At 60.2% G+C, this 108,677-nt stretch carries 104 protein-coding genes and 1 tRNA gene (1 of these 105 cut by a window edge); 50 read left to right on the top strand and 55 right to left on the bottom strand.

The features are described from left to right. Nucleotides 1-185 precede the first annotated feature (185 nt). Nucleotides 186-1,322: a catalase family protein gene (locus AC07N4_RS15035; protein WP_493066340.1), complete on the bottom strand. Its 1,137-nt coding sequence runs from the start codon at nucleotides 1,320-1,322 to the stop codon at nucleotides 186-188. 26 nt (nucleotides 1,323-1,348) lie between these two features. Next, nucleotides 1,349-3,157, bottom strand: a complete 1,809-nt coding sequence (locus tag AC07N4_RS15030) for a di-heme-cytochrome C peroxidase (RefSeq protein WP_493066337.1) — start codon at nucleotides 3,155-3,157, stop codon at nucleotides 1,349-1,351. A 270-nt stretch (nucleotides 3,158-3,427) separates the two neighbouring features. Between AC07N4_RS15030 and bamJ the strand changes: the two genes are divergently transcribed. From bamJ to AC07N4_RS14990, 8 genes are all read left to right on the top strand, one after another. Further along, entirely contained in the window at nucleotides 3,428-4,147 is a 720-nt protein-coding gene (gene bamJ / locus AC07N4_RS15025) for a BamJ family beta-barrel-assembly machinery protein (RefSeq protein ID WP_096823013.1), read from the top strand. A 300-nt stretch (nucleotides 4,148-4,447) separates the two neighbouring features. Further along, nucleotides 4,448-4,903: a YkvA family protein gene (locus AC07N4_RS15020; RefSeq protein WP_096823014.1), complete on the top strand. Its 456-nt coding sequence runs from the start codon at nucleotides 4,448-4,450 to the stop codon at nucleotides 4,901-4,903. A gap of 114 nt (nucleotides 4,904-5,017) precedes the next feature. Then, nucleotides 5,018-5,359, top strand: coding sequence for a helix-turn-helix domain-containing protein (locus AC07N4_RS15015; RefSeq protein WP_007950435.1), 342 nt, complete (start codon nucleotides 5,018-5,020; stop codon nucleotides 5,357-5,359). Then, entirely contained in the window at nucleotides 5,356-5,727 is a 372-nt protein-coding gene (locus tag AC07N4_RS15010; RefSeq protein WP_003223109.1) for a hypothetical protein, read from the top strand. The genes AC07N4_RS15015 and AC07N4_RS15010 overlap by 4 nt, the downstream gene beginning before the upstream one ends. Next, the gene (locus AC07N4_RS15005; RefSeq protein WP_096823015.1) at nucleotides 5,728-6,135 is read left to right on the top strand and encodes an SEL1-like repeat protein; all 408 of its coding nucleotides are present in this window, start codon (nucleotides 5,728-5,730) and stop codon (nucleotides 6,133-6,135) included. 225 nt (nucleotides 6,136-6,360) lie between these two features. Continuing rightward, nucleotides 6,361-11,064, top strand: a complete 4,704-nt coding sequence (locus AC07N4_RS15000) for an RHS repeat-associated core domain-containing protein (RefSeq protein ID WP_493066336.1) — start codon at nucleotides 6,361-6,363, stop codon at nucleotides 11,062-11,064. A 6-nt stretch (nucleotides 11,065-11,070) separates the two neighbouring features. Next, a complete protein-coding gene (locus tag AC07N4_RS14995; RefSeq protein WP_493066335.1) occupies nucleotides 11,071-11,436 on the top strand; it encodes a hypothetical protein in 366 nt (121 codons plus the stop codon). Nucleotides 11,437-11,601: 165 nt separating this feature from the next. Next, nucleotides 11,602-12,000 carry a hypothetical protein gene (locus AC07N4_RS14990; protein WP_493066334.1) on the top strand — a complete coding sequence of 133 codons (399 nt, stop codon included), beginning with the start codon at nucleotides 11,602-11,604 and terminating at the stop codon, nucleotides 11,998-12,000. Between the two features lie 16 nt (nucleotides 12,001-12,016). Here the strand turns inward: AC07N4_RS14990 and AC07N4_RS14985 are convergent, their stop codons facing one another. Together AC07N4_RS14985 and AC07N4_RS14980 are read right to left on the bottom strand one after the other, a co-directional pair. After that, nucleotides 12,017-13,807: a bifunctional diguanylate cyclase/phosphodiesterase gene (locus tag AC07N4_RS14985; protein WP_493066333.1), complete on the bottom strand. Its 1,791-nt coding sequence runs from the start codon at nucleotides 13,805-13,807 to the stop codon at nucleotides 12,017-12,019. A 134-nt stretch (nucleotides 13,808-13,941) separates the two neighbouring features. Beyond that, nucleotides 13,942-16,026: a carboxy terminal-processing peptidase gene (locus AC07N4_RS14980; RefSeq protein ID WP_173861398.1), complete on the bottom strand. Its 2,085-nt coding sequence runs from the start codon at nucleotides 16,024-16,026 to the stop codon at nucleotides 13,942-13,944. A gap of 181 nt (nucleotides 16,027-16,207) precedes the next feature. Between AC07N4_RS14980 and AC07N4_RS14975 the strand changes: the two genes are divergently transcribed. Next, nucleotides 16,208-17,170 carry a zinc-binding dehydrogenase gene (locus AC07N4_RS14975; RefSeq protein WP_493066332.1) on the top strand — a complete coding sequence of 321 codons (963 nt, stop codon included), beginning with the start codon at nucleotides 16,208-16,210 and terminating at the stop codon, nucleotides 17,168-17,170. A 45-nt stretch (nucleotides 17,171-17,215) separates the two neighbouring features. Here AC07N4_RS14975 and AC07N4_RS14970 read toward each other — a convergent pair whose 3' ends face one another. The 6 genes from AC07N4_RS14970 to AC07N4_RS14945 form a co-directional block, all read right to left on the bottom strand. Beyond that, nucleotides 17,216-17,869, bottom strand: a complete 654-nt coding sequence (locus AC07N4_RS14970) for an HAD family hydrolase (protein WP_102622779.1) — start codon at nucleotides 17,867-17,869, stop codon at nucleotides 17,216-17,218. Nucleotides 17,870-17,903: 34 nt separating this feature from the next. Continuing rightward, entirely contained in the window at nucleotides 17,904-18,893 is a 990-nt protein-coding gene (locus AC07N4_RS14965; protein WP_192560138.1) for an ABC transporter ATP-binding protein, read from the bottom strand. After that, nucleotides 18,890-19,690, bottom strand: a complete 801-nt coding sequence (locus AC07N4_RS14960; RefSeq protein ID WP_096822924.1) for an ABC transporter permease — start codon at nucleotides 19,688-19,690, stop codon at nucleotides 18,890-18,892. Before AC07N4_RS14960 ends, AC07N4_RS14965 begins: the two co-directional genes overlap by 4 nt. After that, a complete protein-coding gene (locus tag AC07N4_RS14955; RefSeq protein ID WP_167748736.1) occupies nucleotides 19,677-20,513 on the bottom strand; it encodes an ABC transporter permease in 837 nt (278 codons plus the stop codon). The genes AC07N4_RS14960 and AC07N4_RS14955 overlap by 14 nt, the downstream gene beginning before the upstream one ends. Nucleotides 20,514-20,518: 5 nt before the next feature. After that, nucleotides 20,519-21,325, bottom strand: coding sequence for an alkaline phosphatase family protein (locus AC07N4_RS14950; protein WP_102622780.1), 807 nt, complete (start codon nucleotides 21,323-21,325; stop codon nucleotides 20,519-20,521). A 116-nt stretch (nucleotides 21,326-21,441) separates the two neighbouring features. Next, complete coding sequence (locus AC07N4_RS14945; protein WP_085710620.1) at nucleotides 21,442-22,506, bottom strand: ABC transporter substrate-binding protein; 1,065 nt, start codon at nucleotides 22,504-22,506, stop codon at nucleotides 21,442-21,444. A 351-nt stretch (nucleotides 22,507-22,857) separates the two neighbouring features. Between AC07N4_RS14945 and AC07N4_RS14940 the strand changes: the two genes are divergently transcribed. Beyond that, nucleotides 22,858-23,571, top strand: a complete 714-nt coding sequence (locus AC07N4_RS14940; protein ID WP_011333178.1) for a UTRA domain-containing protein — start codon at nucleotides 22,858-22,860, stop codon at nucleotides 23,569-23,571. A 338-nt stretch (nucleotides 23,572-23,909) separates the two neighbouring features. Here AC07N4_RS14940 and AC07N4_RS14935 read toward each other — a convergent pair whose 3' ends face one another. The 8 genes from AC07N4_RS14935 to minC all read right to left on the bottom strand — a co-directional run bounded on the left by AC07N4_RS14935 (nucleotide 23,910) and on the right by minC (nucleotide 31,703). Then, nucleotides 23,910-26,066, bottom strand: a complete 2,157-nt coding sequence (locus AC07N4_RS14935) for a mechanosensitive ion channel family protein (protein ID WP_102622514.1) — start codon at nucleotides 26,064-26,066, stop codon at nucleotides 23,910-23,912. 76 nt (nucleotides 26,067-26,142) lie between these two features. Further along, complete coding sequence (locus AC07N4_RS14930) at nucleotides 26,143-26,319, bottom strand: hypothetical protein (RefSeq protein WP_493066331.1); 177 nt, start codon at nucleotides 26,317-26,319, stop codon at nucleotides 26,143-26,145. Nucleotides 26,320-26,445: 126 nt separating this feature from the next. Beyond that, the gene (locus tag AC07N4_RS14925; protein WP_085710626.1) at nucleotides 26,446-27,735 is read right to left on the bottom strand and encodes a M18 family aminopeptidase; all 1,290 of its coding nucleotides are present in this window, start codon (nucleotides 27,733-27,735) and stop codon (nucleotides 26,446-26,448) included. Between the two features lie 120 nt (nucleotides 27,736-27,855). Further along, nucleotides 27,856-28,956, bottom strand: a complete 1,101-nt coding sequence (locus AC07N4_RS14920) for a hypothetical protein (protein ID WP_493066330.1) — start codon at nucleotides 28,954-28,956, stop codon at nucleotides 27,856-27,858. A 46-nt stretch (nucleotides 28,957-29,002) separates the two neighbouring features. Then, nucleotides 29,003-29,638, bottom strand: a complete 636-nt coding sequence (locus AC07N4_RS14915; RefSeq protein WP_085732336.1) for an RluA family pseudouridine synthase — start codon at nucleotides 29,636-29,638, stop codon at nucleotides 29,003-29,005. 91 nt (nucleotides 29,639-29,729) lie between these two features. Next, nucleotides 29,730-29,984, bottom strand: coding sequence for a cell division topological specificity factor MinE (gene minE, locus AC07N4_RS14910; RefSeq protein WP_003223146.1), 255 nt, complete (start codon nucleotides 29,982-29,984; stop codon nucleotides 29,730-29,732). Next, nucleotides 29,984-30,796: a septum site-determining protein MinD gene (gene minD / locus AC07N4_RS14905; RefSeq protein ID WP_096822931.1), complete on the bottom strand. Its 813-nt coding sequence runs from the start codon at nucleotides 30,794-30,796 to the stop codon at nucleotides 29,984-29,986. Before minD ends, minE begins: the two co-directional genes overlap by 1 nt. 169 nt (nucleotides 30,797-30,965) lie before the next feature. Next, nucleotides 30,966-31,703 (bottom strand): septum site-determining protein MinC, encoded by a 738-nt coding sequence (gene minC / locus AC07N4_RS14900; protein WP_096822970.1) that lies wholly within the window; start codon nucleotides 31,701-31,703, stop codon nucleotides 30,966-30,968. A gap of 117 nt (nucleotides 31,704-31,820) precedes the next feature. Between minC and AC07N4_RS14895 the strand changes: the two genes are divergently transcribed. Further along, a complete protein-coding gene (locus AC07N4_RS14895) occupies nucleotides 31,821-32,753 on the top strand; it encodes a lipid A biosynthesis lauroyl acyltransferase (protein WP_096822932.1) in 933 nt (310 codons plus the stop codon). Between the two features lie 35 nt (nucleotides 32,754-32,788). Continuing rightward, entirely contained in the window at nucleotides 32,789-33,961 is a 1,173-nt protein-coding gene (locus AC07N4_RS14890) for a patatin-like phospholipase family protein (protein ID WP_102622512.1), read from the top strand. 38 nt (nucleotides 33,962-33,999) lie between these two features. On the opposite strand, the gene AC07N4_RS14885 is transcribed toward AC07N4_RS14890, so the two are convergent. The 8 genes from AC07N4_RS14885 to puuE form a co-directional block, all read right to left on the bottom strand. After that, nucleotides 34,000-34,785: an outer membrane protein OmpK gene (locus AC07N4_RS14885; protein ID WP_096822934.1), complete on the bottom strand. Its 786-nt coding sequence runs from the start codon at nucleotides 34,783-34,785 to the stop codon at nucleotides 34,000-34,002. Nucleotides 34,786-35,157: 372 nt separating this feature from the next. Then, nucleotides 35,158-35,943, bottom strand: a complete 786-nt coding sequence (locus tag AC07N4_RS14880) for an outer membrane protein OmpK (RefSeq protein WP_096822935.1) — start codon at nucleotides 35,941-35,943, stop codon at nucleotides 35,158-35,160. Nucleotides 35,944-36,028: 85 nt separating this feature from the next. Beyond that, nucleotides 36,029-37,387: a nucleobase:cation symporter-2 family protein gene (locus tag AC07N4_RS14875; RefSeq protein ID WP_085608811.1), complete on the bottom strand. Its 1,359-nt coding sequence runs from the start codon at nucleotides 37,385-37,387 to the stop codon at nucleotides 36,029-36,031. A gap of 169 nt (nucleotides 37,388-37,556) precedes the next feature. Beyond that, entirely contained in the window at nucleotides 37,557-38,870 is a 1,314-nt protein-coding gene (locus AC07N4_RS14870; protein WP_134825964.1) for a urate hydroxylase PuuD, read from the bottom strand. Nucleotides 38,871-38,921: 51 nt separating this feature from the next. Further along, nucleotides 38,922-39,425 (bottom strand): ureidoglycolate lyase, encoded by a 504-nt coding sequence (locus tag AC07N4_RS14865; RefSeq protein WP_007960046.1) that lies wholly within the window; start codon nucleotides 39,423-39,425, stop codon nucleotides 38,922-38,924. Between the two features lie 151 nt (nucleotides 39,426-39,576). After that, a complete protein-coding gene (gene alc / locus AC07N4_RS14860; protein ID WP_096822937.1) occupies nucleotides 39,577-40,572 on the bottom strand; it encodes an allantoicase in 996 nt (331 codons plus the stop codon). 87 nt (nucleotides 40,573-40,659) lie between these two features. Then, entirely contained in the window at nucleotides 40,660-41,175 is a 516-nt protein-coding gene (uraD, locus tag AC07N4_RS14855; protein ID WP_493066329.1) for a 2-oxo-4-hydroxy-4-carboxy-5-ureidoimidazoline decarboxylase, read from the bottom strand. After that, the gene (puuE, locus tag AC07N4_RS14850) at nucleotides 41,172-42,098 is read right to left on the bottom strand and encodes an allantoinase PuuE (RefSeq protein ID WP_007960032.1); all 927 of its coding nucleotides are present in this window, start codon (nucleotides 42,096-42,098) and stop codon (nucleotides 41,172-41,174) included. Before puuE ends, uraD begins: the two co-directional genes overlap by 4 nt. Before the next feature lie 420 nt (nucleotides 42,099-42,518). Between puuE and uraH the strand changes: the two genes are divergently transcribed. Next, entirely contained in the window at nucleotides 42,519-42,872 is a 354-nt protein-coding gene (uraH, locus tag AC07N4_RS14845; RefSeq protein ID WP_011333195.1) for a hydroxyisourate hydrolase, read from the top strand. 108 nt (nucleotides 42,873-42,980) lie between these two features. Here the strand turns inward: uraH and AC07N4_RS14840 are convergent, their stop codons facing one another. The 4 genes from AC07N4_RS14840 to AC07N4_RS14825 all read right to left on the bottom strand — a co-directional run bounded on the left by AC07N4_RS14840 (nucleotide 42,981) and on the right by AC07N4_RS14825 (nucleotide 47,492). Further along, nucleotides 42,981-44,522, bottom strand: coding sequence for a hypothetical protein (locus AC07N4_RS14840; RefSeq protein WP_493066328.1), 1,542 nt, complete (start codon nucleotides 44,520-44,522; stop codon nucleotides 42,981-42,983). Nucleotides 44,523-44,783: 261 nt separating this feature from the next. Continuing rightward, nucleotides 44,784-45,413, bottom strand: coding sequence for a LysE family translocator (locus AC07N4_RS14835; protein ID WP_096822940.1), 630 nt, complete (start codon nucleotides 45,411-45,413; stop codon nucleotides 44,784-44,786). Nucleotides 45,414-45,500: 87 nt separating this feature from the next. After that, complete coding sequence (locus AC07N4_RS14830; RefSeq protein ID WP_085710637.1) at nucleotides 45,501-46,850, bottom strand: NCS2 family permease; 1,350 nt, start codon at nucleotides 46,848-46,850, stop codon at nucleotides 45,501-45,503. Between the two features lie 198 nt (nucleotides 46,851-47,048). After that, nucleotides 47,049-47,492 (bottom strand): MarR family transcriptional regulator, encoded by a 444-nt coding sequence (locus AC07N4_RS14825; RefSeq protein ID WP_273539017.1) that lies wholly within the window; start codon nucleotides 47,490-47,492, stop codon nucleotides 47,049-47,051. An 82-nt stretch (nucleotides 47,493-47,574) separates the two neighbouring features. On the opposite strand from AC07N4_RS14825, the gene AC07N4_RS14820 reads away from it, so the two are divergent. Continuing rightward, nucleotides 47,575-48,741, top strand: a complete 1,167-nt coding sequence (locus tag AC07N4_RS14820; RefSeq protein ID WP_493066327.1) for an aminotransferase-like domain-containing protein — start codon at nucleotides 47,575-47,577, stop codon at nucleotides 48,739-48,741. Nucleotides 48,742-48,771: 30 nt separating this feature from the next. On the opposite strand, the gene AC07N4_RS14815 is transcribed toward AC07N4_RS14820, so the two are convergent. The 5 genes from AC07N4_RS14815 to AC07N4_RS14795 all read right to left on the bottom strand — a co-directional run bounded on the left by AC07N4_RS14815 (nucleotide 48,772) and on the right by AC07N4_RS14795 (nucleotide 51,542). Beyond that, nucleotides 48,772-49,143, bottom strand: a complete 372-nt coding sequence (locus AC07N4_RS14815) for a glutathione S-transferase N-terminal domain-containing protein (RefSeq protein WP_096822943.1) — start codon at nucleotides 49,141-49,143, stop codon at nucleotides 48,772-48,774. Nucleotides 49,144-49,244: 101 nt separating this feature from the next. After that, entirely contained in the window at nucleotides 49,245-49,790 is a 546-nt protein-coding gene (gene folE / locus AC07N4_RS14810) for a GTP cyclohydrolase I FolE (RefSeq protein WP_003204506.1), read from the bottom strand. A 77-nt stretch (nucleotides 49,791-49,867) separates the two neighbouring features. Further along, nucleotides 49,868-50,425: a Smr/MutS family protein gene (locus AC07N4_RS14805; RefSeq protein ID WP_085732349.1), complete on the bottom strand. Its 558-nt coding sequence runs from the start codon at nucleotides 50,423-50,425 to the stop codon at nucleotides 49,868-49,870. A 74-nt stretch (nucleotides 50,426-50,499) separates the two neighbouring features. Further along, nucleotides 50,500-50,820, bottom strand: a complete 321-nt coding sequence (locus AC07N4_RS14800) for a hypothetical protein (RefSeq protein WP_096822944.1) — start codon at nucleotides 50,818-50,820, stop codon at nucleotides 50,500-50,502. 131 nt (nucleotides 50,821-50,951) lie between these two features. Beyond that, the gene (locus tag AC07N4_RS14795) at nucleotides 50,952-51,542 is read right to left on the bottom strand and encodes a cysteine hydrolase family protein (RefSeq protein ID WP_096822945.1); all 591 of its coding nucleotides are present in this window, start codon (nucleotides 51,540-51,542) and stop codon (nucleotides 50,952-50,954) included. Nucleotides 51,543-51,781: 239 nt separating this feature from the next. Between AC07N4_RS14795 and prmB the strand changes: the two genes are divergently transcribed. Further along, nucleotides 51,782-52,690 carry a 50S ribosomal protein L3 N(5)-glutamine methyltransferase gene (gene prmB / locus AC07N4_RS14790; RefSeq protein ID WP_096822946.1) on the top strand — a complete coding sequence of 303 codons (909 nt, stop codon included), beginning with the start codon at nucleotides 51,782-51,784 and terminating at the stop codon, nucleotides 52,688-52,690. 42 nt (nucleotides 52,691-52,732) lie between these two features. On the opposite strand, the gene AC07N4_RS14785 is transcribed toward prmB, so the two are convergent. Next, nucleotides 52,733-53,524 (bottom strand): hypothetical protein, encoded by a 792-nt coding sequence (locus tag AC07N4_RS14785; protein WP_096822947.1) that lies wholly within the window; start codon nucleotides 53,522-53,524, stop codon nucleotides 52,733-52,735. 97 nt (nucleotides 53,525-53,621) lie between these two features. Next, the gene (locus AC07N4_RS14780; protein WP_493066326.1) at nucleotides 53,622-54,575 is read right to left on the bottom strand and encodes an alpha/beta hydrolase; all 954 of its coding nucleotides are present in this window, start codon (nucleotides 54,573-54,575) and stop codon (nucleotides 53,622-53,624) included. Between the two features lie 130 nt (nucleotides 54,576-54,705). Here AC07N4_RS14780 and aroC point away from each other — a divergent pair, with 130 nt between their 5' ends. The 5 genes from aroC to mtnC all read left to right on the top strand — a co-directional run bounded on the left by aroC (nucleotide 54,706) and on the right by mtnC (nucleotide 58,924). Beyond that, the gene (gene aroC, locus AC07N4_RS14775) at nucleotides 54,706-55,797 is read left to right on the top strand and encodes a chorismate synthase (protein ID WP_096822949.1); all 1,092 of its coding nucleotides are present in this window, start codon (nucleotides 54,706-54,708) and stop codon (nucleotides 55,795-55,797) included. Between the two features lie 31 nt (nucleotides 55,798-55,828). Continuing rightward, nucleotides 55,829-56,974 (top strand): MFS transporter, encoded by a 1,146-nt coding sequence (locus AC07N4_RS14770; protein ID WP_493066325.1) that lies wholly within the window; start codon nucleotides 55,829-55,831, stop codon nucleotides 56,972-56,974. After that, nucleotides 56,971-57,597: a methylthioribulose 1-phosphate dehydratase gene (locus AC07N4_RS14765; protein ID WP_493066324.1), complete on the top strand. Its 627-nt coding sequence runs from the start codon at nucleotides 56,971-56,973 to the stop codon at nucleotides 57,595-57,597. The genes AC07N4_RS14770 and AC07N4_RS14765 overlap by 4 nt, the downstream gene beginning before the upstream one ends. Nucleotides 57,598-57,690: 93 nt before the next feature. Continuing rightward, nucleotides 57,691-58,236, top strand: a complete 546-nt coding sequence (locus tag AC07N4_RS14760; RefSeq protein WP_007959995.1) for a 1,2-dihydroxy-3-keto-5-methylthiopentene dioxygenase — start codon at nucleotides 57,691-57,693, stop codon at nucleotides 58,234-58,236. Nucleotides 58,237-58,240: 4 nt separating this feature from the next. Further along, nucleotides 58,241-58,924 (top strand): acireductone synthase, encoded by a 684-nt coding sequence (gene mtnC, locus AC07N4_RS14755; protein WP_102622503.1) that lies wholly within the window; start codon nucleotides 58,241-58,243, stop codon nucleotides 58,922-58,924. A gap of 72 nt (nucleotides 58,925-58,996) precedes the next feature. Here the strand turns inward: mtnC and AC07N4_RS14750 are convergent, their stop codons facing one another. Next, the gene (locus tag AC07N4_RS14750) at nucleotides 58,997-59,275 is read right to left on the bottom strand and encodes a DUF3509 domain-containing protein (protein WP_096822971.1); all 279 of its coding nucleotides are present in this window, start codon (nucleotides 59,273-59,275) and stop codon (nucleotides 58,997-58,999) included. 389 nt (nucleotides 59,276-59,664) lie between these two features. On the opposite strand from AC07N4_RS14750, the gene AC07N4_RS14745 reads away from it, so the two are divergent. The 10 genes from AC07N4_RS14745 to AC07N4_RS14700 all read left to right on the top strand — a co-directional run bounded on the left by AC07N4_RS14745 (nucleotide 59,665) and on the right by AC07N4_RS14700 (nucleotide 68,616). Next, nucleotides 59,665-61,503 carry a long-chain-acyl-CoA synthetase gene (locus AC07N4_RS14745; protein ID WP_493066323.1) on the top strand — a complete coding sequence of 613 codons (1,839 nt, stop codon included), beginning with the start codon at nucleotides 59,665-59,667 and terminating at the stop codon, nucleotides 61,501-61,503. A 97-nt stretch (nucleotides 61,504-61,600) separates the two neighbouring features. Beyond that, nucleotides 61,601-62,119 carry an ankyrin repeat domain-containing protein gene (locus AC07N4_RS14740; protein ID WP_096822953.1) on the top strand — a complete coding sequence of 173 codons (519 nt, stop codon included), beginning with the start codon at nucleotides 61,601-61,603 and terminating at the stop codon, nucleotides 62,117-62,119. Between the two features lie 90 nt (nucleotides 62,120-62,209). Beyond that, nucleotides 62,210-62,740, top strand: coding sequence for a hypothetical protein (locus AC07N4_RS14735; protein WP_096822954.1), 531 nt, complete (start codon nucleotides 62,210-62,212; stop codon nucleotides 62,738-62,740). Nucleotides 62,741-62,811: 71 nt separating this feature from the next. After that, nucleotides 62,812-63,003, top strand: a complete 192-nt coding sequence (locus tag AC07N4_RS14730; protein WP_102622501.1) for a PLDc N-terminal domain-containing protein — start codon at nucleotides 62,812-62,814, stop codon at nucleotides 63,001-63,003. A 136-nt stretch (nucleotides 63,004-63,139) separates the two neighbouring features. Further along, entirely contained in the window at nucleotides 63,140-64,015 is an 876-nt protein-coding gene (speE, locus tag AC07N4_RS14725) for a polyamine aminopropyltransferase (RefSeq protein ID WP_085690505.1), read from the top strand. 154 nt (nucleotides 64,016-64,169) lie between these two features. Next, nucleotides 64,170-64,403: a hypothetical protein gene (locus AC07N4_RS14720; protein WP_493066322.1), complete on the top strand. Its 234-nt coding sequence runs from the start codon at nucleotides 64,170-64,172 to the stop codon at nucleotides 64,401-64,403. 210 nt (nucleotides 64,404-64,613) lie between these two features. After that, on the top strand, nucleotides 64,614-64,961 hold the full coding sequence (locus AC07N4_RS14715) for a ribonuclease E inhibitor RraB (RefSeq protein ID WP_096822957.1): 348 nt from the start codon (nucleotides 64,614-64,616) through the stop codon (nucleotides 64,959-64,961). A 476-nt stretch (nucleotides 64,962-65,437) separates the two neighbouring features. After that, on the top strand, nucleotides 65,438-66,847 hold the full coding sequence (locus tag AC07N4_RS14710) for a circularly permuted type 2 ATP-grasp protein (RefSeq protein WP_025113343.1): 1,410 nt from the start codon (nucleotides 65,438-65,440) through the stop codon (nucleotides 66,845-66,847). Between the two features lie 12 nt (nucleotides 66,848-66,859). Continuing rightward, nucleotides 66,860-67,810, top strand: a complete 951-nt coding sequence (locus AC07N4_RS14705; RefSeq protein ID WP_096822958.1) for an alpha-E domain-containing protein — start codon at nucleotides 66,860-66,862, stop codon at nucleotides 67,808-67,810. After that, nucleotides 67,807-68,616: a transglutaminase family protein gene (locus AC07N4_RS14700; protein WP_085710657.1), complete on the top strand. Its 810-nt coding sequence runs from the start codon at nucleotides 67,807-67,809 to the stop codon at nucleotides 68,614-68,616. Before AC07N4_RS14705 ends, AC07N4_RS14700 begins: the two co-directional genes overlap by 4 nt. 14 nt (nucleotides 68,617-68,630) lie before the next feature. Here the strand turns inward: AC07N4_RS14700 and AC07N4_RS14695 are convergent, their stop codons facing one another. Then, entirely contained in the window at nucleotides 68,631-69,458 is an 828-nt protein-coding gene (locus AC07N4_RS14695) for a c-type cytochrome (RefSeq protein ID WP_493066339.1), read from the bottom strand. Between the two features lie 583 nt (nucleotides 69,459-70,041). On the opposite strand from AC07N4_RS14695, the gene AC07N4_RS14690 reads away from it, so the two are divergent. The 3 genes from AC07N4_RS14690 to AC07N4_RS14680 all read left to right on the top strand — a co-directional run bounded on the left by AC07N4_RS14690 (nucleotide 70,042) and on the right by AC07N4_RS14680 (nucleotide 74,225). After that, entirely contained in the window at nucleotides 70,042-71,247 is a 1,206-nt protein-coding gene (locus AC07N4_RS14690; RefSeq protein WP_102622499.1) for an acetyl-CoA C-acetyltransferase, read from the top strand. A 16-nt stretch (nucleotides 71,248-71,263) separates the two neighbouring features. Beyond that, a complete protein-coding gene (locus AC07N4_RS14685) occupies nucleotides 71,264-73,408 on the top strand; it encodes a 3-hydroxyacyl-CoA dehydrogenase NAD-binding domain-containing protein (protein ID WP_493066321.1) in 2,145 nt (714 codons plus the stop codon). 94 nt (nucleotides 73,409-73,502) lie between these two features. Further along, nucleotides 73,503-74,225 (top strand): amidotransferase, encoded by a 723-nt coding sequence (locus AC07N4_RS14680; protein WP_102622497.1) that lies wholly within the window; start codon nucleotides 73,503-73,505, stop codon nucleotides 74,223-74,225. A gap of 42 nt (nucleotides 74,226-74,267) precedes the next feature. Here the strand turns inward: AC07N4_RS14680 and AC07N4_RS14675 are convergent, their stop codons facing one another. The 3 genes from AC07N4_RS14675 to AC07N4_RS14665 form a co-directional block, all read right to left on the bottom strand. After that, nucleotides 74,268-75,239, bottom strand: coding sequence for a magnesium and cobalt transport protein CorA (locus tag AC07N4_RS14675; RefSeq protein ID WP_096822963.1), 972 nt, complete (start codon nucleotides 75,237-75,239; stop codon nucleotides 74,268-74,270). 134 nt (nucleotides 75,240-75,373) lie between these two features. Then, nucleotides 75,374-76,096 (bottom strand): 1-acylglycerol-3-phosphate O-acyltransferase, encoded by a 723-nt coding sequence (locus AC07N4_RS14670; protein ID WP_493066320.1) that lies wholly within the window; start codon nucleotides 76,094-76,096, stop codon nucleotides 75,374-75,376. A gap of 216 nt (nucleotides 76,097-76,312) precedes the next feature. Continuing rightward, nucleotides 76,313-77,002 carry a crotonase/enoyl-CoA hydratase family protein gene (locus tag AC07N4_RS14665; RefSeq protein ID WP_085732367.1) on the bottom strand — a complete coding sequence of 230 codons (690 nt, stop codon included), beginning with the start codon at nucleotides 77,000-77,002 and terminating at the stop codon, nucleotides 76,313-76,315. 64 nt (nucleotides 77,003-77,066) lie between these two features. Between AC07N4_RS14665 and AC07N4_RS14660 the strand changes: the two genes are divergently transcribed. The 4 genes from AC07N4_RS14660 to AC07N4_RS14645 all read left to right on the top strand — a co-directional run bounded on the left by AC07N4_RS14660 (nucleotide 77,067) and on the right by AC07N4_RS14645 (nucleotide 78,835). Further along, nucleotides 77,067-77,195 carry a hypothetical protein gene (locus AC07N4_RS14660; protein WP_273539464.1) on the top strand — a complete coding sequence of 43 codons (129 nt, stop codon included), beginning with the start codon at nucleotides 77,067-77,069 and terminating at the stop codon, nucleotides 77,193-77,195. 114 nt (nucleotides 77,196-77,309) lie between these two features. Next, a tRNA-Ser gene (locus AC07N4_RS14655) sits at nucleotides 77,310-77,399 on the top strand. 146 nt (nucleotides 77,400-77,545) lie between these two features. Beyond that, nucleotides 77,546-78,364: a hypothetical protein gene (locus tag AC07N4_RS14650; protein WP_493066319.1), complete on the top strand. Its 819-nt coding sequence runs from the start codon at nucleotides 77,546-77,548 to the stop codon at nucleotides 78,362-78,364. Nucleotides 78,365-78,514: 150 nt separating this feature from the next. Then, the gene (locus tag AC07N4_RS14645; RefSeq protein WP_007959944.1) at nucleotides 78,515-78,835 is read left to right on the top strand and encodes a YbjQ family protein; all 321 of its coding nucleotides are present in this window, start codon (nucleotides 78,515-78,517) and stop codon (nucleotides 78,833-78,835) included. Between the two features lie 53 nt (nucleotides 78,836-78,888). On the opposite strand, the gene AC07N4_RS14640 is transcribed toward AC07N4_RS14645, so the two are convergent. Continuing rightward, nucleotides 78,889-79,173 carry a hypothetical protein gene (locus AC07N4_RS14640; RefSeq protein ID WP_102622495.1) on the bottom strand — a complete coding sequence of 95 codons (285 nt, stop codon included), beginning with the start codon at nucleotides 79,171-79,173 and terminating at the stop codon, nucleotides 78,889-78,891. Between the two features lie 243 nt (nucleotides 79,174-79,416). Here AC07N4_RS14640 and AC07N4_RS14635 point away from each other — a divergent pair, with 243 nt between their 5' ends. The 4 genes from AC07N4_RS14635 to AC07N4_RS14620 all read left to right on the top strand — a co-directional run bounded on the left by AC07N4_RS14635 (nucleotide 79,417) and on the right by AC07N4_RS14620 (nucleotide 81,142). Then, a complete protein-coding gene (locus AC07N4_RS14635) occupies nucleotides 79,417-79,605 on the top strand; it encodes a hypothetical protein (protein ID WP_085701198.1) in 189 nt (62 codons plus the stop codon). Between the two features lie 312 nt (nucleotides 79,606-79,917). After that, entirely contained in the window at nucleotides 79,918-80,286 is a 369-nt protein-coding gene (locus AC07N4_RS14630) for a glycine zipper domain-containing protein (protein WP_039769955.1), read from the top strand. 136 nt (nucleotides 80,287-80,422) lie between these two features. After that, nucleotides 80,423-80,851, top strand: coding sequence for a glycine zipper domain-containing protein (locus tag AC07N4_RS14625; RefSeq protein WP_096822966.1), 429 nt, complete (start codon nucleotides 80,423-80,425; stop codon nucleotides 80,849-80,851). 123 nt (nucleotides 80,852-80,974) lie between these two features. Continuing rightward, nucleotides 80,975-81,142: a hypothetical protein gene (locus AC07N4_RS14620; protein ID WP_167443766.1), complete on the top strand. Its 168-nt coding sequence runs from the start codon at nucleotides 80,975-80,977 to the stop codon at nucleotides 81,140-81,142. 79 nt (nucleotides 81,143-81,221) lie between these two features. On the opposite strand, the gene AC07N4_RS14615 is transcribed toward AC07N4_RS14620, so the two are convergent. Both AC07N4_RS14615 and AC07N4_RS14610 read right to left on the bottom strand, forming a co-directional pair. Then, on the bottom strand, nucleotides 81,222-81,602 hold the full coding sequence (locus tag AC07N4_RS14615; RefSeq protein WP_493066318.1) for a UCP019853 family protein: 381 nt from the start codon (nucleotides 81,600-81,602) through the stop codon (nucleotides 81,222-81,224). Further along, complete coding sequence (locus tag AC07N4_RS14610; protein ID WP_493066317.1) at nucleotides 81,595-86,382, bottom strand: RHS repeat-associated core domain-containing protein; 4,788 nt, start codon at nucleotides 86,380-86,382, stop codon at nucleotides 81,595-81,597. Before AC07N4_RS14610 ends, AC07N4_RS14615 begins: the two co-directional genes overlap by 8 nt. 247 nt (nucleotides 86,383-86,629) lie before the next feature. Here AC07N4_RS14610 and AC07N4_RS14605 point away from each other — a divergent pair, with 247 nt between their 5' ends. Next, nucleotides 86,630-87,325 carry an HAD-IA family hydrolase gene (locus AC07N4_RS14605; RefSeq protein ID WP_007960113.1) on the top strand — a complete coding sequence of 232 codons (696 nt, stop codon included), beginning with the start codon at nucleotides 86,630-86,632 and terminating at the stop codon, nucleotides 87,323-87,325. 76 nt (nucleotides 87,326-87,401) lie between these two features. Here the strand turns inward: AC07N4_RS14605 and AC07N4_RS14600 are convergent, their stop codons facing one another. Further along, nucleotides 87,402-88,148 carry a 3-oxoacyl-ACP reductase family protein gene (locus AC07N4_RS14600; protein WP_102622781.1) on the bottom strand — a complete coding sequence of 249 codons (747 nt, stop codon included), beginning with the start codon at nucleotides 88,146-88,148 and terminating at the stop codon, nucleotides 87,402-87,404. 125 nt (nucleotides 88,149-88,273) lie between these two features. Between AC07N4_RS14600 and AC07N4_RS14595 the strand changes: the two genes are divergently transcribed. Then, a complete protein-coding gene (locus AC07N4_RS14595) occupies nucleotides 88,274-89,215 on the top strand; it encodes a LysR family transcriptional regulator (protein ID WP_493066316.1) in 942 nt (313 codons plus the stop codon). Here the strand turns inward: AC07N4_RS14595 and AC07N4_RS14590 are convergent. The 3 genes from AC07N4_RS14590 to AC07N4_RS14580 all read right to left on the bottom strand — a co-directional run bounded on the left by AC07N4_RS14590 (nucleotide 89,184) and on the right by AC07N4_RS14580 (nucleotide 92,724). Beyond that, nucleotides 89,184-89,912, bottom strand: a complete 729-nt coding sequence (locus tag AC07N4_RS14590; RefSeq protein WP_085711883.1) for an aspartate/glutamate racemase family protein — start codon at nucleotides 89,910-89,912, stop codon at nucleotides 89,184-89,186. The genes AC07N4_RS14595 and AC07N4_RS14590 overlap by 32 nt on opposite strands. A 54-nt stretch (nucleotides 89,913-89,966) precedes the next feature. Next, the gene (locus AC07N4_RS14585) at nucleotides 89,967-91,511 is read right to left on the bottom strand and encodes an NCS1 family nucleobase:cation symporter-1 (protein WP_493066315.1); all 1,545 of its coding nucleotides are present in this window, start codon (nucleotides 91,509-91,511) and stop codon (nucleotides 89,967-89,969) included. 478 nt (nucleotides 91,512-91,989) lie between these two features. Beyond that, the gene (locus AC07N4_RS14580) at nucleotides 91,990-92,724 is read right to left on the bottom strand and encodes a phosphoadenylyl-sulfate reductase (RefSeq protein WP_085711886.1); all 735 of its coding nucleotides are present in this window, start codon (nucleotides 92,722-92,724) and stop codon (nucleotides 91,990-91,992) included. 162 nt (nucleotides 92,725-92,886) lie between these two features. On the opposite strand from AC07N4_RS14580, the gene thrH reads away from it, so the two are divergent. Next, complete coding sequence (thrH, locus tag AC07N4_RS14575; protein WP_096822532.1) at nucleotides 92,887-93,504, top strand: bifunctional phosphoserine phosphatase/homoserine phosphotransferase ThrH; 618 nt, start codon at nucleotides 92,887-92,889, stop codon at nucleotides 93,502-93,504. A gap of 41 nt (nucleotides 93,505-93,545) precedes the next feature. Here the strand turns inward: thrH and pabB are convergent, their stop codons facing one another. The 4 genes from pabB to rloA form a co-directional block, all read right to left on the bottom strand. Continuing rightward, on the bottom strand, nucleotides 93,546-94,889 hold the full coding sequence (gene pabB / locus AC07N4_RS14570) for an aminodeoxychorismate synthase component I (RefSeq protein WP_493066314.1): 1,344 nt from the start codon (nucleotides 94,887-94,889) through the stop codon (nucleotides 93,546-93,548). A 108-nt stretch (nucleotides 94,890-94,997) separates the two neighbouring features. Next, nucleotides 94,998-95,984, bottom strand: coding sequence for an alpha-L-glutamate ligase-like protein (locus tag AC07N4_RS14565; protein ID WP_096822530.1), 987 nt, complete (start codon nucleotides 95,982-95,984; stop codon nucleotides 94,998-95,000). Next, the gene (gene rloB, locus AC07N4_RS14560; protein ID WP_096822529.1) at nucleotides 95,984-97,519 is read right to left on the bottom strand and encodes an osmotic stress tolerance membrane protein RloB; all 1,536 of its coding nucleotides are present in this window, start codon (nucleotides 97,517-97,519) and stop codon (nucleotides 95,984-95,986) included. The genes AC07N4_RS14565 and rloB overlap by 1 nt, the downstream gene beginning before the upstream one ends. 5 nt (nucleotides 97,520-97,524) lie before the next feature. Then, on the bottom strand, nucleotides 97,525-98,061 hold the full coding sequence (gene rloA, locus AC07N4_RS14555) for a retropepsin-like aspartic peptidase RloA (protein WP_096822528.1): 537 nt from the start codon (nucleotides 98,059-98,061) through the stop codon (nucleotides 97,525-97,527). A 298-nt stretch (nucleotides 98,062-98,359) separates the two neighbouring features. Between rloA and AC07N4_RS14550 the strand changes: the two genes are divergently transcribed. The 6 genes from AC07N4_RS14550 to prpD all read left to right on the top strand — a co-directional run bounded on the left by AC07N4_RS14550 (nucleotide 98,360) and on the right by prpD (nucleotide 106,644). After that, on the top strand, nucleotides 98,360-99,082 hold the full coding sequence (locus AC07N4_RS14550) for a GntR family transcriptional regulator (RefSeq protein ID WP_169432611.1): 723 nt from the start codon (nucleotides 98,360-98,362) through the stop codon (nucleotides 99,080-99,082). Continuing rightward, nucleotides 99,079-99,969 (top strand): methylisocitrate lyase, encoded by an 891-nt coding sequence (prpB, locus tag AC07N4_RS14545; RefSeq protein WP_493066313.1) that lies wholly within the window; start codon nucleotides 99,079-99,081, stop codon nucleotides 99,967-99,969. The genes AC07N4_RS14550 and prpB overlap by 4 nt, the downstream gene beginning before the upstream one ends. 43 nt (nucleotides 99,970-100,012) lie before the next feature. After that, nucleotides 100,013-101,140 (top strand): bifunctional 2-methylcitrate synthase/citrate synthase, encoded by a 1,128-nt coding sequence (prpC, locus tag AC07N4_RS14540; RefSeq protein ID WP_102622615.1) that lies wholly within the window; start codon nucleotides 100,013-100,015, stop codon nucleotides 101,138-101,140. A 61-nt stretch (nucleotides 101,141-101,201) separates the two neighbouring features. Beyond that, a complete protein-coding gene (gene acnD, locus AC07N4_RS14535; RefSeq protein ID WP_273539071.1) occupies nucleotides 101,202-103,796 on the top strand; it encodes a Fe/S-dependent 2-methylisocitrate dehydratase AcnD in 2,595 nt (864 codons plus the stop codon). Between the two features lie 54 nt (nucleotides 103,797-103,850). Next, nucleotides 103,851-105,041: a 2-methylaconitate cis-trans isomerase PrpF gene (gene prpF, locus AC07N4_RS14530; protein WP_102622613.1), complete on the top strand. Its 1,191-nt coding sequence runs from the start codon at nucleotides 103,851-103,853 to the stop codon at nucleotides 105,039-105,041. A 118-nt stretch (nucleotides 105,042-105,159) separates the two neighbouring features. After that, a complete protein-coding gene (gene prpD, locus AC07N4_RS14525; protein ID WP_493066312.1) occupies nucleotides 105,160-106,644 on the top strand; it encodes a 2-methylcitrate dehydratase in 1,485 nt (494 codons plus the stop codon). Nucleotides 106,645-106,664: 20 nt separating this feature from the next. On the opposite strand, the gene AC07N4_RS14520 is transcribed toward prpD, so the two are convergent. Beyond that, on the bottom strand, nucleotides 106,665-107,987 hold the full coding sequence (locus tag AC07N4_RS14520) for an ABC transporter ATP-binding protein (protein WP_493066311.1): 1,323 nt from the start codon (nucleotides 107,985-107,987) through the stop codon (nucleotides 106,665-106,667). 14 nt (nucleotides 107,988-108,001) lie between these two features. Then, nucleotides 108,002-108,677: the final stretch of an ABC transporter permease gene (locus AC07N4_RS14515; protein WP_102622610.1), read on the bottom strand. Its footprint extends 1,070 nt past the window's final position; only the last 676 of its 1,746 coding nucleotides appear in the window; the start codon falls outside the window, past its right edge; the stop codon is at nucleotides 108,002-108,004.

Here is a 108,677-nt window from a genome sequence, read left to right as displayed (position 1 = left end):
CGCCGGGGGTCGCGGGTTCGAGTCCCGTCCGCTGCGCCATATTCGGTAACCTGGAACACTGAACGCCAGGTCACCACAGAAAGCCCGCCCAGTGCGGGCTTTTTGCTGTCTGGCGATTGGCTTTTTTGCTCGTCCGGGCATGAAAAAAGCGACCTGCGGGTCGCTTTTTTCGTTTCTGCGGTTTGTTACTGGCTGGCGTTGCGACTGTGCCGGTAATCACTCACTGCTTCATACACCGCTTTACGCAGACGGTTGATCCCGCCAATCGGGCGGTGGGCCTCGATCCCAAACCATGGATTGAACGACAGGTTGTCGCATTGCAGGTTCAGAGCCGGGGTGTCGAAGTCCTGTGGGGGCAGGGTGATTTTGGCTACGGTCTGGAATGGACTGTCCTGTTCGCGCCATTCGATGCTGGTGTCTTCGATCGGCATGAACCGATTGGCGTCCTGACGCTGGATCTGCAACACAAAACACGCGGGCACCCGATCCGTGGACAGTTGCTGATTCAGCGCACTGCGCAGGAAATTCGGCAGATCCTGGTTTTGCTTCGGCGGCGTGTACGCCGGGCAGTTGTCCGGATCCGGCATCACCCGAAACTTCGCATTGGCCTCACCAAATTTGTAGGGCGATACCGAAAAGTAGGTCGTACGTGTCGGGCTCTCTGGTGGCGGAGAAAGCGTCGCCAGCGCAATGAACAAATGCCTGATCTGCCAGTTTCGCGGGTCCCAGCCCGGAAAAAACGCCATGACCTTTTTGCCGTCAGCCTGCGCCGCCACATTCTGACGATATTCAGCGACGTCGCTGACGAAGAAATTTGGATGGCTGAACATCACGAAATCCTGTTCGTGCAGGCCCTGACGGTCACTGAGCAACTGTTTGCCCGGCACATCGAGCAATTTGATCGCCATGCCCCGGGCATCACGGATGCTGTCGAACTGCGGATAGGCGTTGCCGTTGGACAGGCGCATCGTCGCCTGCCAGATCTTGCCCGGCTCGCTGAAAACACCTCGGCGCAGATCCTGAGCCAGATCCGGCAGCACCTGCACGTCGGCCTTCACACAACCGTGGGCCTTGGCATGGGCGTCACGCAGAAAACGCGTGTTTTCCCGATGCTGATCGACAATTCGCACAGCAGTCTGGATCACGTCCTGCGTCATGGCTGCTTCGCCGTCCGGAATCTGCTCCGTCGCCGACACTGGGCCTCGGTGTTGCCAGGCAAACCAGGCGGTTGCCAAAGCCCAGCCGATCAGGCCGACCGCCAGCAAAAACAGCAGGGTTTTGCCCAGCAACCGCCCCAGCCACAACCAGAAACGCGCCAGCATCGATGGTTTCTTGAACGAATTGAAGATCATGGCAGTTGCGCCTCCAGCGGGCCGCCCAGCACTTTCAGGTATTCCAGCAGCGCCCAGCGTTCCTCGGGCTGCAGCAACCGTCCGATAACCCCGTTGCCGCGCTCGCCGGCGCGGAATTCATGGCCACTGTTGTGGTTGCCGGTGATGCGTGTGTCGAACAGGAAAGCGTTGGTAAAGGCTTCGGTGCGATAACCCAGATGCCGAGGGTCATATTCGAAGGTGCCCTTATAGAAAGTGGTGGCGCGTTCATCCTGAGGCGACAGCAACTGATAGAGACTCGGCACCGAGCCGTTGTGCAGGAAGGGCGGTGTAGCCCACACACCTGCCAGCGGCCGGGCCTTGTAGGCGACTTTTTCCCGGACACCGATCGGCAGGCCAAAGCCGTCGAGCTGAGGTTTTTCAGCGGCAGTGACGCCAGCTTCGCGATAGGCGCGGTTTTCAACGAACGCGGTGACGTAAGCCAGGCCCTTGGCCACGGATAACTGGCTGAGATCGAGCGGTTCTTTGGGAGTGGGGTGTAACTTCACGTCCATTTGCTCCAGCTCTGCCGGATTCCATTGCAGGGCTGTCAGGTCGAAACGGTGGTTGGCGATGTTGTTGGCCGCGTTCGGATCGGTGCCGATGACGTCGACGGGCAACATGTGCAGGTGCTGGACCCAGCGTTCACCCTCTTGCGTCACCCGTGGGACGTGGCAGCCAGCGCAGTTTTCGGCAAATAACGCTCGACCCTTGGCCGCCAAAGGTTTGTCGACCTTGCCCAACAGCTCCTCTGGCCAGGCGGGTGGCTGAAGTTTTTGCAGGGTTTCTTCGATCTTGTGCAGATCGCGCACACGCACGCTTGATGCATAACGTTCATCACCCTGTAGCGGCTGGCCATTGGCATCGAAGAAATTCAGGGTAGCGCCTACCCCCAGCGCCTCGCCGATGTTGCGTGCCATCGGCTGCTGCGCCGAGCCGTTCCACTGCACCCAGTCGAACGTCCACATGTCCCACAGTTGCGGGTAATCCACGGGAGCGTTGGCCACGCGATAGTTGGTGGGGGAGATCGCATCGCCGAAGGTCGCGTTGGCGATTCGTCCGAAAGCATCGGTTCGGCCAGGGCCTTCCTCGGTGGGGTAGAGGCCGCGATGGGTGTCGTTCCACGCCACTTTGAGGAAGGTATTCAGTGAGCCTTTGAAGTCTTTGCGCAGTTGTTCATGGCGGGCGTCATAGTCGTTGCCCAGTACGTTGCGGGCGAACCGCTCGAATTTCCACGGGTTGTAGTAAGTGGAGGCCAGACTGGCGACCAGTGCCTGTCCGAAACTGCCACCACGCAATGTAGGAACACTGGAAGGCAGCACATGCTGCGCCGAGCCGCCGTCGATGCGCACGGCCTGGCCATTCAGGTGCAACTCGCCGGTGTGGCAGGCCGCACAAGTGATGTCGAGATATTGCTCAGAGCTGCCGGGATTCTGATGGCGGGCGAAACCCACTGGCAGATTCCCCGGGTTGTTCGATGTGGCTTTCTGCTGCGGGTCGATCAGAAAACCGAAGCGTGCGAGGTATTCCGGGGAGGCAAAGCGTTGCTGCGAGAACGGCAGCTCCAGGGCCTGGAACCACTCATAACGCAGGCCTTTGACCTGAGTGCCTTGCGGCGTGAAGTAGTAGGTCTGGCGCTCTTCGTGAGTCCATTGTTTGAGGTAATGGACCTGTTTGGCGGGCGTCGGGAAGGGCAGTTTCGGATTGGCGACATAGTAGAGAATCACCGCCAGGACCAGTCCCAGCAGTACCACGATCAGCGTCAGCACACGGAATATGAGGCGCAAGATGAACATCCTTGTCGAGTTGTTGCGCTGTTATGCCTGAGCCGAGCCGTGTGCGGCAAGTGGCCATTACGCCAAGTGTTGTGGGAAGGGGCATCGGTCAATGTCAGATCAAGATGACAGAAGCTTCATCATGCCTTTGCCCAAATGCTTTTTAATCCCTGAACTTATCGGAAGATTCCTGCTCTCATGCCGGTAGCCATTGGTCGTGGCGGCCTGATAAGCTCGCGGCTTTACTCGATTGCCCTTTCGGCGCATGAACAAGGAAATAGCATGAAACAGCATCGGTTGGCGGCGGCGGTAGCCCTGGTTAGCCTGGTACTCGCGGGTTGTGATTCGCAGACCAGCGTAGAGCTGAAAACCCCGGCGCAAAAAGCTTCCTACGGTATCGGCCTGAACATGGGCAAAAGCCTTGCTCAGGAAGGCATGGATGATCTGGACTCCAAAGCGGTAGCCCAGGGCATCGAAGATGCCGTCGGCAAGAAAGAACAGAAGCTGAAAGATGAAGATCTGGTCGAAGCCTTCGCTGCACTGCAAAAGCGTGCCGAAGAGCGTATGGCCAAGATGAGCGAAGAGTCGGCAGCCGCCGGCAAGAAATTCCTCGAAGAAAACGGCAAGAAAGCCGGCGTGACCACCACTGCTTCCGGTCTGCAGTACGAAGTGGTCAAGAAAGCCGACGGCCCACAGCCTAAGCCTACCGACGTAGTGACCGTTCACTACACCGGCAAGCTGACCAACGGCACCGTATTCGACAGCTCCGTAGAGCGCGGCAGCCCGATCGATCTGCCGGTCAGCGGTGTGATCCCGGGTTGGGTCGAAGGCCTGCAACTGATGCACGTTGGCGAGAAGTACAAGCTGTACATCCCTAGCGATCTGGCTTACGGCGCACAATCGCCAAGCCCGGCAATCCCGGCCAACTCGGTTCTGGTCTTCGACCTCGAACTGCTGGCCATCAAGGATCCAGCCAAAGAAGACGCTGCCGCCGCCAAGTAACAAGCGTCGGTACCGGCTTCAACAACAACGCCTCGCTTATGCGGGGCGTTGTTGCATCTGGGTCACGGCGAGCGTAAACAGACCGAACCGATACGCATCGCGACAGTCCTAGACTTTGAGGCCGCCCGCGCTAGACGCCCTGAGCCGCCAAGTCAATGAAATAATGGGGTTTTTTATGTGAGTAAAAAACGCCCGATCTGAGCGTAGCCCTTATGAACCGGGGCTCTCAGCGTCGAAATGCAGCTCTGTTCACAAGGTTATCCACAATTTGTGTGGATAACATTTCAACGGGAGAAATAGATGAAAGCTCCATGGAATTTCGCCCGATTCCTGCCGTTGGCCGGACGACTCCTGGCCCGTGGCCGTTTGCCGACGCTGTTGTTCGCCGTGGCCAGCAAAGGTGCCGCCCAAGGCAATCGTCTCGGCAAACTGAAGGATGACCTGCGATTGCTCCAGGCGCTGTGCCTGGCGTACTGGCGCGGCGAATATCGCGCGATCAGTCCCAAGGCGATCGTTTCGGTCGTTGCGGGCTTGATGTATTTCCTCAGTCCGGTGGATGCGATCCCGGATTTCATTCCCGTTTTCGGCATGCTCGATGACATCGCCGTCCTCGCCTGGCTGATGAAAACCCTCGACGACGAGCTCACTGCGTTCCGTCTGTGGCGTCAGCGTCAGGCGCCGGAAAAGCTCAGGGTTGTCGAGCGCCTGCCCGATACGCCCGAACAACTTCAGCTTCAGGGTCCGAAAAAGTCCTGAATCGCGACAGCCTCTTATACAGATAGATACCCCCCACGACCTTGGCCGCTGTTAGGATTACACTTCTAGGGAAAAGTGCCGACTCGCTAAGCGTTGTTGTCCTACGGGGTAGTCATGGATATTCAGATAATTGCACGCGATGGCGAACCCGAATATGCGGTTCTGCCATGGGCTCAGTATCAGGCTCTACTGAAAGCAGCAGGCATTAACGAAGCACCGTCGCAACCGGCTCCAGCGCCGCTTGCGGCCACACCGGACCCGATTCTTCCAGGTCTGGATCAGTTACGCAGTTTGCGCGAAGGGAAGGGCATCGCCATCGAGGCGCTCGCCCGCACGGTAGGCATCAGCCCGTCTTACCTGGCCATGATCGAAAGCGGTGAGCGTCTGCCCGACGCTGCGATTCGCCGCAGCCTGGCCTGGGAGTTGACGGTGCCAGGGTGGAGGGAACAATCGTGAGCGTACGCATCAGTCGTCAACATTGGGACGGATTGCTGGGGGAGCTGGACCAGGCGCGCAGGCAGCGCCATCTTCTGACCTATCGAGCCTTGCTCGAGCGTCTGCAACTGCCCACGCCGGCGATGCAGACATTGACCGCTGCACTGGAGCATCTCGCTGCGCTGGACGCGAAAGCCGAACAACCGTTGCGCAGTTCGCTGGTGATCAGCCAGGGCGCCAGTCGTCTGCCACGCACCGGTTTTTTTGAGTGTGTCGAGCGTCTGGGGCGTTTTTCCGGGCCATCCGATGGTGTTGCCGCAGCTTCGTGGCATGCCTCGGAAGTGGTGCGGGTCTTTGAATACGAATACCCGGAATCGGCGGAGGCCTGAGTGTTTTTACGACTCAAGGCGCGGGCAAGTTACTGGCTGGCCCGTAGGCTGTTTCACTGGTCGTGGTTTGTCCGTCAGCCCCGAGGCTGGCGCTGGCTCGAAGGGCAGTTTGCGCGTATGGCCAACCTGGGCGATGTCGGCGCGCAAAGCTTTTACGGGCACATCCTGACGTTTCGCGGCGTTGGCCTGGGCGCGCGTGAGGAGGGTGTTCGATTGCTGCGGCTGGCTGCGCTGGCCGGAGATGGCAAGGCGGCGTATCAGGTGGGTGTCATCAGTCTTGCAGGTACGCCCAGTAAAGCGCCCGATCCTTCGGAAGCCGCTCGCTGGTGGACCATGGCCGCCAAGGCCGGGCATCCGCTGGCCGAGCTCAAGTTGAAAGAGCTGGCCGGTCGGGATCATTCTCGGTAAGCGATTTTTGTGTTCCCTGAACGGGGCGTGAGGGAAACCTCCCGCCCCGTTTTTGCGTCTGCTGCTCGATAAAGATCAGTTACAGACTTCTCCTACATCCATCGCCTACTCGCCTGACTTCTTTTCTGTTTGATCCCCCGCAAAGTCCTTCGCCTGATTTTTGCGCGAGGGAACGCACATGTTCGACCCGGTTTTTCATTTCGTCATGCGCCTGGGAATGCGCTGATGGAAGCCATCACCCGCATCGAGCAAGCACTCGACAGCTTTCCCCACACCCTCGATCTCTATCGCGAACAGCTCAGGCACTGGTTCAGTCGTTCGGCAGACAGCGTCAGTCATGCAGCCGATCTGCCGTCGCTGATGGGGATGGAGCGGATCATCCGTTTCGGCGAACACCGCACGGCAGTCGCCATTGACGACGGCCGTTTCTCTTCGGCTGTCGTGCAATGCCCGGAAACCGGGCGAATGGAGATCGAGAGCAAGTTTGAGTCGGTATACGACATTCCGTTGGGCGACATCGTTGTCGATGTGGTGGCGGTGGATGGCGGCAAGGTCAAGTCCGTCACGCTCGATGCTCAGGGCAAGGGGTTGTTCACCGGAGAGGCGGGCAAGTTCTATCGGGTGTTAGTGCACAGCGAGGCCAGCGAGAAGCAGGTCGACGCGCTTTTCGATTCCTACGATGGCCTGACCCGGCAGCTCGACAGTTGGCTGCGTAGCGAATGGCAGGGCTTCAAGCCGCAGTGGTCACAGTTGGTGGCGACGGCGGCGGGCAACGGCTTGCTGGCCGGGAGTTGGGCAGCGATTGAGGGCGTGTGGGACAGCATTGGGTTGTTGTCGGAGATTCTCAAGGATCCCGGAAAGTTTGCCGAGCGGTTGGGCAGTGGCGCCGCACAGTTGATCGCGCTGGCAGAGACAGCGCCTGAAATGATGGAGAAGCTTCAGTTACTGGTCAGTGACGAGGCGGCGCTGTGCCTGTTGCTGCGTACCGCCAGCCTCTGGCTGGAGATGCTGCCGCCCACTGAAATTGCCGGAAAAACCGCCGAGGCCGTCTCGATGGTGGTGGTGCAACTGCTGATCGATGTGTTGATCGGCGTTGTACTGACCTTTGTCGGCGCCGGGGCGGGGATTGCGTATCTGACCTTGCGTCTGGCGGATCGCGACGCTCAGTTATTGTCGGCGGTAACGCGTCTGGTGAAGGCGATGTCCGGCATCGTCAGCACCTTCATCGGCTATGTGAAGCACTACAAATCCGTCGCCGCGCGAGGCATCGCCGCCGGGGTGAAAAAGGGTCGCATGCAGTTGCGCTGGGACGCCCGACGGAACACCTCCCTGAAGAAAGACGAGCACCACGACGACAAGCCTGATCAGGCGACAAATCCTAACGGCGACAGCGCCGACTGCGTGCCCAGGACCTGCACCAATGGCTGTCCGGTGTCGATGGTCACCGGCGAGGAATTGCTGACGCTGACCGATGGCGTGCTCGACGGGTTGCTGCCGTTCGAGTTCAGTCGGTTGTATCGAACCAGTGCGGCGGAGATCGATGTCGGGCTGGGGTTTGGCTGGAGTCATTCGCTGGCGCATCGGCTGGAGGTCGAGGGCGACGGTGTGGTCTGGGTTGACCACGAGAACCGGCGCACGCGATTTCCGTTGCCGAGTGTCGAGCGGCCAGCGATTCACAACAGTTTGTCGCGGGCGGCGATTTTTCTCGGGGATGAGCCGGAGGAGTTGATTGTTGCGCTGGCGGGTGAAGCGGCGCGGTTTTATCACTTTCGGGCTGGGCGTCTGACGCTCATTAGCGATGCGTACGGCAACCGGCTGCGGATTGCGCGTGATCGTCAGGATCGGGTTGAGCGGCTGGATAACGGCGTCGGTCGTTCGCTGTTGCTGCGCTATGAGCGGGCGCATCTGGTCGCGGTCGATTATCAAGTCTGGCGCGATGCGGCCTGGCGCACCGAGCAGACACTGGTCAGCTACCGCTTTGATGCGCGTCATCGACTGATCGAAGCGACCAACGCCGTCGGTGAAAGCGAGCGTTACGACTACGACGACCAGCACGTCATCCTGCAACGGCAACTGAGCGGTGGCGCGAGCTTCTTCTGGGAGTGGGAGCGTGCTGGCAAGGCGGCGCGTTGCGTGCGGCACTGGGCGTCGTTCTCGCAGATGGATACGCGTTACGTCTGGGATGACGCCGGCAGCGTTACCGTGCAGTACGTCGACGGTGGCGAGCAGCTCAAGGCCTACGACGCGCAGGGTCGGTTGATCGCCGAGCAGGATGCGCTGGGGGCGGTGACCGAATACCGCTACGACGAGGTCGGACGGCTGATCGCGCTGATTCCGCCGGACGATGCGCCGACGTCCTACGAATACCGCCACGGTTTCCTGCACAGCCGTTCACGTGGCGATGCGCAGTGGACCTACCGGCGTAATGCCCAGGGCGATGTCACGGAAACCGTCGACCCCGACGGCCATGTCACCCATTACCACTACGACCCGCAAGGACGGTTGCTGTCGATCCGTTATCCGGACAGTGGTCGCCATGTGTTTGTGTGGAACGACCTTGGGCAACTGGTCGAGGAAAGTTTGCCCGACGGTGGGGTGCGGAAGTTTTCCTACGATGCGTTGGGGCGGCGGATTACTGCGCAGGATGAACACGGCGCGGTTACCCGTCACGCCTGGGACGCCGTTGGCCGACTGATCCAGACGACGCTGCCAACCGGGGCGACGCGGGCCTGGTCCTACAGCGCCTACGGCCAGATCACCGCCGAACGCGACGAGCTGGGGCGGATCACCCGCTACGAGTATGACGACGACCTGCACCTGGTCAGCCGACGAATCAACCCCGACGGCACGCGACTGCAGTACCGCTACGACCATACGCAGCTGTTGCTGACGGAAATCGAGAACGAGTCGGGCGAAAAGTACCGGCTGGACTACACGCCGACCGGACTGATCAGACAGGAAACCGGCTTCGATGGCCGGCGCACCGCCTATGCCTACGACCGCAACGGCCATCTGCTGGAAAAGACCGAGTACGGCGACGACGGCACCACGCTGGTCACCGGCTACCAACGTGATGCTGCCGGGCGCCTGCTGCTCAAGACCCTGCCAGACGGGGTTGAAGTCAGCTATCGGTATGACCGCCTAGGTCGGCTGACCGGGGTCGATGACGGCCAGGGCCATCCGCTGGCCTTCGAGTACGACCTGCAGGACCGACTGGTCCGCGAGCACCAGGGCTGGGGCACCCTGCGTTACACCTACGACGCCTGCGGCCAGCTCAGCCGCATGCGCCTGCCGGACAACAGCAAGCTCGATTACCACTACGCCAAGGGCGGCGCGCTGACCGCGATCGACCTCAATGGCGCCTTGCTCACCCGGCACGTCTATCAGTCCGGTCGTGAACAGCAACGCCAGCAGGGGCTGCTGCTCAGCGAATACGCCTACGACGAACAGGGCCGCTTACGCGCCCACGCTGTCGGCCATCAACGCGGTGCGCTGTATCGCCGCGACTTTGCCTACAGCGCCAACGGCAACCTCGAACACATCGCCGACACCCGACACGGCCAGCGCAGCTACCAGTACGACGCCCTCGATCGGCTGATCCGCGTGCGCCACACCCGCGACGATGTGCCGGAAAACTTCGCTCACGACCCGGCCGGCAACCTGCTGATGCAGGACCGTCCGGGACCCACACAGATCAAAGGCAACCGCCTGCTGATGCAGGGCGACCGCCACTACGACTACGACGCCTTCGGCAACCTGATCCGCGAACGCCGTGGCCGCGCGCAGCAACTGGTCACCGAATACCGCTACGACAGCCAGCACCGCCTGATCGGCCTGACCCGCCCGGACGGCAAAACCGCGACCTACCAATACGACGCCTTCGGCCGACGTATCCGCAAAACCGTCGACGGCCAGAGCACCGAGTTCTTCTGGCAAGGCGACCACCTGATCGCCGAAAGCAGCCCGACTCAGCACCGCAGCTTCATCTACGAACCCGGCACCTTCCGTCCGCTGGCCCTGCTCGACGGCAAAGGCCCGAAACGCGCCTGCCCGTTCTACTACCAACTCGACCACCTCGGCACCCCGCAGGAGTTGACTGACTACAGCGGCGACATCGTCTGGTCGGCCAAGTACAGCGCCTACGGCAAGGTCACTTCGCTGGAGCTGGCGACCGAGGATTACCTCGACCAGCCACTGCGCTTTCAGGGGCAGTACTTCGATGCGGAAAGTGGGCTGCATTACAACCGGCATCGGTATTACGACCCGGAGGTGGGACGGTATCTGACGCCGGATCCGGTGAAACTGGCGGGTGGGTTGAATCAATACCGGTACGTGCCGAATCCGACGGGGTGGGTGGATCCGTTGGGGTTGAGCTCCAACTGTCCGCCGCCTAATAAGCCGGGTTGTTCGGTGCCGGATAGGGTGAGTGGTTCAGTTGTTGATGAGGGTGAGCCAGCGCTGCCGAAGATGACGGCGCAAGAGCGGAGGGCGAGAATTGATGAGTTAACAGAAAATATTGCATTAAAAGAGTTGAAAGATATGGAAAGCGCTAACAAAAAATCTCATTTTTTACAAAAACATGGCGCCCAAACCACTCTAGCTTCGCAGCAAGAGCGTCTGCAATATGCTAAAAATCCTACTACGGGAAAAGTTGAGATGAAACTAAATAAAAAAACTAAGCTTATGGAGCCAAGCATTCCACGAGCTGCAACTAGATTTATAAGTCATAGAGATCAGTTGAATGCAATTAATCGTGCTAAATTAATTTTCCGACGGACTGGGAGTCTATCGCTCTCATCGCTCCCAGTGGAGATGGGAAGAAAGGTTGGAGAGGGGTATAGGGGGAAACAAGTGGAATATATAGAGCCAACAAGAACTGTCGTTATACTCGATAGTCATGGTGAGGCTATAACGGCTTATGTGGATTGATATCAAATGAAACCTAATCCAAAGCTTTCAATTTTGCCTGGCTTTCTATTTGTCTTTGACATTGACTATCCTCACGAAGGGGCTGTTGAAGAACTAATATGTTTGGCTGATGTAAATGATTCTTCTGATTTGATTAGAATTTTTGATGCTGTTCTGAAACCGGAGTTTGTTGGGTACTCTGAATCGGATAGGTGTTGGATAATTGATACGATTTCCTATTATTTGGAAAGGGGAGAAACATTTGTTGAGGTTTTGGAAAAGAGAAGTTTTTTATTTTCTGACGAGATAGTCGATGGGTGTGGCTTTATGCGCGTGTTGCTAGAATGTCTTTCTTTATATGAGGGTGAGATAGGTAAGGTTAAAGATCTATAGAGTTACATTCTATGCTTGAGGTTTTTATGTGTTTTGGGTTTTGGGCGGGTTGGTTGTTTTATTGGTTTTTATAATGAAGATGAAAATTGTGGGAGCTGATTTGTTTGGCCAAAGCCGATTCGCCATGTTTCCGATCGAGGTGAAGTGATGTTGAGGGATCCGTATTTGAGTGAAGAGTTTGAACCGGACTTGACGTGGTTTATAGGTGTTTTCGATGTTTATGATCGGGAAGAAACTCGAGGTTTGGAACTCGAGGATTACAACCCTAATGACTCTGCTGATAGAGAGCTTCTTGTTAGAAAGTATTGCCTGAATCTGCCATGCCTTTCCTATAGACATAAGCTGGTGCTGTTTGGAAATTTGGAAATGATACTTCAGGATCCAAATTATGAGTTTCAAAAACTATTCGAGATCGATGAATGCGAAGCAGCAAGTTGGCCGCGGGGAGAATGGTATTCTCTAGAGGATCCACGCGGCTTCTTCCAAGATATCTATAAGTTTGCGAAGGAAGCTTGGGGGGAGGATCTTGCGAAAGCCGCTGGTGAGGATCGGTCCACATGGTAGTTACCGAGCTTTTACATTAGCGATGACCTGAAACGAGCGCCTCGTTAAAAGGTTGCGCACGTATGCTGTCGATAACATGCACACTATACCCCGGAACATTCTTAGCATGATGCTTCGCCTGCGAAGCCATCTCCGCCAACTGACTCGCATCCAGTTGCGCACAAGCTTCAGGATGCAAATGCACCACGCCAATGGACAGTGACAGCAACGGAAATTCCTGGCGAATCCCTTGGCGGTTTGGCGCAACAAAACACCCAGCCTCAAGGTGTTCCGGTCGATAAAACCGTCGGCATTGGCTCTGGAAATCATCAAGCAATTGGTTGAGCCGTTTACGCCAATCCTCCGGGCCGAGCACCAACAGAAAATCGTCCCCCCCAATATGCCCGACAAAGTCGCGAGAAGGATCAACGCGTTCATTCAAACACTGCGCCAGACACAACAACACCTCATCCCCCCGCCCATACCCATAGATATCGTTAAAGGGCTTGAAGCTGTCGATGTCGACATAACAAATAACCGACTCCCGCCCCTGTTGCAGCAACCGCGTCAGGCATTGTTGGATCGGTACGTTGCCGGGTAGCAGAGTCAGCGGGTTGGCATAGCGAGCCTGCTGGATCTTCAGCTCGGTGATCAGCTTGAGCACGTCAATCACCCGACCCAGGCCCAGGTAGCTGCCGTTGAGGGTAATGATGAAGTCTTCTTCGATGCGCTGCCGGGCGCGGCTGGTGATCAGGCGGCTGACCTGTTGCAGCGACTGGCTCATTTCCACGGCGAGGAAGTCGTCGTTCATCAGGCGGCTGATGGGTTTGCGGGCGAACAGGTCGGTGGCGAACGGCTTGAGCAGGGCGTCGGACAATGAATGACGATGGACGATGCCGCAGGGCTGGCCTTGCTCGTCGAGCACCGCCAGCGAGTTCAGGTTGGCTTGACGACGGAACGCTTCGAGCACGGTGGCGGTCGGTGTGTCGCGATCCACTGCCGGTTGATCGTTGAGCAGGGCACTGAGATCGCTGCCTTCGTCGTTCAGCGCAACGGCGCTGCTGTCGTGCTTGGGCATCAGGGCCCGGGCGTCGCGTGGCGGGTGCTCCTGAGGGCGCCCAAGCAGGTAACCCTGCACCAGATCGACACCCATTTCGGTCAGCACCGCCAGTTCTTCCGGCAACTCGATGCCCTCGGCAATCACCTGCGCCCGGGAGGCCTTGGCGATTTGCAGGATCGATCCGACGAACTCGCGTTTCAAGGCATCCTGATGGATGCCATCGATAAAGTGCCGATCGATTTTCACGTAATCGGGACGCAGCTCCGACCACAACCGCAAACTCGAATAACCCGCGCCAAGATCATCGAGGGCAATTGAAAACCCCATGGCCCTGTAGTGATGCAACGCGGTTTGCAGCAGCTGGAAATCGTCGATCGGCGTCTGTTCGGTGAGCTCGATCACCACCTGGCTCGGTGGAATGCCGAAATCCTGAAGCAGTTGCAGCGTACGCCCCGGCTGGTGCGCGGCTTCGAGCAGGGATTCGGGAGAGACGTTGAGAAACAGCTTGCCCGGCAATTGCTGTTCGTTGAAACGGCGGCAGGCACTTTGGCGGCAGGCGATTTCCAGTTCGCTCAAGCGCCCGGCCTGGCGGGCCACGGCAAAGAGGGCGATAGGGGAGTGCAGCGGACTGTTGGACGGGCCGCGAGTCAGGGCTTCATAACCGAGAATGCGTCGTTCAGAGAGGCAAATGATCGGCTGGAACAGGCTGTGCAAACCGCTTTGAGTCAGGATCGAGCTCAAGGCACTCAGCTGTTCGGTCGTGGTCATGGCATTCTCTGGCGATAAAAAAAGGACTGGGAGCGTTCTCGATGAAGAGAACCGCTCCCAGTCCTTTATTGCACGACAGAATGATGACTGTTTGATGACGATCCGGGGATCGCCAGCATTAAATTGCCATCACCTTACTTCTTGGCCACCTGATTGCTCAGCTTCAGGTAATCCAGCAGCACGCGCCCGGTCTCGCTCAGGTAGGCGTCGTCTTCCGGTTTGACCTTGTCCGGCTCGGCTGCCGCGAGGGCGTCGTCGTCTTCTTTCTTCAGCTCTTTGAGCGGTTCTTCGCCTTTGGCCTTGCGACGGATGTTTTCCATCGCCAGTTGCTTGGCGTCGATATCGGCGTGCTGGGCACGGCGATCGGCTTCATTGAGGCTGACGGTTTTCTCTTCCATCAGTTTCTGCGCCAGGGCCAGCTTGTCGCGAATGAACACGAACTCTGCGTCTTTTGCCGAACGTACATCGTGCTCCGACTTGAGCTGCGCTATGTACGGCTTGAACGGGTCAACCGCAGGCTTGATGGCCGGTTTGATGGTGTCCCATGGCATGGCTTCCGGCAGAGCGCTCTCGCCGATTTCCTTGGTGTCGATGATCGACGGGTAATCGATGTCCGGCAGTACGCCCTGGTGCTGGGTGCTCTGGCCGGAAACCCGGTAGAACTTGGCCAGGGTCAGTTTCAGTTCGCCATGGTTCAGCGGCTGAATGGTCTGCACGGTGCCTTTGCCGAAGGTCTGGCCACCGATGATCAGCGCGCGGTGGTAGTCCTGCATGGCACCGGCAAAGATCTCCGAAGCCGACGCGGACAGGCGGTTGACCAGCAGCGCCATCGGGCCTTTGTAGAACGCACCCGGGTTTTCGTCTTCAAGTACATCGACCCGGCCATCGGCGTTACGCACGAGCACGGTAGGGCCCTTGTCGATGAACAGGCTGGTCAGTTCGGTGGCTTCCTGCAGGGAACCGCCGCCGTTGTTGCGCAGGTCGATGACCACGCCGTCGACTTTCTCTTTCTGCAGTTCGGTCAGGAGTTTCTTGACGTCGCGAGTGGTGCTCTTGTAATCCGGATCGCCGGCACGGAACGCCTTGAAGTCGAGATAGAAGGCTGGAATCTCGATCACGCCGAGCTTGTAGTCCTTGCCGTCCTGTTTCAGGCTCAGGATGGATTTCTTCACGGCCTGGTCTTCGAGCTTCACCGCTTCACGGGTGATCGGCACGATCTTGCTGGTCTGGTCGTTCGGCGCATTGCTCGCCGGGATGACTTCCAGACGAACCACGGTGCCTTTCGGACCACGGATCAGCTTGACCACTTCGTCCAGACGCCAGCCGACCACGTCGACCATCTCTTTGTTGCCCTGGGCAACGCCGATGATCTTGTCTGCGGGAGCAACCTGCTTGGTCTTGTCGGCCGGGCCTGCCGGCACCAGGCGCACGACTTTCACCTGGTCGTTGTCGCTCTGCAACACGGCGCCGATGCCCTCGAGGGACAGGCTCATGTTGATGTCGAAGTTTTCCGCGTTATCCGGCGACAGATAGTTGGTGTGCGGGTCGTAAGACATGGCGAAGGTGTTGATGTACGCCTGGAAGATGTCTTCGGCACGGGTCTGGTCCAGACGCGCCAACTGGTTCTTGTAGCGCTTGGTCAGGGTTTCCTGGATCTGCTTCGGATCCTTGCCGGCGATCTTCTGCCGCAGCACTTCGTCCTTGACGCGTTTGCGCCACAGGTCGTCAAGTTCGGCGGTGGATTTGAGCCACGGGGCATCCTTGCGATCGATCAGCAAGGTTTCCTTCGTGGAGAAGTCCATCTTGTCGACGCCTTTGTTCAGCTCGGCAATGGCGAAGTCCAGACGCGCTTTCACGCGGTCCAGATAACGCTTGTAGATGGTGAAGCCGGCGTTGAGGTCGCCGCTCTTGAGGAAGTCGTCGAACTGGGTCTTCCACTTGTCGAATTCGGCGATGTCGCTGGCCATGAAGTAGCTGCGCGACGGGTCCAGCAGCTTGATGTAGCTGTCGTAGATGATCACCGAGCGCGCATCGTCGAGCGGTGGCTTGCTGTAGTGGTGACGTTTGAGCAACTCGACGACGTTCAGACTGGCGATCACTTCATCGCGATCAGGCTGCAACTTGTCCCAGCTGTTGGCTGCGAATGTGGTGCCCGACACCGGCAAGAGGCCGATACCGATGAAAAGAGCGAGGGCGGTGCTGGGGAGCAAATGCTTCATGCTGATTCGACGCGGGGACAATTGATAACGCATATTAGGCCGTCTTTGAAGTCGCCGGTACCTCTACGCTCTGTACGATAACTGCTGTTCAGCGTTCGTTCAGACCCCAGGGCCGGTCGCATAATGCAAAAAGCCCGGCGCTTCAGCTTCGGGCTCAGTCCAGACTCACTATGGAGGCACTGTGAAGGCATTGCAAGGCGTTGAAGGTCAAGTGGCATGGGTTGATGAGCCGAGTCCTACGTGTGATGTAGGACAAGTTCGCATCCGGGTGGCGGCAGCCGGCCTCAATCGCGCGGATTTATTACAGAAGGCGGGCCTTTATCCACCGCCGCCGGGTGCCAGTCAGGTGCTCGGTCTTGAGTGCTCCGGGGTGATCAGCGAAGTCGGCGCCGGTTCGTCCTGGCAGGTCGGTGATCGTGTCTGCGCCTTGCTGGCCGGGGGCGGGATGGCCGAAGAAGTGGTCGTCGACGGGCGGCATGTGCTGCCTGTTCCGGAAGGCGTGTCGCTGATCGAAGCGGCTGCACTGCCTGAGGTGTACGCGACCGTCTGGCTGAATATTTTCCAGCTCGCTGCGCTCAAACCGGGTGAGAAAGTTCTTCTGCATGCCGGGGCCAGTGGTATCGGTTCAGCCGCCATTCAACTGTGCAAGGCGTTTGGCAATCCGTGCTGGGTCAGCGTCGGTTCGACCGAGCGCTTGGCCTACTGTGAAGCACTGGGGGCGCAAGGTGGCGTGGTGCGCACCGATGATCTGGAGAGCCTGCGGGATTTCGGGCCGTTCGATGTGATTCTGGATCCGGTGGGCGGTCATTATTCGGCACTGAATCTGAAGCTGATGGCTCAGGACGGGCGTTGGGTGCTCATCGGTCTGATGGGCGGCCGCGAAGCGAAACTCGATCTGGCCCAGGTGCTGGCCAAGCGCGTGCAACTGCTGGGTTCGACCTTGCGCAGCCGCAACGATCAGTTCAAGGCCGATTTGTTCAGTGATCTGAGCCAGCACGTGTGGTCGCTGTTTTCCGAGGGACGCTTGAAGCCGCAACTGGCCAAGACCTTTGCGATCAAGGATGCCGAGGCGGCGTTCGCCGAACTGGCGAGCAATACGGTGGCGGGGAAACTGGTGCTGGTGATCGACGAAAGCCTGAGCTGATCACCGATGCTTGTGGGAGCAGGCTTGCTCCCACAAGACAATCGCTTACTTCCAGAGATGAATCGGCCAGCCGGATTTTTCGGCCTGCTCGCGCAACACCGGATCCGGATTGACCACGTGCGGGTAATCCACCTTCAGCAGCAGCGGCAGATCATTGCGTGAGTCGGAATAGAAACTCGCGCCTTCAAGGTTTTCCTCTTCGGCATCCAGCCATTCCAGCAAGCGGGTGATCTTGCCTTCGCGGTAGGTCAGGGTGCCCACGGTGTGGCCGCTGTATACGCCATGTGCCACTTCCAGTTCGATGCCCAGAATCTCGTCGATGCCCAACCGCTCGGCGATGGGTTTGACCAAGTGTGTACCCGAAGCCGAGATCACCAGAATCCGGTCGCCGGCCTTGCGGTGGGCGGCGATGGTTTTGGTCGCGTCGCTGAAAATGATCGGCTCGATGAAGTCTTCTACCCACGGGCCGACCAGATGTTCGACTTCTTCCGGGGTTCGACCGATCAAGGGTTCGAGGCTGAATTCCATGAAGTCTTCCATGCGCAACTTGCCATGGCTGTAGGCGTCCATCAGCTCGTTGTTCTTGCGCATGAACGACTCGGGATCGACCCAGCCCAGGCGCCCCATCTGCTCGCTCCAGAGGGTGGCGCAGTCGCCGTGGATCAGGGTTTCGTCCAGATCAAAAATTGCCAGAGCCATCAGTGCAGTTCTCTCTTCAACGTCAGCAAAGTCATCAGGCTACCTCACACAGGGCCGTCGGATCGATGGAAAGTGCCAGGCGCTGACCGTCGGGGTGCAGGTCCGCCGCCGAACGGTTGAGGACATCCACCACCAATTCCACCCCCCGGGCTTCGATGCGATAACGGATCACGTTGCCCAGCAGACTGTGGCTGCGAATCTGCGCATCGAGTTCGCCGTTCAGGCTCAGCTCGATGGCCTCCGGGCGAATGGCGATGCGATGGTTGATCGGCCGCTGCAACAGCTTCGAGGCACTGTCGGCGTCCAGCAGGTTGTAGTTGCCGATGAAGCCGGCGGCGAACACGTCGACCGGGGCGGTGTAGAGGGTTTCGGCGTCGCCGCTTTGTACGATCTTTCCCTGATTCATCAGGAAAATCCGGTCAGACATGGTCAGGGCTTCTTCCTGATCGTGTGTGACGAAAATCGTGGTCAGGCCGAGTTCGCGCTGGATCTGACGGATCTGCTCGCGCAGGTGTTTGCGAATCCGTGCATCGAGGGCCGACAGCGGCTCATCCAGCAGCAACAGACGCGGACGGGTGACCAGAGAGCGGGCGAGGGCGACACGCTGGCACTGACCGCCGGAGAGCTGGTGCGGATAACGGCTGGCGAAATCGTTGAGTTCAACCAGTTTCAACACTTCGGCGACGCGCTTGTGGCTGTCGTCGGCATTGACCTTCTGCATGCGCAGGCCGAAGGCGACGTTCTGCTCCACGGTCATGTTGGGAAACAGTGCGTAGCTCTGGAACACCATGCCGATGCCGCGTTTCTGTGGCGTCAGCGGCACGATGTCGACGCCGTCGAGCAGAATCTTGCCGCCATCCACCGGCGTCAGGCCGGCGATGCAGCGCAGCAGGGTGGATTTGCCGCAACCGGACGGGCCGAGCAGGGTGACGAATTCACCCTTCTGGATTTCGCAGTTGATGTCGCTGAATACGGTTGTACCCGCGTAGTTCTTTTGAAGATGTTGGACGCTGACATAGCTCATTCGCTTTTGTCCTTGTTCAAGATGTTGGCGACCCAGGTCAGGACCAGCACGAAAAAGAAGTAGGAGATCACCAGCGCACTGGTGAAGTGGCCGCTGCTGTTGCGCATGTTGTTGAGGTAGACCTGCAGGGTTTCGTAGCGGGTGCCGACCAGGATGTTGGCGAACACGAACTCACCGAACAGGAACGAGAACGACAGCAGCAACGCCACCATCAAACCCTTGCGCAGGTTCGGCAGCACCACCAGGAAGGCTGCCTGAAAGGTGCTGGCGCCAAGCAATTGGGCGGCGTCCATCAGGTCGCGCAGATTGATCGCTTGCAGGTTGTTGGTGATCGCCCGGTACATGAACGGCAGCGCCACGGTGAAGTAGCAACCGATCAGGATCCACGGCGTGCCGACCATCGCGAACGGTCCGGAACCATAGAGCTGCAGCAGCCCCACCGACGACACCACCGGCGGCACCGCGAAGGGCAGCAGGATCAGGATGTTCATCAGCGCATCGAGTTTCGGGAAGTGGTAATGCACCACGAACAGCAGCGGCAGGATCAGCACCACCGACAGGATCAGCGCGCCGACGCACACCAGCAATGACTGGCCGAAGGCGTGCAGAAAGCGCGGATCACTCCACAACTGGATGTACCACTTGAAGGTGAAACCGCTGGGCAGGATAGTGGCCGACCAACTGCTGGCGATCGAGTAGACCAGCGTGCCCACCAGCGGCAGCAGCAGGATGGCGAACAGCAGGTACACCACGACGCGGTGGTAGACGCCGGCCGGGCCGGATTCAGCGCGAGACATGGTAGCTCCTCTTCAACAGCAGTTGATGCACGACGGTCACCAGAGTCATCAGCGCCACGAGCACCACGGCCAGGGCACTGGCCAGGTTCGGATCGAGGGAAATGTCGCCGGAGACCATCGCGGCAATGCGGATCGGCAGCACGTTGAAGTTGCCGGTGGTCAGCGCATACACCGTGGCGTAGGCGCCGAGGGCGTTGGCCAGCAGGATCACGAAGGTGCCGAGCAGGGCCGGGGTCAACACCGGCAGGCCGATGTGGCGCCAGAACTGCCAGCCGTCAGCACCCAGCAGTGCGGCGGATTCACGCCAGTCTTCGCGTAATGCGTCGAATGCCGGGTACAGCAGCAACACGCCGAGGGGAATCTGGAAGTAGGTGTAGAGGATGATCAGCCCGGTTTTCGAATACAGGTTGAAATCCTGAATGATCCCGGCCTGTTTCAGCATGATTGTGATGCTGCCGTTGAAGCCGAGCAGGATGATGAACGCGAACGCCAGAGGCACGCCGGCGAAGTTGCTGGTCATGTTGGCGAAGGCGTTGACGAAGTTGCGCAGCTTCGAATCGACCCGACGCAGGGAGTAGGCACCCAGCACCGCGATGATGATCCCGAACACACTCGACCAGAAACTGATTTCGAGGCTGTACTGGATCGCCTGCAGATAGAACTTCGAATTGAAGATCTTGCTGAAGTTGGCAAAACCCCAACCGAACTCTTCCGATTGCAGGCTGTTGATCATCACCCAGACCAGCGGGGCGATTTCGAACACGATAAAGAACAGGGCGAAGGGCACCAGGCACAGGGCGGCCAGCCATTTGCCGCGAGTCATTGAGTTCACTTGAGCAACTCCCGGCACACAGGTTTGTCGTGAGGTACGCCGAGCAGCTCGCAGACGGTGCCGCAGATGTCGGTCTGCTTGGGCGTGGCGTCGGCGTTCAGGCTGAAGGCATCACCGAGCACAAACAGCGGCACCTGGCGTTCTTCCGGCAACAGGCCGTTGTGCGAGCGGTCGTTGTTCATGCCGTGGTCGGCGGTCACCAGCACTTGATAACCGGCGTCGAGCCAGCCTTGCAGGTAGTCGGCAAGGATGATGTCTGCGCTGCGCGCGCTGTTGCGGTATTGCGGGGTGTCGAGGCCGTGCTTGTGGCCGGCGTCGTCGATGTTCATCGGATGGATCAGCAGAAAGTCCGGGGCGTGGCGCAGACGCAGGTTTTCGGCGTCGGCGAACAGGTGCGAGTCCGGATAGTGATCGTTCCAGTAGAAGTGGCCGTGCTGGATCGGTAGCGCCGGGTCATCGGTGTGACGATCCCTGGCGGCCACGAACGGCGAGCGGTTGTAGAGCTCGCTGACCCAGTGGTACGCCGCGGCGGCGGTTTTCAGACCGGCATCGCGGGCGTAGTGATAGATGCTGCGCTGATTGGACAGGCGCGAGACGTTGTTGTGGACAATGCCGCTGTCGATGGGCGGCACGCCCGTGAGGATGCATTCGTAAAGCGGTCGGGACAGGGCCGGCAGCTCGCACTCCAACTGGTAGAGCGCGGCGCGTCCTGCGCCAACGTAAGCCTGCAGATGCCCCATGGCGTGACGCGCGACTTCGTAATTGAGGCCGTCGAGCACGACAAGGATGACGTTGTGCTTCATAGGGGCAAAAACTCCGCGAAACAGATCAGATTTTGAATTCAACGCAGATTCCCCTGTGGGAGCGAACTCGCTCCCACAGGGGACCTTCAGTAACCCCGAAAACGGGATCTACAGCATCACTTCATTTCTACGATGACTTCTTCGTTCCACTTCTGCGGCAGAGCCTTGGAGGTTTTCTCCCACGCATCGGCGTCCTTGATCGGCGTGACCTTCTTGTACTGCTCGTTTGGCAGCAGTTTGGCTTTCACGTCTTCAGGAAGCGTCAGGTGCTCGGCGCGGATCGGACGGGCGTTGCCGCGGGCGAGGTTGGTCTGGCCGGCGTCGCTGAAGATGTATTCACGGGTCAGCTTGGCGGCGTTCGGGTTCTTCGCGTATTTGTTGATGATGGTGGTGTAGCCGGAAATCACCGAGCCGTCGGACGGGATCAGCACCACGTAGTCATCCGGGTTGGCCATCTTGGCCTTGTAGCTCAGGCCGTTGAAGTCCCAGACCACGCCGACTTCGATCTCGCCTTTTTCCATGGTGGCGATGGTCGGGTTGGCCATCGACAGGCGACCCTGCTTGGCGATGTCTGCGAACAGCAGCAGGGCAGGCTGGATGTTTTTCTCGTCGCCGCCGTTGGCCAGCGCAGCAGCGAGTACGCCGTTGGCAGCTTGTGCGGCGGTGCTCACGTCACCGATGGAAACCTTGTATTTGCCGCCCTTGAGGTCAGCCCATTTGGTCGGTACTTCGGAGCCGTGCAGCAGCTTCTTGTTGACGATGAAGGCGATGGTACCGGTGTAGGCCAGTGCCCAGTTGCCGTCCTTGTCCTTGGCCCATGCAGGCACTTGATCCCAGGTGGTCGGCTTGTAGGGTTGCACCACACCTTGTTTGACCGCGATCGGACCGAAGGCCGCGCCGACGTCGCCGATGTCGGCGGTGGCGTTGTCTTTCTCGGCGGCGAACTTGGCGATTTCCTGGGCCGAGCTCATGTCGGTGTCGATGTGTTTCAGGCCGTAGGTCTTGGCCAGGTCTTCCCAGGTGCCTTTCCAGTTGGCCCAGTCATCGGGCATGCCGACGCTGTTGACGGCGCCTTCCGCTTTCGCAGCGGCTTCGAGGGTTTTCAGATCATCAGCCGCCATGGCGGCGGTGCACATGGCAATGGTCGAGCCTAACAGTGTTGCCAGGAAAAGCTGTTTCATTCCGAAGCTCCTTGGTCGTGTTCAACGCTGCGATTGCGGTTTGTGTTGGTCTAGGTCAGCAATACCTGAGCCAATGTAGGGGGGCTGGATGACACTTTGATGTCGGCGGATACCCGGCCCGGCTTTTATTTCTCCGGTATCGACGGCTGCCGGGTAAGCGTAGACCACCCTCAAAGTCCCGGTGGGCAAGGGACTTGGCCGATGTATTGCAAGTTGTCAGGACGACCGTTCGGTAGTTTTGTCATCTCTCGGTCATCTGCACTGCCTAGGCTTGCAGCACGACCGAACGGCGCAATAGTCGTGCGGTTTTGCCCCGAAACAGTGCTGGTCTAGTCCAGATAGGTAACGTTGATGCGCGATGAGGCAACAAAAGCGGTGACAGCCATTGGCCAGATCCTTCAGGAGCAACTCGACCACGGCCTTCTCGCGGCGGGGAGCAAGTTGCCGGCCGAGCGCAAGCTCAGCGAGTTGTTCGGCACGACCCGGATTACGGTACGGGAAGCCTTGTTGCAACTGGAGGCGCAAGGGCAGATTTATCGCGAGGAGCGTCGGGGCTGGTTCGTGTCGCCGCCGCGCCTGGCCTATAACCTGATGCAGCGCAGTCACTTTCACGCGATGGTCAGTGCGCAGGGGCGGGTGCCGTCGACCGAGGTGATTTCGGCGCGGCTGCAACCGGCGTCAGCGGCGGTGTGTGCGTGGTTGCAGTTGCCGGCGTTGTCGAGCGTGATTCAGATTTGCCGGTCGCGGCGGATCGATGGGCGGTTGGTGTTGTATGTGGAGCATTATTTGAATCCGCAGTTTTTTCCGGGGATTCTGGAGTTTGATCTGAATCAGTCGATTACCGAGCTGTATGCGCGGCATTACGATTTGCACTATGGGCGGGTGCGGTTCGAGATTGTGCCTACGTCTTTATCGGTCGATGCGGCGGCGGCGTTGAGGGTGTCGGTGGGGAGTCCGGGGTTACGGATTGCTCGGGTCAATTATGATCAGTTTGGGCGGTTGATTGATTGTGATCTGGAGTTTTGGCGGCATGATGCGATTCACGTCGGTGTTGATGTGGTTTGATTTTTTTGGGTGAATATCCGTTGCTTCGGTAACGGCTTCTTATGGTTTCGCCCTTACGGCGAGTCACTTTTTTCAAACGCCAAAAAAGTAACCAAAAACGCTGGGCCCCGGCGTTCGGCACCTCGCTTTGGCTCGGTGTTCCTTCGTTACGGGATTCATCCGGGGGCATCGCCTACGGTTTGCTTCGCTGCACCTCCTCTCGATGCATGCGGCTTCGCCGCACGGTCGCTGCGCTCCCCCCCCCGGATAAATCCCTCCACTCAGCCTGCCGATGGGGCCGGCACGTCAAAAGCTTTTCTCGAGCTAACGCTCATCGTTTTGAGTGGTGAGGGGCTGGTTTATTCCTGTGTTTGGCCGCCGCCTGCTGTGATCACCTGCACATTCATCCTCGGCGTCGCCAGGTCCAGCCCCGCCTCATCCAGATGCCTTTTTAGCGACAAATTGAACGCCCGTGAAACTTCCCACTGTTTGATCGGTGCGGTTTTGAACCGGGCGCGCAATATCGCATTACCCGATTCAAAACTTTCCACCCCCTGAATTTCCAGTGGCGACCAGATGTTGCGGCGTTGCAATGGGTCGGTGCGCATTTTCTGGCCGACTTCGCGCATCAGTTTGATGGCTTCGTCGATGTTCATGTTGAAGGGCACCGCCACGCGGAAGATCGCGTAGCCGAATTCCCGGGAGTAGTTCTTGATGCTTTTGATTTCGCTGAACGGGATGGTGTGGACGATGCCGTCGATGTCCCGCAGGCGTACGGTGCGGATGGTCAGACCTTCGACGGTGCCGAGGTGGCCGCCGACATCGACGTAGTCGTCGATGGCCAGGGAGTCTTCGATGATGATGAACAGGCCGGTGATCAGGTCGGCCACCAGCGACTGGGCGCCGAAGCCGATCGCCAGGCCGATCACGCCGGCACCGGCCAGCAGTGGCGTGACGTTCATGCCCATGTTCGCCAAGGCGACGATCAGGGCGATGATGAAGATCGCCACGAACAGCACGTTGCGGATCAGCGGCATCATGGTTTGTGCGCGGGCGTTGGCCAGGCCTTTGCGTGAGCGGGTGAGGGCGTGGTGGACGGCGGTGTCGCTGAGGATCCAGATCAGCCAGGCGAAGATCAATGTGCCGATCAGGCTGAACAGTTTGACGCTGACGTCGTGGCCTTCGCCTTCGGTGAAGCCGATCAGCGACATGCCCCAGACCCGCAGGCCGAGTTCGATGAACGCCAGCCACACCAGCAAATGGGCGAGGGTGTAGAAGAAGCTTTTCAGGCGTTCGGAATAGAAGGCGTGGCGTTTCGGGCCGCGTTGGGGTTTGAGGGCGTGGCGGCGGACGAGGCCGTTGATCACCATGCACAACACCAGCAGCACGGTGCAGATCAGTGACTGGCGCAAGGCGGTGCTGGTGTCGCCGGCGGAGACGAAGGTGGCGAACAGGGAAATCCCCACCAGCACCAGCGCCGGCACGTACCAGAAGGTGCCGAGAATTTCGATGGTGTCGCTGAGGGCGCGGCGGGTCAGGCGGCGGGACAGCGGCTGGTTGCGGATCAGGTGAGCGATCGGGCGGCGGAAGCGCAGGATGAACAGGCCGGTCGACAGGGCCGCGAGCACATTGGCGACGGTGGCGGCGGTGTGCGCCAGGTGCACGCCGAGGCCGGCCACCAGTCGCGGGTCGTTCAGGGCTTCGCCGAACGCGGCGAAGCTGCCGATCAGCCACAGAGGGCGAAAGGCCTGATGGCGCAGGATGTACAGCGCGCGATGGCGGTGCGGGCCGTCGAGTACGGAGAAGGCAATCACGCAGATCGCCGAGAAACAGGTGCCGACCACCAGCGCGTAGGCCAGAACCATCGCCAGGCTTTTGCCCAGCGACGACGGCAGCGCGTAGCTCATGTAAACCGTGATGGCCAGGGCAATCATCCATGGCCCGAGCTTGCGCAGGGCGAAGCGCAGCATGTCGAGGGCCCGGGGGTTTTGCGGCAGCTCTTCGGTCAGGCCGAAGCGCATGCGCACCCGGTGGCCAAGCCAGATCAGTGCGGCGGCGAGCAGGCTCCAGACGGCGAGAATCACGGCGAAGGCGAAGATGATCGGCAGCCATTCGCTGGCCGGCAGCATCAGGTCAGACAGTTCGTCTTTGGCCAGATCGAATTCGGCGGACCAGCGATTGAGCGGGCTGTCGCTGCCGGTAAATTGCTTTTCGAAGGTGGCGAGGGTGCCGCCAATCAGGCCCAGCACACCTTCTTCCGGGGTGGCCTGGGCTTTTTTCGTGGCGTCGCGCAGTTTCTTCAGGTCGCTCAGCAACTGGGCGCGTTGCTTGTCGTTTTCCAGCGACTTGATGACTTCGTCAAGGGACTGGCCGAGGGGTTCCTGGGCCTCGGGTTGCGCCTTGTTCGATCCACTGAGCAGGCCGGGCAGGCTCACCGCGTGGGCAGGCGCCAACGGCAGCAGCGTCATCAGGCAGATGAGGAACAGGCAGGGCAGGGCAGAAAGACGAGCGAACACTAGGCGGTCAACCTCGCAAGGGGCGGATCGGGCGAGTGTACGAGCCCGTCAAAATCAATGCGAGCCGAGCGCGGATTTATTCGTTGAGTTTGGCGAGGATCTTGTAGACCACGGTGGCCAGGATCAACAGCATGCCGACCCACATGGCGAACACTCCGGCATTCTTGTCGCGGAAGTTGAAGCCGATCGCCAGCAGAATCATTCCGCACAGTATCGGAATGAGCATGGCGTGGAACGCAGACATCGAGATCATGGCGACAGCCTTGTCGTAGGGGATGATTTAAGTCTAGGTGGAATTTTGCCGACCGGTGGTGATGTGTATCACAGTCACTGCGCAGTCGCCGTGGCGAGGGAGCAAGCACCCTCGCCACAGAACCGGTTACGGCAATTCGCGGCTGGCGTAGAACGCGCTCAGCACTTTGACCAGGTGGGCCAGGTCATGGCTGCCGCACAGTTCGCGGATCGAGTGCATGGCGAACGTCGGCAGGCCGATGTCGACCGTGCGCACGCCCAGGTGGCTGGCGGTGATCGGGCCGATGGTCGAACCGCAACCCATGTCGCTGCGTACCACGAAGCTTTGCACCGGGACTTCTTCGGCCATGCACAGATGACGGAAGAACCCGGCGGTTTCACTGTTGGTGGCGTAGCGCTGGTTGCTGTTGACCTTGATCACCGGGCCGGCGTTGAGTTTCGGGCCGTGGTTGGCGTCGTGCTTCTCGGCGTAGTTCGGGTGCACGCCGTGGGCGTTGTCGGCCGAAACCAGCAGGGATTTCTGAATGGTGCGTACGAATTCGTCACCTTCCGGCAGCAGGCGACGCAGGGTCTGTTCCAGCATCGGGCCGTCAGCGCCGCACGCCGAGCAGGAGCCGACTTCTTCGTGGTCGTTGCACACCAGCACGCAGGTTTCTTCGGTGTCGGCGGTCAGCAGGGCTTGCAGGCCGGCGTAGCACGACAGCAAGTTGTCGAGGCGGGCGCCGGCGATGAAGTCACCGTTCAGGCCGATGACGGCGGCGCTTTGGGTGTCGTAGAAGCTCAGCTCGTAATCGAGCACCACGTCGGCATTGAGGCCGTGCTCGCGGGCCAGTTGATCGGTGAGGACTGCGCGGAAGTCCACACGCTCGTCACCGGCGAACTGCGCGAGAATCGGCGGCAGTTCGGTCTGGGCATTGATCGCCCAGCCCTGATTGGCTTCGCGATTGAGGTGGATGGCCAGGTTGGGAATGATCGCGATCGGGGCCTTGAAGTCGATCAACTGACTCTCGACCTTGCCGTCGCGGCGGAAGGTGACGCGGCCGGCCAGCGACAGATCACGGTCGAACCACGGTGCCAGTAGCGCGCCGCCGTAGACTTCGACGCCCAGCTGCCAGAAACCCTGGCGCTGCAATTCAGGTTGCGGCTTGACTCGCAGGCACGGGCTGTCGGTATGGGCGCCGACCAGGCGGATGCCGTCGTGCAGCGGAGAGTTGCGGCCCATCTTGATCGCGACGATCGAGGAGTCGTTACGGGTGACGTAGTAACGGCCATTGGCTTCGGTGTGCCAGGTCTCGCGCTCGTCGAGGCGCACATAACCGGCGGCCTCCAGGCGTTGAACAAGGCTGGCGGTGGCGTGAAACGGGGTAGGGGAGGCCTTGAGGAAGTCGATCAGGCCTTGGTTCAACTCTTCGCGCATAAGAAGCTCCAGACAGCAATGGGCGGGAGTTTAACGCATGCCGGTGCGCAGGCCACAATCGAAATCGAATGTAAAAGGAGATCCACTGCGGGGGCAGGCTCCCGCAGTGGACAGTGTGGGTCAGCGGGCGGCGGTCACGCGTTTTTTCAGGTAGTTCATGATGATTTTTTCATCTTCAGGCCGCTCCGGGCGCGGCAGTTGTTGCGGCCATCGGCTCTGGCTCAGGAGCTTTTTCTGACGGCTCTCGTCCCAACGAAGAATCTCCCGCGAGGCACATTCCCACCATTCATGGCGACAGGCGCTGTAGTACGGATGATCCGGCGCGGCGCTGCCGTACAACAGGTCACGGCCGACCTTGCGCATCGTGCCGCTCTGGTTGCGCAGCTTCCATTTGATTTTCAGGCGCTGCCAGGCGGACGGAAACGGCTTGACCCTCGGGACGTCTTTGCACAGATCCACCAGGCGCTGGCTGAACTTCTCGCCGTGCTGGGAGAAGAAGAACGCCTGCATCGCATGGAAGAAACGCTTTTCCGCGAAGTAGTGATAGATGTACTTGCGCGCCTCGACCACCGGCCGCTTGCGCAGGGCGAACGACAGAGCGATCTGTTCGATGGTATGGATCTCGAAGCCGTCGGCCGTCCATTCGTCGATCAGACGGATCGACTCTTCGAACAATTTCCCGTCGCTGTCGGTTACGCCGCACAGCCCGCTGTTGTAGAGCTTGAAGCCGTTGTCCGGGGTGACGCCGTGGGCGCTGAGGTCGCGACCGAGCTTCAGGTAGTCGTCGCGCTCGAAGACGTCTTTCCAGTCGTATTCGAAACGATCCATCACTGATTGCCCGGGGGTTATGTGCTGGAACAGCCGATTCGGGTCACTGGTGAACAGGGTGTCGGTGTCGACGAACAAGGTTTTTTCGGCCAGTTGCAGGCCGGCGGCAATCGCGCAAGCCTTGCGTCGGTGGTGATAGCCGTTTTCGCCTTGCCAGCGGGTCAGGGTCGGCTCGTCGAGCAGCACGGTGTCGACCGGCCAGCCTTCGTAGTCCTGCGGCCGGTCAGTGAGAATCCTGATCGCCGGACGTTTGCCGGTCTTGGCCTGAGACAGGGCGGTCAGGATGCTGAACTTGGCTTCGCGCCGATAAACATCCTGGTTGCCGTAAATCAGGTAGAGCAGTTGATGACGGGTCTTCTTGACGGGTGTTGCCAGGGAATCAGTACAACTCATCCGGAACAAAATCCTTTAAAACAGGCGGCTGCCGGTCAGGCAGTGCTTAAAACGGAGCCGGGCATTCGAAGCGCAAGCGCTCGCCGGACTGTGGGTGGGTAAAGCTGAGCATGCTCGCGTGCAGGCACAGGCGCGGCCAGGCGGCGAGGGCTTGCTCATGAGCATAGAGCCCGTCACCGAGCAGCGGGTGACCGATGGACAGCATGTGCACGCGCAACTGGTGCGAGCGGCCAGTGATCGGCGTCAGTTCGACGCGGCACCAGTCGCCGCAACGTTCCAGTACGCGCCAGAAGGTCAGGGCGTGTTTGCCGAATTCGTGGTCGACCACGTGGCGTGGTTTGGTTGGCGGGTCGTAGCGCAGGGGCAGGTCGATGCTGCCGCTGTCCAGTTCCGGCTGACCCCAGCACAGGGCGGTGTAGGCTTTTTCGGTTTCGCGGTCATGAAATTGGCGCGACAGTTCGCGGTGGGTGTCCGCGTCGCGAGCCAGCAGAATGATGCCGGAGGTTTCCCAGTCCAGACGATGGACGATACGCGCTTCCGGGTAGCCGTTTTCCTGCAGGCGAGTGATCAGGCAGTCCTTGTTGTCGTCGGCCCGGCCGGGCACCGAGAGCAACAGGGTCGGTTTGTTCACCACCAGAACGGCGGCGTCCTGATGGATGATGTGGATGTTGGACAGCGGCATTAAAACAGCCTCGTAACAAATGCCAACGGCGGCTCAGGGCCCCTCCGGTGTCGGAAGGGCCCTGAGCCGCCGTCGTTCCTGCCGGATCGACTCAGCGATCTGGCAGGGTGATGTTGAGTTCCAGAATCGAGCAACTGCCCTGGCTCTCCAGTGCAACATGTACGTCGTCGTTGCCGATATTGACGTACTTGCGGATCACGTCCACCAGTTCCTTCTGCAAGGCTGGCAGGTAATCCGGCGTGCTGCGCTGGCCGCGCTCATGCGCCACGATGATCTGTAGACGCTCTTTCGCTACCGAGGCAGTGCTTGGCTTTTTGTTGGCACGAAAGAAGTCAAAAAGGTTCATTACCTACCTCCAAACAGGCGCTCGAAGAATCCCTTCTTCTCGACATCGAGGAACCGGTGTGCTTTGTCTTTGCCCAGCAGGCGGTCGACGGTGTCGCTGTAGGCCTGGCCGGCATCGCTCTGGTCGTCGAGGATGACCGGGACGCCCTGGTTGGAAGCCTTGAGCACCGCCTGGGATTCCGGGATCACGCCCAGCAGGGTCACCGAGAGGATTTCCTTGACGTCTTCGACGCCGAGCATTTCGCCCTTTTCAACGCGCTCCGGGTGGTAGCGGGTGATCAGCAGGTGTTCCTTGATCGGGTCTTCGCCACGTTCGGCGCGACGGGACTTGCTGGCCAGCAGGCCGAGCATGCGGTCCGAGTCACGTACCGAGGAGACTTCCGGGTTGGTCACGACGATCGCTTCGTCAGCGAAGTACATGGCCAGGTGGGCGCCTTTCTCGATGCCTGCCGGGGAGTCGCAGACCACGAACTCGAATTGTTCCTTGAGCTCCATCAGGACTTTTTCCACGCCTTCGACGGTCAGCGCGTCTTTGTCGCGGGTCTGGCTGGCGGCCAGCACATAGAGGTTTTCCAGGCGCTTGTCTTTGATCAGGGCCTGTTGCAGGTTGGCTTCGCCGTTCACGACGTTGACGAAGTCATACACCACGCGGCGCTCGCAACCCATGATCAGGTCAAGGTTACGCAAGCCCACGTCGAAGTCGACGATCACTGTTTTGTGGCCGCGCAGAGCGAGGCCGGTACCGATAGCGGCGCTGGTGGTGGTCTTACCCACACCACCCTTGCCGGATGTAACCACGAGAATCTTGGCCAAGGTGTTTCACCCCTAAGGAAGAAGGACTGTTCAGCCCCTGAAAAACATCTCTTGAAAACTACTGCAGTCGGACAGCCTTGGCTGGAATTTGGCTTTTGGCCTTTTTCCTACTTCGTTTGAGCCGTTTTCGCTACGTTTTAGAGATGCTTGGAAAATGCGGCAGTATCCGTTAAAGCCGAATGATGTTCAACACGTCGCCCGATAGGCTGACCTGTACACCCGAACCCCACATCGGATCGCGACGCAGGTCTTCGGAAACCTTGTAATGGCCTGCGATGGAGATCAGTTCAGCGCTCAATTGCTGACAGAAAATCCGCGCCTTGGTGTCGCCCTTGACCCCGGCCAGCGCACGACCGCGCATCGGGCCGTATACATGGATGTTGCCATCGGCGAGAAGTTCCGCCCCCGGGCTGACCGAGGAAACCACCACCAGATCGCCACCCTGGGCGTAGATCTGTTGGCCACCACGTACTGGCGTGGTGATGACGCGGGTCTGTTTGACGGTCGGCTCAGGCGGTTTTTCCGGCTTCTTCGGTGCGACGGGTTCAGCGGTTTCCAGCGGTCGCTCGCGGGCGCCGGACGGCGGCAGTACCGGAATGTCGATGGCGATGGCGGCGGCGATGTCTTCGATGCGGCTGGCGCGGATCGCCAGGGTGCGCAGACCGTGCTGGCGGCACACGCGCATCAGGCCCGGCAGGTCGACGGCGCCTTCGCTCGGCGGCAACTTGTCCAGCGCCAGAACCAGCGGCGCGTTGCTGAAGAAATTCGGTGCCTGGGCGACTTTGGCGGCCAATTGCCGATCGAGGCTGTCCAGGTCGTTGCGGGACAGTTCCAGCACCGTAATGGCGAGCATGCTGCCCTTCAGCTGGAACACGGGATCTTGGTCTGGCGATTCGGTTTGGCTCATGTCGGCATACAACGGCTTGTCACTAAAAGTGCCGAGACTTATAACGAGAACGCCCGCCAGCCGCAAGCCGGGTCGAACGATGTAGAATGCGCGGCCACTGTATTTACGGAAGCTTTAATGGATCGCCCGCGTTTTCGAAAAGCATTTCTTGCTCCACGCTTCTGGCCGCTCTGGTGCGGCCTGGGGCTGTTGTGGCTGATCGTGCAGCTGCCGTATCCGGCATTGCTGGCCATCGGTCGCTTTCTCGGTGCCTTGATGTATCGCTTCGCCGGCGACCGGCGGCGCATCGCCAAGCGCAATCTGGAACTGTGTTTCCCGGAAAAATCCGCTGCCGAGCGCAAACGCCTGCTCAAGGAAAACTTTGCCTCCACCGGCATCGCCTTCTTTGAAATGGCGATGAGCTGGTGGTGGTCGCGTCAGCGACTGGCGAAACTGGCTCACGTCGAAGGCCTGGAGCACCTGCAACAGGCCCAGCGCGAAGGCAAGGGCGTGATTCTGATGGCGGTGCATTTCACCACCCTGGAAATCGGCGCGGCGCTGCTCGGCCAGCAGCACACCATCGACGGCATGTACCGCGAGCACAAGAACCCATTGTTCGACTTTATCCAGCGTCAGGGCCGCGAGCGGCACAATCTTGATTCGCTGGCGGTGGAGCGTGACGACGTGCGCGGGATGCTCAAGCTGCTGCGTTCCGGGCGCGCGATCTGGTACGCACCGGATCAGGATTACGGCGCCAAGCAAAGCATCTTCGTGCCGTTGTTCGGCATTCAGGCCGCGACCGTGACGGCCACCAGCAAGTTCGCCCGGTTGGGCAAGGCACTGGTGGTGCCGTTCACTCAGGAGCGTCTGGCCGACGGTAGCGGCTATCGTCTGGTGATCCATCCGCCGCTGGAAGGTTTCCCGGGCGAGACTGAAGAAGCCGACTGCATCCGTATCAACCAGTGGGTCGAAGGCGTGTTGCGCGATTGCCCCGAGCAGTACCTGTGGGCGCATCGTCGCTTCAAGAGCCGTCCGCCGGGCGAGCCGAAGCTGTACGCCAAACGTCGTTGATCCACCCAATCCCATAAGCACCACGGAGCGTTGCGATGAGCCCAGCTGAACCGGTCACAGGTTTGATTCTTTCCGGCGGCGGGGCTCGGGCGGCGTATCAGGTGGGGGTGCTGGCGGCGATTGCCGAACTGCTGCCGCTGGGCGCGGACAATCCGTTTCCGGTGATCGTCGGCACCTCGGCCGGGGCGATCAACGCGGTCAGCCTCGCCAGCGGCGCCACGGACTTTCGCGCCGCCATCGAACGCCTGACCCTGTTCTGGCAAGGCTTTCGCAGCCATCGCGTGTTGCGCAGCGACTGGCCAGGGGTGATCCGCCAGGCCAGCCGTTTCGTCAGCCACAGCCTGCTGGGCATGGGCCGGCAATTGCCGGTGGCGCTGCTCAACAGCTCGCCGTTGCGCCATCTGCTCAATGAAAAACTGCACATGCCCGGCATCGCCGAATCCATCGCCCGCAAGCAGTTGCATGCGGTGGCGGTGACTGCATTCGGCTACGAGTCGGGGCAAGCGGTGACCTTCTATCAGGGCGGCGGTAGCATCGATGCCTGGCTGCGCCATCGACGCATTGGCGTACCGACGCAATTGACCGTGGAGCATCTGCTCGCGAGTTCAGCGATCCCGCTGTTGTTCGCGCCGGTGAAAATCGGCGAGGAATTTTTCGGCGATGGCGCGGTGCGGCAATCGGCACCGATCAGTCCGGCCTTGCACCTCGGGGCGAGCCGGGTGCTGGTGGTGGGCGTCAGCGGTAACCCGCGCGGGTTCGACCCGGCACAACCGCTGGAGCGCACTTACACCGGTCAACAGCCGACGCTGGCGCAGATCGGCGGGCACATGCTCAACAGTACGTTCATTGACAGCCTGGAAAGCGATATCGAGCTGCTTCAGCGTCTGAACCAGTTCAGCCACCTGATGCCCGACGGAACGCCAACGCGTGCCTTGGGTGTGGCGCCAGTGGAAGTGCTGGTGATCTCGCCGAGTCAGCCAATCGATGAAATCGCGGCGCGGCATCGTCAGGAATTGCCGGCGGCGTTGCGGCTGTTTTTACGTGGTCCGGGGGCGACCAAAACGAGCGGGGCAGGGGTGTTGAGTTACTTGTTGTTCGAGGCGGGGTATTGCAGTGAATTGATCGACCTGGGGCGGCGCGATGCACTGGCAAAGCGCGATGAGCTGTGCCGGTTTCTCGGAATCGGCGAGGCGGTGGTTCCGGCCTGAAACAGATGGCGCCCTGGCGGGCGCCATCCGCAGCACTATCAGAAGTGGAACTTCACCAGGAAGCTGGTCACGTTCTGATTGGTGGTGAAGGCACGGGTGTCATCGATCCCGTACTTGTCTTTCCAGTAGTCGTATTCAACACCGACGTACAACTGCTTCTCGCCGAAATTCAGCGCCTTGCCCAGGTCGTATTTGACCTGTGGGTTGAAGTGCAGGTTGGCATGGTATTCGCCTTTGCTGTTGACGTCGTTGTCGACCACCCAGTCCATGTAGCCGTCGATCAGCACGTTCGAATTGCCGACCGGAATGGTGTAGGACCAGACTGGGGTGATCTGCCAGACGTTGTCACCCGGACGCGAACCTTCGGTGTGACGCTGGTAGAAGTTCAGCTGGAAGTAATCGAAGCCCGGAATCGCCAGGTCGAAGCCTGGACCGATCAGGTAAGACTCGACGTCGCCTTCACCGAACTCGTAAGTCATCGCCAGCAGCACGTCTTTGATCGGTCCGAATTCGATCTTCTGGTCGAGGATCTTGCCGAGCGACAGGCGTGGGCTGAATTCACCGTAATAGGTGTTGTTGCCGACGCCGCCGTCTGGCTTGCCGTTGTAGAAGATCTTGTCGATGAACAGGAAGTTGTCCCCATACTTCCATGCATCGGCGTGCTCGAAGGTGACCGTCTGCTGGATGGCCGGGTTGACCTTGAAGTCCTTGCCGTAAAGGTAGGTCAAGCTGTTGTTCTGCCATTGCAGCAGGCCGTCGGCCATGGCCTGACCCCCGGCCAGCATGGTTCCCGCAAGCATCAGGCTGGTGCTCATACGTTTCATTCGGTTGCTCCCAAAGTAGGTGTTCCACGTTTATTTTTTTGAGTCGGCGCTCTGGTGTGGCGCCTTTTTTCGTTGCTGCAAAAATCATCCATCCGGTCAGCTTTCATGCTGTTAGCAAGAGCTGAGCCAAGGCTTTTCGAAAAGCAAAAAAACGCCCGTCGGCTGCTGAAAAACAGTCGACTGAGCGTGTTTTCGGGATGCCTCGGTACTGACCGGGGCCGGGATAAGTTGGCCCGTTGGTCAGGAATTAAATCCGGGCTTTTTTTTAGACCGAATTCAGAAGGCCGCGGAGAATACTGACTCAACGGCCAGGTCTCAAGTGCCCCGCAACAGAGCACCGACGACAGGTAGGGGGCACGGTTGCGGGTCATCTTAGAAGTGCACCTTCACCAGCAGGCTGGCGGTGTTCTGATTGGTGTCGAGGTTGTGGCTGCTTTCGACCCCGTATTTGTTCTTCCAGTAGCTGTATTCGGTGCCGACATACAGCTGCTTCTGGCTCCAGCCGAGGGCTTTGCCCAGGTCGTATTTGATCTGCGGATTGATGTGCAGGTTGGCGTGATAGGTGCCGCGCGAGTTTTCGTCGTTGTCGACGACCCAGTCGAGGTAGCCATCGATCAGCACGTCGGAATTTCCCACGGGAATGCTGTAGGACCAGCCCGGGGTGATCTGCCAGACGCCATCACCGGGGCGCGGGCCTTCGGTCTGGCGGCGGAAGATGTTCAGGGTGACGTAGTTGAAGCCCGGTACCTTCAGGTCGAAACCTGGGCCGATCAGATAGGCCTCGCTCTCGCCTTCGCCATACTCGTAGGTCATCGCCAGCAGCACGTCCTTGATCGGCCCGAACTCGAGCTTGCGGTCGAAGATCTTGCCGAACGAGAAGCGCGGGGTGAATTCGCCGTAGAAGGTGTGCGGGCCTTTGTTGCGGTCTTCCTGGCCGTTGTAGAAGATCTTGTCGACGAACAGGAAGTTGTCGCCGTACTTCCACTTGTCGGCGTGCTCGAACGTCACCGTCTGCTGGATCGACGGGTTGATCGCGAAGTTCTTGCCGTACAGATAGCTCAGGCTGTTGGTCTGCCACAGCAATAAATCGCCGGCCATGGCCTGTGATGCGGCCAGCAGGCCGCCGCTCAACAACACGTTGGTTTGAGTCCGGATCATCTGTTGCTCCCTCTTGTTTTTATTGTTTGAGGCAAAGCTGTCGCGAGGGGGCTGGCGTTGGCGAGCCCCTCTTTTACTCTTCGGATCAGTGCGGGTGTGCGTGACAGTCGTTGATGGCCGCGCGTTCGGCGCCGCCCAGGATGTTGAACAACAGGTTCAGCGTCAGCGCGCTGAGGGTGGCCATGGCGATCCCGCTGTGGGTGATCGGACTCATCCACAATGGCAAGTGGGCGAAGAATTCCGGGCGCACCACCGGGATCAGGCCCATGCCGATGCTTACCGCTACCAGCAACTGATTGCGCCGGTCGCCGATGTCGGCCTCTTGCAGGATCTTGATACCGGTAGCTGCCACCATGCCGAACATCGCAATCGCTGCGCCACCGAGTACCGCCGGTGGAATCGACGCCACCAGGAACGCGGCTTTCGGCAGAAGGCTGAGGACGATCAGCAAGCCGCCAGCGACGATGGTCACCGAGCGGCAGCGCACGCCGGTCATCTGCACCAGGCCGATGTTCTGCGCGAAGGAGGAGTGGGTGAAGGTGTTGAAGAAACCGGCAACGAACGATGCGCCGGCATCACACAGCAAGCCGCGACGCAGCATGCGTGGGCAGACTTCCTGGCCGGTGATCTTGCCCAGCGCCAGGAACATCCCGGTGGACTCGACGAAGATGATCACCACCACCAGACACATCGACAGGATCGGCGCCAGTTCGAACTTCGGCATGCCGAAATGCAGCGGGGTGACGAATTGAACCCATGGCGCATTGGCCATGCCGCTCAGATCGACCATGCCGATAGCGCCGCAGAGCACGTAGCCCAGGCACATGCCGATCAGCACGGAGATGTTGACCCAGAAACCGCGCATGAAGCGGTGGATCAACAGAATGGTGGCCAGCACCAGTGCGGCGATGGCCAGGTAAATCGGTGAACCGAATTGAGCGGCGCCAGCACCGCCGCCGGCCCAGTTCACGGCCACGGGGAACAACGATAAACCGATCGAGGTGATGACCGTGCCGGTCACGAGAGGAGGGAAGAAGCGTACGACCTTGGACATGAACGGCGCGATGATCATGCCGAAGAACCCGGCGGCGATGGTGGCGCCGAAGATCCCCTGCAGACCGATGCCGGGCATGCCGGCCATGGCGACCATGCTGCCGACGGCGGCGAAACTGGCGCCCATCATCACCGGCATGCGAATGCCCATCGGGCCGATCCCTAAGGACTGCACGATGGTGGCGATGCCGGCGACCAGCAGGTCGGCGTTGATCAGGAAGGCGATTTCTTCACGACTCAGGCCAGCGGCCTGTCCGATGATCAGCGGTACCGCGATGGCGCCGCCGTACATCAGCAGAACATGTTGCAAACCGACGAGGATCAGTTGCAAAAGGGGCAAACGCTGAATGGCGGGTGCGTCGGGGATGCGCGCTTTGGACAGCTCGGACATGCAACACCTCGGATCTTTTTTATTCTTGTGATGAACAGCGGCCGGGTTGCTTGCCGCTGTCCTCTTTGCATCAGGCAGACCGCTTATGCGGCCAATCGCAGGCAAGCCAGCGCCCACAGGATCCGGATGATCCGTGTGGGCGCGAGCCTGCGCGCGAGGTTTTTACGGCTTAGTTGGTCTGGGCTCCCTGGGCGATCCATGCACCGATCAGGTCACGTTCCTGCTGGGTCATCTGCGTGATGTTGCCCAGTGGCATGATCTGCGTGGTGATGGCTTGCGCCTGGATCCGCGCCGCGTTCTGGCGGATCTGCTCGGGGGTGTCGAACATCACACCGGCCGGTGCCGCGCTGAACAGCGGGCTGGTAGGTTTGGCCGAATGGCAGACCGCGCAGCGTTCCTGGATCACGTTGTGCACCTTGTCGAACGCAGGGCCGGCGTTGGACGCCTGAGCCGGAGCGGCGGCCGGTGCAGCAGGTGCGGCCGGTTGTGCCGCTTCAGCCGGTTTCGCGCCACCACCCAGGGCCGTTTCCGGCAGCGGCTGGTACTCGATTTTCGCAGGTGCCTTGGCCACTTCCGGCGCGGTCGGCATCGGCGCAGGGCCGGTGACGTAAGCCAGGGTGATCATGCCTACCGCTGCCACTGGCAGAGTCCAGGCAAACTTGTGGCTGTCGTGACGGGTGTTGAAGTAGTGACGCACCAACACCGCCAACACTGCGATCCCGGCCAGGATCAACCAGTTGTACTGGCTGCCGTAAGTGCTCGGGAAGTGGTTGCTGATCATGATGAACAGCACCGGCAGGGTGAAGTAGTTGTTGTGACGCGAACGCAGCAGGCCTTTGGCCGGCAGGGCCGGATCCGGCGTGCGGTTCTCGGCGATCGCAGCCACCAGTGCGCGTTGCGCCGGCATGATGATGCGGAACACGTTGCCGACCATGATGGTGCCGATGATCGCGCCGACGTGCAGGTACGCACCACGACCGCTGAACACCTTGCTGAAGCCATACGCCGCGCCGATGATCAGCACGAACAGGATGAAGCCGAGCAGGGCAGGTTTCTTGCCGAGGGGCGAATCGCAGAGGAAGTCGTAGATGAACCAGCCGGCGATCAGCGAACCGATGCCGATGGCCACGCCTTCAGGGCCGGTCAGGCCGCTGCCGGGTGCCACGAGGTAGAGCACGGGGTTGGAGTAGAACACCACGCACAGCAGCGCGATCCCCGACATCCAGGTGAAATAGGCTTCCCATTTGAACCAGTGCAGGTTCTCCGGCATCGACGGAGGGGCCAGTTTGTATTTTTCCAGGTGATAGATACCGCCGCCGTGGATCGCCCACAGATCACCGGCAAGACCGGTTTTCGGGTTGACGCGGTTGAGGTTGTTCTCCAGCCAGACGAAGTAGAACGACGCGCCGATCCAGGCCACGCCAGTGATCATGTGAACCCAGCGCACGCTCAGGTTCAGCCATTCCAACAGATGTGCTTCCACAGTCTTTACCTCTCGCCTGTCACTCTTGTTGTCGAGTGATCAGACCTTCTCTTATTGGTGGGGGGCGAGGATCAAACGCTCATCCTCTTTGAAAAAATGCTCATCGCAGTTATTGCCTGTGCCACTGCGATCAACCACCAGGAAGTCATCCCGCTTTTCGATCGTCAGCACCGGATGGTGCCAGACGCCGCGATGGTAATTGATGCCCTGCCTGCCGTTGGTGACGAAGGCGCGGACCAAGCCTGATACAGGTTCATCGCCAAGTGGCGCGACCACGATCAGAAAGGGGTTGCCGAGCAGCGGAATGAAAGCCTGGCTGCCCAGCGGATGGCGTTCCAGCATGCTGACGGTCAGCGGCATGTCCTGCGCGTCGGCGCGGAAGATGCTGATGATCGCGTTGTCCTCAGGCGTCGCGGTTTCGACCGTCGCCAGTTTGTGGAAGCGCATGGTCGAACCGTTGTTGATCATGAAGTGATCGCTGCCGTCGGTTTCGATCACGTCACCGAAAGGGGCGAAGGCTTCTTTGGTCAGCGGTTCAATCGTCAGTGTGCGCATGCTGTTCTTCTTAATCTCTTGAAAATTGATCGTTCCCACGCTCTGCGTGGGAACGCTGCCATGGACGCTCCGCGTCCACTGTGACGCGGAGCGTCACGGTATGCATTCCCACGCAGACGGTTCGACGCCTCGACGTGGGAACGATCGGGTGTTACTTCGCGACCTTGCCCAGTACGCGCAGGCGGCTCACACCACCGTCCGGGAACACGTTCAGACGGATGTGGGTGATCGGGCCCAGTGCCTTGATTTGCTCGACGAAGGTGTGTTCGGCGTGCATTTCCAGCTTCTGGCTCGGCAGCAGTTCGCGCCAGAACAGCGACTGGGTTTCGATCTGGCTGTCGGTGCCGCCCTTGACGAACGCGCCCTGGATCGAGCAGGTGTCCGGGTAGTTGCCCTTGAAGTGCAGGGTGTCGACGATGATTTTCTCGATCTCGCCCGGGTGGCCCAGCGCGACGATCACCCAGTCATTGCCCGGGGTACGACGACGCGCGGTTTCCCAGCCGTCGCCCATGTTGATGCCACGGCCCGGGTTGAGGATGTTGCTCATGCGGCCGAAGTGTTCGTCGGAGCAGGCGAGGGCGCGGCCACCGTTGAGGGCTGCTGCCAGGTCGACTTGCTCGTTGTCACCGACTGCCGACCAGTCGCGATGCGGAACACCGTACACGCGCAGACGGGCAACACCGCCGTCCGGGTAGATGTTGAAGCGCAGGTGGCTGAACGCCTTGTCGTTGCTGATTTCGTGGTAGTGGTGGCTGTTGCCCTGCAGCTCGACGGCCGACAGCACTTCAGTCCACTGGGTGTTTTCGTCCGGCTCGCCCGAGGCCAGGAAGCACGCTTCCAGAGAGGCCGATGGCGGGAAGTTGCCGGTGAAGAATGAAGTGTCGATGTCCACGCCTTTGATCGAACCCGGTACGCCCAGGCGGATTACCGCGCTGTCGTAGCCTTCGAAGCGCTTGCGGCGCGATTCCCAGCCGTCCATCCACTTGCCGTTGTCATCGAACACGCCCTCCTTCCACACGGCCGGGGTCGGCTGAAACAGACGATTGGCGTCTGCGAACCAGTCATCGGTGACCGAGATGATTTTGGTGCCCAGACGGGCATCGGCCAGGTTGACGAACTTCTCGAAAGGTACGGCGTAAGCTTTCATTCTTCTTGTCTGCCTTTAAATAAGTGGCTTGGGATGCTTGCGAGGCCCTGGGCGTTCTCCGCGTCTGACACGCTCGGGCCATGCTCGCTAAAGAGTCAGTAAACGGAACAGGGCGATCTTGTTGATCTCCGCCAGCGCGCATTTGAACTCGGTGTCGACCGGGTTGTGAATGCGCGTTTCGAACGCCGCGAGGATCTGATGCCGGTTGCTGCCTTTTACCGCCATGATGAAGGGAAACTTGAACTTGGCCTTGTAGGCGTCGTTCAGCTCGGTGAAGCGAGAAAACTCTTCGGCCGTGCATTGGTGAATACCGGCGCCAGCCTGTTCATTGGTGCTGGCTTCGGTCAACTGGCCCTGGACGGCAGCTTTGCCGGCCAGGTCCGGGTGAGCGTTGATCAGTGCCAGTTGACTGGCGTGATCGGCGCTCAACAGGATGTCGCTCATGCGCTGGTGCAGGGTTTCGATCTGGTCGATCGACGCGTCCTGACCCAGGTCGAAGGCCTTCTCGGCCACCCATGGCGAATGTTCGTAGATGTCGGCGAAGGCGTTGACGAAGGCGTCGCGGCTCAGGGTCGACGGTTTCAGGCTTTGAAAGGTGCTCATTTGGCAGCCCCTTGGTACGGGTGGGTTTCGTGCCAGTGACGCGCGATGTCGACGCGACGGCTGAACCACACCTGTTCATGACTTTTGGCGTATTCGATAAAACGCTTGAGCGAAGCCAGACGCGCCGGACGGCCCACCAGACGGCAGTGCAGGCCGATCGACAGCATCTTCGGTGCTTCGGCGCCTTCGGCGTACAGCACATCGAACGCGTCTTTGAGGTATTCGAAGAAATCGTCGCCCTTGTTGAAACCCTGGACCTGGGTGAAGCGCATGTCGTTGGTGTCCAGGGTGTACGGGATCACCAGGTGCGGCTTGCCGGTCGGGTTGTTCGGTTCCCAGTAGGGCAGGTCGTCGTCGTAGGTGTCGCAGTCGTAGAGGAAACCGCCTTCTTCCATCACCAGACGACGGGTGTTCGGGCCGGTGCGACCGGTGTACCAGCCTAGTGGGCGCTCGCCGGTGAGTTCGGTGAGGATGCGGATCGCTTCGAGCATGTGCTCGCGTTCCTGCGCCTCGTCCATGTACTGGTAGTCGATCCAGCGGTAGCCGTGGCTGCAGATCTCGTGGCCGGCCTCGACCATCGCGCGGATCACGTCCGGGTGGCGCTGGGCGGCCATGGCCACGGCGAAGATGGTCAGCGGAATGTCGAATTCCTTGAACAGTTTCAGGATCCGCCAGACGCCGGCACGGCTGCCATACTCGTAAAGCGATTCCATGCTCATGTTGCGCGCGCCTTGCAGAGGCTGGGCCGCGACCATTTCCGAGAGGAAGGCTTCCGATTCTTTGTCGCCGTGCAGAATGTTGCGCTCGCCGCCTTCTTCGTAATTGAGTACGAAGGACAGGGCGATCCGGGCATTGCCCGGCCAGTGTGGGTGAGGAGGGTTACTGCCGTAACCGATCAGGTCGCGTGGGTAGTCAGCGCTCACTGCAGTCTTCCTTCTTATTCGTTGACAGGTTGTGTAACGGCCTGCACAGGCTGGCGTCACAGCGATGGGCTGATTGTATACAACTTTATTCTCAATTTGTAAGCCTGAATTTTCGCATTTTTCACCGGCTGTCATCTTTTACTGCTAATGGCGTGAGCCTGCAAGAAACCTGCCTGACCAGTCAGCTAATGGACTGGGGGTTCAATGAATGCATGGTGCAAGGGCAGATCACCGGGAAATCGGAGGATGGCGGGGGTAAGAGGAAAAATGTCGTTTTTATTGTGTACAATTTTTTTGAAAAGTGTCTTAATCAATCGCTCGCCGCAGCTTTTCGTGCTCCGAAACGGTGCGGTCTCCTTTTCAACTGACTTCGGGAGGCGCGAAGTCTGACTGCTCCACGCAGGCAGGCGCGCAGAATCAATGGGACGTTTGACAACACACGTTTTGGACGCTGCACACGGTTGCCCGGGCAGCTCGATCAAGGTCGAGCTGTACCGTGTTGAAGGTTCGCACCTGGAATTGGTCGCCAGTGCGCTTACCAACAGCGACGGCCGGGTCGATGCGCCGCTGCTGCAAGGCGATGACTACCGTACCGGTGTCTATCAGGTTCAGTTCCACGCTGGCGATTACTACCGCGCCCGCGGCGTCCAGTTGCCGGAGCCGGCATTTCTGGACGTGGTGGTGCTGCGGTTCGGCATCTCTGCCGAACAGGATCATTACCACGTACCGTTGCTGATCTCGCCTTACAGCTATTCCACCTATCGGGGCAGCTGACCCCCAAGCAGCTGCCCCTACCGGGAAGCGACTGCGCATATAGCTTCTTTGGTCTTTCGCCCGCTCACACTGCGGGCTTTTTTTCGTCGGCCATTCAGCAACCTGCGATCACAGCCGCGCGTGTCCGTCGCGCACGATAAACACCGTGTCGTCAGCGTTCGCCAGCGTCTGCGGGCCGCCCCTGAGCCAGACGACTTTGTGGGTGGCGTGTGCTGCAATAACCGCCGCTGCCGCCGCTGCACCCACCTGAATGTGCAGGCGCAGGCTGGCGCTGTTCTGATCGACATTCAGGGTCTGGTTGATCTTGCGACCCCGGATGCGATGCAGGCTGATGAAAAACACGTAGTCATGCCCGGTGCGTTTGAACACCAGCGCCGGAAAAGAGTTGGACGGGCTGGGATCGAACACGGCGTAGCCGTTACGGGTCAGCAGCGTCGCCATGAAACGTTTGAGATCCACCGCCGATTGAGTGTTGGTCGAATACAGCCATTCCTGGCGAAACAGCGCCGGATCGAAATCCAGTCGCTGCAACGGGCCACCCGGTGTCGGTGTCGGCAGTTCGATGACGCGGATCGCTCCACCACCCGACGTCGGCAGAATCGGCAGCATCAGCAGTGGGTCAGCCAGTTGCGGGCGTGGATGGGAATTTCCGGTTTTCCAGTCGTTGAAGGTTTGTCGCAGCAGGGTCAGTCCCGAGCCGGTGGCGATGTTGGCGCCATTCGCCAGTACAAACTGATGGAAGGCGATGTTCTCCAGTGAGGTCGCCGATAACTCCGGAAAGTATTGGCTGACGTAATTCGTCAACGGGCGTTCGAACGGTAACGTCGGATCAATTTGCCAGTGCTGGGCCGGTGGAACCTGAATGGCGCCTCGCGGCTGTTGCTGCGGGTCCAGTCTGAGTGTGCGGTCCAGCAGGTCGAAGTCGTAGATCAGATGATTCGGGTTCTTGATGTAGACGATCGGATCGTTCGCGTTGCCGCGTGGAATGACTTTGTACTGAATCCCGTCGACGCGGATGTCGCCCGGGGTGGCGTGTTGCGGGTCGATGCTCCAACCGTTCCACGGCGTCTCCTCAAGGCGTGGGCGTTTTGACGGTACGGCGGACGGTTCATCATCCGGCACTCGGTGGCGTGAAATGAACAATTGCGAGGTGCCGGCGTCCGGCGCATTTCCCGTCAGGACCGGACGCCACACCAGCGTCCCCTCAACCCGTTCCAGCAACGGACCGGACGCGAGGAGCTCGTTCGAAAGCCTGGCTCTCATTCCATTCTGTGCATCCGGTCCGATCTGCACCGTTCCGCCCTCGACAAGATCGACATAGGCATGGCGGCCCGCTGAACGAATGCCGTTCAGCAGGTCGGGAGGCGGCAGTCGGTTGACCAGCCCAGGTGCGAGAAAATAACTGCCGATCGGCCTTTGTACGGTGCTGTCCCGGACGTGCGTCTCGGCAGGGAGGTCGTAGATTTCGATCATCTGCCGGCGGGTCACAGGTGGCGCAGGCAACTGCCAGGCCGGGTGGGTCAAGGTCGGATCGATCAAGGTGTCGGGCATCAGGCGCGGTGGTGTTGGAGTGTCCGGCGGGGTGTCCCGTACGACAGGCGTGGTATCCGGCGTATCTGTTTTCGGTCGGGTGGGGCGTTTGGGGCTCATTGATTGTTTGGCTCTGTCAGGCAATCGATTATCTGGAGGGCACCGCCTCCGTGCGCCAGATGAGGCGCACGATGCACAGAAATGATCGTCAAGCCGGGGTTTTGACGGGTGGTACATATGTATAGCGAAGACAGATGGACCCGATCGGGCAATCGTTCATCAGAAGAGGCGGGGGGGGGGGGAGCGAAGCGTCTGCCACCCTCGCATGGCGATTCGAGGGCGGCAGTCAGTTGCAAATCTGGGCAGTCAGGATGCGATATTTCAGTGACCGCTCAGCAGCGATGCGGCACCTGCGCCGCCAAACAGACCGGCGCTGATCCGGTTGAACCAGCTCTGACCCTTGCCGCTGCGCAGGTAGCGCGCTGCACCATGGGCACCGAGCCCGTAGGTCAACTTGCACAGCAGATCGAGCACCGTCCAGGTGGCGATCATCACCAGCAGTTGTGGGAGGAACGGTTGTTGCGCACTGAGGAACTGCGGCAGAAACGCGGCAAAGAACAAGATGTCTTTCGGATTGCTCGCGCCCAGCACGAAGGCCCGGCTGAACAATGCGCGGAATTTCGGAACCGGTGCCGCTTGCGGAACCTCGGCGCCGGTCGATGGCTGACGCGATTGCTGCCAGCTCTGCCAGGCGAGGTAGAACAGGTAGATCGCGCCGATGATTTTCAGGGCGCTGAACAGTTTTTCGGACGCCAGCAGCAGGGCACCCAGCCCCAGCGCCGAGGCACTGAGCAGGCAGATCGAGGCGAATACGCCACCGAGAAATGCCGGGTATGAACGGCGCAAACCGTAATTCAGACTGTTGCTGATCATCAGCAATGACAGCGGCCCCGGAATCAGGATCACCACCAGCGCGGCGCCGCTGAACAGCAGCCAGGTTTCCAGACTCATCACTTTCTCCTTTTTATCGTTATCAAGAATGTGCAAAAGCCCCACCCGCAAGGGTGAGGCTGTTTTGACGCTCGAACCGCGTGACGCTTACAAGAAGATGAACTTGGCGATGAAGATCGCGCAGAGCACCCACAGGCTGACGGAGATCTCTTTGTATTTACCGGTGCCGGCCTTCAGCGCGACATAGGTAATGAAGCCCAGCGCGATACCGTCGGCGACCGAGAAGGTCAACGGCATCATGATCGCGGTGACGATGGCCGGAATACTGTCGGTCGCTTCGTCCCATTCGATGTGCGCCATGCCGCCCATCATCAGCATCGCTACATAAATCAGCGCGCCAGCGGTGGCGTAGGCGGGAATCATGCCGGCCAGCGGTGCAAAGAACATCGCGGCTATAAATAGCACACCGACGGTGACTGCGGTAAGACCAGTCCGACCACCAGCCGCTACACCGGCGGCACTTTCCACATAGCTGGTGACCGGCGGAACGCCGACGACTGCACCGAATACGCTGGAGGCGGAGTCGGCTTTCATGGCGCGGGAGAGGTTTTCGATGCGGCCGTCAGCGCCTACCAGATTGGCGCGCTGGGCAACGCCCATCAGGGTGCCGGCGGTGTCGAACATGTGCACGAAAAGGAAGGCGAGCACGACGCTGATCATGCTGACGTTGAACACGCCGGCGACGTTCATGGCCATGAAGGTCGGCGCCAGGCTTGGCGGGGCGGACATGATGCCCTCGTAGTGCACCAGACCGATGCCCCAGCCGGCCAGGGTCACGGTGATGATGCTGATGAGAATTGCACCGAACACTTTGTGGTAGCTGAGGATCGCGATCATCAGGAAGCAGATGGCGGCGAGCAGCGGGCCGGGTTCACGCAGCGAGCCAAGCTTGATCAGCGTGGCCGGGCTGTCGACGACAATACCGGCGGTCTTCAGGCCGATCAGTCCGAGAAACAGACCCACACCGGCACCCATCGCAAAGCGCAGGCTGACCGGAATGCTGTTGAGCAGCCATTCGCGAATCCGCGAAAAGGTCAGGATCATGAACAGCACACCCGAGACGAACACCGCACCCAGCGCGGTTTCCCAGTTGTAGCCCATGGTGCCGACCACGGTGTAGGTGAAGAATGCGTTGAGGCCCATGCCCGGCGCCAGGCCCACCGGCCAGTTGGCGTACAAACCCATCAGCAGGCAGCCCAGCGCGGCGGCGATGCAGGTGGCGACGAAAGCCGCACCGTGATCGATCCCGGCATCGGCCATGATGTTCGGGTTGACGAAAATGATGTAGGCCATGGTGATGAAGGTTGTCAGACCGGCGATCAGCTCGGTCTTCACCGTGGTGCCATGCAAGCTGAGTTTAAAGAGGCGCTCAAGCAGGCCATTGCGTAACGGCGGCGAGAGTTCCAGCGTCGATGCTTCGGATTTGCGGCTTTCCACAGCGAGTACTCCTCAAGAGTTTTATTGTTATTTCCAGGGCCGGACCCTATGAGGGGGTGGCAGCGGCCCTTTGAGGCATACGCGAATTTGTTGACCATGCGGTCAGGAACTCGCACGCTGTGGATTATGCTTTTGTATACAAATAAAGCAAATAATGTTTTTGGTTTTGTCGACGAAAGTTTTGAGGATCGGGCTATATCACTCGGCGGCGCGGTTTTTCCCCAGCGCCAGATTCACCGCCAGCCAGCCGTTGACTGCCGTTTCGCCCGCTTCGGCAAACACTCGCTCCAGCAATTTCACCTGCTCGCGGCGCAATGCCTGTTCAAATTTCGCGCCTTCGACGGTCAACGTCAGAAGCCGTTTACGTTTGTCTTCTTCGGACGCCACGCTGTCCACCAGGTGCATTTCCTGCAACTGACGCAACGGCATGTTCAGTGCCTGTTTGCTCACACCGAGCAGCGCGAGCAACTCCTTGACGCTCAGGTTCGGGTAGCGGGCGATGAAAAACACGATGCGTTGATGCACGCGGGACAGGCCGCGACGCTCAAGCATTTCGTCAGCCTTGGCGGTGAACGCCTGGTAACCGAAGAAGAACGCTTCCATGGCTTGTTGTTGGCTGGCGCAGTTTTTAAGGTCAATCATATTGACGTTTCCGCTGAGGTTGTCGTAATTTCAGTCAACAAGTTTGACTCATTTTTCTCATGCCTCGCTAGCGGTGACTTCCATGGCTTTTTCCGAACGTGTCTCGCGTCTCAAAAGTTCTCTGATCCGTGAAATCCTGGCCGCAGCTCAGCGCCCGGAAGTCATGTCCTTCGCGGGCGGTTTGCCTGCTGAAGCCATGCTGCCGAAGGTCGAATGGGCCGACATGCCGCTGTCTCTCGGCCAGTACGGCATGAGCGAAGGCGAGCCCGCGTTGCGCGAAGCCCTGGCGGCAGAGGCGAGGGCGCTGGGGTTGCCGTGTGAGGCGAGTCAGGTGTTGGTGGTCAGCGGTTCCCAGCAAACCCTCGATCTGGCGGCCAAGCTGTACATCGACAAGGGCACCGAAATCCTGCTCGAAGCGCCGACCTATCTGGCGGCCTTGCAGATCTTCCAGCTGTTCGGCGCCGATTGCCTGACCGTGCCGCTGGAGGCCGATGGACCAAATCTGGCACAACTGCGCCAGCGCCTGGAGCAGCATCGCCCAGCGTTCATCTATTTGATTCCGACCTTCCAGAACCCGTCCGCCGTGCGCTACAGCGAAACCAAGCGCGAGGCCGTCGCAGCACTGCTCGACGAATTCGGCGTAACCCTGATCGAAGACGAGCCTTACCGCGAACTGACCTTCGACGGCGGCAGCGCCCAACCGATTGCCGGTCGTTTGAAGAAATCCAGCTGGATCTACACCGGCACTGTGTCGAAAACCCTGTTGCCGGGTCTGCGCGTCGGCTACCTGATCGCCAGCCCCGATCTGTTTCCGCACCTGCTCAAACTCAAACAATCGGCGGATCTGCACACCAACCGCATCGGTCAGTGGCAGGCGTTGCAGTGGATCGGCAGCGAGAAATATCAACAGCACTTGAGTGAATTGCGCGGCTTCTACCGTCAGCGTCGCGATGCTTTTCAATCAGCGCTGGAAACTCACTTCGCCGATCTGGCTGACTGGAATACACCCCAGGGCGGGCTGTTTTTCTGGCTGACGCTGAAGCAGCCGCTGGACACACGTACATTGCTGAACACCGCGCTGGCCAACGATGTGGCGTTCATGCCGGGCGAGCCGTTTTTCCCCGACCCGGATCGCAACCACGGTCATCTGCGCCTGAACTTCAGTCACATCGACCCCACCCGGCTGGACGAAGGCCTCAAACGTCTGGCAGCGGTGGTGCGCCAGGCGCAGGCCGCACAGGCGGCATAAAAAAACCGGCCATCAGGCCGGTTTTTTTATTCAGACGGCGGCGAACCGCTTGTTCAGATATTCGATGATGGTATTGGACTCATACATCCAGGTGGTCTGACCGTTCTCTTCGATGCGCAGGCACGGCACCTTGATCTTGCCACCCTGTTCCAGCAGGGTCTGGCGATCCTGCTCGTTGTTCTTCGCATCCTTCAGGGCTACCGGCACATTCAGGCGACGCAGGCTGCGGCGGGTCTTCACGCAGAACGGGCAGGCGTGGAACTGATACAGGGTCAGGTCTTTCGCGGCGGTATCCACCTGAGCCTGGGCAGCGGCGGGGCGCTGTTTCTTGCCCGGGCGGGTCAGGAAATCAACGAAGATGATCAGTTGGCCGAGGCCGACACGAAGCGCTTTGACGAACACGTTACAAGCCTCACAGGGACATTGAAGAAGGCGCGCAGCTTACCCGATTTTTCACGGGCGAAAAAAACCGGCGATCAACGCCGGTTTTTTTGTGTCACGAATTACTTGATCAGGCTGAGAAACTCGCTGCGGGTCGCCGCGTTTTCGCGGAACTCACCGAGCATCACCGAGGTGATCATCGACGAATTCTGCTTCTCCACACCGCGCATCATCATGCACATGTGCTTGGCCTCGATCACCACGGCCACGCCCAGCGCGCCGGTGACCTGCTGGACCGCATCGGCGATCTGGCGGCTGAGGTTTTCCTGGATCTGCAGGCGGCGGGCGTACATGTCGACGATCCGCGCGACCTTCGACAGGCCCAGCACTTTGCCGCTCGGGATATACGCGACGTGGGCCTTGCCGATGAACGGCAGCAGGTGGTGTTCGCACAACGAGTAGAGCTCGATGTCCTTGACCAGCACCATTTCGCTGTTGTCGGAGCTGAACAGGGCACCGTTGGTGACCTCTTCGAGCGTCTGTTCATAACCGCGGCAGAGGTACTGCATGGCTTTGGCGGCACGCTTTGGCGTGTCGAGCAGGCCCTCGCGGGACACGTCCTCGCCCAGTTGGCCGAGAATCGCGGTGTAATTCTGTTCCAGGGACATGAAACTACCTGTGGGGATTTTCGCAAAGGGCAAGGGTACGGTGGCGGACACGACCCTGCAAGTTCGGTGTGACGGGATTATTCGTCGCGGCCTTCCATCATGGTGCGTTTGAGCATCACGTAAACCGCGCCGGCACCGCCGTGTTTCGCCTGGCACGAGCAGAAACCGAGCACTTGCGCATGCTGACGCAGCCAGGTGTTGACGTGGCTCTTGATCATCGGCCGCTTGCCGTCCAGTCGCACAGCCTTGCCATGGGTGACACGCACGCAGCGGATTTCGAATTTGGTCGCTTCGGCAAGAAACGCCCAAAGGGTTTCTCGGGCCTTTTCGACGCTCATGCCGTGCAGGTCGAGGCTGCCTTCGAACGGGATCTGCCCGACCTTGAGCTTGCGCATCTGGCTTTCCTGCACCCCGTCGCGGGCCCACATCAGCTCGTCTTCGGGCCCGACGTCGATCACGAACTGATCGGACAGACCGTCAACAGTGGTGGTTTCGGTACGGATGGTCGCGGACTGGCGCAGCTTGGCGATCTGTGCACGGTCAGCCTTGGGTTTGCCGGTGTCGGCGCGGTCGTGCTTGATCGGCTTGACGCCTTGGATCGCACTTTTGAACAGGGAAAAATCGTCGTCTTGCATATCAGCCTCCGCGAAGGGCGGCCAGTTTACCCAAACAGACACAAAACGGCCCGGCAAAAAGCCAGGCCGTCGATTCAGTCGTGTTTTTTCATCAGGTGCGGGGACATGTTCAGTTCCCGCGATTGCCGTGCGCGACGCCGGCAACGACGCCACAGGGCCACGCCGAAATACAGGAACAACAGGCCGACGGCGAGAATGATCGCCGAGCCCATCGGGGTTGCGTTCAAGTCGCCGAGTGCCGGTGGGTGCCCCAGCAGGCTGGCGGCCCCGGCCAGAGCCAGCAGCACGCCGAACGTCGCCAGAATGGCGGCGATCGCTGCGCCGAAACGAAAACGCCAGTTGCTTTGGCCTTTGGGCCGCAAGCGGCGTGCGTCAAATCCATCGGATAACTTCATTCCGACCTTCCTCAATGGGTATCGGCCCTTCGACCGGGAGTTGACCGGGTTGTTCCTGAGGCTAGGGTAATTGAAGCAAATGCGAGGTCTTTGCAGATGAGCGGCGGGCTGAGCCGCTCATTTACGCTCGATCAGATCAGATCCTGGGTCAGCGCGAGGGTGGCGAAGTTGTCGGCCATGATCGCCATTTCCGCCTCCTGAACCTGTTCGGCACTGAGCACGCGACCCTTGAACGGCAGGTCACGGGTCGCGCAGGCGTCTTCGACCAGGGTGCAACGGAAACCCAGGTTCTTCGCTGCGCGCACGGTGGTGCTGACGCTGGAGTGGCTCATGAAACCGCAGACGATCAGGTCCAGCGAACCGATGGTTTGCAGACGATCGTAGAGTTCGGTGCCGTGGAAAGCGCTCGGCAGCAGTTTGCCGATAATGGTTTCATCGCCCAGGGGTTCCAGGCCGGGGATGAATTCGCCGCGTTCGCCTTGCGGGTCGAACAGACCGCCGACGGTGCCGAGGTGGCGTACGTGCACGATCGGACGGCCGGCTGCGCGGGCGGCGGCAACCAGTTGTTTGATGTTCGCGACAGCCGCGTCCATGCCGCTCAGGGCCAGCGGGCCGCTGAGGTACTCTTTCTGGGCATCGATGATGACCACGGTGGCATGGCTCAACGTGGCCGCTGCGTAACCGCGACCGCTGAGTTGAAACATCGTTTTTGGAACGGACATTCTGGGGCTCCTTGGGGTGGGGCTTTTGCGACATTGTCCTCTGGCTGAGCGGTTCTGTGAATCGCTACCATCGTAGGCACCGTCGTTACTGGCCTGCAGCCTCGTCAAGTTACACGTTCTGTTCAATAGCTGATAAAGAATTCGGAACACTCCTACCGTTGCCCCGGGATTTTTCCTGCGTCGTCGTGGCGCGTTTTGGCTGGTAGAATCGCCAGTCGTTTTTTCTGGAGTTCTGCCCCGTGATCACTTCCCGACTTCGTACCCTGCGCGACCACATCCGTTGGGCCGTCAGCCGCTTCCATGGGGAGGATCTGTTTTTCGGCCATGGCACCGACAATGCCTGGGACGAAGCCCGGCAGCTTGTGCTCGGCGCTTTGCACCTGCCATGGGAAATCGCCGACAGCTATCTGGACTGCGCGCTGGAAGACGACGAACTGGTCAACCTGCAACGCCTGCTCAAGCGCCGCATCGAAGAACGCATTCCGACCGCTTACCTGCTGGGCGAGGCGTGGTTCTGCGGCATGTCGTTCATCGTCGATGAGCGTGTGCTGATCCCGCGTTCGCCGATTGGTGAGTTGATCGAAAACCGTTTTGCACCGTGGATCGGCGACGAGCCGGCGCGGATTCTCGACCTGTGCACCGGCTCCGGCTGCATCGGCATCGCGTGCGCCTACGAATTCCAGAACGCCGAAGTGGTGCTGGCGGACCTGTCGTTCGAAGCGCTGGAAGTGGCGAACCAGAACATCGAGCGTCATGGCGTCGATGAGCGTGTGTTCACTGTGCAGGGCGATGGTTTTGAGGGTTTGCCGGGTCAACGTTTCGACCTGATCGTGTCGAACCCGCCCTACGTCGACGCGGAAGATTTCGCCGACATGCCGGACGAATATCAACACGAGCCGGAATTGGGTCTGGCCTGCGGCGATGACGGTTTGAACCTGGTGCGCCGGATGCTCGCCGAAGCGGCGGATCACCTGACCGAGAAAGGTTTGCTGATTGTCGAGGTGGGCAACAGCCAGGTACACGTCGAAGCGCTGTACCCGGAAGTCGATTTCGCCTGGCTGGAATTCCAGCGCGGCGGGCATGGCGTGTTCATGCTGACCGCCGAACAGTGCCGCGATCATCAGGCGCTGTTCGCTTCCCGCGTCTGACCTGAACCGATCGTTCCCACCTTGGTGGGAACGATCATTGGCTTAGCGGTGTGTGGCAATCCAGATCAGCAAGCCGGCCTGGAACACGGCAAACGCCACCAGACACGTAATGGTGAAGCGCAAACCCGCGTCTTCACGCTTGAACTTGCTGACCTTGTCTTCCTGCTTTTTCAGCTTCACTTCCTGCTCGGCCAGGTTCTGCTCGGCCTGCTGCAACATCTGCGCAGCTTCGAGAATCTCGACGATCTGCAGCTTTTCGCTGTTCCAGTCGCCCAGCAAGTCACCGACCTGCACTTCCTTGACGCTGCCCTTCAAATGCTGGGCGTCGGCGTAAACCACATCAAAGCCATGCACGCGCAGAAAGTGATCGCGGCGCAGGCGCGTGTCTTCGTTCAGCGCGTCCTTGTTGTTCAAGTCCATGCCGTCGACGGTGTAGGTGGGCCAGCGCTTTTTCGCCCAGTTGATGCCCTGGGCGGCCATGAAGCGGCCGATGCCACGGTTCAGCGGTTCGATCTGCAGACCGCTGTCCGGACCGAAGTGCACGCGTTTGGTCTTGTGGTCGACCCACACGTCGAGCTGGTTCTGCTCTTTGCGCACACGCTGCGCCGGCAGTTTGATCGACATGCGCATCAGGCTGTGTTCTTTGCTGTTGCGCTCGGCGTAACCGAATTCGACAAAGCGCAACGGCCGCCCGCCGGTGTTGCGATCGGTCTGCAACGGCGCCAGGCGGAGCATCTTGTGGTGCTCGACGTGGACATCCGCCCATGGCAGCTCGACCGCTGGCGGTGCGTCTTTTTCAGCGGTGGTGTCGGGTGAAGTCTGGGTATCAGTCATAACGGCGAGATCCTGTCCAAGCTGCTTGCCGCCAGCCAGTACGCTGGCGACAAAGGCTTATCGGCCGTTTTCTACAGGACTAGAGGGCAAAAAGAGCTTAACGGGTGCGAAGTCCGTCAATAAATTCGAGGATGCGTGTCCCCAATTCCGCCGCCAGCGGCAAATTCGGGTCCTTGTAAGAGGCCATTTGCCGCTTCACGTCGTTGGGCACGATGCGCATCACGTGGTTCATGCCTTCGATCAACGCCAGTGTCGCGTCGGGTTTTGCCGCCTTGAGCAGGTTGGCGTCATCGACTTGAACCTGAATGTCGTTGCTGCCCTGAACGATCAAGGCCGGCATTTTCAGATGGGCGAAGGCTGCGGACGGATCCTGACGGAACAACGAAATCAGATACGGCTGCACGCTAGGGCGAAATATTGGCTGCAAGGGCGCCGGGACATTGTCGTCGGTGTGGCCGGCCTTGAGGCTGTCGAGCAACTCGTTGCTGCGCTGCATCAGTGGCGGCGGAAGACTGCGGGCCAGTTGCCGGCGCAACACCTGATCGATCGGCCGGGCGGTGCCGGACAGCGAAATGACAGCGGCCGCGTCGACTTTCGGTGCGGCCAGGCTGGCAATCAGTGCGCCCTCGCTGTGACCCAGCAGGATCAACGGGCCGAAACGCGGATCAGCCTTGAGCTTCTGGCTCCAGGCCACGGCGTCCGCGACGTAGGCATCCACCGACAGATTGCGCTCATCCGGTGTCGCGGCCAGGCTCGCGGCCACCCCGCGTTTGTCGAAGCGCACGCTGGCGATATTGTGCTTGGCCAGCACCCAGGCCAGTCGCTTGAGGCTGTCGTTGCGCCCGCCGTCCGGGTTGTTTCCGTCACGATCCGTAGGACCCGAGCCAGAAAGAATGAGGACAACCGGCACGGGATTGTCAGACTTTGGCAGCAACAGCGAGCCGAAAAGTTCGCCGCTGCCGGTGTCCAAAGTCACCGGGCGTTGCAGGACGGTCGCCTGGACAAAGCCAGTAAACAGGGTAAGGCTCAAGATCAAAACTCGCAGCATCATCACGCCATCATTTGCAAAGGTGCCGGTTGGACTCACCAACACCGCCAAGGTTCGAGGATGAACTACTCGGTTAGCCTGCGTATACTGGCGCGCATCATGAATTTGGGTTTGATTTCACGGAGCGTCCTGCATGTCCGGCAATACCTACGGCAAGCTGTTCACTGTCACCACCGCGGGCGAAAGCCATGGTCCGGCGTTGGTCGCCATTGTCGACGGCTGCCCGCCGGGCCTGGAGATTTCCCTTGAGGACCTGCAGCGCGACCTCGATCGCCGCAAGCCGGGCACCAGCCGCCACACCACCCAGCGTCAGGAGGCCGACGAAGTCGAAATCTTGTCCGGCGTGTTCGAGGGCCGTACCACCGGCTGCTCCATCGGCCTGCTGATCCGCAACACCGACCAGAAGTCCAAGGACTACTCGGCGATCAAGGATCTGTTCCGTCCGGCCCACGCCGACTACACCTACCACCACAAATACGGCGAGCGCGATTACCGCGGCGGCGGTCGCAGCTCCGCGCGGGAAACCGCGATGCGCGTGGCAGCCGGTGCGATTGCCAAGAAATACCTGGCGACGCAGGGCATCGTCATTCGCGGCTACATGAGCCAGCTCGGCCCGATCGAAATCCCGTTCAAGACTTGGGAATCGGTCGAGCAGAACGCCTTCTTCAGCCCGGACCCGGACAAGGTTCCGGAACTGGAAGCCTACATGGACCAGTTGCGCCGCGATCAGGACTCGGTCGGGGCCAAGATCACCGTGGTCGCCGAAGGTGTGATGCCGGGTCTGGGCGAGCCGATCTTCGACCGTCTCGATGCCGAACTGGCCCACGCGCTGATGAGCATCAACGCGGTCAAAGGCGTGGAAATCGGCGCCGGTTTCGCTTCGGTCGCCCAACGTGGCACCGAGCACCGCGATGAAATGACCCCGGAAGGTTTCCTCAGCAACAACGCCGGCGGCATCCTCGGCGGAATTTCGTCCGGTCAGCCGATCGTCGCGCACCTGGCGCTGAAGCCGACGTCGAGCATCACCACGCCAGGTCGATCGATCGACATTCACGGCAACCCTGCGGAAGTGATCACCAAGGGTCGTCACGATCCGTGCGTCGGCATCCGCGCCACGCCGATTGCCGAGGCGATGATGGCCATCGTGCTGATGGATCACCTGCTGCGTCACCGTGGTCAGAACGCCGACGTGCGCGTGAGCACGCCGGTCCTGGGTCAGCTCTGATGGGTCAACTCACAGCCGCTGCGGTTTGACCGTGGCGGCGCTCCCGTACTGGCGGCTGTCCAGTTTCTATCTGTTCTATTTCGCCTTGCTCGGCTCGACGGCGCCATTTCTGGCGCTGTACTTCGATCACCTCGGATTCAGCGCCGCACGCATCGGCGAGTTGGTGGCGATCCCGATGCTGATGCGCTGTGTGGCGCCGAACATCTGGGGCTGGCTCGGCGACTACACCGGCAAGCGCCTGGCCATCGTGCGCTTCGGCGCGGTGTGTACGCTGCTGACCTTCTCGCTGATTTTCGTCAGCAAGACTTACGCCTGGTTGGCGATGGTCATGGCCTTGCACGCGTTCTTCTGGCACGCGGTGTTGCCGCAGTTCGAAGTCATTACCCTCGCGCATCTGCAGGGGCAAACCTCCCGCTACAGCCAGATTCGGCTGTGGGGCTCGATCGGTTTCATCATCACCGTGGTCGCGCTCGGGCGATTGTTCGAATGGCTCAGCCTCGACATCTACCCGGCGGCGCTGGTGCTGATCATGGCCGGCATCGTGCTCAGCAGTCTGTGGGTGCCGAACGCGCAACCGCCTCAAGGCAACCGGCCGACGGGCGAGGGTTTTCTCAAGCAGTTGCGCAATCCCGGGGTCTTGGCGTTCTACGGTTGCGTGGCGCTGATGCAGATGAGCCACGGGCCGTATTACACGTTTCTGACCTTGCACCTCGAACGCCTGGGTTACAGCCGAGGTGTGATCGGCATGCTCTGGGCCGTTGGCGTGGTGGCGGAAGTGCTGATGTTCATGGCCATGAGCCGGATCCTCGCGCGTTTTTCCCTGCGTCGTGTGCTGATGGCGAGTTTTCTGCTGGCGGCGCTGCGCTGGTTGCTGCTAGGTTCGTTCGCCGAATTCCTGTGGGTGCTGCTGTTTGCCCAGGTGCTGCACGCCGCGACGTTCGGCAGCTTTCATGCCGCTGCCATCCAGTTCGTGCAACGTAGCTTCGGCGCGCGTCAGCAAGGGCAGGGCCAGGCGTTGTACGCCGCACTGGCCGGCACCGGCGGTGCGCTGGGCGCGTTGTATTCCGGCTACAGCTGGAATGCCCTCGGCGCGACATTGACCTTTAGTATTGCCAGTCTCGCGGCGCTCGCTGCTGCCGTTATCATTGCCACACGTATGCAAGAGGACAGGCCATGAGCCTTACGCGTGAACAGCTTGCCCAGCAAATCGTCGACGCCGGGCGTTTTCTTTACGGTCGCGGCTGGTCGCCGGCCACCAGCAGCAACTACTCGACGCGCCTGTCGCCGAGCGAAGCGCTGCTGACCGTGTCCGGCAAGCACAAGGGCCAGTTGGGTCTGGACGACGTGCTTGCCACCGACTTGTCCGGCAACAGCCTGGAACCGGGGAAAAAACCGTCCGCCGAAACCCTGCTGCACACCCAGCTCTATAGCTGGCGCCCGGAGATCGGCGCGGTGCTGCACACCCACTCGGTGAACGCCACGGTGCTGTCGCGCCTGACGCCGGAAGATTTCATCGAGTTCGAAGACTACGAACTGCAAAAAGCCTTCAGCGGTATTTCGACCCACGAATCCCGGGTGCGGGTGCCGATCTTCGACAACGATCAGGACATTGCGCGCCTCGTCGCCAAGGTGCAGCCTTGGCTCGACGCCCATTCCGATTGCGTCGGTTATCTGATTCGCGGTCACGGCCTCTATACCTGGGGCGCGCAGATGAGCGACGCGTTGCGCCAGATCGAGGCCTTTGAATTTCTGTTTGAATGCGAGTTGAAGACCCGCAGCGTCATGAACCGCCAAGGCTGACTTCACCAGAACCAGCCCATTTGCCTGATGAATGCAGTGCCCGACCGGTCTCGAAGAACCGGACGGCAAGGCCGATACCGAGGAATTACCCCCATGAGCAGCCTGTCCGTCTATCACGTTTCCAGCCCTGAAATTCCGAACAAGGTGCTGACCCATTTCGAAGACATCGCCTCGACCCTGGCCGAGCAGGGCGTGCGCTTCGACCGCTGGCAAGCCGCCGCGAAGATCCAGCCCGGCGCTAGCCAGGAAGAAGTGATCGGCGCCTACAAAGAGCAGATCGACAAGCTGATGACCGAGCGTGGTTACATCACCGTCGATGTGATCAGCCTCAACAGCGATCACCCGCAAAAAGCCGAATTCCGTGCCAAATTCCTTGAAGAACATCGCCATGGCGAAGACGAAGTACGCTTTTTCGTCGCCGGTCGTGGCCTGTTTACCCTGCACATCGACGATTACGTCTACGCCGTGCTGTGCGAGAAGAACGACCTGATTTCGGTACCGGCCGGCACCAAACACTGGTTCGACATGGGCGAGAACCCGCATTTCGTGGCGATCCGCCTGTTCAACAACCCTGAAGGCTGGGTTGCCAACTTCACCGGCGAAGACATTGCCGGCCGCTTCCCGCGCCTGGAGGACTGAGCCGATGTCGATCAAGGTCATTCTCACCGACATCGAAGGCACCACCAGCGCGGTGAGTTTTGTGTTCGACGTGCTGTTCCCGTATGCCGCCAAACACCTGCCGGACTTCGTTCGCCAGAACGCCCAGCGAACCGACGTCGCCGAACAACTGGACGCCGTGCGCCGCGACAGCAACGAGCCGCAGGCTGACGTTGAGCGAGTGGTAGAAATTCTGCTGGCCTGGATCGCCGAAGACCGCAAAGCTACACCGCTGAAAGCGTTGCAAGGCATGGTCTGGGAGCAGGGTTATCAGGCCGGGCAGTTGAAGGGTCATGTTTACCCGGACGCCGTCGAAGCGCTCCAGCGCTGGCATCAGGCCGGGTATCAACTGTTTGTTTATTCGTCTGGTTCGATTCAGGCCCAGAAGCTGATTTTCGGCTGCTCGGAGGCGGGGGATCTGACACCGCTGTTCAGCGGCTATTTCGACACCACGTCGGGCCCGAAGCGCGAAGCGCAGTCCTACAGCACTATTCAGCAGGCCATCGGGGTCGAACCGCAGGAAATCCTGTTCCTGTCCGACATCGTGCAGGAACTCGACGCCGCCCAGGCCGCCGGCCTGCAAACCTGCGGCCTGGCCCGTGAGGGTGGGGAACTGGAAGGGCATGTGACCGTCGACAGCTTTACCGGGATCGAACCGGAAGCGTTCTGATTCCACACAATCGATGCGCAAACAAACAGGCCGTGAAGCGGAAGCTCCACGGCCTGTTTGTTTATGCGGTGTTTACATCGAGTGATAGGTCGGCAGGGCAAAACGCTGCTGGCTTTGCAGCATGCCGATTTGCGGCAGCTCGCTGGCTTGTTCGGCCAGGTCACGGCGGATCGCGCTGATCGCCCACGACAGTTGGTCGCCGGCATGCAGTTGCTGATAGGTGAGCGCACGTTTGAACACTTTGCCGTCGGCACTCTTCAGCGTCAGCAGGATCCCGCCATCGGGACGCGGTTGGGTGGTGACGTTGAAGTTGGAGAACAGGGAGGTAAATTTTTCTTGGATCAGGCTCATGTCTTTCAGCTCCGTATGCACTTGAATGGCAAGCATGCAGAGGGAGTTGCAGTGATTGTGCCAGTATTCTATTTTTATAAAATCGTTATAAATCAATAAGTTAGAAATTATGCAAATTCAAGTCGTCGTGCAATCTGCATGAATGGCCATCGTGCATCCTGCATTTTGCGGGATCGCTGTCGATCCGATGGAACCATTCCATCCGGCTGCAATCGCGTTTCGCCTTGTAGCGTTGGCGGATACAAAACATTGCAAAAACCGCGTGTACAGCCCGAGAAGCCCTGACGTATTTTCGGCCTCGACCCTCGCTCAAGAAGCGCCGGTTGCCTTACCCGATTGCCCGACAATAAAAAATCCGGCCTGCACGCCAAGGTCGAACGGGAGCTGCCATGAGCCACGCGCCTAGCGACACGATTACCTGGAGCATGATGCTCCGCAAACTGCCGATGATTGCCAAAGCCATCCCTCGGGTGGTGAAAGGCATGAAGGTGGCCAACGTCAAGGATCCGACCCAAACCTGTGGCCTGGGCTGGACCTTCGAGCAAGCGACCCTGCGCAATCCCGAGGGCCCCGCGCTGCTGTCGGGTGAGGTGGTGCTGAGTTATTCACAGGTCAACCAGTGGGCCAACCGCATTGCCCACTACCTGATCGGGCAGGGCATCGGCAAAGGCGATGTGGTGGCGGTGTTCATCGAAAACCGCCCGGAACTGCTGGTGACGATTCTGGCGCTGGCCAAGGTCGGCGCCGTCAGCGCGCTGCTCAACACTTCGCAGACTCGCGACACGCTGATTCACAGCATCAATCTGGTGGCGCCGGTGGCGATTGTCGTCGGTGAGGAATTGCTGCCAGCCTTCACCGCGGTGCGCGAGCAAGTGACGATTGCGCCGGCCCGCACCTGGTTCGTGGCGGATCAGGACACCTTCAGCCAGCCGGGCATCGCCCCGGAGGGTTACACCAATCTGATCAGCGCCAGCGCCGATGCGCCAAGCGACAACCCGGCCAGCAGCCGGCAGATTTTTTTCGATGACCCGTGCTTCTACATCTACACCTCAGGCACCACCGGTTTGCCCAAGGCCGGCGTGTTCAAGCACGGACGCTGGATGCGCAGCTCGGCGAGCTTCGGCATGATCGCCCTCGACATGCGCCCGGACGATATCGTCTATTGCACCTTGCCGCTGTACCACGCCACCGGCCTTTGCGTGTGCTGGGGATCGGCGGTCAATGGCGCCTCGGGCTTCGCGATTCGCCGCAAGTTCAGCGCCCGGCAGTTCTGGAGCGATGTGCGCCGCTACCGCGCAACCACCATCGGCTACGTCGGCGAGTTGTGCCGTTATCTGGTGGATCAGCCGGTCAGCAGCGATGACAGCCGCCATGACGTGCGCAAGATGATCGGCAACGGTTTGCGGCCCGGTGCCTGGGCCGAGTTCAAGACCCGGTTTGCGGTGGATCACATCTGCGAACTGTACGCGGCGAGCGACGGCAATATCGGCTTCACCAACATCCTCAATTTCGACAACACCATCGGATTCTCGCTGATGGCCTGGGAACTGGTCGCCTACGATCAGGACAGCGGCGAACCGATTCGTGGTGCTGACGGGTTCATGCGCAAGGTCGACCGGGGCGAGCGCGGCCTGTTGCTGGCGCGGATCGACGACAAGGCGCCGCTGGATGGCTACACCGATCCGCAGAAAACCGCGAAAGTCGTGCTGCAGGACGTATTCACCAAGGGCGACCGCTTCTTCAACACCGGCGATCTGCTGCGCAACATCGGTTTCGGTCATGCGCAGTTTGTCGATCGCCTCGGCGACACCTACCGCTGGAAGGGCGAAAACGTCTCGACCACCGAGGTCGAGAACCTGTTGCTCCAGCATCCGCACATTTCCGAAGCCGTGGCCTATGGCGTGGAAATTCCCAACACCAACGGTCGCGCCGGCATGGCGGCGATCACGCCGGCCGAATCGTTGGCGACGCTGGACTTCACCGAGCTGCTGGCCTTCGCCCGCCAGCGCATGCCGGCCTATGCGGTGCCGTTGTTCCTGCGGGTCAAGGTGAAGATGGAAACCACCGGCACCTTCAAATACCAGAAGACGCGCTTGAAAAACGAAGGCTTCGACCCCGGCCAGACAGGTGATGACCCGATCTATGCCTGGCTGCCCGGTACTGAAACCTACGTGCAGGTCACGGATGAAATCCTTGCGGACATTCGCGGCGGCAAGTTCCGTTATTGATATTGGCTATCGACTGTCTTGGAAAAAAGGGGGTGACAGCTATCGCCGCGCTCGGGAAACTATCGGCTTTCCGATTGACCGAAAGTGGAGTTGCCCCATGTCCGACCAAAGCCGCCAGATGACCCCCGAAGAAGCTGCCGAATTCACCGAGCAGGTATTCAACAAGGCGCGCGACGGCGATGCGGCGATGCTGGATCGCCTGATCACGGCCGGTCTGCCGGTCAACCTGACCAACAGCAAGGGCGACACCCTGTTGATGCTCGCCAGTTACTACGGTCACGTAGATGCGGTGCAAGTGCTGCTCAAGCACAAGGCCGACCCGGAACAACGCAATGGCAATGGCCAGAGCCCGATTGCCGGCGCGGCATTCAAGGGTGACCTGGCCGTGGTCAAGGCATTGGTGGCCGGTGGGGCGCAGATTGAAGGCGCTTCCTTCGACGGCCGCACGGCGCTGATGATGGCGGCGATGTTCAACCGGGTTGAAATCGTCGAGTTCCTGATCGACCAGGGCGCGGACCCGAAAGCCAAGGACGCCAACGGCATCACCGCGCTGGACGCGGCCCGCACCATGGGCGCTGTGGACACCACCGCGCAGCTGGAAAAACTGCTGGGCTGAACCGTCGGGCCGGAACCCGCTCTGTGGCGAAGGCGAGAATGCGCTATCCTTCGCGCCCTCAAAATTCTCTTCGCCACAGGATCCGCCCCCATGAAAGCCGCACTCGCCGAACTCATCAGCAAAATCAGCTCCGGCTGCATGGGCGACGACGAGATTCAGAAGGTCGCTGATGAAGCGGCGCAGGCCTACGCCGATGCCGACGCTTTTCTGACCGCCAATCCGGACATCAACTACGACGACACTTTCCCGATTCCTTTGGGCGAATGGGTCGTGGTCGGCAGTCTGCCGGAAACCGTGCTGTTCCAGGCCGACACCTACGTTGACCTGTTCGCGCAGATCGTGGCTTCGTTCGGCCCGGGCGTGGAGTTCAACCTCAAGCCCAAGCAACTGGCCAAGACCGAAGCGCTGACCGCACTCAACCGCATCCAGGTGCAGATGAGCAGCATGAACAAGGAAAACGGTGGCTACACGCTGATGAACTTCAGCCAGTTGCTCGACGACGAACTGCAAGTGGTGCTGGTCTACGGCAACGACGTGCCGCGCGTGCTGGAACTGTGTGCCGAAGTCGGCATCGCCGCTGCGCCGTCGCTGGAAGCCTTGAAGGTCGCCGTTCACGTCTGAGCGCAATAAAAGGGAACCCTGCGCGCGACCGTCTATCCTAAAAGTGCATGCCACTATTCTGGAGTGACACCATGGGTTCCACGTTCAACGGCCTGATCGGCCTGATCATTCTTGCCCTCGACATCTGGGCGATCATCAACGTGCTGAAAAGCGGTGCCGAGACCGGGATGAAAATCCTCTGGGTGCTGTTGATCATCTTCCTGCCGGTGCTGGGCCTGATCATCTGGGCGATTGCCGGGCCGCGGGGCAATGTGCGGATCTGACCGTTCGCGCCAATGGATTGTGCCGGGCCGATGAAGTGAGGTTCGACCTGTCATCTTCGGCAACGTAGAATGCGCGCCTTTCCCGGGCAATCGAACCTGACGATTGGCGCCCGCGCATTCATCGGAGCACTTCACCATGACCGTCACCAAGACCAGCGAATACCTGGAAACCCTCTACGAAGGCTACGGCCAGCGTTTTCGCATGGAAAAACTGCTGCACGAAGTGCGCACCGAACACCAGCACCTGGTGATCTTCCAGAACCCGCGCATGGGCCGGGTGATGGCGCTGGACGGCGTGATCCAGACCACCGAAGCCGATGAATTCATCTACCACGAAATGCTCACCCACGTGCCGATCCTCGCCCACGGCACCGCCAAGCGCGTGCTGATCATCGGCGGCGGCGACGGTGGCATGCTGCGCGAAGTGACCAAGCACGCCAGCGTCGAGCACATCACCATGGTCGAAATCGACGGCACCGTGGTCGACATGTGCAAGGAATTCCTGCCGAACCACTCCAAGGGCGCCTACGACGACCCACGCCTGAACCTGGTGATCGACGACGGCATGCGCTTCGTCGCAACCACCACTGAAAAGTTCGACGTGATCATTTCCGACTCCACCGACCCGATCGGCCCGGGCGAAGTGCTGTTCTCGGAAAACTTCTACCAGGCCTGCCACCGCTGCCTGAACGAGGGTGGCATCCTCGTGACCCAGAACGGCACGCCGTTCATGCAGATCGAAGAAGTGAAAACCACCGCCGGTCGCCTGCGCAGCCTGTTCCCGGACTGGCACTTCTATCAGGCGGCCGTGCCGACCTACATCGGCGGTTCGATGACCTTCGCCTGGGGCTCGACCAACCCGGCCTACCGCAAGCTGAGCCGTGAAACCCTGCAACAGCGTTTCATCGGCAGCGGCATCGTCACCCGTTACTACAACCCGGAAATCCACATCGGCGCCTTCGCCTTGCCGCAATACGTGCTGCAAGCGGTGAACAAGCCAAGCAACGACTGATCACTCAGCCGTTATCACTGCGGGAGCGAGCGGCTTCGTTCCCGCAGATGAAATGTTTTTCATGTTTCATCGGTGTAAAGCTTTTGAACGATCAATCCTGACAAAAGTCGAGATAGATATGAGCCCATTTGCGGGTTTGTTCGAGGAGGCACCAATGCAAAAGTGGAAAGTCACTTTCGTGGATGATCACGGTGAAATTGTCGATGAAATCTTCGAGCGCGCGGAATGCCCCAACGACGATGAGGCCGCTCGATTGATCAAGGAACGACTCCTTCCTGTCGCCGCCGCACTGGATCTGAACGATCTGGAAGGGCGCACCTCCGATGCAGGCGCCAAAAGCCTGAAAACCCAGAACAGCATCGAAATCCGCAGCATCACGCCCATCTGAAAATCTTCTTGTCCGTAACGTACCAGGCCTTGGCAGCGGCTCTATCTTGGGGCTACTCTGCAAGCGAGATCAGCGAACGGATCGCTAAGGTCTGGTCTTGTCAGCTACATGCTTGTTTCCCGCCGGCAACACGGTTGTCGTAGCGCTTGAGCCGTTCGGCCAGGTGCAGGGAATACGGAAAGTCTATCCATCTATGCGAGGGGGACGTTCATGAGCACAGCCTATCAAGAAGACATCAGCAGCAGCGTGCTGCGCCGCATGAAAGAAGGCGGTTTCGATTTTTCCCGATTCCATCCCATCGAGTTCTACGCCATTTTCCCGGACGAGGAGCGGGCGCGCAGGGCGGCAGGCAAGTTTCGCGGTGAATCCATCAATGCCCAGGTCAGTGCGCGCGACGACGGCGCGTGGTCCCTGGAATTGAGCAAGGTGATGTACGCAACCTACGACGACATTGGCGATTTCGAACAGGGCTTTTCGGCGGTGGTCGAGCCCTTGGGCGGCATCATCGAAGGCTGGGGCGTGAAGCAGGAGGTGCGCAACCGCCATCGTTTGAACTGATAACCCTCGCAACACGTCGAGCAACGGCTGACCTTCGGGTCGGCCGTTGTCGTTTCTGAGCCCTGAACATTGCCCGGCAAAACCCTGAAACAAGAATCCGGCGCAAAAAAAAGCCACCGGGAGAGGTGGCTGAAAGGGAAGACCGGAAGGAGAGGAAACCGGTCAGGGTTACGGCCGGTAGGGCTGCCAGGGCAAGCCGGATCAGTTGGGCTGCGCACTTCGTCAGGGACGTTTCGCAGCGGATGTGCGGATTATCCGCAGGCGGCGCCGGGCAGTGAAATCAACTCTGACTATGCTGGTGATAGGCGACTGCACTGCGTCGCAATGAGGCGGGGGCGATCAGGTTGGGGCATTTGCCGCACAGGAATGGTGCGGTGTTTGTGGCGTGAATATCCAACCGATTGAAATCAAAGCGTTTATGCCGATGGCACGGGCCTTGCGAAGGCCTGTATGTCCGGGGTGACAAGGAGTACGGCATGATCCGCACCTATTTTGATGAAATGTACGATGCCGGCGGCCAGGTCCGCCCGCATTACCGGGAGTTTGCCCGCTGGCTGGCCGATACGCCTGACGAGCTGTTGGCCCAGCGGCGACGCGAGGCCGATCTGCTGTTCCATCGTGCCGGGATCACTTTCACGCTCTACGGGGACGAGCAAGGGACAGAACGCCTGATTCCCTTCGACACCATTCCGCGCAGCATTCCCGCCAGCGAGTGGCGGATCGTCGAGCGCGGCTGCATCCAGCGCGTCAAGGCGTTGAACATGTTCCTCGCCGACCTCTATCACGAGCAGCGCATCATCAAGGCCGGGATCATTCCCGCCGAGCAGGTGCTGGCCAACGAGCAATACCAGTTGGCGATGCAGGGGCTGGATCTGCACCGCGATATCTATTCGCACATCTCCGGCGTCGATCTGGTGCGCGACGGCGACGGCACGTATTACGTGCTCGAGGACAACCTGCGCACGCCCAGCGGCGTGAGCTACATGCTCGAAGACCGCAAGATGATGATGCGTCTGTTCCCCGAGCTGTTCGCGGCCCAGCGCATCGCCCCGATCGACCATTACCCGAACCTGTTGCTCGACACCCTGAAAAGCTCAAGCCCCATCGACGACCCGAGTGTGGTGGTACTGACGCCGGGCCGGTTCAACAGCGCGTTTTTCGAGCATGCGTTCCTGGCCCGGGAAATGGGCGTCGAGCTGGTCGAAGGTGCCGATCTGTTCGTGCGCGACGACAAGGTCTTCATGCGCACCACCGACGGCCCGAAAGCGGTAGACGTGATCTACCGCCGGCTCGACGACGCGTTCCTCGACCCGTTGGCCTTCCGCCCGGATTCGATGCTCGGCGTGCCGGGTCTGCTGTCGTCGTATCGCTCTGGCAATGTGGTGCTGGCCAATGCGATCGGCACCGGCGTGGCGGACGACAAGTCGGTGTATCCGTTCGTCACCGAGATGATCCGTTTCTACCTCGATGAAGAGCCGATCCTGAAGAACGTGCCGACGTGGCAATGCCGCAATCCGTCTGAACTTTCCCATGTGCTGGCCAATCTTCCGGATCTGGTGGTCAAGGAAACCCAGGGCTCCGGCGGTTACGGAATGCTCGTGGGGCCGGCGGCGACAACGGCGGAAATCGATGCATTCCGCGAGCGGATCAAGGCCAAGCCCCACGCGTATATCGCACAACCGACGCTGTCGCTGTCGACCTGTCCGACCTTTGTCGAAAACGGCATTGCGCCGCGCCATATCGACCTGCGCCCGTTCGTATTGTCCGGCCGCGAAACCCGGGTTGTGCCCGGTGGTTTGACCCGTGTCGCCCTGCGTGAAGGCTCTCTGGTGGTGAATTCATCCCAGGGCGGTGGAACCAAGGACACCTGGGTGGTCGAGGATTGAAGGAAGCCTGCCATGTTAAGTAGAACTGCCTCGGATCTGTACTGGATGTCGCGTTACCTGGAGCGGGCGGAAAACCTCGCCCGCATGCTCGATGTCAGCTATTCGCTGTCGCTGATGCCGCAGGACGGCCGTGGCGACGGTTTGCACGAACTGGCGATGCCGTTGCTGATCACCGGCACGCTGGACGACTACCTGGAACGCCACGGCGAGCTGCATGCCGAGCGATTGCTGCACTTCTTCGCGCTCGACGCGGCCAACCCGGCGAGCATCTACAGCTGCCTCGGCGCGGCGCGAGCCAGTGCCCACGCGGTGCGCGGTCGGATCACCGCCGACATGTGGGAGAACATCAACGCCACCTGGCTTGAGATCCGCGGGATCGCCAACCAGGGCCTCAGCCGCTATGGCATGAGCCGTTTCTGTGAGTGGATCAAGGAACGTTCGCACCTGTTCCGCGGGGCGTCCTACGGCACCATCATGCGCAACGATGCGTTTCGTTTCATCCGGTTGGGCACGTTCATCGAGCGGGCCGACAACACTTTGCGCCTGCTAGACGCCCGCTATGAAATGGCCGGCGATCAGGCCGAAGCGGTCAGCGACGGCACCGCCCACGCCTATTACCAATGGAGTGCCTTGTTGCGGGCCTTGTCCTCGTTCGAGGCCTACACCGAAATCTACCGCGACGCGCCCGGCGCCCGGCATGTCGCCGAGCTGCTGCTGTTGCGTGCCGACGTGCCGCGCTCGCTGCGGGCCTGCACCGAAGAGATCGACCAGATCCTCGCGCAACTGCCGGGGGCCAACGGTCGTCCTGCGCAACGACTGGCGGCGGAAATGGACGCACGCCTGCGTTACACCGGCATCCACGAAATCCTCGAGGAAGGGCTGCACGCCTGGCTCACCGAGTTCATCCCGCTGGTGCGCCAGTTGGGCAACGCCATTCACAGTTCCTATCTGGAGGCCGCATGAGACTTTCCATCAGCCACGAGACCACCTATCACTACGAAGATCAGGTGCGGGCGAGCATCCAGTACCTGCGCCTGACACCTCACGACAGTGAGCGTCAGCATGTGCTGAGCTGGCAGCTCGACCTGCCGCGCCCGGTGCGCGCCCAGCTCGATCCGTTCGGCAACATTCTGCACGTGCTGACGATGGACGAACCCCACGAAGCGATCATCATCGGCGCTCGTGGGCAGGTCGATATCGACGAGTTGCGCGAGGCGGAACACGAGAGCCAGTCGGCGCTGCCGTTCCTGCGTTTCACCCGGCTCACCGAGGCTGACGAGGCGCTGCGGGCGTTTGCCGAGAAGTCCTGCAAGCAACGACGCGACCGCAATGCACTGATCGATCTGATGCATGGCCTGAATCAGCACATGACCTATAAGCCTGGCTCCACCGAAGTCGACACCAGCGCCGCCGAGGCGTTTGCCGGGCGGGCGGGTGTTTGCCAGGATCACGCTCACGCGTTTCTGGCCTGCGCGCGCAGCCTCGGTGTGCCGTCGCGGTATGTGTCGGGTTATCTGTACAGCGAGGATTGCGAGCATCTGGCCAGTCACGCCTGGGCCGAGGCCTGGATCGATGACGCCTGGTACAGCTTTGACGTGACCAATGAACTGGCCCGGCCGGAGCGGCACCTGAAACTGGCGGTGGGCCTGGATTACCTCGACGCCTGCCCGGTGCGGGGCATGCGTCGGGGCGGCGGGTCAGAGCAGATGCACGCGAAAGTGCTGGTGTCGCCGACACCAGCGCCAATCATCTCGGTGCAACAGCAGTAAACGACGTAGTCGGGTTACTTGGCCGGCGCAACCTTGCGCCCGGCCATGTGCTGCAAGTACCCCACCAGCTTCTGCAGATCCGCCTCCGGCAATACCTCGGCGGTAAACCCTGGCATCTTCGCTTGCGGCCACTGGCGCAAACTCTGCGGATCGCGGATGTAGCGCTTGAGGAAGTCCGCGCCGAAATATTCGGTCGGGTTGTAGGGAATATTCAGGTCCGGTCCGAATTGCGCATCTCCCGCGCCATTTAGGCGATGGCAGGCCAGACAGTTCTTCTGGAACAGCGCAAAACCCTGATTCACCGGGTCATCGGCCTTCAACGCAGGATCCGGCAACAGGGCAGGGAAGCGCTCGGCCACCGGCGCCATGCGTTTGATGCTCGCCACTTCGAACGGCCATTGTTCCGGGCTGATATGGCCGGCCTGCGGATCGGTCCACACCAGATAGAACGGTCCGGCGCTGTGCTTGCCTTCCGACAGCGGCGGCCAAGGATGGGCCGGATCTTCGATGGCCAGCCAGGCGCGGGAACCTTTAGTGTTCAGCAGCGGCGCGGCAGACAGCTCGGCGGCAAAGCCATCCAGCGCTACGGCTTGCAGGTGATCGTCCGGTTTGATTCCGGTCAGCAATGCAGCCACCGGCACGGCGCGATAAGTCATGTCCTTCTTGTAGGACACGTCATTCTTGATCGTGAGGGTTTGCACCTGAGGATGCTTGAGCAATTCCTCGGTCTGCCAGGTGCGGCTGTTCGCGCCCAGCTCCAGATCCAGCTGTGCGGCAGACAGGGGCAAGCTCAGCAGCATGGCCCCAAACAGAATGAGCGTTTTCAATTGATCGCCGTCCATGTCGTGGAAGTGCGCAAAGGTTGGCACAGCCACGCTGGCCCGGGTAGCGGGCCAGTCACATTTTCAGTGGCGATGAGCAATACCTGCCGCTTGAATCAGCCGATGACCTTGGTCAGGTTCGGCAAAATCAACAACAGCGTCGTGGCGAAAAGAATGAGCCCTGCTTGACGAACTTTCGGTTGTTTGAACATGGCTTGACCGCCTTTTTTGTTATTTCCTGATGCCTGCCTGCATATCCATGATGGCAAGCGCTGCACTTCCTGTTGAAGAACGCCTGCCTCGGCAAAACCCGACGACAACGACGTACATGTTCACCTTAGGGCCCGCGTCACGCTTGGCTTAGATCCATTTCATATGTATTTGCTGCTGAACGCGATTAAAAAGGCATGAGGCCCATTGCCAGCTTCTTTGCCGCCCTTTTGCTAGACAGCTCGCTGACCTGAACCGGTTAACCTGGTCGGGAATGACCGTCCGTCTGAGCGTGCGCGTCAACGTCATTGAGCGCTGTGGTCATTGAATCCGTGACCGTCCCGGCCAAGAGTGGAGGCACGAATTTCACTCACCGCACAGGTTCGAGAACGCCATGACCCAAGCTTTGATTTTCGACGCGTTACGCACGCCCCGTGGCCGGGGCAAGGCCGACGGTTCGCTGCACAGCGTCAAACCGGTGAACCTGGTGGCCGGGCTGCTGACCGCTTTGCAGGCACGCACTTCGCTGGACACCAGCCAGGTCGATGACGTGGTGCTCGGTTGCGTCACGCCGATTGGCGATCAAGGCTCGGACATCGCGAAAACCGCCGTGCAGGTGGCCGATTGGGACGTCAGCGTTGCCGGCGTGCAGATCAACCGGTTCTGCGCCTCGGGCCTGGAAGCGGTGAACCTGGGGGCGATGAAAGTGCGCTCCGGGTTCGAAGACCTGGTGGTGGTTGGCGGTGTCGAATCCATGTCCCGCGTACCGATGGGCAGTGATGGCGGTGCCTGGGCGCTGGACCCGCAGACCAACCTGCACAGCCATTTCACCCCTCAAGGTGTCGGTGCTGACTTGATCGCCACCCTTGAAGGCTTCAGCCGTCAGGACGTCGATGCCTACGCGCTGCACTCGCAACAAAAAGCCGCCCGGGCTCGGGCCGACGGTTCGTTCAACAAGTCGTTGGTGCCGGTGCAGGACCAGAACGGCATCATCCTGCTCGATCACGATGAGTTCATTCGCGCCGAGTCGACCCTCGAAGGCTTGGGCAAGCTCAAGCCGAGTTTCGAAATGATCGGCCAGATGGGTTTCGATGCCACGGCGCTGCGGGTCTACAGTCATGTCGAGCGCATCAACCATGTGCACACGCCGGGCAACAGCTCGGGGATCGTCGACGGCGCGGCGCTGATGCTGATCGGCTCCGAGGCCAAGGGCCGGGCGTTGGGCCTGCAACCTCGGGCGCGGATTGTCGCCACGGCGGTCACCAGCACCGACCCGACCATCATGCTCACCGGCCCGGCGCCGGCCACACGCAAGGCGCTGGCCAAGGCCGGGCTGCGGGTGGAAGACATCGACCTGTTTGAAGTCAACGAGGCGTTCGCCTCGGTGGTGCTGAAATTCATCAAGGACATGGCCGTCGACCCGGACAAGGTCAACGTCAATGGCGGCTCGATTGCGATGGGCCATCCGCTGGGCGCCACCGGTTGCGCGATTCTCGGCACCTTGCTCGATGAACTGGAAGCTCGGCGCCTGCGCTATGGCCTGGCGACGCTGTGCGTCGGCGGCGGCATGGGCATCGCCACCATCATCGAACGCCTCTGACCCAAGGAATCTTGTCATGACCCAAGCCATTCGTTACGAAAAAGGCCAGGACGGCATCGTCCTTCTGACCATCGACATGCCGGGCCAGAGCGCCAACACCATGAACGCGGTGTACCGCGAAGCCATGGCTGACAGCGTCGCCCGACTGCTCGCGGAAAAAGATGACATCGCCGGGGTGATCATCACTTCGGCCAAAAAGACCTTCTTCGCCGGCGGCGACCTGAATGAACTGATCAAGGTCGGCAAGCCTGAAGCCAAGGCTTTCTACGACATGGTGCTGACCCTCAAGGGCCAATTGCGCACCCTGGAAACCCTCGGCAAACCGGTGGTCGCGGCGATCAACGGCGCGGCGCTCGGCGGAGGCTGGGAAATCTGTCTGGCCTGCCACCACCGCGTGGCGCTGGACGATGCTTCGGTGCAGCTCGGCCTGCCGGAAGTGACCCTCGGCCTGTTGCCGGGCGGCGGCGGAGTGGTGCGCATGGTGCGCATGCTCGGCATCGAAAAAGCCCTGCCGTATCTGCTCGAAGGCAAGAAAGTCCGTCCGCAGCAGGCGTTGCAGGCCGGTTTGATCGATGAACTGGCGGCGGATCGCGATGAGCTGCTGGCCAAGGCCCGGGCCTGGATTGTGGCCAACCCTGCGGCCGTGCAGCGTTGGGATGTGAAGGGCTATCAGATTCCCGGCGGCACACCGTCGAACCCGAAAGTCGCGCAAATGCTGGCGATTGCGCCGTCGATCCTGCGCAGCAAAACCCAGGGCACGTTGCCGGCGCCGGAAAAGATCCTCTGCGCGGCGGTGGAAGGCGCGCAGGTGGATTTCGACACCGCACACCTGATCGAAACTCGCTACTTCACCGAGCTGACCACCGGCCAGATCTCGAAAAATCTGATCGGTACCTTCTGGTTCCAGCTCAATGAAATCAATGCCGGCGGTTCGCGCCCGCAGGGTTTTGCACCTTACGTGACGAAACGCGTGGGCGTCCTCGGGGCGGGCATGATGGGCGCCGGCATCGCCTATGTCAGCGCCTCGGCCGGGATCGACGTAGTGCTCAAGGACATCAACCTTGCTGCCGCCGAAAAGGGCAAGGCGCATTCGGCGGCGCTGCTGGACAAGAAAGTCGCTCGCGGGCAAATGTCTGCGCAGCAGCGTGAAGCGGTGCTGGCGCGGATCAAGACCACTGAAAGCGATGCCGATCTGGCGGGTTGCGATCTGATCATCGAAGCGGTGTTCGAGGATCGTCAGCTCAAGGCCAAAATCTCGGCAGCGGCGCAACAGGTGGTCGGTGCCGACGCGGTGATTGCCTCCAATACTTCGACCTTGCCCATCACCGGCTTGGCGGCTGCGGTGCCGGATCAGAGCAAGTTCATCGGCCTGCACTTCTTCAGTCCGGTGGAAAAAATGCCGTTGGTAGAAATCATCAAAGGCGCGCAAACCAGCGATGAAACCCTCGCACGCGGGTTCGATTTCGTCCTGCAAATCAAGAAAACGCCGATCGTGGTCAACGACAGTCGCGGCTTCTTCACCTCGCGGGTGTTTGGCACCTTCACCAACGAAGGCATTGCCATGCTCGGCGAAGGCGTCAGCGCACCGATGATCGAGACCGAAGCACGCAAGGCCGGCATGCCCATCGGGCCTCTGGCGATCTCTGACGAAGTTTCCCTCAGCCTGATGAGCCATATCCGTCAGCAAACGGCCAAAGACCTGCAAGCGGAAGGGAAACCGCTGATTGAGCACCCGGCGTTCGCCGTGATTGACTTGCTGCTCAACGAATACAAGCGGCCGGGCAAGGCGGCGGGAGGCGGTTTTTACGAGTACCCGGCGGGAGGCCAGAAACACCTGTGGCCCGAGCTGAAATCCCGTTTCGAGACAGCCGACGGGCAGATTTCGCCGAAGGATGTGCGTGACCGGTTGCTGTTTGTACAGGCCATCGAAACCGTGCGCTGTGTTGAGGAGGGCGTGTTGACCTCGACGGCGGACGCCAACGTCGGCTCGATCTTCGGCATCGGTTTCGCGGCATGGACGGGCGGCGCGTTGCAGTTCATCAATCAATATGGCGTGAAGGACTTTGTCGCGCGGGCGCAGTACCTGGCTGAGCAATACGGCGAACGTTTCGCGCCGCCAGCGCTGCTGCTGGAAAAGGCTGCGAAGGGCGAGTTGTTCTAACGGGCGGGGACGCATTTCGGGGCTTGCCTTGCCGGGTGGTTTCAAGGCAGGCTCTGGGGTGTGCATTATTCCCATCACGTGTCAGGTATTTTTTATGTCGCTACGCATCTGCATTCTGGAAACCGACATCCTGCGTCCGGAACTGGTCGATCAATATCAGGGTTACGGGCAGATGTTCCAGCGCCTGTTCTCGCAACAGCCGATCGCCGCCGAGTTCACGGTATACAACGTGATGCAGGGCGACTATCCGAGTGATGACCTGACGTTCGATGCGTACCTGGTCACTGGCAGCAAGGCCGACTCGTTCGGCACCGACCCGTGGATACAGACCCTCAAGCAGTACCTGCTGACCCGCTATGAGCGTGGCGACAAACTGCTCGGCGTGTGCTTCGGCCATCAACTGCTGGCGCTGCTGCTGGGCGGCAAGAGCGAGCGCGCGACCCAGGGTTGGGGCGTCGGCATTCACAACTACAAACTGGCGGCCAAGGCACCGTGGATGAGCCCGGTGCGCGAGGAGCTGACGCTGCTGATCAGCCACCAGGATCAAGTCACGGCGCTGCCAGAGAACGCCACGGTGATCGCCTCCAGCGATTTCTGCCCGTTCGCCGCGTACCACATCAACGATCAGGTGCTGTGCTTCCAGGGGCATCCGGAATTCATTCACGATTACTCGCGGGCACTGCTGGAACTTCGCCAGGAAGCACTGGGCGAGCAGATCTACAGCAAGGGCGTGGCCAGCCTTGAAAACGATCATCACGGCGCCACGGTGGCGGAATGGATGATGCGTTTCGTGGCGCACAAACCGAACGCTGCTTGAACCCAAACGCCCCCGTGCCGTACACGGGGGCGTTTTTTTAACTTACAGCCAGCCCGATTTCTTGAAGCTCGCCCACAGTCCCACGCAGCCCACCGTGATAAAGCTCAGTACGGCGAAATAGCCGTAGTGCCAGCTCAGCTCCGGCATGTTCTGGAAGTTCATCCCGTAGATCCCGGCGACCGCCGTCGGGAACGCCAGAATCGCTGCCCATGCCGCAAACTTGCGCTGCACCACACTTTGCCGTGACGCCTCCAGCAACACACCGATCTCGATGGTCTGGCTCGCAATGTCGGCCAGGGTGGTCAGGTCTTCCATCTGCCGCGTGACATGGATCTGCACATCCCTGAAGTAAGGACGCATGTTCTTGTCGATGAAGGGGAAGCTCAGCTTCTGCAACTCTTCGCCGATTTCCACCATCGGCGCCGCATATCGACGCAAGCGCAGAACGTCGCGGCGCAGGCCATGAAGCTTCTGGATGTCGTGCTCATTCAGCGCGCTACACAACACGTTGCGCTCCAGTTCATCGATCTCGGCGTGGATCGCTTCACCCACTGGCTGATAGTTTTCGATCACGAAATCCAGCAACGCATACAGTACGAAATCTTCCCCGTGCTCCAGCAACAGCGGCCGCGCCTCACAGCGCTGACGGACATGGGCGTAGGACGCCGAATGGCCGTTGCGGGCAGTAATGATGTAGCCCTTGCCGGCGAAGATGTGGGTTTCGATGAACTGCAGAATGCCGTGCTCGCGCACGGGGGAGTAGGTGACGATGAACAGGGCGTCGCCGAAGGTTTCCAGTTTTGGGCGGCTGTGTTTTTCCAGGGCGTCTTCGATGGCCAGTTCGTGCAGGTTGAACTGGCGTTGCAGGTTGGCCAGCTCCTGGGCATTCGGCTCTTCGAGGCCGATCCAGACGAAGTGCCCGGTCTTGGCGGCCCAGGCGGCGCCTTCATCGAGGGAAATATTGGTGACTTTCTTACCGGCGCTGTAAACCGCAGCAGCAACAACTCGACCCATGGTGGTGGTTCACTTCTTATTGGCAGATGGCAGGGGAGACATGGCTTCAGCTTAGCCGTGTCGCTGCTTGAGAGTCAGTGAAATCTGCACAGTTCACCGGGCAAAAGAAAACCCGCACAGGGCGGGTTTCTTTTTCACGCAGCTTGAAGTTGCCGATCCATTGCATCGATGCATTCGCGCATCTGCTCCCGGCACTGGGTGATGAGCATGGGCATGTCGTCCATGGTCAGGCCGGCGGTAGGAATTGCCGGCAGCGAACGGATGAGAATTTTCCCGCTGCGCCAGCGGTTCAAGCGCATGTGCTTGATGTAGCTGCTGACACACACTGGAACGATCGGCACACCGGCGGCGATGGCCATCTGGAACGCGCCTTTCTTGAACGGCAGCAGTTCTTCACCCAGGTTGCGCGTGCCTTCCGGGAAGACCCAGATCGAGGTGTCTTTGTGCTGCAAGGTGTCGGTGGTCGTCAGCATCGACTGGCGCGCCTTGTGCGCGTTCCCACGATCGATCAACACGTTGCCCGCCAGCCAGAACAACTGCCCGAACAACGGCACCCATTTCAGACTCTTTTTGCCAATGCACACGGTCCGTCGCGGCACCACATTGCCGAACACGAACAGGTCGTAGTTGGACTGATGGTTGGCGATGATCACGCAGCTGTCAGGCTTGTTCATCAGCTGACCGACGTCGGCCTTCACTCGCAGGCGCAGGATGCACATGGCCGGCAGTGCGTACAGTCGGGCGCACAGACGACTGTTGTCCGGATTGAATGGCCGGCACAGCCCGAGGATCACTCCGAGCACACCCGCCAGAATAAAGTGCAGGCCCATCAATAACATACGAAACACAAACAGCATTTTCAGGCCCCACCGGGACAAAAGGTGGCGCAGTGTACGGATGTGCACTGTTTTCGGCAATTGCCGCTATAGAGTCAGGAGATGGGCGATGTTTAAGCGCATGTTTCCGACTTGTCGGTCAGAGGCGTCCTAGAGCAGCTGCGGAGTTTTGAAACGTGCGTGCAAGAAAAAGCCCGACACGACGGTCGGGCTTTTCTATAAAGGAGCGAAGCGGGTTCAGCCCAGGTGTTCCTGATCCTGAATGATCGCGTTGTCCAGGGTTTCCAGCAGCGCTTTGCGCACTTTCAACTTGGTGTTCTTGTGCGCGGTCATGTTGATCTTCTTCAACTGACGCGCAGCGGCGAGGGCGGCACCTTGCAGCTCTTCGGCAGAAACCACCTTGTCGAGGAAACCGGCATCCACAGCGCTTTGCGGATCGAACATTTCGCCGTTGATCACCGAACGGTGGAAGGCCGAGCGGCGCAGGCGATCACGGGCCAGCTCGATGCCGGCGTGGTGCATGGTCATGCCGATCTGCACTTCGTTCAGACCAATGCTGAACGGACCGTCGACGCCGATCCGGTAATCGGCGGACAACAGAATGAACGCGCCTTTGGCCACGGCATGACCCGGGCAGGCAACGATCACCGGGAACGGGTGCGACAGCAGACGACGAGCCAGAGTCGAGCCGGCGGTCACCAGCGACACGGCTTCTTTAGGGCCGGCGGTCATCACCTTCAAGTCGTAGCCGCCGGAGAGAATGCCCGGCTGGCCAGTAATGATCACAATGGCGCGATCCGCCACCGCCTGATCCAGCGCCGCGTTGAAGGCCGCGATCACGTCCGGGGAAATGGCATTGACCTTGCCGTTGCTCAGGGTAAGAGTCGCGATACCGTCTTCGAGGTGGTAGGCAATCAGGTCGCTCATGGCGCAATTCCTTATAAGAAAGATGGGCAGACGTTACCCACCGTCGCCGGTCAGGTAAAGCACTGTGACTGACCCGCCGGTCACCCTCGACCGGCTGATGCACCGCAACGCGCCCCACGGCAAACGCCTCTACGCCTATATAGAAGGGCCGAGCCCACCCGAGATTGGCCGGATCGCCATGGCCCATCGGTAGCAGAAACGACTTTTTCTCTTAACCGCATGAAAATTCTGAAAAAAAGTTTGCCATCAGAAAAGCTTTCGACTACATTAGCGCGCCTCGACAGACAGAACATGTTTGAAGAGATACGGTGAAGTGTCCGAGTGGCTTAAGGAGCACGCCTGGAAAGTGTGTATACAGGAAACTGTATCGAGAGTTCGAATCTCTCCTTCACCGCCACATTCAGTAAACACAAACCCCTGATTTTCCTAGAGAAAGTCGGGGGTTTGTGGTTTTTGGCGTCTGGAAAAAGGCGATATGGGAACAGTATGGGACTGGCGCACCATTTCGCTGAGTAAAAAGCAGGCGCGGCTTTTGAGTTTCCAATGAATGTGGGTGAAATTCCCGCGTATCGTCAGTTCCCTTTGGTTATGTTTCTGCGCGATAGTGGCGTTTTGTTATCGACTTCAGGAAACGCTACTTGCCTGGAAGGTCATCGGCAGTTCAACGCAGGAAGCGCAGTGAAGACAATAGTCACGATGGTTCTATTTTTGGGGTTGTGTGGCTGCGGCTCCGACTCTCGCAGTTCTGCGCCGACACTCTGGACAGACGGCATCATGCTCGAGCAGAAGAAGGTTGTCGTCGATGATCAGCACGCCAAAGTGATCATGCAGGCATCAGGCGATACGGCCAATCCGGTAGATTTTGAAGTGGTCCGAGGTAACGACCCGGATAAGCGTCCCGATAAACGGGGGACAGTGGTCAAACCGTTTCGCAATAAAGTCGGCGAATGGTTCAGCCGTCTCGACAGCGCGGTCTCCAAGCGTTTTCCCCAATTGGAAATGCAGGCCGATGCTGGCCAGGTTCTGCAAGTGGGCGGCTCGTCGACGATCAGTAGTCAGGTTCCGGCACCGGGTTATCGGACTCTTTATAACGAAGACTATGTATTCAACCCGTCGAAGAACAAGTATGAGAAAAAGCTAACCGCCAATCCGACCGTCCCGTCGTCTTACTCCTGTGGGCCGATCACAAGCGCCTTTATTCCCGAGAAACAAAAGGTCTATCTGGCGGAGTTTGTCTTCGTGGATCGGGGGGACGGTTGTGAACTGCAGCTCTATGACATCACGCAACCCGAACTGCGTATCCCCGTCGTTGCCATCAAAGGCACGCAGCCCTCGTCCGCCAGGTCGTTCCGCTACCCATAAGTTCATAAACAAGCCCCCCGGTTTTGCAAGAAGCCAGGGGGGCTTGTGCATTCTGGTGTCCGGATTTCTTTGGTCACAGAGATGGGTTCGGCTTCATTTTGCCGGGGCGGTACAATCGCGGTTTTATCTGTATGTAAAAGGACGACTTCCATGATCATTTCCACTACCCACTCCATCGAAGGCCGGCAGATCACGGCGTATCTGGACATTGTCAGTGCCGAGTCGGTGCAGGGCGTGAATGTGATTCGCGATATGTTCGCCGGGATGCGGGACTTTTTTGGCGGGCGTTCGCAGACGCTGGAGCGGGCGTTGAAGGAGGCGCGTGTTCAGGCGACTGACGAGATCAAGGAGCGGGCGCGGGCCTTGCAGGCGGATGCGGTGGTCGGGGTGGATTTCGAGATCAGCATGCCGGCGGGGAAGGGCGGTATGGTTGTGGTGTTCGCGACCGGCACAGCGGTCAAGTTGCGCTGAGCATCGGTTTCCGCTTGTGAGCCCATTCAAGTGAATGGGCTCGTTGCTGACAATCAGCCCTGCGGCTTGAGCAGGACGGTGCCTTTCGAGTCGTAGGTCAGTGGAGTGTCGATCGCGACAAGTGGAGTGCCGGTGGACTGGCCAGGCTGAACCGGGTCTGGATAGTAGATGACGCCAGGTTTGCCAGGCTGCACCGGACTAGGTCCGTCCAGCGGCTTGATGACGATCTCACCTGAGGCAAGCTTCTCCTTGAATTTTTCCGCCGCGGCTTTACCGGCGGCGATCTGCTCGTCCGTGAGCTTTACAACAGGCATTGGTGGGAATCCTTTGATTTCCATGTTCTCTCCTTGAGATTCATTGCGTAGGAAAAAGGGCAACGGCCAGTCATCGAGAATCTTTAGCTCTGTGGGACCAGCGGTTCATCTTCGCGCCGAGCTTTTTGTAGGCCATTCGTCGGGCTCTGGGCGATCCGAATCACAAGTCCAGGAATGACCGGCTAGTCTCAAAAGCCTTGGAGGTCGATATTTTTTCAGGCAAAAGGGTCTTGCCGGTATCGACCCGCTTTTGAAAGGGGTGAAGAGATGACTGATCCGTACATCGAAGACGACGGGGCTGAATTTCCATTCAACAATTGCGTGCGCTGTGGCCAGACCGAGTACCAGGCGGGCTTTGGCGAAGATCCGGTGCAGACCGGCAAGATCAAGTCGACAGCACCCAAGGGGCCGAAAGCGAAATTTCTGCCCAAGGTGACGACACGTTCCAGGAAGTAATCCGGATGCGAAAGAACCCCGCCAATGAGCGGGGTTTTTTATCCGTGTTTTTCAGAAAGAAACGTCCTACAGAAATTGCGGATTCGTCTGGTTTCTTTCACAAACTTTTCACACCGGTCTACGTAGGGTGAAGCCATCCGTTAGAAAGCAAGTCTCCAGCCCGTCTCCCCAGCGGGCTTTTTTTTGCCTGCCATAAAACCTTTTCCATAATCGCTGTCCAATCGGCGCCAAGTGCGTTGCGACGCTGGACTTTACCGCGGCAACAGCATTCAATCTGCGCCCTTTTTTCTTCCTTCTGTTGAGGTTTTCGTCATGCGTTTAACTCTGCCTGCTCTGGTTCTGGGGCTTCTGGTTGCTCAAGGTGCAATGGCTGGCGACGGTACCGCCGCACTGGGTGGCGGTCTGGGTGGCGCGTTGGGTAATGTGGTCGGCCAGAAAATGGGCGGCAGCACCGGTGCAGCGATTGGTGCTGGTGTAGCGGGTGCGGCCGGTAGTGCATTGGCTGCCAAGAAAGGTGCCCGTACCAAAGCGGCCATTGGCGGTGGTGTCGGCGCGGCAGGTGGTTCGGTGATCGGTAACAGCCTGGGCGGCAAGACTGGCGCAACCATCGGTGCCGGCCTGGGTGGCGCAGCTGGCGGCGCGGTAGGCAGCAATCTGTCCAAAGGTCACAAGCGTCACTGATTGCGAATGCATGTCTGAAAAGGCCCGGCTTGATGCCGGGCCTTTTCGTTGCTGAACGTTTTCCCTGAATGCGCCTCCAATCTCACATAGCCCCTCTCCGGGCATACCGTCCCGATCCGGGACCTGTGAGGTCTGTATGCGCTCGACTTTAACTGCAACTGCGTTGGTTATTGGACTGCTCGTGGCTCAAGGCGCCATGGCTGCCGGCGATGGTTCCGCGGCTGTCGGTGGTGGGCTGGGCGGTGTGCTGGGTAATGTGGTCGGCGGTCAGCTCGGCGGCAGCACCGGTGCGGCGGTTGGTGCTGGCGTGGGCGGTGCGGCCGGCAGTGCCGTCGGGGCGAACAAGCGCAATCGTACGGAAGCCGCGATTGGCGGTGGTCTCGGCGCCGCTGGTGGCTCAGTGCTCGGCAACAGCCTCGGCGGCTCCACCGGTTCGGCCATCGGCGCAGGATTGGGTGGCGCAGCGGGTGGCGCGGTCGGCAACAACCTGGGTGACGATGGTGGTAGATCGCACTCTGGGGGCGGCCATAAGCACAAGTACAAACACAAGAATCGTCATCATTGAGTGACCGCTTCTACATAAACCCGGCTTGATGCCGGGTTTTTTGTGCCTGCTTGTCAGGCGCAGGAACGATTAGCGACCATAATTTTCGAACGTCGTATACGAATGCGATTGACGAGGTGCGCCATGACTCCCGAAACCGAAGGCAAGGAAGAAAAAGGCCCGAGTGGATTGCCGTTTATCAATGATCCGGGGAATGAAGATCCGGGGTCGTTGATGGATGACGCGACGGTTCCGCTTTGGGAGGGTGAGGGAGAGGAGCTTGAGTATGAGGATTTTGATGATGATGAGTGATGGGCACTCGTTTCGTTGAATATTGGAAATTCTATTGAGAGCGCTAAGGGAGTGAGCAGTGGTTTAACCCCGCCATTCGCTATCGAACAAACGAGACATCAATTCTGTTCGCGTTAATTTTGACGAACTGCCCATTCAGATGTGGGTATTCGTAGTGGATATCCTGATCCATAAAATCAACAAACGACCGGAAAACCTCGCCATCCAGGTAGCCATAAACCTCACAGGGGAATCCACTACCGAGCATTTTGATCTGCATTTTTTCGCATGGTGTAGCTGATACAAATTCCTCACCAGACAACACCATTTCGAACTCAGCTTCGTAAGTTTTTCCGACCTCAATTTTCGAAGCGCTGTAGCTTGCGAAGCACCTAACCTCAACGCCCTCAACAACCAGCAAAATAGCGTCTTCTACGAACGGGTCTATTTCGACGACCAATGCTTTGTGTGTCTTAGTCATGAGCAGGCCTCACTGTTTTATCTTGTGCGTTACCATTAATTGTCCGCCAAAACTCTTTTCCACTTTTGGTGTGTAGAGTCGTAATTTCATCATTTGTGTTGGTGCCCACGAAAGCAAATTTCGCTTCACCTTTCCGGTTAGTCCCCATCAATTGGATATACCCTGCTCGCATCTCTCCTTTGTATAAGTACTCCACACGCGTGCCTTGATTCACTACTCCTCGTGCGATGAGCAAGTACTCTTCGCTGGTCATCGCCTTGAATTCGGCGCCATGCTTTTCAAAATGCCCGGCAAGCTTTTCCTCACTACCAAAATTTCCCGGTCGAGATTTGGGCTTTGGAGTCAGCGGTTCACCTTCGTCAACAACCGAACCAGCTACCCCATCCGGCACCGGACATCCCGGCTTATTCGGTGGCGGGCAGTTGGAGTTCAACCCCAACGGATCCACCCACCCCGTCGGATTCGGCACGTACCGGTATTGATTCAACCCACCCGCCAGCTTCACCGGATCCGGCGTCAAATACCGCCCCACCTCCGGGTCGTAATACCGGTGCCGGTTGTAATGCAGCCCGCTTTCGTCATCGAAGTACTGCCCCTGAAAGCGCAGCGGCTGGTCCAGGTAATCCTCGGTCGCCAGTTCCAGCGAAGTGACCTTGCCGTAGGCGCTGTACTTGGCCGACCAGACGATGTCGCCGCTGTAGTCGGTCAGTTCCTGCGGGGTACCGAGGTGGTCGAGCTGGTAGTAGAACGGGCAGGCGCGTTTCGGGCCTTTGCCGTCGAGCAGGGCCAGAGGACGGAAGGTGCCGGGTTCGTAGATGAAGCTGCGGTGTTGTTCCTTGCTGCTTTCGGCGATCAGGTGGTCGCCTTGCCAGAAGAACTCGGTGCTCTGGCCGTCGACGGTTTTGCGGATGCGGCGGCCGAAGGCGTCGTATTGGTAGGTCGCGGTTTTGCCGTCCGGGCGGGTCAGGCCGATCAGGCGGTGCTGGCTGTCGTAGCGGTATTCGGTGACGAGTTGTTGGGCGCGGCCGCGACGTTCGCGGATCAGGTTGCCGAAGGCGTCGTAGTCGTAATGGCGGTCGCCCTGCATCAGCAGGCGGTTGCCTTTGATGTGTGTGGGGCCCGGACGGTCCTGCAGCAGCAGGTTGCCGGCCGGGTCGTGAGCGAAGTTTTCCGGCACATCGTCGCGGGTGTGGCGTACGCGGATCAGCCGGTCGAGGGCGTCGTACTGGTAGCTGCGCTGGCCGTGGCGGGTGTCGGCGATGTGTTCGAGGTTGCCGTTGGCGCTGTAGGCAAAGTCGCGGCGGTACAGGGCACTGCGTTGATGGCCGACCGCGTGGGAACGTAAGCGACCCTGTTCGTCGTAGGCATATTCGCTGAGCAGCAGACCCTGCTGGCGCTGCTGTTCGCGACCGGACTGGTAGACATGCCGGGTGAGCAAGGCGCCGTTGAGGTCGATCGCGGTCAGCGCGCCGCCCTTGGCGTAGTGGTAATCGAGCTTGCTGTTGTCCGGCAGACGCATCCGGCTGAGCTGGCCGCAGGCGTCGTAGGCATAACGCAAGGTGCCCCAGCCCTGATGCTCGCGCACCAGCCGGTCCTGCAGGTCGTATTCAAAAGCCAGTGGGTGATTCTGACCGTCATCGACCCCGGTCAGCCGACCTAGGCGGTCATACCGATAGCTGACCTTAACCCCGTCCGGCAGGGTCTTGAGCAGCAGGCGTCCAGCAGCATCACGTTGGTAGCCGGTGACCAGCGTGGTGCCGTCGTCACCAAACTCGGTCTTTTCCAGCAGATGGCCGTTGCGGTCGTAGGCGTACGCGGTGCGCCGTCCATCGAAACCGGTTTCCTGTCGGATCAGTCCGGTGGGCGTGTAGTCCAGAAGATACTTGTCGCCGGACTCGTTCTCGATTTCCGTGAGCAACAGTTGCGCATGGTCGTAGCGGTACTGCAGTCGCGTGCCGTCGGGGTTGATCCGTCGGCTGACCAGGTGCAGGTCGTCGTCATACTCGTAGCGGGTGATGCGCCCCAGTTCGTCGCGTTCGGCGGTGATCTGGCCGTAGGCGCTGTAGGACCAGGCGCGGGTAGCGCCGGTCGGCGAGGTGCTCTGGATCAGTCGGCCCACGGCGTCCCAGGCGTGACGGGTAACCGCGCCGTGTTCATCCTGCGCAGTAATCCGCCGCCCCAACGCATCGTAGGAAAACTTCCGAACCCCACCGTCGGACAAACTTTCCTCGACCAGTTGCCCGAGGTCGTTCCACACAAACACATGGCGACCACTGTCCGGATAACGGATCGACAGCAACCGCCCCTGCGCGTCGTAGTGGTAATGGGTGACATGGCCGTCGGGATCGACCACTTCGGTGACATCGCCCTGGGCATTGCGCCGGTACGTCCACAGCGCATCACCACGCGAACGGCTGTGCAGGAAACCGTGGCGGTATTCGTAGGACGTCGGCGCATCGTCCGGCGGAATCAGCGCGATCAGCCGTCCGACGTCGTCGTAGCGGTATTCGGTGACCGCCCCCAGCGCATCCTGCTCGGCGACCAAGCGGCCCTGCGCGTCGTAGGCCTTGAGCTGCTCGCCACCGTCAGCGGCGACCTGACGCACCAGCCGCGCCGTGTCGTCGTGGACGTAAACCTCTTCGCGGCCGTCGACGTACTGCACGGTAACGCTGCCGGCGTCGTCCCAGACGTAGCGCGTATCCATCTGCGAAAACGACGCCCAGTGCCGCACGCAACGCGCCGCCTTGCCAGCACGCTCCCACTCCCAGAAGAAGCTCGCGCCACCGCTCAGTTGCCGTTGCAGGATGACGTGCTGGTCGTCGTAGTCGTAACGCTCGCTTTCACCGACCGCGTTGGTCGCTTCGATCAGTCGATGACGCGCATCAAAGCGGTAGCTGACCAGCGTCTGCTCGGTGCGCCAGGCCGCATCGCGCCAGACTTGATAATCGACCGCGACCAGATGCGCCCGCTCATAGCGCAGCAACAGCGAACGACCGACGCCGTTATCCAGCCGCTCAACCCGATCCTGACGATCACGCGTAATCCGCAGCCGGTTGCCGTACGCATCGCTAATGAGCGTCAGACGCCCAGCCCGAAAGTGATAAAACCGCGCCGTATCCCCCGCCAGCGCAACAATCAACTCCTCCGGCTCATCCCCGAGAAAAATCGCCGCCCGCGACAAGCTGTTGTGAATCGCCGGCCGCTCGACACTCGGCAACGGAAACCGCGTGCGCCGGTTCTCGTGGTCAACCCAGACCACGCCATCACCCTCGACCTCCAGCCGATGCGCCAGCGAATGGCTCCAGCCAAACCCCAGCCCAACATCAATCTCGGCCGCGCTGGTGCGATACAACCGACTGAACTCGAACGACAGCAGCCCATCAAGCACGCCATCGGTCAGCGTCAGCAGCTCTTCGCCAGTGACCATCGACACCGGACAGCCATTGGTGCAGGTCCTGGGCACGCAGTCGGCGCTGTCGCCGTTGGGGTTTTTCGCCTGATCAGGCTTGTCGTCGTGAGGCTCATGCCGCTTCATTTGCGTCATGCCCTGAGACTTGTTGCGTGCAATGGCCGCCGGATTGGGCACCGTCAGTACCAGTGCATCCGCCGTGCGAATCTCCAGCGGAATGGCAGGTGTCGGTCGCAGCGGTGCCGGACGTGCATTGATCATCAGCGGTTTCAAAGCACTCGCATGCCGGGTCAGATCGGGCGCCGAAGTCAGCTCTGCCAACCGCAACGCCGACGCCGCCAGCCACTCCCGTGCACGCGGCGACTTGATCTTGCCCAGCACTTTGGCACTCAACCGCAGCGGCACACCCATGCCACCCGACACACACATCAGCAAAAAACTGATCAGCAGTTCGGCGCGAACTTCAGCCACCACCTCGGCCAGGTACTGCGGCGGCAGCATCTTCAGCCAACTGGTGAAGGCCGCCAGATGAATGAACAGCAACGGTTCGTCGCTGAGCATCAGCAAGCCATTGGCGATGGCCTCCGTGGACGCCTTGAGCAGGGCTTCCAGCTCAGCGGCGGACAGGTACTGCAGAAGCTTTTCGCTGTTGGCCTGCCAATCGGCGAGCAGGGCAAACAGCTGTTTCACGTCATCCCAGACGCCGTTCAGGGCGGATTCGAAACCGCGCCAGTCAGCCCGTTGCAACTGCCCGTAACGCTCGGTGAAACCAGCGCTGGAAAACTCCGTCCACTGTGGTTGAAAACCTTTCCATTCCTCACGCAGCCAGCCTTCGAGACCATCGATGAGGCCCTGATACGAGGCGTACAGCGTCTGGACATGCGAACTGGAAACATCGGGAAAGAAGGTGATGCGATAACGCTGGCCCCGGTCGCAATCACTGACCTCGAGAATGCCGCTGGGGCCGATGGTGTAATGCTGTGGTTCACCGAAAGCCAGGACACCGTCGACATCGGAAATGACCGGTTCCAGGGTCACCGGCGTATCGCCGATCGGCACGAAGCGTGCGGCTTCGAACATGTGCACCAGTGTCAGGGAGCCGGTGGCGGAACACATGGCCACGGAGGAACTGATGGGTTTGCGGCTGCCAACCGGCGCACTGAGCCGGACATCGTTGCCGATCTGGAACACTTGCTCGACATCCAGCGCGGTTCCTGTCCAGAACTGCTCGGCCCAGCTTTCATAGTTGTTGAGGCAGAGGCGGAATTCCTGGAACAGCTTCTCGGCGTCGGGCTGGTCAGGGTTCAGCGCAGCGACCACCAGCAAACCAATGCTGTTGTTCAGGTACAGGAGCCGATCGGATGGAAGCATTCGCAGTCACTCGCGCGCATCAAGGGAATGGCGCGAAACTTTGCGGGGGATCAAACAGGAAAGAAGTCAGGCAAGTAGGCGATGTCTGTAGGGCAATTCTCTAAATGTGCCTGGCAACGTTCGGCGGACAACCGACATTGCCCGTTGCTCAACCTCGGCGGCGCTCGTTATGCTGCTGAACCCTTTAATCAGATCCGAGCAGCGGTACCCGATGCCGCCTGGGATGTTTTTGATAACGGATCCGATGATGAATGCACCGCTGAAGGCGTTCGGCCCGATCAAGGCCGTGATTTTCGATATGGACGGTTTGCTGCTGGACACCGAGGGCATCTACACCGAGGTCACCTCGCTGATTGCCGAGCGTTACGGGCGGACTTTCGACTGGAGTATCAAGCAGAACATCATCGGGCGTGGCGCCGGCGATCTGGCCCGTTATGTGGTCGAAGCGCTGGACCTGCCAATCACCGCCGAAGAGTTTCTGGTGATTCGCGAGCCGCTGATGCGCGAGCGTTTTCCGACCGCGCAAGCGATGCCTGGGGCCGAGGAACTGATCCGCCATCTCAAGGCGCACAACATTCCGATTGCCGTCGGCACCAGTTCGTCGCGCCAGTCGTTCGGTCAGAAAACCACGCTGCACCGTGATTGGTTCGCGTTGTTCGACTTCATCGTCACAGCCGATGACCCGGAAGTTGGCGCGGCCAAACCAGCCCCGGACATTTTCCTCACCGCCGCTCGCCGTCTCGGTGTGGCACCGGAAGATTGCCTGGTGTTCGAGGATTCGCCGTTCGGCGTGACGGCAGCGAAAGCCGCGGGCATGACCGCCATCGCGATTCCCGATGCGGCCATGGCCGATGAAAAATACGCACACGCCGACGGGATTCTTCGTACGTTGAAAGCGTTCACACCGAGTGCATGCGGGTTGCCGGCGCTGGACTGGGCCTGATCAAACCGCAGACAAAAAAACGCCGCCCCTCAGTTAAAGGAGGGGCGGCGTTTTTCGTTATCGACAATCTGATCAATCAGGCGCCGAAACCACCGTCGATGCTCAGGCTGGCACCGGTGATGTAACCGGCTTCCGGGCCTGCGAGGTAGGCGACGAAGCTGGCGATTTCCTCGGCTTTGCCGTAACGACCGACCGCCATCAGCGGAATCAGGCTTTCGGCAAAGTCACCGTGGGCCGGGTTCATGTCAGTGTCCACCGGGCCGGGCTGCACGTTGTTGATGGTGATGCCCCGTGGGCCGAGGTCGCGGGCCAGGCCTTTGGTCAGGCCGACCAGCGCGGATTTGCTCATCGCATACACGCCGCCACCGGCGAAGGGCATGCGGTCGGCGTTGGTGCTGCCGATGTTGATGATGCGTGAGCCTTCGCCCATGTGTCTGGCGGCTTCCTGACTGGCGATGAACACGCTGCGCACGTTGATTGCCAGGGTCTGGTCGAAGTCTTCCAGTTTGAAGTCTTCCAGCGGGGCGACGGCCAGTACACCAGCGTTGTTGACCAGGATGTCGAGGCGGCCAAAGGTTTCGACCGTCGCGTTCACGGCGTTGCGGATGGCGCTGGCGTCGGCGCTGTCAGCCTTGATCGCCAGGGCTTTGCCGCCGGTGGCGGTGATGCTGTTTTGCAGTTCTTCAGCCTTGGCAGCGGAACTGACGTAAGTAAAGGCAACCGCGGCGCCTTCAGCGGCCAGGCGTTTGACGATGGCGGCACCGATGCCGCGAGAGCCGCCTTGAATCAGAGCGACTTTACCGCTGAGGTGTTGAGTGGTCATGTTCGATCTCCAGAAATTTCAAGGCAGGCTGCCTTGTTGTGGTGTCGAGTATCTGCCCCTCGCCCATAGGCGGGTAGACCGTGGTTGCTATAGTCTGTGTAAACCAAAAGTTTATAGTGGCGGCCATGGAAACCTTCAGCAGTATCGAATGCTTCGTACGCAGCGCCGAAGTCGGCAGCTTTGCCGAGGCCGCGCGCCGCCTGAGCCTGACACCGGCCGCGGTGGGTAAAAGCGTGGCGAAACTGGAAACGCGCCTCGGCGTGAGGCTGTTCCAGCGTAGCACCCGTCGGTTGACCCTGACGGAAGCGGGGCAACTGTTTCTGAGTGAGGTCAGCGGCAGCCTTACCACCATCCAGAACGCGGTGAACAATCTGGCCAGTGCCGGTGGTCAACCGGCGGGAACGTTGAAGGTCAGCATGGGCACGGTGTTCGGCCGCTTGTACATCGTGCCGTTGCTGGGTGAGTTCCTGACAAGGTTTCCGGCGATCAACCCGGACTGGCACTTCGATAACCGCCAGGTCGATCTGATCGGCCAGGGTTTCGATGCGGCGATTGGCGGTGGCTTCGAGCTGCCACAAGGCGTGGTGGCGCGCAGGCTGACGCCGGCACATCGAGTATTGGTGGCTTCCGCAGATTATCTGGATCGGCATACGCCGATCAGCGAACCGGACGATCTCAAGCTGCACGAGGGCATCCTGATCCGCTCTCCGCAGACCGGTCGCGTGCGCTCCTGGCAGTTGACGCATCGCACTCAGCAGCACAGCCCGCTGACCCTCAAGGCGCGAATGACCATGAGCGATTCCGAAGCCGCCTGCGCCACGGCGGCGCAGGGGCTGGGGATTGCACTGGTCAGCATGCCGTTTGCCGTCAGTTATCTTGAGGCGGGAACGTTGCAGCGAGTCTTGCCCGACTGGTACGTCGACGACGGCAACATCTCCATTTATTACGCCGAACACAAACTGTTGCCGGGCAAGACCCGGGCGTTTGTCGACTTCATCATCGAGCAGTTTTCAACCCGGGGTCTCGCAGAGCGGTTCAACGCGCAAAACGTGCTGGCCAGCCGATGATGGTTTTCGGACGTGGCGTCGCATAGGTCCGTACCTTGGACGTCGACAGGCCCAGGCGCACCAGCGATTCGGCGATGGTCACAGCGGCGGTGACGCCATCGATCACCGGCACGCCGGTACGCTGACGGATCTTCTCATCGAGCCCGGCCATGCCGCCGCAACCGAGGCAGATCACTTCTGCTTTATCCTGAGTCACCGCCAGTTCGGCCTGATGGACGATTGCTTCCAGCGCCCGCTGCGGTTCGTGTTCCAGCTCCAGAACGGCAAGACCACTGGCACGCACCGAGGCGCAACGATCCCACAGACCGGACAGTTTCAGGCGATCCTCAATCAACGGCACTGTGCGATCCAGCGTGGTGACCACTGAGTAGGCGTGGCCGAGAAACATCGCGGTGCTGGCGGCGGCATCGGTGATGTCCACTACCGGCACGTTGAGCAACTCCTGCAAACCTTCACGGCCGTGCTCGCCGTAGCCGGCCTGGATCACCGCGTCGAACGGCTGGTCGTAGGACATCACCCGGTCCATCACGGCGATGGCGGCCAGATAACTTTCGAAATTTCCTTCGACTGAATCAGCCCCGAAGTACGGCGTGAGGCCGACGATCTCGGTGCCGGGGGAGGCGACAGCCTGCGCTGAGCGGGCGATGGCCTGGGTGATGGATTCGGTGGTGTTGACGTTGACCACGAGAATTCGCATGGGAAGTCCTTATTACGGTTGGTTCTGCGGCCCCGCGAAGGGCCGCCAAAAGTTTCAGTGACTGACGTTTTCGACGGCGATGGCTTCACCGTCCACATCGGCGTAGTGCGGTTGGCGTTTGGCGATGATCAGGTAGAGCATTCCGGCGATCCCGGCACCGATCAGCCAGGAGAAGGGCGAAACGCTGTGGAAGCCCGGCACCAGCGCCAGGACGATGGCGATCAGCGCGGCCGGAATGAACGCTGCCACCGCCCGCAGATTGACCCCGCGGCTGTAGTAATACGCGCCGTTCGGGTCTTCGCTGTACAGCTGCGGCACGTGGATCCGGCCTTTGCGGATCAGCCAGTAGTCGACCATGATCACGCCGTACAGCGGGCCGAGCAGGGCGCCGAGGCCGGACAGGAAGTACACGATCACCAGCGGGCTGTTGTAGAGATTCCACGGCAGGATCAGCACGGCAATCGTTGCGCTGATCAGCCCGGCGCGGCGGAAAGTCAGGTACTTCGGCGCCAGATTGCTGAGCACGAAGGCCGGGGCGACGAAGTTGGCCATGATGTTCACCGCCACGGTGACGATCAGGAACGCCAGGCAGCCGAGCACCAGAAAGAACGTGTTGGGGATCGAGGCGATGATTTCGGTCGGGCTTTCGATGATCCGGCCGTTGATCTGAAATTGTGCACCGCACAGCAGGACGGTGATCCCGGCGAACACCAGAATATTCACCGGCAGGCCCCAGAAGTTTCCGACCTTGATGGTTTTGCGGCACGGCGAAGAACGGGCGAAGTCGCAGAAATTGAGGATCAGCGTGCCGTAGATCGCCAGCCACAAAGCGCCGCCGGCAAAGATATTGCGCCACATCTCGCCGCCGGTCAGCGGTTCGCGGATCGACCAGGCAATGGTCGCGTTGGCCTGGGTGTACATCCACGCGGCGAGGCAGGCGACGGTCAGCAGAATCACCGGCCCGGCGAACGCTTCGTAGCGACGAACCATCTCCATGCCGTAGGCCAGAATCCCCAACTGCACGAACCAGATTGCCACGAAACACACCCAGCCCAGGCTCGACAGGCCGAGGATCGAGTTGTGGTCGTAGTCGGTGAAACCGGGGTGAACTGCCGTGAGCAACACGCGAAACACCACGGACGCCAGGTACGTCTGAATCCCGAACCAGGCGATGGCGATAATTGCCCGGATCAACGCAGGAATCTGCGCCCCGTGGATACCGAAACTGATCCGGCTGATGACCGGAAACGGTACCCCGGTTTTCTGCCCCATGTAACCGGACAGGTTCATGAAGAAATACACCAGCGCCGCGCCGATCCCCAGCGACAGCAGAATCTGCCAGCCGCCCAGACCCAGGGCGTAAAGGCCGATGGCAAACGAGTAGTTGGCGATGTTGTGCACATCGTTGGTCCACAGGGCAAAAATGCTGTATTTGCCCCAACGCCGTCCTTCGACCTTGGTCGGTGCGAGGTCACTGTTGTGCAGACGCGGGCTCAATTGCAGCGGTTCGGCGATGCCATCACCGGGCACGGTGTGATCGAGGGTTGAGGAGGAGGGCAGATTCAGCGCGATGTTGTTGTTCGAGAGACTCGTACGCATTCCGGCAGGCTCCTGATGTTCGGGCCGCGATGACTGTGCATGAGCGCTCTGGCTCGGCAGATCTTCGTCGCGGCGGTGAAACATCACAGGTTAGGGGCATCTGCAGCCTGTACGGGATAGGGCGCTTCAGGCTTGCGGATCAAAAGTGTGGGTTCATGTTTCGCAGTTTTGTATACAAAACATGTATGCACTAAAGCCAGATCTGTGCCAGTCAGCGATCTATGAAAATCGCCGTTGATTTCGAATAGTTATTGAATGGCGCTAAGTCGCTGAAATTCAGGCGATATAAATTGACCGTTTGAACAGGTATTTATTTTTCGGAAGGGATTTTGGCGGACGCCGGAAGGGATCGCTTTGGGAGCGGGATGTAACTTTTCAGGGCGCAGAAATGAAAAGTGCACACATAAATGGCACCGATGGTGACATTCGTGTGTACACATTTTTCATGTCTGGCAGAGACAACTGTGGGTCGAACGGTTTATGCCTTGCTGATGATATTCCCGGCATGCAACCCGCATTCTTTCTGGGTCGCTTCTTCCCACCACCAGCGGCCTTCGCGCTCGTGCTGGTTTGGCAGCACAGGGCGGGTGCACGGTTCGCAGCCGATGCTGATGAAACCGCGCTCATGCAGGCTGTTGTACGGCAGCTCCAGCATGCGGATGTAGCCCCAGATTTCCTCGCTGGTCATCTGCGCCAGCGGGTTGAACTTGTACAGGGTGCGCTCCGGGGTGGAGAACGCGCTGTCGATTTCCATTACCGCGACCGCGCTGCGGGTGCCAGGGCTCTGGTCACGGCGCTGGCCGGTGGCCCAGGCTTTGACACCGGACAGTTTGCGGCGCAGCGGCTCGATCTTGCGGATGCCGCAGCACTCGCCATGGCCGTCCTTGTAGAAACTGAACAGGCCTTTTTCCTTCACGAACGGTTCGAGTTTCGTGTAGTCCGGCGAGACCAGTTCGATGTCGATCTTGTAGTGCTCGCGCACCTGATCGATGAATCGGTAGGTTTCCGGGTGCAGACGGCCGGTGTCGAGACTGAACACCTTGACGTTCTTGTTCAGCTTCCAGGCCATGTCCACCAGCACCACATCCTCGGCGCCGCTGAAAGATATCCACAGGTCATCACCGAACTCGGCGAACGCGAGCTTGAGGATGTCCTGCGCGGATTTGTTGGCATAGGTCGTGGCGAGTTCCACGACGTCGAACGTTGGGCTCATCAGGGCGGCTTCCTACAGGTCGGTGGCGCTGGGCGCTCTATATGGCGGCGATGTTAACAAAAAGCGGCGCAGGCCGGGGGCCACTCTGCGTTGCGTGGCCCGGAACGAGCCGCTAGAGTTCGGGCTCGCTCGACTCAATAAACATTACAAACGGAGTGTCCTGTGGAAATTGCCTGTCTTGATCTTGAAGGGGTGCTGGTACCGGAAATCTGGATCGCCTTCGCCGAAAAAACCGGAATCGAATCGCTCAAGGCCACCACCCGGGACATTCCCGACTACGACGTGCTGATGAAACAGCGCCTGCGCATCCTCGACGAGCATGGCCTCAAGCTTTCAGACATTCAGGAAGTGATCGCCACCCTCAAGCCGCTGGACGGTGCGGTGGAGTTCGTCAACTGGCTGCGCGAGCGGTTTCAGGTGGTGATTCTGTCGGACACGTTTTATGAGTTTTCCCAGCCGCTGATGCGTCAACTGGGCTTCCCGACCTTGCTCTGCCACCGTCTGATTACTGACGAAAGCGGGCGGGTGACGAGCTATCAGTTGCGTCAGAAAGATCCGAAACGTCAGTCGGTCCTGGCCTTCAAAAGCTTGTATTACCGGGTGATTGCGGCGGGGGATTCCTACAACGACACCAGCATGCTGGGCGAAGCGGATGCGGGGATTCTGTTCCATGCGCCGGATAACGTGATTCGGGAATTCCCGCAGTTTCCGGCGGTGCACAGCTTTGGTGAATTGAAGCAGGAGTTTCTCAAGGCTTCGAATCGCGACTTGAGCCTGTAAGTCATACTGTGGCGAGGGCGCAACCACCCTCGCCGCAAGCGTCAGAGGTTCTGCAAGGTTTCGAGCAGGACCCTGACCTTGGTGATCGACTCCTGATACTCCGCCTCCCAATCCGAGTCGGCCACAATCCCGCCACCGCCCCAGCAACACACCTGCCCATCCTTCACCAGCAGACTGCGAATGGCGATGGAACTGTCCATCTCGCCGCGCACATCCAGGTACAGCAACGAGCCGCAATACAAACCGCGTCGGGTCGGTTCCAGTTCGTCGATGATCTGCATCGCACGGATCTTCGGCGCTCCGGTGATCGAGCCGCCGGGGAAGCTGCCGGCAATCAGGTCCAGGGCATCGCGATCATCCGCCAGTTCGCCGGTCACGCTGCTGACCAGGTGATGCACGTTCGGATAACTTTCCAGGCTGAACAACTCCGGCACTCGCACGGAACCGATGCGGCAAGTGCGGCCGAGATCGTTGCGCAGCAGGTCGACGATCATCAGGTTTTCCGCGCGATCTTTGGGGCTGGCCAGCAGTTCGGCGGCGTTGGCGGCGTCTTCGGCCGGGGTCGCGCCGCGGGGGCGGGTGCCCTTGATCGGGCGGGTTTCCACCTGACGCTGGCTGACTTTGACGAAGCGCTCGGGTGACAGGCTTAGTACTGCGTTACCGTCAGGCAGGCTCTGGAATCCGGAAAACGGTGTCGGGCAGGCCTCGCGCAATTTGCAGTAGGCCAGCCATGGATCGCCCTGGCACGGCGCGCGGAAACGCTGGGCGAAATTGACCTGATAGCAGTCACCGGCCTGGATGTATTGATGAATGCGTTCGAGTGCTTGGCGGTATTCATCGGCCGAGAGGTCGGCTGCCATCGGGCTGTTCAGCTTGAACGGGGTCAGCTTGCCGACTGCCGGTTGGCTGAACACATCGATCAGGCGTTGTTTTTCGCTAACGCTGACCGACGGGTGAAACACCAGCTGGCTGGTGGCCTTGTGGTGATCACTGATTAAAGCCCAGTCGTACAGACCAAAACGCGCATCCGGCAGTTGCAGATCATCCAGCGCCTGACTCGGCATGTTTTCCAGATGCCGGCCGAAGTCGTAGCTCAGGTAACCGATCAATCCACCGGCGAACGGCAGTTCATAGGCGTCAGGCAATTGCGCGTCGCCCAACCGCGTCAGATTATCCCGCAGGCGTTGCAGGAAACTCTCGCCGCGCTCGTCCGGCAACACCGCCAGTTGTTCCAGCGGCCAGGCGCTGAGCAGGTCATAACGGCCACGGTCGGCACTTGGCCGGCCACTGTCGAGCAGCACGGCGCCGGGCGCATGGCGGACGGCCGCGAAATAGTCGGCGGGGTTGGCGCGGTAGGGCAGCGGGTGTACGGAACAGGTCAACATGGGCGGGGCAGATCGGCCATCGAGGCGGGGTGGGGATTGTAGTCCCCTCGGGGAATTGCTCCTAGAGGGGATGTCGGGGATTGGCAGATCAGAGGCCGGTAACGCGACTCAGCCCTCGACCGCCGGAATATGCCCAAACAACTCCTGAGCAAACGCCACGCGCTCTTCAACCGTTTCAGTCACGCCACGTGCCTTGAGGTCTTCCAGATGCGCTTCCACCGCATGGGTGCGCGAGGTCAGGCCGCAGTCGTTGGCAATCTGGATATTCAGCCCCGGTCGCGCATTCAGCTCGAGAATCAGCGGGCCTTTCTCCTGGTCCAGCACCATGTCCACGCCGATGTAACCCAGGCCGCACAACTCATAGCAACCGGCCGCGAGCCTCATGAAACCGTCCCAGTAGGGCAGTTGCACGCCGTCCACCGCGTTGGTGGTGTCCGGGTGTTTGGCGATGATGTTGTTCAGCCAGGTGCCGCGCAGGGTCAGACCGGTCGCCAGGTCGACCCCGACGCCGATGGCGCCCTGGTGCAGGTTGGCCTTGCCGCCGGACTGACGGGTCGGCAGGCGCAGCATGGCCATCACCGGGTAGCCCATCAGCACGATGATGCGGATGTCCGGCACGCCTTCGTAGCTGATGCTCTTGAAGATCTGGTCCGGGGTCACCCGGTATTCGATCAGCGCCCGGTCGCGGTGGCCGCCCAGCGAATACAGGCCGGTGAGGATGCTGGATATATGGTGCTCCAGCTCTTCGTGAGTGAGGATCTTGCCCGATACCGTGCGATAGCGACCCTCGAAACGGTCAGCGATGACGATGATGCCGTCACCGCCGGCGCCCTGGGCCGGCTTGATCACGAAATCGCTGCGCCCGCCGATGATCTCGTCGAGATTGTCGATTTCCTTCTCCGTGGAAATCACGCCATACAGTTCCGGCACATGAATGCCGGCCTTGATCGCGCGTTCCTTGGTGATGATCTTGTCATCGACGATCGGGTACAGGCTGCGCTTGTTGTACTTGAGCACGTAGTCCGCGTTACGCCGATTGATGCCCATGATGCCCCGGGCTTCCAGGGCCTTCCAGGTCTTCCAGAAACCGAACATCAGGCGTCAGCCTTCTTCAGGAAAGCCTTGAAGCGCACCAGTTCGGTCAGGCGATAACCGCGATAGCGACCCATGGCCAGCATGAAGCCCACCAGGATCAGCAGGATCGCCGGGAAGGTGAACACGAAGTACACCAGCTCCGGAACGGTCATGATCAGGTGCGCCAGGGACGCCGCGAACAGCGTGCCGATCGCCACTTTCAAGGCATGGCTGGCGCCGCGTTCTTCCCAGGTGATCGACAGGCGTTCGATGGTCATGGTCAGAATCACCATCGGGAACAGCGCCACCGACAGGCCGCGTTCCAGGCCGAGCTTGTGACTGAACAGGCTGATCGCCGCGATCAGCACCACCACGAACGTCAACACCACCGACAGACGCGGCAGCATTTGCAACTTCAGGTGTTCCAGATACGAACGCAGCGACAGGCCCAGCGCCGTAATCACGGTAAACAGCAGGATGCCGAAGCCCAGCTGTGTTTCGCGGAAGGCCAGGGCGATCAGCACCGGAGTGAACGTGCCGAGGGTCTGCAGGCCGATCAGGTTGCGCAGGATCAGGATCACCAGCACGCCGATCGGGATCATCACCATGATCATGAACGTCTGCTGGGTTTGCAGCGGCAGGCCGTACAGCGAGTATTCGAGGAAGTTGGCGTCGGTGTTTTCGTCAGTCAGCTTGGCCAGACGAATCGCGTTCATCTCGCTGTTGTTCAGGCTGAAGGTCACGTTGGCTTTCTTGCCGCCGTCGACGGTGATCAGGTTTTCATCGCCGCTCCACCACAGCAGGCGGTCGGTCGGCAGGCCTTGTTCGCCGGTTTCCGGGTTGAAGTACAGCCAGTCGGTGCCATTGAAGCTGCGCAGCCACAGTTCAGGGGTTTGCGGCTGATCGGCGACGAGGCGGATGGTGTGGACCTTTTCCACCGGCACGTGGGCGATGGACAGCAGCAGTTCAACGATTTTCGCCTTGTGCGGCGTCGACGGATCGCCCGCCAGCAGCAGTTTCACGTTGTCGTCGTTGACGTTGTTGACGCGTTTGATTGCCTCGCCAATAAAGGTTTCGACGTCGGCCGAGTGTTGGCGGATCGGCGCAAGCAGGGCTTCGGCGGCGATTTTTTCCGGGCCTTCGATAGCGATGCTGTCGCGGAAGGTCGGGCCTTTGATCTTGGTTTTTTCAGCGGTGTAGCGCTTGGTCAGCACCAGACGGTAATAAAGGGTCTGGTTGCCCTTGGCCCGGCGTGCCGACCACGTGACCTTGCGGTTGCCGTCGACACGGTTGACCGCCACGCCGTAGTTGTTGGAGATAAAGCTTTCATTGAGGCTGACGTAATCGCGGCTCAGGGGCGGCACGAACATCTGGATCTTCACCGGATCCTTGGTGCTGGCGACGAACTCGACCTTGGCGTCGATGTTCCACAAGTCGTCGGTGGCGTCTTCGGTCACCGGGATGCCGAGCACGAAAATCTGATAGGCCGTAACCGAAACGCCCAGGAGCACCAGAATGGTGATCAGGATTTTCAGGTGGAAGGTTAGAGAACGCATGGAAATTACTCGGCGGTATGAGCGGCGATGGCGCAGGCGGGTTTGCCGGCAGCGTATTTAAGACTGGGATCGACCAGCGCATCGAAGCGTTTCAGCGCCTCGGAGCCGATCAAAAGCGGGTATTGGAACGCACTGCGGTCGGTCAGGTTCACTTCGATGCTGCGCATTGCCGTACCCATGCAGATATCCAGCTCGATCACCGGGCGGGCGGTGTACTTCTTGCCTTCTTCCGGGTCGTAGTCGCCGGCGCGGCGCTTGATCTTGCTGACCCGGGCCAGCGGCCGTTCGATCGGGTGCGAATGCGCGGCGTCGATGGCCAGGTAGAAACGCACCCAGGACTCGCCGTTGCGCTTGAAGCGTTTGATGTCGCGAGCGCTCAGGGAGGCGGTTTTCGCCCCGGTGTCGAGTTTGGCCGCCACTTCCAGGTTGATCCCGTCGAGGGCGGCGTATTCGTTGAGGCCGTACACAGTCTTTTCCCCCGCCACAGCCAGGCTGGGCAGGCAAAACAGATAGAAAAAGGTGGGGAAGGGCTTGAGTCTCATAAATCCTGGCGAGCAGCGGTCCGTTCTCGGTTCAGGGCCACGGCGTCAGGAGATCCTGTCTGCGCGCGCCTTCGTGTGCCTATCAGCTTTTTATGACAAGCCGTGCAAGTGACCAGCAAATGCGGGCGGCATTCTAGCACGGTGGTTTTATGGCGCCAGCGCCCGAGCGGGTCTATAACCCTTGGGGTTGATGCTGAGGGTTATTAGACGATTGTCGACAATATCCATTTATCCTTTGACTGATGAAGGCTGATTCGCTAGTTTTTGCCGCATTGGTTTTCAAGGTGTCGACAATATGCTGGATCAACTCGATCCCCCGGTCATCAGCGGCGACGATTCGGAAACCCTGTCCGAAAACGTCTTCCGACGTATCCAGGCCGCCATCGTCAAAGGCGAGATCGCCCCGGGCAGCAAGATCTCCGAGCCGGAACTGGCGCGCACCTACGGCATCAGTCGCGGGCCGCTGCGCGAGGCGATTCACCGGCTCGAAGGCCAGCGCCTGCTGGTGCGCGTGCCGCACGTCGGTGCGCGGGTGGTGTCGCTGAGCCACGCCGAACTGCTCGAACTCTACGAAATCCGCGAATCCCTCGAAGGCATGGCCTGCCGTCTGGCGGCTGAACGCATGAGCGTCGAAGAAATCGACGAACTGCGCCGGGTGCTGGAAACCCACGAACGCGATGCCGCATTCCAGGCCGGCGTCGGCTACTACCAGCAGGAAGGCGATTTCGACTTTCATTACCGGATCATCCAGGGCAGCGGCAACCGCACCCTGACCCAGATGCTCTGCGGCGAGCTCTATCAACTGGTGCGCATGTACCGCATTCAGTTTTCCACCACGCCCAACCGCCCACGCCAGGCCTTTGCCGAACACCACCGGATTCTCGATGCCATCGCCGACCGTGACGGCGAACTCGCGGAATTGTTGATGCGCCGCCACATCGGCGCCTCGAAACGCAACATCGCCCGTCATTACCAGGACGGCGCCGACAATAAGACAGCCACTGAACGAGGTGAGTCATGAGTTCCAACAAGAGCACTCCAGGCCAGCGTTTCCGCGATGCGGTCGCCAGCGAACATCCGCTGCAAGTGGTCGGCGCGATCAACGCCAACCACGCGCTGCTGGCCAAGCGCGTCGGCTTCAAGGCGATCTACCTGTCGGGTGGCGGGGTGGCCGCCGGCTCCCTCGGTGTGCCGGACCTGGGCATCACCGGCCTGGATGACGTGCTGACCGACGTGCGCCGCATCACCGATGTCTGCGACCTGCCGCTGCTGGTGGACGTGGACACCGGTTTCGGCGCCTCGGCGTTCAACGTGGCCCGCACCGTGAAGTCGATGATCAAGTTCGGCGCCGCGGCGATCCACATCGAAGACCAGGTCGGCGCCAAGCGCTGCGGCCACCGTCCGAACAAAGAGATCGTCACCCAGCAGGAAATGGTCGACCGCATCAAGGCTGCCGTCGATGCCCGCACCGACGACAGCTTCGTGATCATGGCCCGTACCGATGCGCTGGCCGTTGAAGGTCTGGAGTCGGCACTGGATCGCGCCGCTGCGTGCATCGAGGCCGGCGCCGACATGATCTTCCCGGAAGCCATCACGGAACTGGACATGTACAAGCTGTTCGCCAACCGCGTGAAAGCGCCGATCCTGGCCAACATCACCGAGTTCGGCTCGACGCCGCTGTACACCACCGAGCAGTTGGCCGGTGCCGATGTGTCGCTGGTGCTGTACCCGCTGTCGGCGTTCCGCGCGATGAACAAGGCCGCGGAAAACGTCTACACCGCGATCCGCCGCGACGGCACCCAGCAGAATGTCATCGACACCATGCAGACTCGCATGGAGCTCTACGATCGCATCGATTACCACACCTTCGAGCAGAAGCTCGACGCGTTGTTTGCGGCGAAGAAGTAAGCCGCAACCGTACTCCCTAACAAATTCAAGATTGGAGACAACAATGGCCGAAGCAAAAGTACTCAGTGGCGCCGGGCTCCGGGGCCAGGTTGCCGGGCAAACCGCACTGTCCACCGTGGGCCAGGCCGGTGCCGGGCTGACCTATCGCGGCTACGACGTGCGCGAACTGGCGGCAGACGCACAATTTGAAGAAGTCGCGTACCTGCTGCTCTACGGAGAACTGCCGACCAAGGCACAACTCGCTGACTACCAGAGCAAACTGAGCAAGCTGCGCGACCTGCCGCAAGCGCTGAAAGAAGTGCTGGAACGCATCCCCGCCGATGCCCATCCGATGGACGTGATGCGCACCGGTTGCTCGTTCCTGGGCAACATCGAGCCGGAGAAAGACTTCTCCGAACAACGCGACAAGACCGACCGCCTGCTGGCCGCGTTCCCGGCGATCATGTGCTACTGGTATCGCTTCAGCCACAACGGCAAACGCATCAACTGCGTGACGGACGAGCCGTCCATCGGCGGTCACTTCCTGCATCTGCTGCACGACAAGAAGCCGAGCGAGCTGCACGTCAAGGTGATGAACGTGTCGCTGATCCTCTACGCGGAGCACGAATTCAACGCCTCGACCTTCACCGCTCGGGTGTGCGCTTCGACCCTGTCCGACCTGTATTCCTGCGTCACGGCGGCCATCGGTTCGCTGCGCGGCCCGCTGCACGGCGGTGCCAACGAAGCGGCGATGGAAATGATCGAGCGCTTCTCGTCGCCGGAAGAGGCGATCAAAGGCACCCTCGGCATGCTCGAGCGCAAGGACAAGATCATGGGCTTCGGCCACGCGATCTATAAGGACAGCGATCCGCGCAACGAGGTGATCAAGGGCTGGTCGAAAAAACTCGCCGACGAAGTGGGCGACAAGGTGTTGTTCGCGGTCTCGGAAGCCATCGACAAGACCATGTGGGAACAGAAGAAACTCTTCCCCAACGCCGACTTCTACCATGCCTCGGCGTACCACTTCATGGGCATCCCGACCAAGCTGTTCACCCCGATCTTCGTCTGCTCGCGCCTGACCGGTTGGGCGGCGCACGTGTTCGAACAGCGCGCCAACAACCGCATCATCCGTCCAAGCGCCGAGTACGTCGGCGTCGAACAGCGCAAGTTCGTGCCAATCGAACAGCGCTGACCGGGGAGGGCGCCGGTACAGGCGCCCCCTCTTTGAAACTACCGTGACCGAGTCCTGACCGATGAACACAGAATTTCGCAAGAACCTGCCCGGCACGCCGCTGGATTTTTTCGACGTCCGTGCGGCTGTCGATGCGATCCAGCCCGGCAGCTACGACACCCTGCCGTACACCTCTCGCGTGCTGGCGGAAAACCTCGTGCGTCGCTGCGACCCGGCCACGCTCACCGATTCCCTGAAACAACTGATCGAGCGCAAACGCGACCTCGACTTCCCGTGGTTCCCGGCCCGCGTGGTGTGCCACGACATTCTTGGCCAGACCGCGCTGGTGGATCTGGCCGGCCTGCGTGACGCGATTGCCCAGCAGGGCGGCGACCCGGCGCAGGTCAACCCGGTAGTGCCGACGCAACTGATCGTCGACCACTCGCTGGCGGTGGAGGCGGGCGGTTTTGACAAGCAGGCGTTCGAGAAGAACCGCGCCATCGAAGACCGTCGCAACGAAGACCGTTTCCACTTCATCAACTGGACCAAGAAGGCGTTCAAGAACGTCGACGTGATCCCGCCGGGCAACGGCATCATGCACCAGATCAACCTGGAGAAAATGTCTCCGGTGATTCAGGTGCGTGACGGCGTGGCGTTTCCGGATACCTGCGTCGGCACCGACAGCCACACCCCGCATGTCGATGCACTGGGCGTGATTGCCATTGGTGTCGGTGGTCTCGAAGCCGAGAGCGTGATGCTCGGCCGCGCGTCGTGGATGCGCCTGCCGGAGAGCGTCGGCGTCGAACTGACCGGCAAGCTGCAACCGGGCATCACCGCCACCGACATGGTGCTGGCGTTGACCGAGTACCTGCGCAAACAGAAAGTCGTGGGTGCGTGGCTGGAGTTCTTCGGCGAAGGCGCTTCCGCGTTGACTCTCGGCGACCGCGCGACCATCTCCAACATGGCCCCGGAATACGGCGCCACGGCGGCGATGTTTTACATCGACCAGCAGACCATCGACTACCTGAAACTCACTGGTCGCGAAGACCAGCAAGTGCAGCTCGTCGAGCAATACGCCAAGCAGATCGGTCTGTGGGCTGACAGCCTGAAAGGCGCGCAATACGAGCGCGGCCTGACCTTCGATCTGTCCTCGGTAGTGCGCAACATGGCCGGCCCGAGCAACCCGCACGCCCGTGTGGCGGTGTCGGATCTGGCGGCCAAAGGCATCGCCGGTCAGTGGGAAGACGTGCCGGGGCAAATGCCCGACGGCGCGGTAATCATCGCCGCCATCACCAGCTGCACCAACACCAGCAACCCGCGCAACGTGATCGCCGCCGGCCTGCTGGCGCGCAACGCCAACAAGCTCGGGCTGACCCGCAAACCCTGGGTCAAGTCGTCGCTGGCGCCGGGCTCGAAAACCGTGGCGCTGTACCTCGATGAAGCGGGGCTGACCACGGAGCTGGAGCAACTCGGTTTCGGCGTCGTCGCGTTTGCCTGCACCACCTGTAACGGTATGTCCGGCGCGCTGGACCCGGTGATTCAACAAGAGATCATCGACCGCGACCTGTATGCGACCGCTGTGCTGTCCGGCAACCGCAACTTCGACGGCCGGATTCACCCGTACGCCAAGCAGGCGTTCCTCGCTTCGCCGCCGCTGGTGGTGGCTTACGCGATTGCCGGCACCATCCGTTTCGACATTGAAAAAGACGTGCTCGGTGTGGTCGACGGCAAGGAAATCCGTCTGAAGGACATCTGGCCGAGCGACGAAGAAATCGACGCAGTGGTGAAGTCCTCGGTCAAGCCGGAGCAGTTCCGTCAGGTCTACATTCCGATGTTCGCCATCCATGAAGACACCGGCCCGAAAGTCACGCCGCTGTACGACTGGCGCGAAATGAGCACCTACATCCGCCGTCCGCCGTACTGGGAAGGCGCGCTGGCCGGGGCACGTCCGCTCAAAGGCATGCGCCCGCTGGCGGTGTTGCCGGACAACATCACTACCGATCACCTGTCGCCGTCAAACGCGATCATGCTCGACAGCGCCGCCGGCGAATACCTGGCGAAGATGGGCCTGCCGGAAGAGGACTTCAACTCTTACGCGACCCACCGTGGCGACCACTTGACCGCGCAGCGCGCGACGTTTGCCAACCCGAAACTGTTCAACGAAATGGTCGTGGAAAACGGCAAGGTCAAACAGGGTTCGCTGGCGCGTGTGGAGCCGGAAGGCAAAGTGATGCGCATGTGGGAAGCCATCGAAACCTACATGGAGCGCAAGCAGCCGCTGATCATCATCGCCGGCGCCGACTACGGCCAGGGTTCGTCCCGGGATTGGGCGGCCAAAGGCGTGCGTCTGGCGGGTGTGGAAGCGATTGCCGCCGAAGGTTTCGAGCGCATTCACCGCACCAACCTGGTGGGCATGGGCGTGTTGCCGCTGGAGTTCAAACCGGGCACCGACCGCAAGACTCTGGGCATCGACGGCAGCGAAACCTACGACGTGATCGGCGACCGCAAGCCACGCGCTGACCTGACGCTGGTGATCCATCGCAAGAACGGCGAACGCGTCGAAGTGCCGGTGACCTGCCGCCTCGACACCGCCGAAGAAGTGTCGATCTACGAGGCCGGCGGCGTGCTGCAACGCTTCGCCCAGGACTTCCTCGAAGAGTCGGCGGTTGCCGTTTAAATCAATCGATGTGGGCATGGGACTTCAAGTCCCATGCTTTCGTTAAGGAGCACCATGGCTCACGCACCGCAAATAAAGATCCCCGCCACCTACATGCGCGGCGGCACCAGCAAAGGCGTGTTTTTCAGTCTCAAGGATCTGCCCGAAGCGGCGCAGATTCCCGGCCCAACCCGCGATGCGCTGTTGCTGCGGGTAATCGGCAGCCCCGACCCGTACGACAAACAGATCGACGGCATGGGCGGCGCCACGTCGAGCACCAGCAAAACCGTGATCCTGTCGAAAAGCATCAAGGCCGATCACGACGTCGATTACCTGTTCGGTCAGGTGTCCATTGACAAGCCATTTGTGGACTGGAGCGGCAACTGCGGCAACCTGTCGGCAGCGGTCGGTTCGTTCGCCATCAGCAACGGTCTGGTAGACGCCAGCCGCATTCCGCACAACGGTGTGGCGGTGGTTCGCGTTTGGCAGGCCAACATCGGCAAAACGATCATCGCCCACGTGCCGATCACCAATGGCGAAGTCCAGGAAACCGGTGATTTTGAACTCGACGGCGTGACCTTTCCGGCCGCCGAAGTGCAGGTCGAATTCATGGACCCGGCGGCGGAAGAAGAGGGCGGCGGTGGCTCGATGTTTCCCACCGGCAACCTGATCGATGAGCTGGAAGTGCCGGGTGTCGGTACGTTCAAGGCGACCATGATCAACGCGGGTATCCCGACGATCTTCGTCAATGCCGAAGACATCGGTTACACCGGCACCGAACTGCAGAGCGCGATCAACAGCGATCCGAAAGCCTTGCAGATGTTCGAGACCATTCGTGCCTACGGTGCGTTGCGCATGGGGCTGATTTCCAATCTGGATGAAGCGGCCAAGCGTCAGCACACGCCGAAAGTGGCCTTCGTCGCCAAACCTGCGGATTACGTGGCGTCCAGTGGCAAGGCGATAGCCGCCGGGGATGTGGATTTGTTGGTGCGGGCGTTGTCGATGGGCAAGCTGCACCACGCGATGATGGGAACGGCGGCAGTGGCGATTGGCACCGCCGCAGCGATCTCCGGCACCTTGGTAAACTTGGCGGCCGGTGGCGTAGAGCGCAATGCCGTGCGGTTCGGGCATCCGTCCGGGACGTTGCGTGTGGGGGCTGAGGCCAGCCTTGAAAACGGCGAATGGGTTGTGAAGAAAGCGATCATGAGCCGTAGTGCGCGGGTACTGATGGAAGGTTTCGTCCGCGTGCCTGGAGATTCGTTCTAACGCACAGTCGCTGAGAGCGAACCTGATCGCTCTCAGCGCTTTACGCATTTCAATAACAAGAAAAATTAGCCCTGAACCGAGGTCCCATCAACGAACCACTTTCAAGAGTGAATCGAACATGAGCGCCAACGTCGACCTGAACAACCGCCCCGACTACGACCGTGTCCTGCAGGACATTGCCGATTACGTCCTCACCTACAAGATCGAATCTGCCGAAGCCCTCGACACCGCCCGCAACTGCCTGATGGACACGCTGGGCTGCGGCCTGCTGGCTCTGCGTTTCCCCGAGTGCACCAAACACCTTGGCCCCATCATCGAAGGCACCGTCGTGCCATTCGGCGCGCGAGTCCCCGGCACCTCCTACCGCCTCGACCCGGTAAAAGCCGTGTGGGACATCGGCAGCATCGTGCGCTGGCTCGATTACAACGACACCTGGCTCGCCGCCGAATGGGGGCATCCATCGGACAACCTCGGCGGGATTCTCGCGGTGGCCGATCACCTGTCGCAGAAACGTCTGGCCAATGGCGAAGCGCCGCTGACGGTGCGCGATGTGCTTGAAGCAATGATCATGGCCCACGAGATTCAGGGCGTGATCGCGCTGGAAAACTCCTTCAACCGTGTAGGCCTCGACCACGTGATTCTGGTGAAAGTGGCTTCAACGGCGGTTGTCGCCAAACTCATGGGCGCCAATCGCGAGCAACTGTTGTCGGCGTTGTCCCATGCGTTTGCTGACGGTCAGGCGTTGCGCACTTACCGCCATGCGCCGAATGCCGGTTCACGTAAATCCTGGGCGGCAGGGGATGCGTCCAGTCGTGGTGTGCGTCTGGCGGATATCGCGATGCGTGGCGAAATGGGCATTCCCGGCGTGTTGACGGCCAAACAGTGGGGTTTCTACGACGTGCTGTTCAGCCACACCAATAACGATCTGGCGCTCAAGCCTGAAGACAAGCGTGCCTTCAGCTTCTCGCGACCCTTCGGCAGTTACGTGATGGAAAACGTGCTGTTCAAGATCAGCTTCCCCGCCGAATTCCACGCGCAAACCGCCTGCGAAGCCGCCGTGACCCTGCATCCGCAGGTGCGCAATCGTCTGCATGAAATCGATCGGATCGTCATCACCACCCACGAATCGGCGATCCGCATCATTTCCAAGGTCGGGCCGCTGGCCAATGCCGCCGACCGCGATCACTGCATCCAGTACATGACCGCCGTGCCGCTGGCGTTCGGCAATCTGGTGGCCGAGCAGTACGAGGACGATTTCCACGCGGCGCATCCGGTCATCGATGTGCTGCGCGAGAAAATGGTCATCGTCGAAGAGTCGCGTTTCACCCGTGAATACCTCGAAGCCGACAAGCGCTCGATTGCCAACGCGGTGCAGGTGTTTTTCAAGGACGGTTCCAGCACGGAGAACGTGGTGGTGGAATACCCGATCGGTCACCGTCGGCGCCGGGCCGAGGGCATTCCGTTGCTGGAGGACAAGTTCAGGGCGAACCTGGCCACGCGTTTCACCGGCCAGCGCAGCGCCGAGATCCTTGCGCTGTGCAAGGATCAGGCGCGGCTTGAGGCGACGCCGGTGAACCGTTTTGTCGACCTGTTCGTGATCTGAATCGCCGGGATGGTCGAGGGCTACAGGCTGCCCTCGACGTCCTCCAGGCTGAATGTCTCCGTATGGTCGTCGTAAGAGAAAATCTCCGCGTAACGGCCCCAGGCAATCACGATCTCCAGGTTTTTCTCGACGAAGGCTTCGGTCAGCGAATCTTCCAGTTCCTGCTCGAAACGCACCCGTGGCGCCCGGTGGCCGTTGCGTTCCAGCAACACCTGGCGGATGCGTGCGGCCAGCGGTATGTAGCGGATCAGATGTTCAGCAAACAGGGTCTTGCGTTCCTGGGTGCCGTAGTCCGCAAACAGTTTGCCGGCGTCGGTCAGGGTGATGTCGGCGCCCTTGAGTTCGGCGAAGCCCAGGTATTCGAGCATCTCGGCCACCGGAAACAGGTCGTCCACTTCCAGCAAGCGCCGCTCGGCCACGGTGGGCAGGCCGGCGTGGCCGTTGTAGGGTTCGGCCGCGAGGGTTTCGATCAGGCCGGCCATCAGGTTGGTGGACACTTCCTGCAGCGGGCTGCTGATCTTCAGCTCGGGTTTGCCGCTGCTGGCGTCGGCGCTGCGGCGGTCGGTCATCTGCGCGTAAATGTCATCGACCATCTGCCGGAAGGCCGGGTCCAGGCGATTGCGCGGATGGGCGAAGGGCACCTTGATTTCCGCCACCAGCCGCCCGGGGTTGGACGACAGCACCATAATGCGGTCGCACATCAGCACCGCTTCTTCGATGTTGTGGGTGACGATCAGGATCGATTTGATCGGCAGTTGCTTGCCACTCCACAGGTCCAGCAGGTCGTTTCTCAGGGTTTCGGCGGTCAACACGTCCAGTGCCGAGAAGGGCTCGTCCATCAGCAGCAGCGTCGGGTTGACCACCAGCCCGCGAGCGAACCCCACGCGCTGGCGCATGCCGCCGGACAATTCGCGAGGGTAGGCGTTTTCGAAACCGTCCAGGCCGATCAGGTCGATGGCGGCCAAGGCACGCTTGCGCGCTTCCTTGCGTTCGACTTGCAGGGCTTGCAGGCCGGCTTCGACGTTTTCCAGCACGGTCAACCACGGGAACAGCGCAAAGGTCTGGAACACCATGGCCACGCCTTCGGCCGGGCCGTCCAGCGGTTTGCCGTGATACAGGACTTCGCCGGACGAAGGCTCGATCAGGCCCGCGATGATCCGCAGCAGGGTCGATTTGCCCGAGCCGGAGCGGCCGAGCATGCCGACGATCTCGCCTTCGTGCAGGGCCAGGTCGACCCCGCTGAGCACTTGCAGCTCGTCCTTGCCCTTGCCAAACAGCCGGTTGACGTTGGTGAGCGAGTAGATTTCGGGTGTGGCGCCAGCGTGTTCGGTAAAGGTATTCATCACATCGAATCCCGTCAGTTCAGGCGAAGTTTGTTTTCGGCCATGGCGTACATCGGCCGCCAGACCAAGCGATTGAAGGCCACGACAAAGAACGACATCACCACCACGCCGAGGGTGATTTTCGGGAAGTCACCGGCAGCCGTGGTTTGCGCGATGTAGGCGCCGAGGCCGTGGGCGACGACCTTGTCCTGCCCCCAGGACACGAATTCGGAGACGATGCTGGCGTTCCACGCACCGCCCGAGGCGGTGATGGCGCCGGTCACGTAATACGGGAAGATCCCCGGCAACATGACCTTGCGCCACCACAGCCAGCCGCGAATGCGGAAGTTGGCGGCGGCTTCCTTGAAATCATTGGGGAAGGCGCTGGCCCCGGCGATCACGTTGAACAGGATGTACCACTGGGTGCCGAGCACGATCAGCGGACTGAGCCAGATGTCCGGGTTCAACTGGTAACGCAGGATCACAATGACGAACACCGGGAACAGCAGGTTCGCCGGGAACGCCGCGAGGAACTGCGCCAGCGGCTGGATTTTTTCTGCCAATGCCGGTCGCAGGCCGATCATCACGCCCAGCGGCACCCAGATCAGCGAGGCGATGAAGATCAACCCGGCCACTCGCAGCAGGGTAAACAACCCCATCAACAACACATGCCCGACCTCGGCCAACGTCACTTCGGTGCCGACGTACAGC

The organism is Pseudomonas sp. GW821-FHT09E04, from assembly GCF_059416185.1.
The sequence above is the reverse complement of the archived record's forward strand: the minus strand, read 5'-3'. Positions and strand labels throughout refer to the sequence as shown.

Coding starts and splice junctions, on each gene's coding strand:
- AC07N4_RS14930 (WP_493066331.1), bottom strand. CDS start 26,319: ATGATCTCGATGTCTGCGTTCCACGCCATGCTCATTCCGATACTGTGC.
- AC07N4_RS14605 (WP_007960113.1), top strand. CDS start 86,630: ATGAATGCACCGCTGAAGGCGTTCGGCCCGATCAAGGCCGTGATTTTC.
- AC07N4_RS14940 (WP_011333178.1), top strand. CDS start 22,858: ATGCGCGATGAGGCAACAAAAGCGGTGACAGCCATTGGCCAGATCCTT.
- AC07N4_RS14610 (WP_493066317.1), bottom strand. CDS start 86,382: ATGCTTCCATCCGATCGGCTCCTGTACCTGAACAACAGCATTGGTTTG.
- AC07N4_RS14685 (WP_493066321.1), top strand. CDS start 71,264: ATGACCCAAGCCATTCGTTACGAAAAAGGCCAGGACGGCATCGTCCTT.
- AC07N4_RS14820 (WP_493066327.1), top strand. CDS start 47,575: ATGGCTTTTTCCGAACGTGTCTCGCGTCTCAAAAGTTCTCTGATCCGT.
- AC07N4_RS15000 (WP_493066336.1), top strand. CDS start 6,361: ATGGAAGCCATCACCCGCATCGAGCAAGCACTCGACAGCTTTCCCCAC.
- AC07N4_RS14585 (WP_493066315.1), bottom strand. CDS start 91,511: ATGCGTACGAGTCTCTCGAACAACAACATCGCGCTGAATCTGCCCTCC.
- AC07N4_RS14615 (WP_493066318.1), bottom strand. CDS start 81,602: ATGACTAAGACACACAAAGCATTGGTCGTCGAAATAGACCCGTTCGTA.
- prpD (WP_493066312.1), top strand. CDS start 105,160: ATGAGCGCCAACGTCGACCTGAACAACCGCCCCGACTACGACCGTGTC.
- AC07N4_RS14980 (WP_173861398.1), bottom strand. CDS start 16,026: ATGAAGCATTTGCTCCCCAGCACCGCCCTCGCTCTTTTCATCGGTATC.
- AC07N4_RS14890 (WP_102622512.1), top strand. CDS start 32,789: ATGAGCCCAGCTGAACCGGTCACAGGTTTGATTCTTTCCGGCGGCGGG.
- AC07N4_RS14885 (WP_096822934.1), bottom strand. CDS start 34,785: ATGAAACGTATGAGCACCAGCCTGATGCTTGCGGGAACCATGCTGGCC.
- AC07N4_RS14745 (WP_493066323.1), top strand. CDS start 59,665: ATGAGCCACGCGCCTAGCGACACGATTACCTGGAGCATGATGCTCCGC.
- AC07N4_RS14620 (WP_167443766.1), top strand. CDS start 80,975: ATGACTCCCGAAACCGAAGGCAAGGAAGAAAAAGGCCCGAGTGGATTG.
- aroC (WP_096822949.1), top strand. CDS start 54,706: ATGTCCGGCAATACCTACGGCAAGCTGTTCACTGTCACCACCGCGGGC.
- AC07N4_RS14565 (WP_096822530.1), bottom strand. CDS start 95,984: ATGTTCGGTTTCTGGAAGACCTGGAAGGCCCTGGAAGCCCGGGGCATC.
- mtnC (WP_102622503.1), top strand. CDS start 58,241: ATGTCGATCAAGGTCATTCTCACCGACATCGAAGGCACCACCAGCGCG.
- AC07N4_RS14915 (WP_085732336.1), bottom strand. CDS start 29,638: ATGCCGCTGTCCAACATCCACATCATCCATCAGGACGCCGCCGTTCTG.
- prpB (WP_493066313.1), top strand. CDS start 99,079: ATGAGTTCCAACAAGAGCACTCCAGGCCAGCGTTTCCGCGATGCGGTC.
- AC07N4_RS14955 (WP_167748736.1), bottom strand. CDS start 20,513: ATGACTCGCGGCAAATGGCTGGCCGCCCTGTGCCTGGTGCCCTTCGCC.
- AC07N4_RS14995 (WP_493066335.1), top strand. CDS start 11,071: ATGAAACCTAATCCAAAGCTTTCAATTTTGCCTGGCTTTCTATTTGTC.
- AC07N4_RS14675 (WP_096822963.1), bottom strand. CDS start 75,239: ATGGGTCGAGTTGTTGCTGCTGCGGTTTACAGCGCCGGTAAGAAAGTC.
- AC07N4_RS14925 (WP_085710626.1), bottom strand. CDS start 27,735: ATGCGCGAAGAGTTGAACCAAGGCCTGATCGACTTCCTCAAGGCCTCC.
- AC07N4_RS14795 (WP_096822945.1), bottom strand. CDS start 51,542: ATGTCCGTTCCAAAAACGATGTTTCAACTCAGCGGTCGCGGTTACGCA.
- AC07N4_RS14720 (WP_493066322.1), top strand. CDS start 64,170: ATGCAAAAGTGGAAAGTCACTTTCGTGGATGATCACGGTGAAATTGTC.
- AC07N4_RS14670 (WP_493066320.1), bottom strand. CDS start 76,096: ATGCTGTTTGTGTTTCGTATGTTATTGATGGGCCTGCACTTTATTCTG.
- AC07N4_RS14985 (WP_493066333.1), bottom strand. CDS start 13,807: ATGACCACGACCGAACAGCTGAGTGCCTTGAGCTCGATCCTGACTCAA.
- AC07N4_RS14800 (WP_096822944.1), bottom strand. CDS start 50,820: ATGAAGTTATCCGATGGATTTGACGCACGCCGCTTGCGGCCCAAAGGC.
- AC07N4_RS14625 (WP_096822966.1), top strand. CDS start 80,423: ATGCGCTCGACTTTAACTGCAACTGCGTTGGTTATTGGACTGCTCGTG.
- rloA (WP_096822528.1), bottom strand. CDS start 98,061: ATGAGACTCAAGCCCTTCCCCACCTTTTTCTATCTGTTTTGCCTGCCC.
- minC (WP_096822970.1), bottom strand. CDS start 31,703: ATGAGCCAAACCGAATCGCCAGACCAAGATCCCGTGTTCCAGCTGAAG.
- pabB (WP_493066314.1), bottom strand. CDS start 94,889: ATGTTGACCTGTTCCGTACACCCGCTGCCCTACCGCGCCAACCCCGCC.
- AC07N4_RS14740 (WP_096822953.1), top strand. CDS start 61,601: ATGTCCGACCAAAGCCGCCAGATGACCCCCGAAGAAGCTGCCGAATTC.
- AC07N4_RS14680 (WP_102622497.1), top strand. CDS start 73,503: ATGTCGCTACGCATCTGCATTCTGGAAACCGACATCCTGCGTCCGGAA.
- speE (WP_085690505.1), top strand. CDS start 63,140: ATGACCGTCACCAAGACCAGCGAATACCTGGAAACCCTCTACGAAGGC.
- AC07N4_RS14665 (WP_085732367.1), bottom strand. CDS start 77,002: ATGAGCGACCTGATTGCCTACCACCTCGAAGACGGTATCGCGACTCTT.
- alc (WP_096822937.1), bottom strand. CDS start 40,572: ATGAAAGCTTACGCCGTACCTTTCGAGAAGTTCGTCAACCTGGCCGAT.
- AC07N4_RS14945 (WP_085710620.1), bottom strand. CDS start 22,506: ATGAAACAGCTTTTCCTGGCAACACTGTTAGGCTCGACCATTGCCATG.
- AC07N4_RS14600 (WP_102622781.1), bottom strand. CDS start 88,148: ATGACCACTCAACACCTCAGCGGTAAAGTCGCTCTGATTCAAGGCGGC.
- AC07N4_RS15035 (WP_493066340.1), bottom strand. CDS start 1,322: ATGCTGGCGCGTTTCTGGTTGTGGCTGGGGCGGTTGCTGGGCAAAACC.
- AC07N4_RS15015 (WP_007950435.1), top strand. CDS start 5,018: ATGGATATTCAGATAATTGCACGCGATGGCGAACCCGAATATGCGGTT.
- AC07N4_RS14760 (WP_007959995.1), top strand. CDS start 57,691: ATGAGCAGCCTGTCCGTCTATCACGTTTCCAGCCCTGAAATTCCGAAC.
- folE (WP_003204506.1), bottom strand. CDS start 49,790: ATGTCCCTGGAACAGAATTACACCGCGATTCTCGGCCAACTGGGCGAG.
- AC07N4_RS14595 (WP_493066316.1), top strand. CDS start 88,274: ATGGAAACCTTCAGCAGTATCGAATGCTTCGTACGCAGCGCCGAAGTC.
- AC07N4_RS14580 (WP_085711886.1), bottom strand. CDS start 92,724: ATGAGCCCAACGTTCGACGTCGTGGAACTCGCCACGACCTATGCCAAC.
- AC07N4_RS14825 (WP_273539017.1), bottom strand. CDS start 47,492: ATGATTGACCTTAAAAACTGCGCCAGCCAACAACAAGCCATGGAAGCG.
- AC07N4_RS14690 (WP_102622499.1), top strand. CDS start 70,042: ATGACCCAAGCTTTGATTTTCGACGCGTTACGCACGCCCCGTGGCCGG.
- AC07N4_RS15020 (WP_096823014.1), top strand. CDS start 4,448: ATGAAAGCTCCATGGAATTTCGCCCGATTCCTGCCGTTGGCCGGACGA.
- AC07N4_RS14750 (WP_096822971.1), bottom strand. CDS start 59,275: ATGAGCCTGATCCAAGAAAAATTTACCTCCCTGTTCTCCAACTTCAAC.
- AC07N4_RS14630 (WP_039769955.1), top strand. CDS start 79,918: ATGCGTTTAACTCTGCCTGCTCTGGTTCTGGGGCTTCTGGTTGCTCAA.
- acnD (WP_273539071.1), top strand. CDS start 101,202: ATGAACACAGAATTTCGCAAGAACCTGCCCGGCACGCCGCTGGATTTT.
- AC07N4_RS14895 (WP_096822932.1), top strand. CDS start 31,821: ATGGATCGCCCGCGTTTTCGAAAAGCATTTCTTGCTCCACGCTTCTGG.
- AC07N4_RS14735 (WP_096822954.1), top strand. CDS start 62,210: ATGAAAGCCGCACTCGCCGAACTCATCAGCAAAATCAGCTCCGGCTGC.
- bamJ (WP_096823013.1), top strand. CDS start 3,428: ATGAAACAGCATCGGTTGGCGGCGGCGGTAGCCCTGGTTAGCCTGGTA.
- AC07N4_RS14730 (WP_102622501.1), top strand. CDS start 62,812: ATGGGTTCCACGTTCAACGGCCTGATCGGCCTGATCATTCTTGCCCTC.
- AC07N4_RS14880 (WP_096822935.1), bottom strand. CDS start 35,943: ATGATCCGGACTCAAACCAACGTGTTGTTGAGCGGCGGCCTGCTGGCC.
- uraD (WP_493066329.1), bottom strand. CDS start 41,175: ATGAGCACCTTTCAAAGCCTGAAACCGTCGACCCTGAGCCGCGACGCC.
- minE (WP_003223146.1), bottom strand. CDS start 29,984: ATGAACCTTTTTGACTTCTTTCGTGCCAACAAAAAGCCAAGCACTGCC.
- AC07N4_RS14805 (WP_085732349.1), bottom strand. CDS start 50,425: ATGCAAGACGACGATTTTTCCCTGTTCAAAAGTGCGATCCAAGGCGTC.
- AC07N4_RS14960 (WP_096822924.1), bottom strand. CDS start 19,690: ATGTCTCGCGCTGAATCCGGCCCGGCCGGCGTCTACCACCGCGTCGTG.
- AC07N4_RS14715 (WP_096822957.1), top strand. CDS start 64,614: ATGAGCACAGCCTATCAAGAAGACATCAGCAGCAGCGTGCTGCGCCGC.
- AC07N4_RS14700 (WP_085710657.1), top strand. CDS start 67,807: ATGAGACTTTCCATCAGCCACGAGACCACCTATCACTACGAAGATCAG.
- prpF (WP_102622613.1), top strand. CDS start 103,851: ATGGCTCACGCACCGCAAATAAAGATCCCCGCCACCTACATGCGCGGC.
- AC07N4_RS14970 (WP_102622779.1), bottom strand. CDS start 17,869: ATGGCTCTGGCAATTTTTGATCTGGACGAAACCCTGATCCACGGCGAC.
- AC07N4_RS14785 (WP_096822947.1), bottom strand. CDS start 53,524: ATGACTGATACCCAGACTTCACCCGACACCACCGCTGAAAAAGACGCA.
- AC07N4_RS14650 (WP_493066319.1), top strand. CDS start 77,546: ATGAATGTGGGTGAAATTCCCGCGTATCGTCAGTTCCCTTTGGTTATG.
- rloB (WP_096822529.1), bottom strand. CDS start 97,519: ATGCGTTCTCTAACCTTCCACCTGAAAATCCTGATCACCATTCTGGTG.
- AC07N4_RS14645 (WP_007959944.1), top strand. CDS start 78,515: ATGATCATTTCCACTACCCACTCCATCGAAGGCCGGCAGATCACGGCG.
- AC07N4_RS14875 (WP_085608811.1), bottom strand. CDS start 37,387: ATGTCCGAGCTGTCCAAAGCGCGCATCCCCGACGCACCCGCCATTCAG.
- AC07N4_RS14590 (WP_085711883.1), bottom strand. CDS start 89,912: ATGCGAATTCTCGTGGTCAACGTCAACACCACCGAATCCATCACCCAG.
- AC07N4_RS14780 (WP_493066326.1), bottom strand. CDS start 54,575: ATGATGCTGCGAGTTTTGATCTTGAGCCTTACCCTGTTTACTGGCTTT.
- AC07N4_RS14835 (WP_096822940.1), bottom strand. CDS start 45,413: ATGAGTCTGGAAACCTGGCTGCTGTTCAGCGGCGCCGCGCTGGTGGTG.
- AC07N4_RS14695 (WP_493066339.1), bottom strand. CDS start 69,458: ATGGACGGCGATCAATTGAAAACGCTCATTCTGTTTGGGGCCATGCTG.
- AC07N4_RS14765 (WP_493066324.1), top strand. CDS start 56,971: ATGAGCCTTACGCGTGAACAGCTTGCCCAGCAAATCGTCGACGCCGGG.
- AC07N4_RS14640 (WP_102622495.1), bottom strand. CDS start 79,173: ATGGAAATCAAAGGATTCCCACCAATGCCTGTTGTAAAGCTCACGGAC.
- AC07N4_RS14520 (WP_493066311.1), bottom strand. CDS start 107,987: ATGAATACCTTTACCGAACACGCTGGCGCCACACCCGAAATCTACTCG.
- AC07N4_RS14950 (WP_102622780.1), bottom strand. CDS start 21,325: ATGAAGCACAACGTCATCCTTGTCGTGCTCGACGGCCTCAATTACGAA.
- AC07N4_RS14840 (WP_493066328.1), bottom strand. CDS start 44,522: ATGAGCCCCAAACGCCCCACCCGACCGAAAACAGATACGCCGGATACC.
- AC07N4_RS14965 (WP_192560138.1), bottom strand. CDS start 18,893: ATGAGCTATGTCAGCGTCCAACATCTTCAAAAGAACTACGCGGGTACA.
- AC07N4_RS14920 (WP_493066330.1), bottom strand. CDS start 28,956: ATGAGTTGTACTGATTCCCTGGCAACACCCGTCAAGAAGACCCGTCAT.
- AC07N4_RS14635 (WP_085701198.1), top strand. CDS start 79,417: ATGACTGATCCGTACATCGAAGACGACGGGGCTGAATTTCCATTCAAC.
- AC07N4_RS14705 (WP_096822958.1), top strand. CDS start 66,860: ATGTTAAGTAGAACTGCCTCGGATCTGTACTGGATGTCGCGTTACCTG.
- uraH (WP_011333195.1), top strand. CDS start 42,519: ATGGGACGTTTGACAACACACGTTTTGGACGCTGCACACGGTTGCCCG.
- AC07N4_RS14865 (WP_007960046.1), bottom strand. CDS start 39,425: ATGCGCACACTGACGATTGAACCGCTGACCAAAGAAGCCTTCGCCCCT.
- prpC (WP_102622615.1), top strand. CDS start 100,013: ATGGCCGAAGCAAAAGTACTCAGTGGCGCCGGGCTCCGGGGCCAGGTT.
- AC07N4_RS14710 (WP_025113343.1), top strand. CDS start 65,438: ATGATCCGCACCTATTTTGATGAAATGTACGATGCCGGCGGCCAGGTC.